This window comes from Azorhizobium sp. AG788 (assembly GCF_943371865.1).
GTDB lineage: Bacteria > Pseudomonadota > Alphaproteobacteria > Rhizobiales > Xanthobacteraceae > Azorhizobium.
This window is the reverse complement of sequence record NZ_CALRWL010000021.1, coordinates 1-85,735: the sequence shown is the minus strand read 5'-3', so window position 1 is coordinate 85,735 and position 85,735 is coordinate 1. Positions and strand designations below refer to the sequence as shown.

Annotated in this window: 80 protein-coding genes, 1 tRNA gene, 1 pseudogene and 1 other annotated feature; of the genes and pseudogenes, 37 read left to right on the top strand and 45 right to left on the bottom strand. The window is 66.9% G+C overall.

From position 1 onward, the window contains the following. Positions 1 to 17: 17 nt before the first annotated feature. Both AAG816_RS14080 and rpiA read right to left on the bottom strand, forming a co-directional pair. The gene (locus tag AAG816_RS14080; RefSeq protein ID WP_341990273.1) at positions 18 to 533 is read right to left on the bottom strand and encodes a DUF2059 domain-containing protein; all 516 of its coding nucleotides are present in this window, start codon (positions 531 to 533) and stop codon (positions 18 to 20) included. Between the two features lie 27 nt (positions 534 to 560). Further along, positions 561 to 1,265: a ribose-5-phosphate isomerase RpiA gene (gene rpiA, locus AAG816_RS14075; protein ID WP_341990272.1), complete on the bottom strand. Its 705-nt coding sequence runs from the start codon at positions 1,263 to 1,265 to the stop codon at positions 561 to 563. Positions 1,266 to 1,489: 224 nt separating this feature from the next. Here rpiA and gph point away from each other — a divergent pair, with 224 nt between their 5' ends. Next, complete coding sequence (gph, locus tag AAG816_RS14070; RefSeq protein WP_341990271.1) at positions 1,490 to 2,176, top strand: phosphoglycolate phosphatase; 687 nt, start codon at positions 1,490 to 1,492, stop codon at positions 2,174 to 2,176. A gap of 91 nt (positions 2,177 to 2,267) precedes the next feature. After that, a tRNA-Val gene (locus tag AAG816_RS14065) sits at positions 2,268 to 2,342 on the top strand. A gap of 299 nt (positions 2,343 to 2,641) precedes the next feature. Here AAG816_RS14065 and AAG816_RS14060 read toward each other — a convergent pair. Continuing rightward, positions 2,642 to 3,640: a methyl-accepting chemotaxis protein gene (locus tag AAG816_RS14060; protein WP_341990270.1), complete on the bottom strand. Its 999-nt coding sequence runs from the start codon at positions 3,638 to 3,640 to the stop codon at positions 2,642 to 2,644. Positions 3,641 to 3,920: 280 nt separating this feature from the next. Here AAG816_RS14060 and AAG816_RS14055 point away from each other — a divergent pair, with 280 nt between their 5' ends. After that, on the top strand, positions 3,921 to 4,502 hold the full coding sequence (locus AAG816_RS14055; RefSeq protein WP_341990269.1) for a L,D-transpeptidase: 582 nt from the start codon (positions 3,921 to 3,923) through the stop codon (positions 4,500 to 4,502). A gap of 193 nt (positions 4,503 to 4,695) precedes the next feature. On the opposite strand, the gene AAG816_RS14050 is transcribed toward AAG816_RS14055, so the two are convergent. The 4 genes from AAG816_RS14050 to AAG816_RS14035 form a co-directional block, all read right to left on the bottom strand. After that, complete coding sequence (locus AAG816_RS14050) at positions 4,696 to 4,902, bottom strand: cold-shock protein (protein ID WP_341990267.1); 207 nt, start codon at positions 4,900 to 4,902, stop codon at positions 4,696 to 4,698. 333 nt (positions 4,903 to 5,235) lie between these two features. Further along, positions 5,236 to 6,252: an ABC transporter substrate-binding protein gene (locus tag AAG816_RS14045; protein ID WP_341990281.1), complete on the bottom strand. Its 1,017-nt coding sequence runs from the start codon at positions 6,250 to 6,252 to the stop codon at positions 5,236 to 5,238. 79 nt (positions 6,253 to 6,331) lie between these two features. Beyond that, positions 6,332 to 7,141, bottom strand: a complete 810-nt coding sequence (locus AAG816_RS14040; protein WP_341990280.1) for an ABC transporter permease — start codon at positions 7,139 to 7,141, stop codon at positions 6,332 to 6,334. A gap of 11 nt (positions 7,142 to 7,152) precedes the next feature. Next, complete coding sequence (locus AAG816_RS14035; RefSeq protein ID WP_341990266.1) at positions 7,153 to 8,016, bottom strand: ABC transporter ATP-binding protein; 864 nt, start codon at positions 8,014 to 8,016, stop codon at positions 7,153 to 7,155. Between the two features lie 181 nt (positions 8,017 to 8,197). Here AAG816_RS14035 and AAG816_RS14030 point away from each other — a divergent pair, with 181 nt between their 5' ends. Then, positions 8,198 to 8,536 (top strand): hypothetical protein, encoded by a 339-nt coding sequence (locus tag AAG816_RS14030; RefSeq protein WP_341990265.1) that lies wholly within the window; start codon positions 8,198 to 8,200, stop codon positions 8,534 to 8,536. A 162-nt stretch (positions 8,537 to 8,698) separates the two neighbouring features. Here the strand turns inward: AAG816_RS14030 and infA are convergent, their stop codons facing one another. Both infA and AAG816_RS14020 read right to left on the bottom strand, forming a co-directional pair. Next, positions 8,699 to 8,974: a translation initiation factor IF-1 gene (gene infA, locus AAG816_RS14025; RefSeq protein ID WP_012115181.1), complete on the bottom strand. Its 276-nt coding sequence runs from the start codon at positions 8,972 to 8,974 to the stop codon at positions 8,699 to 8,701. 24 nt (positions 8,975 to 8,998) lie between these two features. Next, complete coding sequence (locus AAG816_RS14020; protein ID WP_341990264.1) at positions 8,999 to 10,543, bottom strand: DEAD/DEAH box helicase; 1,545 nt, start codon at positions 10,541 to 10,543, stop codon at positions 8,999 to 9,001. Between the two features lie 408 nt (positions 10,544 to 10,951). Between AAG816_RS14020 and AAG816_RS14015 the strand changes: the two genes are divergently transcribed. From AAG816_RS14015 to modC, 5 genes are all read left to right on the top strand, one after another. Next, on the top strand, positions 10,952 to 11,476 hold the full coding sequence (locus tag AAG816_RS14015; protein ID WP_341990263.1) for a DedA family protein: 525 nt from the start codon (positions 10,952 to 10,954) through the stop codon (positions 11,474 to 11,476). Positions 11,477 to 11,601: 125 nt separating this feature from the next. Next, entirely contained in the window at positions 11,602 to 11,898 is a 297-nt protein-coding gene (locus tag AAG816_RS14010) for a hypothetical protein (protein WP_341990262.1), read from the top strand. A gap of 87 nt (positions 11,899 to 11,985) precedes the next feature. Beyond that, positions 11,986 to 12,804 (top strand): molybdate ABC transporter substrate-binding protein, encoded by an 819-nt coding sequence (gene modA, locus AAG816_RS14005; protein WP_341990261.1) that lies wholly within the window; start codon positions 11,986 to 11,988, stop codon positions 12,802 to 12,804. 82 nt (positions 12,805 to 12,886) lie between these two features. Further along, positions 12,887 to 13,576: a molybdate ABC transporter permease subunit gene (gene modB, locus AAG816_RS14000; RefSeq protein ID WP_341990260.1), complete on the top strand. Its 690-nt coding sequence runs from the start codon at positions 12,887 to 12,889 to the stop codon at positions 13,574 to 13,576. After that, positions 13,573 to 14,760, top strand: coding sequence for a molybdenum ABC transporter ATP-binding protein (modC, locus tag AAG816_RS13995; RefSeq protein WP_341990259.1), 1,188 nt, complete (start codon positions 13,573 to 13,575; stop codon positions 14,758 to 14,760). Before modB ends, modC begins: the two co-directional genes overlap by 4 nt. Here the strand turns inward: modC and AAG816_RS13990 are convergent. From AAG816_RS13990 to AAG816_RS13975, 4 genes are all read right to left on the bottom strand, one after another. Next, positions 14,693 to 15,100 carry a winged helix-turn-helix domain-containing protein gene (locus tag AAG816_RS13990; protein ID WP_341990258.1) on the bottom strand — a complete coding sequence of 136 codons (408 nt, stop codon included), beginning with the start codon at positions 15,098 to 15,100 and terminating at the stop codon, positions 14,693 to 14,695. The genes modC and AAG816_RS13990 overlap by 68 nt on opposite strands. 107 nt (positions 15,101 to 15,207) lie before the next feature. Continuing rightward, complete coding sequence (ilvC, locus tag AAG816_RS13985; protein ID WP_341990257.1) at positions 15,208 to 16,227, bottom strand: ketol-acid reductoisomerase; 1,020 nt, start codon at positions 16,225 to 16,227, stop codon at positions 15,208 to 15,210. Positions 16,228 to 16,331: 104 nt separating this feature from the next. Beyond that, positions 16,332 to 16,847: an acetolactate synthase small subunit gene (ilvN, locus tag AAG816_RS13980; RefSeq protein ID WP_341990256.1), complete on the bottom strand. Its 516-nt coding sequence runs from the start codon at positions 16,845 to 16,847 to the stop codon at positions 16,332 to 16,334. Between the two features lie 107 nt (positions 16,848 to 16,954). Next, a complete protein-coding gene (locus AAG816_RS13975; protein WP_341990255.1) occupies positions 16,955 to 18,715 on the bottom strand; it encodes an acetolactate synthase 3 large subunit in 1,761 nt (586 codons plus the stop codon). Positions 18,716 to 18,871: 156 nt separating this feature from the next. Here AAG816_RS13975 and AAG816_RS13970 point away from each other — a divergent pair, with 156 nt between their 5' ends. From AAG816_RS13970 to lpxK, 7 genes are all read left to right on the top strand, one after another. Continuing rightward, positions 18,872 to 19,624, top strand: a complete 753-nt coding sequence (locus tag AAG816_RS13970; protein WP_341990254.1) for a hypothetical protein — start codon at positions 18,872 to 18,874, stop codon at positions 19,622 to 19,624. A gap of 35 nt (positions 19,625 to 19,659) precedes the next feature. After that, a complete protein-coding gene (ubiA, locus tag AAG816_RS13965; protein ID WP_341990253.1) occupies positions 19,660 to 20,601 on the top strand; it encodes a 4-hydroxybenzoate octaprenyltransferase in 942 nt (313 codons plus the stop codon). An 83-nt stretch (positions 20,602 to 20,684) separates the two neighbouring features. Continuing rightward, complete coding sequence (locus AAG816_RS13960) at positions 20,685 to 21,524, top strand: 3'(2'),5'-bisphosphate nucleotidase CysQ (RefSeq protein ID WP_341990252.1); 840 nt, start codon at positions 20,685 to 20,687, stop codon at positions 21,522 to 21,524. A 51-nt stretch (positions 21,525 to 21,575) separates the two neighbouring features. Then, on the top strand, positions 21,576 to 21,815 hold the full coding sequence (locus AAG816_RS13955; RefSeq protein WP_341990251.1) for a DUF4170 domain-containing protein: 240 nt from the start codon (positions 21,576 to 21,578) through the stop codon (positions 21,813 to 21,815). A 21-nt stretch (positions 21,816 to 21,836) separates the two neighbouring features. Further along, positions 21,837 to 22,556, top strand: coding sequence for a lysophospholipid acyltransferase family protein (locus AAG816_RS13950; protein WP_341990250.1), 720 nt, complete (start codon positions 21,837 to 21,839; stop codon positions 22,554 to 22,556). After that, positions 22,553 to 23,848, top strand: a complete 1,296-nt coding sequence (locus AAG816_RS13945; protein WP_341990249.1) for a 3-deoxy-D-manno-octulosonic acid transferase — start codon at positions 22,553 to 22,555, stop codon at positions 23,846 to 23,848. The genes AAG816_RS13950 and AAG816_RS13945 overlap by 4 nt, the downstream gene beginning before the upstream one ends. Then, complete coding sequence (gene lpxK / locus AAG816_RS13940; protein WP_341990248.1) at positions 23,845 to 24,858, top strand: tetraacyldisaccharide 4'-kinase; 1,014 nt, start codon at positions 23,845 to 23,847, stop codon at positions 24,856 to 24,858. The genes AAG816_RS13945 and lpxK overlap by 4 nt, the downstream gene beginning before the upstream one ends. 39 nt (positions 24,859 to 24,897) lie before the next feature. Here the strand turns inward: lpxK and AAG816_RS13935 are convergent, their stop codons facing one another. Continuing rightward, entirely contained in the window at positions 24,898 to 25,125 is a 228-nt protein-coding gene (locus AAG816_RS13935) for a DUF2093 domain-containing protein (protein WP_341990279.1), read from the bottom strand. Between the two features lie 106 nt (positions 25,126 to 25,231). Next, the gene (gene xseA / locus AAG816_RS13930; RefSeq protein ID WP_341990247.1) at positions 25,232 to 26,821 is read right to left on the bottom strand and encodes an exodeoxyribonuclease VII large subunit; all 1,590 of its coding nucleotides are present in this window, start codon (positions 26,819 to 26,821) and stop codon (positions 25,232 to 25,234) included. A gap of 129 nt (positions 26,822 to 26,950) precedes the next feature. On the opposite strand from xseA, the gene purD reads away from it, so the two are divergent. Next, entirely contained in the window at positions 26,951 to 28,207 is a 1,257-nt protein-coding gene (purD, locus tag AAG816_RS13925; RefSeq protein ID WP_341990246.1) for a phosphoribosylamine--glycine ligase, read from the top strand. A gap of 15 nt (positions 28,208 to 28,222) precedes the next feature. On the opposite strand, the gene AAG816_RS13920 is transcribed toward purD, so the two are convergent. From AAG816_RS13920 to recQ, 6 genes are all read right to left on the bottom strand, one after another. Further along, entirely contained in the window at positions 28,223 to 28,687 is a 465-nt protein-coding gene (locus tag AAG816_RS13920) for a hypothetical protein (protein WP_341990245.1), read from the bottom strand. 103 nt (positions 28,688 to 28,790) lie between these two features. Continuing rightward, on the bottom strand, positions 28,791 to 30,269 hold the full coding sequence (gene gatB, locus AAG816_RS13915; protein WP_341990244.1) for an Asp-tRNA(Asn)/Glu-tRNA(Gln) amidotransferase subunit GatB: 1,479 nt from the start codon (positions 30,267 to 30,269) through the stop codon (positions 28,791 to 28,793). Positions 30,270 to 30,360: 91 nt separating this feature from the next. After that, positions 30,361 to 30,672, bottom strand: a complete 312-nt coding sequence (locus AAG816_RS13910; RefSeq protein ID WP_341990243.1) for a chorismate mutase — start codon at positions 30,670 to 30,672, stop codon at positions 30,361 to 30,363. After that, positions 30,660 to 32,144 carry an Asp-tRNA(Asn)/Glu-tRNA(Gln) amidotransferase subunit GatA gene (gatA, locus tag AAG816_RS13905; RefSeq protein WP_341990242.1) on the bottom strand — a complete coding sequence of 495 codons (1,485 nt, stop codon included), beginning with the start codon at positions 32,142 to 32,144 and terminating at the stop codon, positions 30,660 to 30,662. The genes AAG816_RS13910 and gatA overlap by 13 nt, the downstream gene beginning before the upstream one ends. Further along, positions 32,141 to 32,428: an Asp-tRNA(Asn)/Glu-tRNA(Gln) amidotransferase subunit GatC gene (gene gatC, locus AAG816_RS13900; RefSeq protein WP_341990241.1), complete on the bottom strand. Its 288-nt coding sequence runs from the start codon at positions 32,426 to 32,428 to the stop codon at positions 32,141 to 32,143. Before gatC ends, gatA begins: the two co-directional genes overlap by 4 nt. Before the next feature lie 108 nt (positions 32,429 to 32,536). Next, positions 32,537 to 34,369 carry a DNA helicase RecQ gene (recQ, locus tag AAG816_RS13895; RefSeq protein WP_341990240.1) on the bottom strand — a complete coding sequence of 611 codons (1,833 nt, stop codon included), beginning with the start codon at positions 34,367 to 34,369 and terminating at the stop codon, positions 32,537 to 32,539. 133 nt (positions 34,370 to 34,502) lie between these two features. Continuing rightward, positions 34,503 to 34,558 (top strand) — a sequence feature (sul1 is cis-regulatory element that is thought to sense ions involved in sulfur or methionine metabolism; They are found in Alphaproteobacteria). Between the two features lie 68 nt (positions 34,559 to 34,626). On the opposite strand from recQ, the gene AAG816_RS13890 reads away from it, so the two are divergent. After that, positions 34,627 to 36,108, top strand: a complete 1,482-nt coding sequence (locus tag AAG816_RS13890) for a SulP family inorganic anion transporter (protein WP_341990239.1) — start codon at positions 34,627 to 34,629, stop codon at positions 36,106 to 36,108. Between the two features lie 28 nt (positions 36,109 to 36,136). Here the strand turns inward: AAG816_RS13890 and AAG816_RS13885 are convergent, their stop codons facing one another. After that, positions 36,137 to 36,847: a metal-dependent hydrolase gene (locus tag AAG816_RS13885; RefSeq protein WP_341990238.1), complete on the bottom strand. Its 711-nt coding sequence runs from the start codon at positions 36,845 to 36,847 to the stop codon at positions 36,137 to 36,139. 271 nt (positions 36,848 to 37,118) lie between these two features. On the opposite strand from AAG816_RS13885, the gene ruvX reads away from it, so the two are divergent. Together ruvX and AAG816_RS13875 are read left to right on the top strand one after the other, a co-directional pair. Further along, entirely contained in the window at positions 37,119 to 37,592 is a 474-nt protein-coding gene (gene ruvX, locus AAG816_RS13880) for a Holliday junction resolvase RuvX (protein WP_341990278.1), read from the top strand. A gap of 296 nt (positions 37,593 to 37,888) precedes the next feature. Then, entirely contained in the window at positions 37,889 to 38,827 is a 939-nt protein-coding gene (locus AAG816_RS13875; RefSeq protein ID WP_341990237.1) for an AEC family transporter, read from the top strand. A gap of 78 nt (positions 38,828 to 38,905) precedes the next feature. On the opposite strand, the gene AAG816_RS13870 is transcribed toward AAG816_RS13875, so the two are convergent. Then, positions 38,906 to 39,337, bottom strand: a complete 432-nt coding sequence (locus AAG816_RS13870) for a hypothetical protein (protein ID WP_341990236.1) — start codon at positions 39,335 to 39,337, stop codon at positions 38,906 to 38,908. A 303-nt stretch (positions 39,338 to 39,640) separates the two neighbouring features. On the opposite strand from AAG816_RS13870, the gene AAG816_RS13865 reads away from it, so the two are divergent. From AAG816_RS13865 to dprA, 4 genes are read left to right on the top strand one after another with little or no spacing between them, the layout of a single operon-like run. Continuing rightward, positions 39,641 to 40,588: an aspartate carbamoyltransferase catalytic subunit gene (locus AAG816_RS13865; RefSeq protein WP_341990235.1), complete on the top strand. Its 948-nt coding sequence runs from the start codon at positions 39,641 to 39,643 to the stop codon at positions 40,586 to 40,588. Between the two features lie 12 nt (positions 40,589 to 40,600). After that, positions 40,601 to 41,896, top strand: coding sequence for a dihydroorotase (locus AAG816_RS13860; RefSeq protein ID WP_341990234.1), 1,296 nt, complete (start codon positions 40,601 to 40,603; stop codon positions 41,894 to 41,896). Positions 41,897 to 41,933: 37 nt separating this feature from the next. Beyond that, the gene (gene plsY, locus AAG816_RS13855; protein WP_341990233.1) at positions 41,934 to 42,548 is read left to right on the top strand and encodes a glycerol-3-phosphate 1-O-acyltransferase PlsY; all 615 of its coding nucleotides are present in this window, start codon (positions 41,934 to 41,936) and stop codon (positions 42,546 to 42,548) included. Continuing rightward, positions 42,545 to 43,702 carry a DNA-processing protein DprA gene (gene dprA / locus AAG816_RS13850; RefSeq protein WP_341990232.1) on the top strand — a complete coding sequence of 386 codons (1,158 nt, stop codon included), beginning with the start codon at positions 42,545 to 42,547 and terminating at the stop codon, positions 43,700 to 43,702. The genes plsY and dprA overlap by 4 nt, the downstream gene beginning before the upstream one ends. A 27-nt stretch (positions 43,703 to 43,729) precedes the next feature. Here the strand turns inward: dprA and AAG816_RS13845 are convergent, their stop codons facing one another. After that, positions 43,730 to 43,948, bottom strand: coding sequence for a hypothetical protein (locus AAG816_RS13845; RefSeq protein ID WP_341990231.1), 219 nt, complete (start codon positions 43,946 to 43,948; stop codon positions 43,730 to 43,732). A 195-nt stretch (positions 43,949 to 44,143) separates the two neighbouring features. Between AAG816_RS13845 and topA the strand changes: the two genes are divergently transcribed. Continuing rightward, a complete protein-coding gene (gene topA, locus AAG816_RS13840) occupies positions 44,144 to 46,873 on the top strand; it encodes a type I DNA topoisomerase (RefSeq protein WP_341990230.1) in 2,730 nt (909 codons plus the stop codon). Between the two features lie 49 nt (positions 46,874 to 46,922). Here the strand turns inward: topA and AAG816_RS13835 are convergent, their stop codons facing one another. Continuing rightward, positions 46,923 to 48,425, bottom strand: a complete 1,503-nt coding sequence (locus AAG816_RS13835; RefSeq protein WP_341990229.1) for an MDR family MFS transporter — start codon at positions 48,423 to 48,425, stop codon at positions 46,923 to 46,925. 479 nt (positions 48,426 to 48,904) lie between these two features. Here AAG816_RS13835 and rnr point away from each other — a divergent pair, with 479 nt between their 5' ends. From rnr to rpmG, 5 genes are all read left to right on the top strand, one after another. Beyond that, positions 48,905 to 51,322 carry a ribonuclease R gene (gene rnr, locus AAG816_RS13830; RefSeq protein ID WP_341990276.1) on the top strand — a complete coding sequence of 806 codons (2,418 nt, stop codon included), beginning with the start codon at positions 48,905 to 48,907 and terminating at the stop codon, positions 51,320 to 51,322. Then, the gene (locus AAG816_RS13825; protein ID WP_341990228.1) at positions 51,322 to 51,777 is read left to right on the top strand and encodes a DUF983 domain-containing protein; all 456 of its coding nucleotides are present in this window, start codon (positions 51,322 to 51,324) and stop codon (positions 51,775 to 51,777) included. Before rnr ends, AAG816_RS13825 begins: the two co-directional genes overlap by 1 nt. 10 nt (positions 51,778 to 51,787) lie before the next feature. Beyond that, positions 51,788 to 52,537, top strand: coding sequence for an NUDIX domain-containing protein (locus AAG816_RS13820; RefSeq protein WP_341990227.1), 750 nt, complete (start codon positions 51,788 to 51,790; stop codon positions 52,535 to 52,537). Between the two features lie 118 nt (positions 52,538 to 52,655). After that, positions 52,656 to 53,849, top strand: coding sequence for an MFS transporter (locus AAG816_RS13815; protein ID WP_341990226.1), 1,194 nt, complete (start codon positions 52,656 to 52,658; stop codon positions 53,847 to 53,849). A gap of 106 nt (positions 53,850 to 53,955) precedes the next feature. Further along, entirely contained in the window at positions 53,956 to 54,123 is a 168-nt protein-coding gene (gene rpmG / locus AAG816_RS13810) for a 50S ribosomal protein L33 (RefSeq protein WP_341990225.1), read from the top strand. 525 nt (positions 54,124 to 54,648) lie between these two features. Here rpmG and AAG816_RS13805 read toward each other — a convergent pair. Further along, positions 54,649 to 55,017: a response regulator gene (locus AAG816_RS13805; protein WP_341990224.1), complete on the bottom strand. Its 369-nt coding sequence runs from the start codon at positions 55,015 to 55,017 to the stop codon at positions 54,649 to 54,651. A 97-nt stretch (positions 55,018 to 55,114) separates the two neighbouring features. Between AAG816_RS13805 and AAG816_RS13800 the strand changes: the two genes are divergently transcribed. From AAG816_RS13800 to AAG816_RS13790, 3 genes are all read left to right on the top strand, one after another. After that, positions 55,115 to 55,429 (top strand): DUF3572 domain-containing protein, encoded by a 315-nt coding sequence (locus AAG816_RS13800; RefSeq protein WP_341990223.1) that lies wholly within the window; start codon positions 55,115 to 55,117, stop codon positions 55,427 to 55,429. A gap of 2 nt (positions 55,430 to 55,431) precedes the next feature. Beyond that, entirely contained in the window at positions 55,432 to 56,736 is a 1,305-nt protein-coding gene (locus tag AAG816_RS13795) for a DNA polymerase IV (protein ID WP_341990222.1), read from the top strand. 97 nt (positions 56,737 to 56,833) lie between these two features. Further along, positions 56,834 to 58,147, top strand: a complete 1,314-nt coding sequence (locus tag AAG816_RS13790) for an MFS transporter (protein ID WP_341990221.1) — start codon at positions 56,834 to 56,836, stop codon at positions 58,145 to 58,147. Positions 58,148 to 58,150: 3 nt separating this feature from the next. Here the strand turns inward: AAG816_RS13790 and recJ are convergent, their stop codons facing one another. The 7 genes from recJ to AAG816_RS13755 form a co-directional block, all read right to left on the bottom strand. Then, positions 58,151 to 59,959, bottom strand: a complete 1,809-nt coding sequence (gene recJ, locus AAG816_RS13785) for a single-stranded-DNA-specific exonuclease RecJ (protein WP_341990220.1) — start codon at positions 59,957 to 59,959, stop codon at positions 58,151 to 58,153. A 55-nt stretch (positions 59,960 to 60,014) separates the two neighbouring features. Next, positions 60,015 to 61,280, bottom strand: a complete 1,266-nt coding sequence (locus AAG816_RS13780; RefSeq protein WP_341990219.1) for a DUF4010 domain-containing protein — start codon at positions 61,278 to 61,280, stop codon at positions 60,015 to 60,017. Between the two features lie 58 nt (positions 61,281 to 61,338). Then, the gene (glpX, locus tag AAG816_RS13775; RefSeq protein ID WP_341990218.1) at positions 61,339 to 62,328 is read right to left on the bottom strand and encodes a class II fructose-bisphosphatase; all 990 of its coding nucleotides are present in this window, start codon (positions 62,326 to 62,328) and stop codon (positions 61,339 to 61,341) included. Positions 62,329 to 62,333: 5 nt separating this feature from the next. Further along, a complete protein-coding gene (locus AAG816_RS13770) occupies positions 62,334 to 63,650 on the bottom strand; it encodes a homoserine dehydrogenase (RefSeq protein ID WP_341990217.1) in 1,317 nt (438 codons plus the stop codon). A 61-nt stretch (positions 63,651 to 63,711) separates the two neighbouring features. Further along, the gene (locus AAG816_RS13765; protein WP_341990216.1) at positions 63,712 to 64,929 is read right to left on the bottom strand and encodes an LL-diaminopimelate aminotransferase; all 1,218 of its coding nucleotides are present in this window, start codon (positions 64,927 to 64,929) and stop codon (positions 63,712 to 63,714) included. Between the two features lie 162 nt (positions 64,930 to 65,091). Continuing rightward, positions 65,092 to 65,931, bottom strand: coding sequence for a hypothetical protein (locus tag AAG816_RS13760; protein ID WP_341990215.1), 840 nt, complete (start codon positions 65,929 to 65,931; stop codon positions 65,092 to 65,094). Positions 65,932 to 66,146: 215 nt separating this feature from the next. Then, positions 66,147 to 66,425 (bottom strand): hypothetical protein, encoded by a 279-nt coding sequence (locus AAG816_RS13755; protein ID WP_341990214.1) that lies wholly within the window; start codon positions 66,423 to 66,425, stop codon positions 66,147 to 66,149. A 217-nt stretch (positions 66,426 to 66,642) separates the two neighbouring features. Here AAG816_RS13755 and phaC point away from each other — a divergent pair, with 217 nt between their 5' ends. Further along, positions 66,643 to 68,445: a class I poly(R)-hydroxyalkanoic acid synthase gene (gene phaC, locus AAG816_RS13750; protein WP_341990213.1), complete on the top strand. Its 1,803-nt coding sequence runs from the start codon at positions 66,643 to 66,645 to the stop codon at positions 68,443 to 68,445. A gap of 68 nt (positions 68,446 to 68,513) precedes the next feature. Here the strand turns inward: phaC and AAG816_RS13745 are convergent, their stop codons facing one another. Continuing rightward, positions 68,514 to 69,905 carry a GntP family permease gene (locus tag AAG816_RS13745; RefSeq protein WP_341990212.1) on the bottom strand — a complete coding sequence of 464 codons (1,392 nt, stop codon included), beginning with the start codon at positions 69,903 to 69,905 and terminating at the stop codon, positions 68,514 to 68,516. A gap of 461 nt (positions 69,906 to 70,366) precedes the next feature. After that, the gene (argC, locus tag AAG816_RS13740) at positions 70,367 to 71,419 is read right to left on the bottom strand and encodes an N-acetyl-gamma-glutamyl-phosphate reductase (RefSeq protein WP_341990211.1); all 1,053 of its coding nucleotides are present in this window, start codon (positions 71,417 to 71,419) and stop codon (positions 70,367 to 70,369) included. A 216-nt stretch (positions 71,420 to 71,635) separates the two neighbouring features. Between argC and parE the strand changes: the two genes are divergently transcribed. Then, on the top strand, positions 71,636 to 73,681 hold the full coding sequence (parE, locus tag AAG816_RS13735) for a DNA topoisomerase IV subunit B (protein WP_341990210.1): 2,046 nt from the start codon (positions 71,636 to 71,638) through the stop codon (positions 73,679 to 73,681). Between the two features lie 33 nt (positions 73,682 to 73,714). Here the strand turns inward: parE and AAG816_RS13730 are convergent, their stop codons facing one another. Continuing rightward, entirely contained in the window at positions 73,715 to 74,926 is a 1,212-nt protein-coding gene (locus AAG816_RS13730; protein ID WP_341990209.1) for an MFS transporter, read from the bottom strand. A 279-nt stretch (positions 74,927 to 75,205) separates the two neighbouring features. On the opposite strand from AAG816_RS13730, the gene AAG816_RS13725 reads away from it, so the two are divergent. Then, positions 75,206 to 76,894 (top strand): DEAD/DEAH box helicase, encoded by a 1,689-nt coding sequence (locus tag AAG816_RS13725; RefSeq protein ID WP_341990208.1) that lies wholly within the window; start codon positions 75,206 to 75,208, stop codon positions 76,892 to 76,894. Positions 76,895 to 76,981: 87 nt separating this feature from the next. Here the strand turns inward: AAG816_RS13725 and AAG816_RS13720 are convergent, their stop codons facing one another. From AAG816_RS13720 to crcB, 8 genes are all read right to left on the bottom strand, one after another. Further along, positions 76,982 to 77,611, bottom strand: a complete 630-nt coding sequence (locus AAG816_RS13720) for a TfoX/Sxy family protein (RefSeq protein ID WP_341990207.1) — start codon at positions 77,609 to 77,611, stop codon at positions 76,982 to 76,984. 74 nt (positions 77,612 to 77,685) lie between these two features. Further along, positions 77,686 to 78,462 (bottom strand): ATP12 family protein, encoded by a 777-nt coding sequence (locus AAG816_RS13715; RefSeq protein WP_341990206.1) that lies wholly within the window; start codon positions 78,460 to 78,462, stop codon positions 77,686 to 77,688. Between the two features lie 38 nt (positions 78,463 to 78,500). Continuing rightward, a complete protein-coding gene (locus AAG816_RS13710; RefSeq protein ID WP_341990205.1) occupies positions 78,501 to 79,235 on the bottom strand; it encodes an HAD-IA family hydrolase in 735 nt (244 codons plus the stop codon). After that, positions 79,232 to 79,921, bottom strand: coding sequence for a zinc ribbon domain-containing protein (locus AAG816_RS13705; protein ID WP_341990204.1), 690 nt, complete (start codon positions 79,919 to 79,921; stop codon positions 79,232 to 79,234). Before AAG816_RS13705 ends, AAG816_RS13710 begins: the two co-directional genes overlap by 4 nt. 178 nt (positions 79,922 to 80,099) lie before the next feature. Beyond that, positions 80,100 to 81,962: a TRAP transporter large permease subunit gene (locus AAG816_RS13700; protein WP_341990274.1), complete on the bottom strand. Its 1,863-nt coding sequence runs from the start codon at positions 81,960 to 81,962 to the stop codon at positions 80,100 to 80,102. A gap of 88 nt (positions 81,963 to 82,050) precedes the next feature. Next, positions 82,051 to 82,668 (bottom strand): TRAP transporter small permease subunit, encoded by a 618-nt coding sequence (locus tag AAG816_RS13695; RefSeq protein ID WP_341990203.1) that lies wholly within the window; start codon positions 82,666 to 82,668, stop codon positions 82,051 to 82,053. Between the two features lie 204 nt (positions 82,669 to 82,872). After that, a complete protein-coding gene (locus tag AAG816_RS13690) occupies positions 82,873 to 84,006 on the bottom strand; it encodes an RluA family pseudouridine synthase (protein WP_341990202.1) in 1,134 nt (377 codons plus the stop codon). Positions 84,007 to 84,131: 125 nt separating this feature from the next. Continuing rightward, positions 84,132 to 84,524: a fluoride efflux transporter CrcB gene (gene crcB / locus AAG816_RS13685; protein ID WP_341990201.1), complete on the bottom strand. Its 393-nt coding sequence runs from the start codon at positions 84,522 to 84,524 to the stop codon at positions 84,132 to 84,134. A 182-nt stretch (positions 84,525 to 84,706) separates the two neighbouring features. Here crcB and AAG816_RS13680 point away from each other — a divergent pair, with 182 nt between their 5' ends. After that, on the top strand, positions 84,707 to 84,964 hold the full coding sequence (locus AAG816_RS13680; protein ID WP_341990200.1) for a PepSY domain-containing protein: 258 nt from the start codon (positions 84,707 to 84,709) through the stop codon (positions 84,962 to 84,964). Positions 84,965 to 85,010: 46 nt separating this feature from the next. Here AAG816_RS13680 and AAG816_RS13675 read toward each other — a convergent pair. After that, a pseudogene (locus AAG816_RS13675) lies at positions 85,011 to 85,735 on the bottom strand (replication-associated recombination protein A); the annotation flags it as partial.

The window sequence follows — 85,735 nt, the reverse complement described above, 5'->3', positions numbered from 1 at the left end:
GTGGCGCCGCCGTCAGATCAAAGATCGTAGCCGAGCTTCTTCATCTCGGCGCGGATCCGCTCCATGGCTTCCGCATTCAGCTTGCCGCCCCAGGCCTGGATATTGGCCACGGACTGCTGGACGATCTGGGCGCGATCCGAGACCATCTTCTTGCCGACCGACGAGGAAAAAAAGGCGAGCGCGTCCTTCAGTTCCTGCTCGGTGAAGCGCGAGGCATAAGCGGTGGCGATGATATCGACAATCTCGCCCTTCCGCTTCTCGAACTCGGGCTTCACGGCAGTCGCGGACTCGCGCAGCTGCTTGGCGAGATCCGGGTTGGTCTGAAGGAAGCCGAGGGCAGCCCCGTCGACAATGTTCGGGATCACGCCATCAAACGCGCGCGCTTCGCCATTGGCCTCGACCAATTGACGGGCCACCTGCATCTGGGAGGGCGTGGGCGCCGGTCCAGCCGACTGGGCCAGGGCGCCGGTGGCCGAGAGAACCAGAGCCATCACCCCAAAGCTGAGGCGGCGGGCAGAGCGGGAAAGAGCCATGATGTTCTCCAATGGACAGTCTCAGGCCTAAGCCTGACGTTCAATGACGCGGATGCCATCCGCTCCGGCGAGGACGGCGCGACGGGCCAGCCCGAGGAACAGCCCGTGTTCCACCACCCCTGCCACCTCTTCCAGGGCACGAGCCAGCCGCATCGGATCGGGAATACGCCCGAGGTGCGCGTCGATAATCGCATTGCCCTGGTCGGTCACGAAGGCCTGGCCGTCGACGCGCAGGCGCAGACGCAAGGTGCCCTCGCACCCGGAGGCGTGCACGGCCTCCGCAATCTTCCGGCTGATGGCCGGGATGCCGAAGGTCACAATCTCGATGGGAAGTGGGAAGGCCCCGAGGCTTTCCACAAGTTTGGTTTCGTCGGCGATCACCAGCATCTCGCGGGCCGCGCTGGCGACGATCTTCTCGCGCAGCAGCGCGCCGCCGCCGCCCTTGATCAGGGCAAGGCCGGGGCCGATCTCATCGGCACCGTCGACGCACAGGTCCAGTTCCGGCTGTTCGTCCAGCGTGGCCAGGGGAATGCCCAGAGACAAAGCCTGCGCCTTGGTCTGCTCCGAGGTCGGAACCCCGACCACGGTAAGCCCTTGCTGGACCTTCTCCGCCAGTAGAGCGACAAAATGCTTGGCCGTGGAGCCCGTGCCGAGACCAAGACGCATGCCGTCGGTCACGTATTCGAGCGCACGGGCTGCGGCGCGGCGTTTCAGGTCTTCGGCATCGGCCATTCGTCTGCTCGCTTTCGGCTGGCTGGGCGTTGCGTACCCGCGTTCCGCGCCGACCACAAGCGGCACCGGCACAGGGCCTGCTCCCGCCCAAGGTCGCGCGTTTACCATGCGCCCATGTGACCCGGATCCGCACCGGCGACGGCGGGTGCCAAAACCGGCAGGATCATGTGGCATGCGCTCGCAACCATCCGCCTCCTGAGCGTTGTAAAAGGGATGACAGAACCATGTTCCAGGATCGGCCGGTGATCGCCTTCGACCTCGATGGCACCCTCGTGGATACGGCGCCGGATCTGCTCAACACCTTGGACCATGTCTTGTCCGCCCACGGCATCGCACCGGTGGATCGCGAGGAGGCCCGCCCGATGATCGGCGGTGGCGCTCGGCTGCTGATCGTCCGGGCGCTCAATCGCTCCGGCGTGGTGGTGTCGCCGGATGAGCTGGACACCCTCAACCGCCAGTTCCTCGATCATTACGCCGCGCACATCGCCGATGCCTCCCGGCCCTTTCCCGGGCTCGATGCGGCCCTGGACCGCCTTCAGGCGCGCGGCGCTGTCCTCGCGGTGTGCACCAACAAGCTGGAGTATCTGGCGCGCCTGCTTCTGGATGGCCTGGAGATGACCTCCCGCTTCGCCGCCATCACCGGCGCCGACACCTACGGAATCGCCAAGCCCAATCCGCTGCCGCTCTTGTCCACGATCACCGCATGCGGGGGGAATGCCGGCCGGGCCGTGATGGTCGGCGACAGCGGGACCGACATTGCAACGGCGCAGGCCGCGGGGATTCCATCGGTCGCGGTATCCTTTGGCTATACCGAAACGCCGGCGGCCGAGCTGGGGGCGAACCGGCTGATCCACCACTTCGCAGACCTGGAGACGGCTCTGGATGACCTGCTGTCATCCACAGGCTCCTGAGCCAACTCAGTGCAAACAGGTGGGGTGCTATTGACACTCCGGTGGCCGCGCCCTACACCGCCGACCTCGCCACTTGAGCGGCGGGACGGATGGGCGATTAGCTCAGCGGGAGAGCACTCCCTTCACACGGGAGGGGTCACAGGTTCAATCCCTGTATCGCCCACCATCCATCCCATTCTCTTTAAGATCGGGCTCTCGCCCACGGCAAAGCCGATGGGCTGGTTCACAGCCACTCGTGGGCTTGGTACGCTGTCCCATGACGATGGCGCATCGACGACCTACGCCTGACCCGCACCGCGTTCCGAAGCGAATCGACGGAAGGCTTCAGCTCGAATCGCCCCTCGATCGTTGTCCGCCCCTCCCTGCAATGGCACGAACGCACGATGTCGCCCGGAGATGCGATTCCGGGCGACATTGTGCTCCAAAGCTATGTGGGTCAGTTGGCGATGCCGCGCTTCGGCTCCGTCACGCCGCATTCAACTCGCGCACGAAGGTCTGAACGACACTGCCCAATTCCGTGGCTTGATTGGACAGGCCTTCGGAGAGCGAAAGCAGCTGGGTAGAGGCCGAGCCGGTCATCTCGGCAGCGCGTCCCACACCGCTGATATTGTCAGTGACTTCCTGAGTGCCGGTGGCTGCCTGCTGGCAGTTCTCGGCGATCTCGCCCGTGGCCGCCCACTGCTCTTCGATGGCGCTGGCGATGGCTGACGAGATCTCCTTGATGTCCGAAATCACCCGCACGATCTCGTTCATCGACGTCACGGTGCCATCGGTGGCGAGCTGGATCTCGCTCACCTTCGCCGAGATCTCCGACGTCGCCTCCGCTGTCTGCGACGCCAGTTGCTTCACCTCCGAGGCGACGACGGCGAAGCCCTTGCCGTTATCACCGGCGCGGGCGGCTTCGATGGTCGCATTCAGGGCCAGCAGATTGGTCTGATCCGCGATGCCCTTGATGAGGTTGATCACGTCACCGATCGCGGTTGCGGAGACCGACAGCGCCAAGATCCGCGTGTTGGAGGCTTCCGCCTCCTTGAAGGCCACATCGGCCACATCGGCGGAGTGGCTGACTTGCTTGGTGATCTCACGCACGGAGGCTGCCAGATCCTCGGACGACGCCGCCACCGTCTGGACGTTCGTTGCGGCCTGCTCCGCGGCTACGGAAACGGCCTGGGCCTGGCGGGCGCACTCTTCCGCCGTCGCGGACAGGTTGCGGGCCGAATCCGCGGCTTCAGCGGAGGAACCGGCAAAGCCGGAAGCGAGAGACTGCATCCGGGTGACAAAGGCATCTGCGAGGCTCTGGCCAAGGTCCAGGAGCTTCTGTTCGATAGCTTCTCGACGCGCCTGTTCCTGGCGTGCCAGCCAGGCCTGATGCAATTCGTCCCGCAGGACGGTCACGGATTTCGCGATCTGGCCGATTTCGTCACCGCGCTCATGGTGCGGGACATGCTTTTCTCTTCCAACCATCTCGCACCGATGCCATCAATTACATTTTCGCATCAAATCAATCGAGATTTTAATTTTCAATATTGCGATTATTATTTACGAACGCTTCCCCCAAATCGACAATTCTCGACCTCAAAGCGGATCGCGGCTGGCGCGCAAACAGCGATGGCCGCGGCAGAGTGGTTGCTGCGACTGAGCGTTGCCACAAAAGAGTTGCACCCCCGCCGCATTTGCGGCGAGATCAGAAGGCGCGAGACCACACCCATCGGCGACGCGCCTTCTCGCTGGGGACCGTCCGACCATGAGCCTCAAGACCCTTGCCGTTGCCGCCTGCGCCGCACTCGCCGTCGCCACAGCGCCTGCACAGGCCGAAACCCAGTACAATATCTTCGGCTTTGCTTCGCTGTTCGGCATGCCGTCAGGCACGGTCGCCGGCACATCGCCCACCTTGCGCCACACGGTGGCGATCGATCGCAAATACAAGCCGGGCACCATCGTGGTGAGCACCAGCGAGCGCCGGCTGTTCTACGTCACCCAGCCCGGCACGGCCATCGAGTATGGCGTCGGCGTCGGCCGTGAGGGCTTCCAGTGGTCCGGGGTCAAGACGGTGAGCGCGAAGAAGGAATGGCCATCCTGGACGCCGCCGTCGCAAATGCTCAAGCGCCGGCCGGACCTGCCGCGCCACATGCCGGGCGGGATCGACAATCCGCTGGGGGCACGGGCCATGTATCTGGGATCGAGCCTCTATCGCATCCACGGCTCCAACGAGCCGGACACCATCGGGCAAGCTGTGTCGTCGGGCTGCATCCGCATGACCAATGACGACGTGACCGACCTCTACAATCGGGTGCGCGTGGGCGCCACGGTTTACGTGCTGCGGTGACGGCCGCGCCTGACGCGGTGCCATGAAAGGGACCGTTCGGCGGGAAACGGGCCTTAGAAACGACGAAACCCGGCCAAGGCCGGGTCGTTAAAGCGACTGAACCCGGCCAAGGCCGGGTTCAGCAACGCCGAAGTCGCGTGCATCAAAGCGCCGCTATCGCGGCGCTCCAACAATGCGGTAGGGCTAGAGCCGCTCAGAGAGCGGCGATGTTCGCCGCTTTGGTCTTGCCGCGATTGTCGTCGACAACGTCGAAGGAAACCTTCTGACCGTCGCTGAGCGAATGCAGACCCGAGCGCTCGACGTCACTGATGTGGACGAACACGTCAGGGCCACCGCCATCCTGCTGGATGAAGCCGAAGCCCTTCTGGGTGTTGAAGAATTTTACAGTACCTTTGGCCATAGTGGCCTCCGTTCAGACAAGATCGAACCTCCGCTGTTATGCGGAGACCGGGGCAGTCCGAAGGTGGTAGCTGAAGGTCGCGGCCCGTAGGGATCGAAACATAGCTTGGCCGCAGACGAACTGTCCCGAGCGCCTCCGCGCTTCGGAGTCACCCGATTAGCGCAGGAAGCACCCAGCCGAGGCGCAGAGGATCGGAGTACATCCGTCCGTCTCCTGCAAATGCGACGAAGCGCATCCGACTGGCTGGGACGTTTTTAGAGATAAGCGATTATTACGGCGAAAGCAAGGGCGGACGACAATTTCTCGGCGTCCGCCCCACGGCCGCGTCAAAGCTTATTTGAGCGTTTCGCTGGCTTTCGTCACAAAACGTCCATCGAAGGTCTTGGGCAAATCGATCTTTGCGCTTTTCAGCTCCGGATCGAATTCAACCAACATATTCAGTGCATTCTTCATTCCACTCTCCGGAATGACTCCGGTGCGGGAATAGATCGGCTGGGACGCCTTCACCGCGGCCAGATAGAGCGCCTTGTCGCCAAGCAGGTATTCCTCGGGCACGACCTTGGCCACATCCTCCGGCGTCGCGGTTTCCAGCCACTTGAGGGACTTGTAGAGGGCATTCACCAGTTTCTGCGTGGTGACCGGATTTTCGGTGACGAAGTCGCGCTTGAGATAGAGTACCGCGGCCGGATTGGTACCACCGAAGATCTTCTGGTTGCCCTCCTCGGTACGGGTATCCGCCAGAACCGCCACGTCGCCGTCGCTCTCCAGCTTGGTGATCACGGGGTCGAGGTTGGCCATGGCGTCCAGCTCACCGCGCTTCATCTGCGCCACCGCAGAGGCACCGCCGCCGACGCCGATGAAGGACACGTCATCGGGCTTGAGCCCCTGCTTCGCCAGCAGGAAGTCCACGAAGAAATTGGTGGACGAGCCGGGCGCGGTGACACCGATCTTGGCACCCTTCAGGTCCGCCACACTTTTGTAGCTGGCCGCCTTGTCCTTGCGCACCACAAGCACGATGCCAGGGAAGCGCCCCAGTTCGATCACCGAGACAATGTCCTGACCCTTGGCCTGCATCCGGATGGTGTGCTCATAGGCGCCGGTGACGACGTCAATGGAGCCGCCGATCAGGGCCTGCAACGATTTCGCGCCGCCGCCGAAATCATTGATGGTGACGTCCAGCCCCTCGTCCTTGAAGTAGCCTTTGCGCTCGGCGATGGTGAGGGGGAGATAATAGAGCAGAGGCTTGCCTCCGACCCCGAGGGTCAGGCTTGGCTTCTCCGCTTTCTGCGCCTGCGCCGGGCCGGAAAGGGCTCCGAGACCCAGCGCCAGGGCGCCAAGCCCCAGCGCCATGGCCGGGGCGAGATCGCGCGCAACGCGTCGCATCAGATGGGGAATGCTCAACATCGGGTCGTCCTCCTAGATTTTGATTTTATCGTTGATTAGCCGCAGCCACCGGCCGCCACACCGTGAGACGGTTCTCGATCAGGGTAACCACGGTGTCGATGACGATCACGAACACCGCCAGCACGAGCATGCCCGAGAACACCCCGGTCACGTCGAACACTCCTTCCGCCTGGTGGATGCGATAGCCCAGACCCGCGGCGGAGCCGAGATATTCACCCACCACCGCACCCACCAGGGCAAACCCCACCGAGATGTGCAGCGAGGAGAACATCCAGGTCAGCGCCGAGGGCCAATAGACATGACGCAGCAATTGCCGCTCGGACATGCCCAGCATGCGCGCATTGGCCAGCACCGTGGGGCTGACCTCCTTCACGCCCTGATAGACGTTGAAGAACACGATGAAGAACACCAGGCTCACGCCCAGTGCCACCTTCGACCAGATCCCCAGACCCAGCCAGAGCGCGAAGATCGGCGCTAGGACTACCCGCGGCAAGGCATTCGCCATCTTCACATAGGGGTCGAACACCGCCGCGACCACGCGCTGCCGGGCAAACCAGAAGCCCACCACCACACCAGCGCCGGCACCGATGGCAAAGGCCAGAGCCGTTTCCAGCAGCGTGATGCCGAGGTGATACCAGATCACGCCGGTGGCAAAATCGCGCCACGTGCGCTCGAACACCGCCAGCGGCGTCGAGAAGAAGAAGGGATCCAGCGGATAGAACGCCTTGGCGCCCAGGACGCCGGCGGGAACCTTGAGGGTGGATCCCAGGTGCCAGATGCCGATCAGCACCACCGCCACCAGCACCTGGAGCAGCAGCAGAACCGGGCGGGACAGGGTGACACGCATCAGGCGGCCCCTTCGGTCTGGAGATAACCCTTCACAACCTCGTCCTTCAATGCGCCCCAGATCTCCCGGTGCAGGTCGTGGAAGGCCGGCAGAAGCCGCACCTCGGCGATGTCGCGGGGCCGCGCCAGCCCCACGCGCCACTCCCCGATGATGCGTGAGGCCGGGCCCGCGCTCATGATGACCACACGGTCCGACAGGGCGATGGCCTCGTCCAGATCGTGCGTGACGAACAGAACCGCCTTGCGATCAAGGCTCCACAGGTCGAGCAGAAGATTGCCCATGATCTGCCGCGTCTGGGCATCCAGCGGGCCGAAGGGTTCATCCATGAGCAGGATCTTGGGGTCACGGATCAGCACCTGGGCCAATCCCACCCGCTTGCGCTGGCCGCCGGACAGCATGTGGGGATAGCGCTGCGCGAAGGCGCCGAGGCCCACCCGCGTCAGCCAATGCTGCGCCCGCTCCCGCGCCTGCGCCGATGGAACGCCCGCCACATCGAGACCGATGGCGACGTTCTCCAACACCGTCTTCCAGGGGAACAGCGCCTCGGCCTGAAACAGATAGCCCGCGTCGCGGTTCAGGCCGTCGAGGGCGGCACCGAAGATCGACACCTGCCCCCGGCTGGGAATCAGCAAGCCGGCGGCCGCGTTCAACAAGGTGGATTTCCCGCACCCCGTCGGCCCGACGATGGAGACAAACTCGCCATCTTCGACCACAAGCGTGGCGCCCTCCACCGCGATGAACTCCGCTTCCTTCGGGGTGCGTCCAGGAAAGGAGATGCGCACCCCTTCCAGACGGGCCGCAGCCTGGCGTTCGGCGCGCCCGCACGGGGCTGGCGGCGCTGCAGCGCCTTGGTGCACTATCATTGATCCTCCCGCCAATCCGGGTTCCCCGGAGCCTTATTTCCGGCGAGGGTAGCGGCCCGCGCGCCCGACGCAAGCCGGACCGGGGGATAGGATCATTTCATGTGGTGGCTCAATGCCATGTGGCCTTACCGGAGGCATGAGGGCGACTGACCGCACAACCAACTTATGATAGATGCGTATCATGCCCTTTCATCCGCAATCGCCCCTGTCGATGCCCGCACCGCTGGACGACCGCATTGAGCATCGAGCGCATCCGCAGAAGGCGGCCACCAGCCTGCGCGTGCGGATCGTTCTGACCCAGGGCGCGCGGGCTCATGTTTTGCAGGCGGGCCTCAGCAAACGTTTGAGCCTGCTGATGGAGCGCGCGGATGGGCTGCACGCGGCGCTGCTGCCGGGAGACCGCATCGGCCTGTCGGAATCAACCCGGCACGACCTGTTCATTCTGCGCCGCCGCATCGTGATCGAAGCCATCGACACAGTGCTGGAGCTCATCCTCGACGTGCCCAGCACCGCGATCTGACGCGCGCGCCCGCGCGGCGCGTGGCGCACCCGTTGGTGCAAACAGCCCATTGAACGAAAAAGGCCGGGACAAAGCCCGGCCGTTCTCGAGCCGATCCCGCCGGTCAAACCCGCGGGCGGCACTGACACGTGGCGCGCAACGTGCGCGCCACAGTTGTCGCAATCAACGACGACGGAAGTTCTGCTGGCGCCGAGCGCCGGGAGGCGGAGCGTTGCCTTCCGCCTTGTGGCGGAAATTGATGCGACCGCGATCAAGATCGTAGGGGGACATTTCCACCACGACCCGATCCCCTTCGATGGTGCGGATGCGGTTCTTCTTCATCTTACCGGCCGCATAGGCCAGGATCTGATGATCGTTATCGAGCCGTACGCGGAAGTTGCCGTCGGGCAGGACTTCCGTCACCGTTCCTTCGAACTCCAGCAGTTCTTCCTTCGCCATATAGTCTTCTCCAGTCCCCAAATATCAGCGGATCGGCCGCTTCAGCGCCGGACCCGGCTTATCGCTGCGGGCGGGAGCCGCCGACCGCATGAAACCCACAGCCCCGATCTCGGGGCTCTGCGTGCGCTGGCCACCCGGGGCCCGCGCACTGCGATCCTGCCGGGGCGCCTCTGCACTGCGTCCAGCGGACCCTGCACCCGCGCCGCGACCTTCATGGGAGCGGCCCTCATGGGTACGACCCTCATGGGTACGGCCTTCGTGTGAACGGCCCTCATGCGAGCGTCCACCGTCGGTCTTGCGGCCGTCCGCCGCACCCGGACCACGCGAGCGCGGACCCTGGCTGCTGCGCTCGCCGCGCGGACGGTCACCCTGGGGGCGGCCACCACGGCGATGGGCAGCTTCGGCGGCTTCGCCGGCCAGCGGCGGCAGTTCACGGCGCGCCTCACCGCGACGATCCGTGGTCGGAAGCGCCATGCGGATCAGCTTTTCGATCGACCGCAGGTACGCCCGCTCCTCGCCGTCGCAGAACGAGATGGCGATGCCTTCACGTCCGGCGCGCGCCGTGCGCCCAATCCGATGCACATAGGATTCGGGCACGTTCGGCAGGTCGAAATTTACCACATGGCTGATGCCGGTGACATCGATGCCGCGGGCGGCGATGTCGGTGGCCACCAGGGTGCGGATGGTGCCTTCGCGGAAGGCCGCGAGCACACGGTCACGCTGGTTCTGCGACTTGTTGCCATGGATGGCTTCGGCGGCAACACCGGCGCGGGCCAGAGCCTGCACCACCTTGTCGGCGCCATGCTTGGTGCGGGTGAACACCAGCGCCCGGTCGATTTCCTCAGCCTTGAGGATCTCCGCCAGCAGCTGAGGCTTGTTGCCCTTCTCCACCAGGATCACGCGCTGATCGACCCGATCGGCAGTCTTCGCCACCGGGGTGACAGCCACGGTCACCGGATTGCGCAGCATGGAGCCGGCCAGTTCGGCAATGGCGCCCGGCATGGTGGCCGAGAAGAACAGATTGTGGCGCTTGGCCGGCAGGCGACGGATCACCGCGCGGATGGCATGGACGAAGCCCATGTCCAGCATCTGGTCGGCTTCGTCGAGCACGAACACTTCCACGGCATCAAGCCGGACCGCGTTGTTCTCAACCAAGTCCATCAGGCGACCGGGGGTGGCGACCAGGACGTCGACGCCGCGCTGCAAGGCGCGGATCTGGCGACCCATGGGAACGCCGCCGATGGCCAGCGTGGTCGACAGGCGAATATGGCGACCGAACTTGTCGAAATTATCCAGGATCTGGCCGGACAACTCGCGAGTCGGCGACAGCACCAGAACGCGAACGCTCTTGGGCTCGACGCGCTTCGGGTTGCGGGACAGGTGATCGAGGATCGGGAGGGCGAAAGCGGCGGTCTTGCCGGTGCCCGTCTGGGCGATGCCGATCAGATCCTTGCCGGCGAGAACGCTGGGAATGGCCTGCGCCTGGATCGGCGTCGGAGTGATGTGCTGCTCTTCGGTGAGCGCACGGACGATAGGCTCGGCAAGGCCGAGTTCAGCAAAAGAGATCAAGCTCTGTCTTTCATGCGGCGAGAGCCGCCGGCGCCGCATCTAGGGGCGTCGTGCGCTATCGCGAGGGTTTTTGACACCCCGCGTGGCCTGGGCTGTCGCAATCGGTCGGATGAGGATCGGGCCGAAGCCGTGGGAGACACCGAGGACTTCCTGCGGTCCTGTCTCCTGGGCGGTTTCCGCTACGCGGCCCGAGAGCGACCCGAGAGACACCTTGGGAGGGCGTCTTGATCGCTGCGATCCGCCATATGGCCCAGATCCATGGTCAATTCAAGGCATTTGGTGCTGCGTCGCGAAACATGGGATGTTTCTCGCCGGCTGATCGACTGCGGCAGAACGATGCATCGCATGTCGCATGCTTCCCTTGCATCCCTGCCCCGCGCCACCGAGATAGGGGCGGATGGAGGTGGCATGCTCGATTTCGGCTCTCTGGTTTCACAGACACTGGCTTTTGTTCAGCAGCATCAGCAATGGACCGTCCCCCTCGTCTTCGCCCTGGCCTTGGGGGAATCGCTCGCGGTGATCTCGCTTTTCATTCCTGCCACCGTCCTGCTGCTGGGGGTCGGTGCCCTGATTGAAGCCAGCGGGATTGCATTCTGGCCGGTGTGGTTCGCCGCAGCGGCAGGAGCCGTAGTGGGTGACACGATTTCCTATGCGTTCGGCTTTTATTTCAAGGACGGCGCGCGGACGGTCTGGCCGCTCTCGCGCCGTCCGGACCTGCTAATCGTCGGCGAGGCCTTCTTTGCCCGCTTCGGCGTCTGGAGCGTGGCCATCGGCCGCTTCTTCGGCCCCGCCCGCGCCGTGGTCCCCTTGATTGCCGGGGTCCTGGCCATGCGGCAGGTGCCGTTCCAGTTAGCCAATGTGGGCAGCGCCGGACTCTGGGCCTTTGTGATGCTGGCGCCCGGCGGCGCCGCGATGAAGATGTTCGGCTGGTGAAGGAACAGGGTGCCGGAGCGGAAGGTTAGGTGGTCTCAAGGCCATTGATCCCCACTCGCCCCGCAGGGGGCGCCGGGCGCGCCATAGCGGCGCCGACGGGGATCGCCGCCACCGGAGACCCGCCCATGCCGAAATCCATGCTGATCCTGCCCTTGTGCGCGGTGCTGTGGGCAGCCCCCGGCCAAGCGGTCGCCCAGATGGGCGACACCCGGCCTCCCACCGCCCCCGGCCCCACCGTTCCGCCGCCGGCCGTGCCGGATATGCGCCCCGGCGAAACCCTCAGTGACCAGATGCAACGCCATAACGGGGTCATTCCACCGACACGCGATGTCGATCCGGACATGCATGTGCCGGCCCCCGACACCGGCACCACGCCGGTGATCCCGCCCCCGGCGGTCGGGGAATCGATCCAGCCCAAATAGCCGCAGCGAATTTGCCTGCGACGCTTCGGCAGTGGTCCCGCTGCGACATGCTATATATGACGAGACATAGGATACCCGGAGGTCTTCATGTCTCGTCTCATGTCCAGTTTCTTCCAGGCGGCTCCACGACAGGTGTCCCGGCGCCTGATCCTCGCCGGCGCGCTCGCCGCCAGCTTGGCCCCGGCCGCGATCCAGCCGGCGCGGGCGCAGGAGCCGATCACGGTCTTTGCCGCTGCCAGCATGACCAACGCGCTGCAGGATCTCGGCAAGGCCTATACCGCCAAGACTGGCGTTCCCGTCCGCTATTCCTTTGCCTCCTCGTCGGATCTTGCCAAACAGGTGGAGAGCGGAGCACCAGCCAATGTGTTCATTTCAGCGGATAATCGCTGGATGGACTATCTGGAAACCCGCAACCTGATCGTCAAGGACACCCGCATTCCGCTGGTGGGAAACTCGCTGGTGCTGATCGTTCCGGCCAGCGCCCCCAAGCAGGTCACCATCGGGCCGAACCTCGACATCGATGCGCTCCTGGGCAAAGACGGAAAACTGGTCACCGGCATTCCCGAGAGTGTGCCCGTGGGCGTCTATGCCAAAGCCGCGCTGACCAAGCTGGGCCTCTGGGACAAGGTGCGCCCGCGCCTCGTGGGCGCCGAGAGCGTGCGCGCCGCGCTCGCGCTGGTGGAGCGGGGGGAAGCGGCCGCCGGCATCGTCTATGCGACCGATGCCGCCATTGCCAAGAATATCGTGGTGGCCGGAACCTTCCCGGCGGACAGCCATGAACCTGTCGTCTACCCCTTTGCCCTGGTAAAGGGAAATGACACGCTCGCCGCCAAAGCGTTCTTCGCCTATCTGCAAGGCGCCGACGCCAAGGCGGTCTATGCGAAATATGGTTTCACCGTGAAATGAGCCGATGCCGGGCCTTCGCGCCCGGCATCGCACCGGCGTAAGCTCCACCGTCATCATCTGCACGCATTAGGAACGTCGCCGCATGCTCACCCCGGAGGAATGGACGGCTGTCCGCCTTAGCCTCCAAGTGGCGTTCTGGGCCACCATCTGGAGCCTGCCGCCCGCCGTTCTTGTCGCCTTCATGCTCTCGCGCCTGCACTTTCCGGGGCGGGGGCTGTTCGACGGGCTGGTCCACCTGCCCCTCGTCCTGCCGCGGGTCGTGGTCGGCTACCTTCTCCTGCTGCTGCTGGGCACCCGCGGCATGCTGGGCTACTACCTCGATCATTGGTTCGGCATCCGCCTGATCTTCTCCACCGCCGGCGCCACGGTAGCGGCCGCAGTGGTGTCGTTTCCACTCACGGTCAACGCCATCCGCCTGTCGCTGGACGCGGTGGACCAGGGGCTGGAGACCGCTGCCCGCACCCTCGGAGCCACCCGACTGGATGTGTTCTTCAGCATCACTTTGCCCCTGATGCTTCCGGGCATCCTGTCCGGGACGCTGATCTCGCTGGCCTCGGCGCTGGGGGAATTCGGCGCGACCATCACCTTCGTTTCCAACGTGGAAGGCATCACCCGCACCATTCCGCTGGCGATCTACAGCGCCACCAGCATGACCGACGGCGACGCCATCGCCTTGCGCCTGACCCTGGTCTCCATCGTGCTGGCGCTGGGGGCCCTGATGCTGGCGGAGTTTGCCGACAAGCGCATCCGCATTGCCCTGGGGCGTATATGATCGAGATCGACGTCACGCTCGCTCGCGGCAAGGACTTTCGCCTGGAGGCGGCCTTCACCGCCCCGGATCGCGGCGTCACCTCGCTGTTCGGACGCTCCGGCGCGGGCAAGAGCACCATCATCCACATGGTCGCCGGCACCGTGAAACCCGGCAGCGGGCACATCCGGATCGGTGACGCGGTGTTCTTCGATGCTGCGCGCGGCATCGACATGCCCATGGAGCAGCGCCGCGTCGGCTACGTGTTCCAGGATGCGCGCCTGTTCCCGCACATGCGGGTGGAAACCAATCTGCGCTATGGCGAGCGCCGCGCGCGCGGTGACCGGCGGATCGGCTTCGATGCAGTGGTGAGCATGCTGGGCATCGGCCATCTGCTGGCCCGCCGCCCGCATACGCTCTCCGGCGGCGAGCGCCAGCGGGTGGCCATCGGTCGGGCCCTGCTGTCGCAGCCCCGTCTGCTGCTGATGGATGAGCCGCTCGCCGCCCTGGACGACCAGCGCAAGGCGGAAATCCTGCCCTATCTGGAGCGGCTGCGCGATGAGTTGCATCTGCCCATCCTCTATGTGAGCCACTCCCTGGAAGAGGTGCTGCGTCTGTCCGACACCGTGGCCGCCATGATCGATGGACGGGTCATTGCCGCCGGGCCGGTGGCGGAGGTGATGTCCCGTCCGGAATTGCTGCCGGTGATCGGGCGGTTCGACCTCGGCACCATTCTTGACTGCACCGTGAAGGCCCACGATCCCGGCTATGCCTTGTCCACCCTCGCCTTCCCGGATGGCGAGCTGCGGGTTCCCCTGGTGGATCTGCCCGTGGGCGCCCCCGCCCGCGCGCGGGTGCGCTCCCGCGACGTGGCCATCTCGCTGTCTCGGCCCATAGATGTGTCGGTGACCAATCGCCTGTCCGGCATCGTGAGCGAGATCCGGCGCGAGGAAGGCCCCTATGCGGATGTGGGCATCACCCTCGGCCACGCCACGTTGCGCGCGCTGGTGACCATGGAGAGCGCCGAGCGGCTGGCGCTGGAGCCCGGCATGCCAGTATGGCTGATGATCAAGGCTGTTGCGGTGGATTCCCGCTCGCCCTTGTTCCTGAATGCCCCCGCCGAGGCACAGATGGCGCCGGCTATCCCGCCTTTGGCGCCGACACTGCGGCTGGTCGGGGCTGATAGTCCTTCGCGAGCGACCGATTAAGTTCGTCCACCGCTCCACGCGTCGCCTTGGCGCTCTGGCGTTCCATGGCGCGATAGATCGCGATCAAGCGCTGGCCGAACGGGGTGATTTCGGTGCCGGTGCCGCGGCGGCCGGGATAGGTGACGATGACCGGCTCTTCGAACATGCGGTCCAGTTCGTCCGTCAGCAGCCAAGCCCGGCGATAGCTCATGCCCAGCGCCTTAGCGGCCGCGACGATGGAGCCGTGGGCGCCGATGGCCTCCAGCAAGGCGATCTTACCCGGCCCCAGGCGACGCCCGTCGCCGAAATCAAGGCGCAGGAAGAGACTGCTGGCGGTCTCTCGCATTCCCTCGTCCGACATCGGCCCCTCCACAAGCGAAACATAAGCCATCAGGAGGTTTGACGCGACGGCTCCAGGCCAGAAAGTGGGAGCGGCCCCTTGGTTGTCCAAGGGGCCGCGGTCCGTCCTCAGTTCTTAGTCTTGTCCACCAGGGCCTTGGCCTTGATCCAGGGCATCATGCCGCGCAGCTTCTCGCCCACTTCTTCGATCGGGTGCGCATTGACGCGGGCGCGGGTGGCCTTGAACGAGGTCTGGCTGACCTTATTCTCCAGCATCCAGTCGCGCGTGAACTTGCCGGACTGGATGTCCGTCAGCACCCGCTTCATCTCCGCCTTGGTCTCGGAGGTGATGATGCGCGGGCCGGTGACGTATTCGCCATATTCCGCGGTGTTGGAGATGGAGTAGTTCATGTTGGCGATGCCGCCCTCATAGATGAGGTCGACGATCAGCTTTACTTCGTGCAGGCACTCGAAATAGGCCATCTCGGGGGCATAGCCCGCCTCGACCAGGGTCTCGAAGCCGGCGCGGATCAGTTCCACCAGGCCGCCGCAGAGCACGACCTGCTCGCCGAACAGATCGGTCTCGCACTCTTCCTTGAAGGTGGTCTCGATGATGCCGGCGCGGCCGCCGCCATTGGCGCTGGCGTAGGACAGGCCCAGATCATGGGCATTGCCAGAAGCATCCTGCGCGATGGCGATGAGGGTCGGCACGCCGCCGCCACGCAGATATTCCGAGCGCACGGTGTGCCCGGGGCCCTTGGGGGCGATCATCAGCACGTCGAGATCCTTGCGGGCCTCGATCAAGTTGAAGTGGATGTTGAGGCCGTGGGCGAACAGCAGCGCCGCGCCGGGCTTCATGTTGTCGTGCAGGCTTTCCTTGTAGATGTCGGCCTGCAGCTCATCGGGGGTGAGCATCATGATCACGTCGCCCCACTTGGCGGCGTCGGCGGGGCTCATGACCTTGAAGCCTTCGGCTTCGGCCTTCTTGGTGGTGGCGGAGCCGGGGCGCAGCGCAACGACCACGTCCTTCACGCCGCTGTCGCGCAGGTTCAGCGCATGGGCATGGCCCTGGCTGCCGTAGCCGACGATGACGACCTTCTTCCCCTTGATCAGGTTCAGGTCGGCATCACGATCATAATAAACGCGCATAGGCTTTCCTTGCTTGTTGAACAGTGGATGGAGTGTCCGAGCCGAAGCCCGGATGGAAACAGCCGGCGCGGACCTGAATGGCCGCGCCCGAACTCAGATGGGCCTCACATGGCCTCCGGCCCGCGGGAGATGGCCACCACACCGGTGCGCGCCACCTCCACCAGGCCGAGCGGCTCCATGAGCACCGCGAACTGATCGATCTTGTCGGACTTGCCGGTGATCTCGAACACGAAGCTCTCGATGGTGGCGTCGATCACCCGCGCCCGGAAGGCTTCCGCGAGGCGCAGGGCCTCGCCGCGGGCGTCCCCGGTGCCGCGCACCTTCACCATGGCCAGTTCGCGCTCCAGCGACACCGCCTCGACGGTGAGGTCGCGCACCCGGTGGATCGGCACCAGGCGGTCCAGCTGATTGCGGATCTGCTCGATGACCATGGGCGTGCCGGTGGTGACGATGGTGATGCGGGACAGATGCCCCTCGTGGCTCACCTCGGACACCGTCAGGCTGTCGATATTGTAGCCCCGCCCGGAGAAAAGGCCGATGACGCGGGCCAGCACGCCCGGCTCGTTGTCCACCAGGACGGAGAGGGTGTGGCGTTCGATCTTATCCGGCGCGTGCGACATGGGATGAGGACTCTGCTGAAAGCGGACAGGTGACGGCGGAGCGGGCGAGCGCGCGGTGCCGCCGTCCGTGGCGCGAGCCGGCGGACGGCGGCGAAGCGCAGCCGGTCTTACACCAGCATCTTGCCCTCGTCGGTAATGGCCTCATCGAGGTCGATGGCCATGTCGCCGAGGATCATTTCGTTATGGGCACGACCCGACGGGATCATGGGGAAGCAGTTCTCCTGCTGGTCCACGATGCAGTCGAAGATCACCGGGCGCTTCACCGAGATCATCTCGGCAATGGCCCCATCCAGATCTTCCGGCTTCTCGCAGCGGATGCCGACGCCACCATAAGCGTCCGCCAGCTTCACGAAGTCCGGCAACGCCTCCGAATAGGAGTGGGAATAGCGCGCGCCGTGCAGCAATTGCTGCCACTGCCGCACCATGCCCATGTAGCGGTTGTTCAGGATGAAGATCTTCACCGGCAGGTTGAACTGAACCGCCGTGGACATCTCCTGCATGTTCATCAGGATCGAGGCTTCGCCCGCAATGTCCACGCACAAGGCATCGGGATGGGCGATCTGCGCGCCGATGGCGGCCGGCAGGCCATAGCCCATGGTGCCGAGTCCACCGGAGGTGAGCCACCGGTTGGGCTCCTCGAAGCGGAAGAACTGCGCCGCCCACATCTGGTGCTGCCCCACCTCGGTGGAGATGTAGACGTCCTTGTCCTTGGTGGCGGCGTAAAGCCGCTCCACCGCATATTGCGGCTTGATGATATCCGGCAGGACCCGATAGGCGAGCGACTTGCGCCCGCGCCAGCGGTCGATCTGCTTCCACCACTCGCCCAGCGCATCGCGGTCCATGTGCCGGTCCTGGGATTTCCAGGATGCCACCATGGCTTCCAGGACCTTGGTGCAGTCGCCGATGATGGGCAGGTCCACCTTGACGTTCTTGTTGATCGACGAGGGGTCGATATCGATGTGGATCTTCTTCGAGCCGGGCGAGAACGCATCCAGCCGGCCGGTGATGCGGTCGTCAAAGCGGGCGCCGATGCAGACCATGAGATCACAGCCATGCATGGTCATGTTGGCTTCATAGGTGCCGTGCATGCCGAGCATGCCCAGCCACTGGCCGTCCGCCGCCGGGAACGCGCCCAGCCCCATGAGGGTCGAGGTGACCGGAACGCCGGTCATCCGCGCCAACTCCCGCAGCGCGCGGCTCGCCGCAGGGCCGGAATTGATCACGCCGCCGCCGGTATAGAAGATCGGGCGCTTGGCGGCGGCGAGCATCTCGACCGCCGTCTGCACCTTGTCCGCATCGCCCACCAGCTTGGGCTTGTAGGTCTTGTGCTCGATATTCTCGCGGCCGACATAGGTGCCCTTGGCGAACTGGACATCCTTGGGAATGTCCACCACCACCGGGCCGGGACGGCCGTTCTGCGCCACATAGAAGGCTTCGTGCAGCACGCGCGCGAGGTCGTTCACGTCCCGCACCAGATAGTTGTGCTTGGTGCAGGGGCGGGTGATGCCGACGGTGTCGCATTCCTGAAAGGCATCGTTGCCGATCAGATGGGTCGCCACCTGCCCGGTGATGCACACCAGGGGAATGGAATCCATCAAGGCATCGGTGAGGCCGGTGACCGCATTGGTGGCGCCGGGGCCGGAGGTGACGAGCACGACCCCGACCTTGCCGGACGAACGGGCGTAGCCCTCGGCCGAATGCACGGCGGCCTGCTCGTGGCGCACCAGAATGTGCTCGATATGGTTCTGGTGGAACAGCGCGTCATAGATCGGCAGCACGGCCCCGCCCGGATAGCCGAACAGATGATCGACCCCCTGGTCGGCAAGCGCCTGGATCACCATCTCGGCGCCGGTCATCTCCTTGCTCATCTCATCCACTCCCTTGCAGCCCTTGCGCCGCTGTCATGATCCAACCGCCTCAGAAACGACGAAGGGGCCCGAAGGCCCCTCGTCGCGCGCCACCGTTGCCTCTGGAGCGACCCTCAGGTCGTTCCGGCGGTGGCGCCACTGCGTACGAGCTTGATAATGAAGTTGCGCATCGGCGCGATCAGCCTTCCAAAAGTTGCGCGAACCTACCCACTGACGAAATCTCCGTCAAGGCATGGCCGGGCGGTTTTTTGCCCGAACCCGCTTTACAATGACGCGGCGAGGGTTTCCCTTGCGCGAAAGGGGATTTTGCCCCGATGTTGCCCCAACTTTCAGGTCTTTATACAAGGCTCAGGCCTTATTACCAAAAGCCCCATCGCCGACCAAGCGGAAGAGGACATGCCTCGGATCTCTCATTTGCCGCGCTTTAAGGGCCCGGCCGCCTTCGTGCTGGCCCTTGCGATATGCTCGGCCAGTGCGCTCCCCGCCTTGGCTGACTGCCAGACCGATTTCAGCGCCTTGCGTGCAGACATGGAAAGCAAGGGTAAGGCGCTCCAGGCGGCCGGCAAGTCAAAGGCCACGCCGCAGGAGCTGTGCCCGCTGTTCCGCACCTACACCGCCGCCGAGACCAAGGCGGCGAAGTATCTGCAGGACAACAAGGATTGGTGCCAGATCCCGCCGGAAACCGTGCAGGCGGCGCTGACCAACAATCAGAAGACCGCCGCCTTGCGCGACAAGATCTGCACCGCTGCCGCCAATGGCGATGCGGGAGGTGGCGGTGGTGGCGGCAAGCCGCCGCCCCAGGGCAATCTCTCCAGCGCGCTGGGCGTCACCACGGGCTACGTGCCGGGTGAAAGCAGCACCGGCGGCGGGGTGTTTGATACCCTCACCGGAAACGCGCTGAAAAAGTGACCCATGATGTAAGGGACACGCGCGGCGACCAGGGCTTGGCCCCGGTCGCCGACGCGCCTGCCGGAAACTGGGTGGATCGCCATGCCCCGCCAGCGGTCCTGCCTTTCCTGCGTCTGGCCCGGCTGGATCGCCCCATCGGAAGTTGGCTGTTGCTGCTGCCGTGCTGGTGGTCGACCGCTTTGGCGGCGGGCGCCGCCGGAGATCCCTATCCCGATCCGCGGCTGCTGATTCTGTTTGCCATCGGCGCGGTCGCCATGCGCGGCGCCGGCTGCACCTGGAACGACATTCTCGATCGCAAGATCGACCGCATGGTGGCCCGGACCCAGAACCGTCCGGTGGCCAGCGGCGCCGTCAGCGTGCCCGCAGCGTTCGCCTTCCTGGTATTCCAGGCCCTGGTGGGTCTGGCGGTGCTGCTGTCGCTGCCGCGATTCGCTGTGATCACCGGCATCGCTTCGCTGGGGGTGGTGGCGGTGTATCCGCTCATGAAGCGGGTGACATCCGTGCCCCAGCTGGCGCTGGGGATCGCCTTCTCCTGGGGCGCCTTGATGGGGTGGGCGAGCGTTTTCCGCTCCATTGACGACCCGGCCCTGCTGTTGTTTGCGGGCTCGGTATGCTGGGTGTTCGCCTATGACACCATCTATGCCCATCAGGATCGTGAGGACGACGCCATCGTCGGCGTCCGCTCCACGGCGCTGCTGTTCGGTCAGGCCAGCTGGCTGGCGTTGGCCCTCTGCTACACGGCCACCGTCATCCTGTTTGCCATGGCCCTTCTGGGGGCCGATTCCGGCATCCTGGCATGGATCGGCCTTGTGGCTTTCGCCTTCCATCTGCATGGGCAGGTGCGGCGACTGGATATTGACGATCCGGCCCTGTGCCTGGCCATCTTCAAGTCCAACCGCGATGCCGGCCTGATCTTGTTTGCGGGACTCTCGCTGGACACCATCGGCCAGCATCTCGCGGCCCTCTGGCTGTCCTGATTGGTCAGCCCCGAGGCCTTCGTCATCAAGGCGCGGGGACTTGTCGCCTTGCCTCGGGGAGGCGCGGCGCTTATTCCCGGCCCATGACCGCACCGGACCCGTTCCCGCCTCAGGCAGGGCTCTCCTCCCTTGACGCACCAGAGGTGGCGGCGCGCCATCTGGCGGATGCGGTGGCTGCGGCCGGCGCCATCGCGCTGGCCATGTTCAAGTCCGGCAATGTGCCCGCCTGGACCAAGGGCAACGATTCTCCGGTCACCGAAGCGGACATGGCGGTCGATCGTTTCCTGCTGGAGCGTCTCAGTGCCCTGGCGCCGGCCTATGGCTGGCTATCGGAAGAGACCGCCGACACCGCCGACCGCCTCTCCCGTCACCGGGTCTGGGTGGTCGATCCCATCGACGGCACCCGCTCCTTCATGGCCGGGGGCCTCGACTGGGCAGTCTCCGCCGCGCTGGTGGAAGGCGGACGCCCGATCGCAGCGGCCCTGTTTGCCCCGGCGACCGACGAATTGTTCGTAGCGGCCATCGGGCACGGCGCCACCTGTAACGGTCGTCCTCTGGTGGCAGGGGCCAAGGCGGGCCTTGATGGCGCCCTGGTCTCCGGGCCGGTCCCCGCTCTCGATCGCCTGTCCCGGCATGGGGCGATCACCCGCATGCCCCGCGTGCGCTCGCTGGCGTTGCGGATTGCCCGCGTGGCCACCGCAGAGTTGGATGTCGCCATCGCCGCCGGCAATGCCCATGACTGGGACCTTGCCGCAGCAGATCTTCTGGTGCAGGAAGCGCACGGAATTCTGTCGGGACTGGATGGCCGGGTCCTGACTTATAATGCTACGGTACCAAGGCACGGCGCCCTGGTCTCCACCGGCCACGCGCTTCATGCCACCGTTCTCGCCGCGGCGCGGACGGATGCCGGCGGGACGCCGTGATGGCGCCTCGCCTTGCCTCGTTGAACTCGCCTTCTCCGGGATCCGTCGAAAATGCCTGACCGCAAGCAGCTGCCCCACCTCGTGTTTGGTGGCGAACTCAAAGAACTGGGCTCGGTGGAGTTCAAGGACCTCAGCAAGCTCGACATCGTCGGGATCTTCCCGGACTATGCCAGCGCCGCTGCCGCCTGGAGGGCGAAGGCGCAAATGACCGTCGATAACGCCATGATGCGTTACTTCGTGGTTCACCTGCATCGCCTGCTGGACCCCGAGACCGACACCCACGGACACTGACGGGGACGGAACGCAACACTCATGTGGCGTCGCATTCGGACAAACCGGGGCGTCCAGATCGCCCTGGGCACGACCTTCGCGTACTATTTCAAGATGGTGGCCCATACGTCGCGGTTCGTGGTCGAGCCGGCGGACATCTATGAGAAGATTGAGGACAACCTCCCTCTGATCATGACGTTCTGGCACGGCCAGCACTTCCTCACACCGTTCGTGATGAAGCCGCATCACAAGGCGAAGGTGCTGATCTCCCGTCACGCAGATGCGGAGATCAACGCCATCGCCGCAGAGAAGCTCGGTGTGGGCACGATTCGTGGGTCCGGCTCGACCTCGCCGCGGGATTTCCACCGCAAGGGGGGCGTGTCGGCAACCTATGCGATGATCGACACTCTCGCCGAGGGGATCAATGTGGCCATGACCGCGGACGTTCCCAAGATCGCGCGCCGCGTGGGCAAGGGCGTGATCGTCATCGCCCGCCACTCCGGACGGCCTATCTTTCCGATCGCCATGGCCACCAGCAACCGCATCACCCTGAAGAGCTGGGACAAGGCGAGCCTCAACCTGCCCTTCAGCCGTGGCGCCGCCGTGGCGGGGGAGCCGATGTGGGTGGCCCGCGACCTCGATGAAGCCGGCATGGAAGCGGCCCGCCTCGAACTGCAGCACCGCCTGGAGACCATCACCGCCCGCGCAGAAGCTCTGGTGGGGCGGCCCGCTCTCGGCAACCTCGGCGAGGCGCAGCGATGAAGGGGAGGCCCTTGCCGGTCCCTCTGCGCATCTATCGCGGTGCGGCTGCGGCCGCGACCCTTCTTGCCCCCGCTTGGCTGAATTATCGGATTTCCAAAGGCAAGGAAGACCCTGCCCGCATCGGCGAACGGCGCGGCTTCACCAAGGTCGAACGCCCGCGCGGGCCGATGATCTGGGTGCATGGGGCCAGCGTCGGTGAGATCGTCTCCGTATTGCCCCTGGTGGAGCGCCTGATGGGGCGCGGATTTGCCATCCTGCTCACCTCCGGCACGCTCACCTCCAGCCGCATCGCCGCCCGCCGGGCCCCCCGTGGCGTGATCCATCAGTTCGTGCCGCTCGACGCCCCGGCCTTCGTTCGCCGCTTCCTCGACCATTGGAAGCCGGATCTGGCCTTGCTGGCGGAATCCGAGCTGTGGCCAAACCTGATGACGGAACTGGATCGCCGCGGCACGTCGGTGGTCCTGGTGAACGGCCGGCTGTCTCTGCGCTCCAGCGAGCGCTGGAAGCGCTTGCCCAAGAGCGCCCGCGCCCTGCTCTCCCGCGTCGATCTGTGTCTGGCCCAGACCCAGGACGATGGCGCCCGCTTCAAGGCCTTGGGCGCCCCGCGGGTGGAAGTGGTGGGCAATCTCAAATTCGACGTTCCGGCCCCACCGGCGGACGGAGCGACCCTGGCGCGCCTGCAGACGGCGATCGCATATCGGCCCGTGCTGCTGGGGGCTTCGACCCATCCGGGTGAAGATGAAGTTCTGATCGAAGCGCACAAGCAGTTGCGCAACGAACTCCCGGATCTGCTCACCATCATCGCCCCCCGGCACCCAGAGCGCGGTGCCGATGTGCACGCTTTGGCGCAAGGCGCTGGTCTCACGGCGGTTCAGCGCAGCCGCGCGCCATTGCCGCCCGCGGACACCGATATCTATGTGGCCGACACCATCGGCGAACTGGGGCTGTTCTACCGTCTCGCCGGCGTTGCATTCCTCGGCGGCTCACTGGTGCGTCACGGCGGGCAGAACCCGATCGAGGCCGCCAAGATCGGGACCGTGGTCCTGCACGGACCGCATATCTGGAATTTCGGCGCGGTCTATGGCCGCCTGGATGCCGAGCGCGGCGCCATCCCGGTGGCCGATGCCGCCGACATCGCGCGCTTTGCCTTCGCCAGCCTGACCGATCCCGAGTTTCAGGAAGATACCGCCCATGCGGCCCGCCGGGCGGTGGATCTGCTGGGCGGGGCTCTGGAGCGGACCTTGAATGCCGTGGATCCCTACCTGCTGCAGATCCGGCTGGAAGGAAAATGATCGGCCAGGCGCCGGCGTTCTGGTCCCGGCCGGGCAGCTGGAGGGGCGCCCTTCTCTCTCCCATCGGGCATGTGATCGGCGCCATCACCTTGCGCCAGATGGCGCGGCCGGGAGCCGTGATCGCCGTCCCGGTCCTCTGCGTCGGCAACCCCACCGTGGGCGGTGCCGGCAAGACGCCCACCACTCTGATGGTCCTGTCTCACCTCAAAGCCAGAGGTGCCCGGCCCTTTGCGTTGCTGCGCGGCCACGGCGGCAGGCTGGCAGGACCGGTGCGGGTGGATCCCACCCGCCACGACGCCGCAGCGGTGGGCGATGAGTCCCTGCTGCTTGCGGCGGAGGCGCCAACCATCGTCTCGCGGGACCGGGTTGCCGGCGCCCGTCTGGCGGTGGCGGAAGGCGCCACCCACATCGTCATGGACGATGGCTTCCAGAACCCGAGCTTGACCAAGGATGTGACCCTCCTGGTCATTGACGGCGCGGCGGGGGTTGGCAACGGTCGGGTGCTTCCGGCTGGGCCGCTGCGGGCGCCGCTGGCGCCGCAGATCGCATTGGCGGATGCGGTGCTGCTGGTGGGCGAAGGGGCCGCCGGGGCCGCAGTGGGAACGATGGCGCGCCAAGCCGGAAAGGTCGTGCTTGAGGCGAGCATCGTCCCGGATGCCACAACCATTGCCGCCCTGCGCGGCCAGCGGGTTCTGGCGTTTGCGGGCATCGGGCGCCCGGAGAAACTGGCGATGACCCTCGCCGAGGCGGGCATCGAGGTGGCCCGGCTGCGGGCGTTTCCCGATCATCACCCCTATAGCGCGGGAGACATCGCCGGGCTGATGGACGAAGCGGACGACGCCGGTTTGACCCTCGTCACGACATCCAAGGACCTAGCCCGCCTGAACGGCGCGGCGTTTTCCACCTTCGCATCTCGCATCACGGCGCTCCCGGTGCGGATGGAAGTGTCCGATGCTGCAGCTTTAGATGATCTGCTGGCGCGGGCGAGCATGCGGTCGGCAAGCCGCTAAGCTCGCCGGGGACGCTCCGGAACAGAACCGACCAGTCGCTTAGTCTTGCGGCGGAAGATTGCCGGTGACGCGGGCGAGAACCGCCTGCGGATCGGCATAGGCCTCCTGCAGATCCACGCTCCAGTAGCGCAGTTCATCCAGGGGGATGGCCTGATTGGTCACGCCGCAGCGCACAAAACTACCGGGACGGAGAATGCGGAATTCTCCATCGAGATAGCGCACTTCCGCTTCGCCCTGAGGCTCCGGAAATCGTTCAAATCGGTTCATCACGGCGAAAGACGGGTCCCAGATCGGTGCGAACAAAGAGCGGATGCCCTGCAAGATAATGCGTTTGAGCCGGGTTCGAAAGGGCACCGGGCGCGGCTCGTGCACGTCAGGTGTCAAACAAGGTCGGCTGGCCGCCGCCCCCCGTGCCGGCACGGGGGGCCTTCTTGGGCTCGGAGGGCGTCGATGCCCCCTGCGCCACGGCGCTGATCCGACCGTCGGCAAACTCCAGATCCAGCCGCATGCCGCCCGCGACAGCGGCTGCCGCGCGCACGGCCTGCCCCTGCGCATCGCGGACCAGGGCGAAGCCCCGCGCCAGAACGCCGCGATAGGATAAGGCCCGCAGCAATTGGTCCATGGCGTCCAGGCGCTGGTGACGCGCCTTCAGCTCGCCGGCCAGCGCACGCACGCCGCGTCGGTGCAGCACCGCCAGTTGCTCCCGGCGCCGGGCGTTCTCGACCGCATGGGCGCGCAGGTTCATCGCCTGGGCGGTGGCAAGACGGCCGGACACCGCTTCAAGCCGATCCTTGCGTCGCGCCACCAAGGCTTCGAGCCCCTGGCGCAGCCGTGCTCCAACCGTGTTGGTCCGGTCGCCGAGGCGTTCCAGCCGCAGACGCAAAGCGGAGGGCGACAACTTCGCCCGCGCCGCCTGGAACTGCACCCGATGGGCCACCGCATTGGCGGTGAGCGCGCGTGGCAGGCGATCGCCCGCACTGTCCAGCCGTTGCCGCGGCGTGGCCAGCAGTGCATCGGCGCTGGGCAGGAGTCGGGCCAGGGCCCGATAGTCGCGCCGCCGCCGCTCCAACAGGCGTTGCGGCGCGGCGGCAAGACGGGTCCCGAGGGCGGCCACGGTGGCCAGCAGATCCGCTCGCACCGGAACCACCATTTCGGCGGCCGCGGACGGCGTCGGCGCCCGCACATCGGCGGCAAAATCAATCAGGGTGACGTCGGTTTCGTGACCGACGGCAGAGACCAAGGGAATCTGGCTCTCCGCCGCCGCCCGCACCACGGCTTCGTCGGAGAAGCCCAGCAAGTCTTCCAGCGAGCCGCCACCACGGGCCACGATCAGCACATCCGGGCGGGGAATCGGTCCGGTAAGGGGCAAAGCGTTGAAGCCGCGAATGGCAGCGGCCACTTCGGCAGCTGAGGTCTCGCCCTGCACCCGCACCGGCCACACCAGCACCCGGCGGGGAAAGCGATCTGCGAGGCGATGCAGAATGTCGCGGATCACCGCGCCGGTGGGCGAGGTCACCACGCCTATCACGTTGGGCAGGAACGGCAGCAAGGTCTTGCGCGCGGGGTCGAACAGCCCCTCGCCGGCCAAGCGCCGCTTGCGCTCCTCCAGCATGGCCATGATCGCCCCGGCGCCGGCGAACTCCAGCTGCTCGATGACGATCTGATAGCCGGACTTGCCGGGATAGGTGGTCAGCTTGCCCACGGCCACCACCTCCAGCCCCTCTTCGGGACGTAGCTTGAGGCGGGCGAAGGTGCCCTTCCACACCACCGCGTCCAGGCGTGCGCCTTCGTCCTTCAGGGAGAAATAGGCGTGGCCGGAGGAGTGGGGGCCGCGATATCCAGAGATTTCTCCCCGCACCCGCACATGCCCATAGGCATCCTCCACCGTCCGCCGCAGGGCGAAAGACAGCTCGGTCACGCTCCATTCGGGAGCATTCCCACGGGGTTCGGCGGGCAAGGTCATGGGAATCACATCACTGCAAATAATCGAGGCAGAAGCATAGCCCCTATCTCCCATGCGGTGGGCGCAATGCCCGCCCCCTTGTTCACGGACCCGGGAGCCGATAGCCAAGACCAAACGGGGATGATGCTGATGAACGTGCTCCTGCTCGGCTCCGGTGGCCGTGAACACGCCCTTGCCTGGAAGCTCGCCCAGAGCGCCGGCATGGGCCGCTTTTACGCGCTGCCCGGCAATCCCGGCATCGGTGATCTCGCCGAGCTGGTGGAGGGCATTCCCCTGTCGGCCCACGACACCCTGGTGCGCTGGTGCAAGGCCAATGCGATCGATCTGGTGGTGGTCGGCCCGGAGGCGCCACTTGTGGCCGGGCTGGTGGATCGGCTGAGCGAAGCGGGCATCGCCGCGTTCGGTCCCACCGCCGCGGCCGCACGGCTCGAAGGCTCCAAGCTGTTCACCAAGGAATTGTGCCGCGCCAACGGCATTCCCACCGCCGCCTTCGGGCGCTTCACCAAGGCTGAGGACGCCTGGGCCTATGTGACCGCCGAGGGCGCGCCCATCGTCATCAAGGCCGACGGCCTGATGGCCGGCAAGGGCGTGGTGGTGGCACTGTCGGTGGAAGAAGCCATCGAGGCCATCGACCAGGTGTTCGCCGGCGGCGGGCAGGAAGTGCTGATCGAGGCGTTCATGGAGGGCGAGGAAGCCAGCCTGTTCTGCCTCGTGGATGGCGAGACCGTGGTGCCCTTCGGCAGCGCGCAGGATCACAAGCGGGCCTTCGACGGTGATCTCGGCCCCAACACCGGCGGCATGGGCGCCTATTCCCCCGCGCCGATCCTGACCCCGGAGTTGGAACAGCGGGCCATCGCCGAAATCGTCGTGCCGACCGCCAAGGCCATGGTGGCCGCCGGCACGCCCTATCGCGGCATCCTCTATGCCGGCCTGATGCTGACCGCCGACGGCCCGAAACTGGTGGAATACAACTGCCGCTTCGGCGATCCCGAATGCCAGGTGCTGATGCCCCGCTTCACCGGCGACCTGCTGGAGACCCTGGCAGCCGTGGCCCATGGGCGGCTCAAGGACATTTCCGTCACCTGGTCCGACTCCGCGGCCATTACCATCGCTTATGCCAGCCGCGGCTACCCCGGCGCCCATCTCAAAAGCACTGAGATTCGCGGCCTGGAGGCCGCAGCGGCGGTGGATGGCGTGCTGATCTTCCATGCGGGCACCAAGCGCCTGGGCGCCCAGTTGTTGTCCAATGGCGGACGGGTGCTCAACGTGACCGCCGTGGCGCCGACCCTCAAGGAAGCCCGCGACCAGGCCTATGAGGCCGCCGGGCTCATCGACTGGCCCGATGGCTTCTATCGCAACGACATCGGCTGGCGCGCCCTCGGCTAGGGGCGCCCGCGTCCGCTAAGGGGTGCGGCGGTAGACCGTGCATTCGGCCGAGGCGAATGTCGCCGCGCTGTTGGTGAAACACCATTCCAGGCTACCGCCATCCACCTCGCCGCTGCCGCTGCCAAAGGGCGTTGAATAAACGATCCGCTTGCCGTCGCTGCGGAACGCCCCAACCACCGGCACGCTCTCGCCGGTGGGCGAGGTCGCCTTGCCGGTGAACGCCCCGCCCTTTTGGGAGGTGAAGGACAGCGCCCAAGCCGACATGTTCGGCTCTGTGGTGAGCGACGCCGGCTGTGCCACGGCACCGAACGCCGTGGCCTTCGGCTCGGCAAGGCCAAACAGCCCGTGTCGGGCGGATGCATGATAGCTGTCTGCGGTCCACGTCCCCAGCATGGACGGCTCGGCCGCCGGAAATGCCCGCAGGCCGGGGGACACCGACAGGGCCATGCCCGCCCCCAGCAGCGCCCCGAACATGATCAAGCCAATTTTCCGCATCCCTGCCCCCGCAGTCACACCGCGGCGGCACCATAGGGCGGCATGCACGTCAACTGCGCGACGCCATGGGCGACGCGCAGTCCAGGCCTCAGATGCCCAGCTTGCGCTTCAGGATATCATTGAGCGCCTGGGGGTTCGCCTTGCCCCCGGAGGCCTTCATGGCCTGGCCGACGAACCAACCCAGCATGGTGGGCTTGGCCAGAACCTGAGCCACCTTGTCCGGGTTGGCGGCGATGATGTCGTCCACCACTTTCTCGATGGCGCCAGTATCGGTGACCTGCTTGAGGCCCCGCTCTTCCACCACCACGCGCGGATCGCCGCCTTCGGTATAGATGATCTCGAACAGATCCTTGGCGATCTTGGACGAGATCACGCCCTCGCTCATCAGATCGACAATGGTCGCCACCTGGGCCGGAGACACCGGCGAAGTGGTGACATCCTTGCCGTCCTTGTTGAGGCGGCCGAACAGCTCGTTGATGACGAAATTTGCCGCCGCCTTGCCGTCGCGCCCGGTGGCCACCTGCTCGAAATAGGCCGCCGTCACCTGCTCGGATACCAGCACGCCGGCGTCATAGGGGCTGAGGCCGTAGGTGGCGATGAAGCGCGCCTTCTTCTCATCCGGCAGTTCGGGGAGCTGGGCCGCCAGCGCGGTCACGTCGTCCGGGTGCAGTACCAAAGGCAGCAGATCGGGATCGGGGAAATAGCGATAGTCATGCGCCTCTTCCTTGGAGCGCATGGAGCGGGTTTCGCCTTTGCCGGGATCGAACAGGCGCGTTTCCTGGTCGATGGTGCCGCCATCCTCGATGATCTGGATCTGGCGCCGGGCCTCCACCTCGATGGCCTGACCGATGAAGCGGATGGAATTGACGTTCTTGATTTCGCAGCGGGTGCCGAGCGGCTCGCCGGGGCGGCGCACGGAGACATTCACGTCCGCGCGCAGGTTGCCCTTCTCCATGTCGCCGTCGCAGGTGCCCAGATAGCGCAGGATGGAGCGCAGCTTGGTCACATAGGCGCGCGCCTCCTCCGACGAGCGCAGGTCCGGCCGCGAAACGATCTCCATCAGCGCCACGCCGGAGCGGTTCAGGTCGACGAAGCTCAAGGTGGGCGACAGATCGTGGATCGACTTGCCCGCATCCTGTTCCAGATGCAGGCGCTCCACACCCACATGGATGCTCTCGCCGTCGATCAGATCGACGATCACCACGCCCTCGCCGACGATGGGGCTCTTGAACTGGCTGATCTGATAGCCCTGGGGCAGGTCCGGATAGAAATAATTCTTGCGGTCGAAGGTGGAGCGCAGATTGATCTGCGCCTTCAGGCCGAGGCCGGTGCGCACCGCCTGGGCGACGCATTCCTTGTTGATGACCGGCAGCATGCCGGGCATGGCCGCATCCACCAGCGACACATGATCGTTCGGCGGTCCACCGAAGGCGGTGGAGGCGCCGGAGAACAGCTTGGCATTGGAGGCGACCTGGGCATGGACTTCCATGCCGATCACCACTTCCCAGTCACCGGTATTGCCCTTGATGAGCTTGCGGGGATCGGCGGGGCGGACATGGACGGTCATCGGCGTTCCTGCATCACGCGGCCAGAGCCGCTGTCTTGAGTGTGGTAATCCCGGCGCACCTGCCCTGGCAACAGGCCGGGCGTTTCACCGTTTAGACCAGGCGTTCGTTCTCATAGTCGATGGTCCATTGGATCAGCCGGCGCCATAAAGCATCGGTGAGATCCTCCGGCAGGCCGGCGGCACGGGCGCGGGCGCAGACCCGCTCCACCACTTCCTCCACCCGCTCCGGCAGCAAAGCGGGAATGCCCGCCTGCCGCTTGATCACCAGAACCCGCTCCACCACCGCGACCCGCTGGATCAGAAGGTCGACCATCTGGTCGTCCAGCGCGTCGATATCGGCCCGCGCCTCCGCCAGCAGCACGCGGGCGGCGGCCTCGGGATCGGCGGGCGTCACGCCTCCCACCAGGCATCCTCCACGGGGAAGCGGCCGGCAGCGTCCTCGATGACCTGGGCGAGGGAGAACAATGTCTCTTCCTCGAACGGGCGCCCGATCAGCTGGAGCCCCAGCGGCAGGTTGTTGCAGGAGAAGCCGCCGGGCACGGAAATTCCCGGCAGGCCGGCCAGATTCACCGTCACCGTGAACACGTCCTGGAGATACATCTCCACTGGATCGGCGCTGGACTTCTCGCCGATGCCGAACGCCGCAGACGGCGTCGCGGGAGTGAGCACCGCATCCACCCCCTGCGCGAACACGTCGTCGAAGTCGCGCTTGATCAGGGTGCGGACCTTCTGCGCCTTGAGATAATAGGCGTCGTAATAGCCCGCCGAGAGCACATAGGTGCCGATCATGATGCGGCGGCGCACTTCCGGACCGAAGCCGGCGGCGCGGGTGCGCTCATACATGTCGGCAATGTCACGGCCGGGCACCCGCAGGCCGTAGCGCACGCCGTCATAGCGCGCGAGGTTCGAAGAGGCTTCCGCCGGTGCCACGATATAATAGGCCGGCAGCGCGTATTTGGTGTGCGGCAAGGTGATGTCCACCACCTCCGCGCCCGCATCGCGCAGCCACTGGGCGCCCTCTTCCCATAGGCCCGCGATCTCGGGGTCCAGCCCCTCGACCCGGTACTCGCGTGGAATGCCGATGCGCTTGCCCCGGATGGAAGCGCCGACCGCGTCCTCATAATCGGGCACCGCGCGATTCACGCTGGTGGAATCCTTGGGGTCGAAGCCGGCCATGGAGCGCAGCAGCACCGCCGCATCATTCACGGTGCGGGCGATGGGGCCGGCCTGATCCAGCGACGAGGCATAAGCGATGATGCCGTAGCGCGAGCAGCGGCCATAGGTGGGTTTGATGCCCACGGTGCCGGTGAAGGCCGCCGGCTGGCGGATGGAGCCGCCGGTGTCGGTGGCCGTGGCGCCGGCGCACAGGAACGCGGCCACCGCCGCGGCCGAGCCGCCGGAAGACCCGCCGGGCACCAGAGGGGCCTGGTCCTTCTCGCGCTGCCAGGGCGAGACCACCGGGCCGAAAGCCGAGCTTTCGTTGGAGGAGCCCATGGCGAACTCGTCATTGTTCAGCTTGCCGAGCATGACGGCGCCATCCGCCCACAGGCGGGAGGTGACGCTGGATTCGTAGGGCGGCACGAAGTCCCCGAGAATCTTCGAGCAGGCGGTGGTCCGCACGTCCTTGGTGCAGAACATGTCCTTGATGCCCAGGGGCAGGCCTTCCAGCTTGCCGGCGTCGCCGCTGTCGATGCGCTTGTCGCTCTCGGCGGCCATGGCCAGCGCCTGCTCGGCGGTCTCCAGCACATAGGCATTGAGCCCGCGCGCCTGCTCCATGGCGGTGACATAAGACTCAGTCAGCTCGACGGAGGTGAACTCGCGCTTGGCGAGGCCTTCGCGCGCCTGGGTGAGGGTCAGACGATTGAGCGCGGTCATTCCACCACCTTCGGCACCGTGAAGAATCCGCCCTCGGACTGCGGGGCGTTGGCAAGGATCAGTTCGGGGATGTGGCCATCGTTGACCACGTCCTCGCGCATGGGCAGTTCCATTGGAATGACGCCGGTCATGGGCTCGATGGAGGACACGTCCAGATCCGCCAATTGCTCCACAAAGGCGAGGATGGCGTTCAGTTCGCCCTGCAGGGGCTCCAGCTCTTCCTCGCGCACCGCGATGCGCGCGAGATGCGCCACGCGGCGAACGGTCGCCTGATCGACGGACATGACATGCTCCTTAAGCTATGGCCGCTATAGCAAGGGCGTTCCCGGCGGGAAAGCCTTCTGAGCAACCGGCGTTCCTCATGGCCACAGGCGTTCACCGCAGTGGCGGCCCTAACCGCCCCGTACCGCTTCCAAAAAGACCGGACCATAGCGCTCCAGCTTGGCCTCGCCGACGCCGGAGACATCCCCCAGCGCCGCCAGCGAGCGCGGGCGCACGCGGACGATCTCCATCAAGGTGGCATCGTGAAAAATCACATAGGGTGGGACGCTCTGGGCGCGGGCCAGTTCCAGGCGCAGGCCGCGCAGCTTCTGATACAGTTGCTCGTCCGCCGGATCGCTGAGCGCGGGCTTCGGGCCCCGTCCCCCGGCCGCGCCGCCGGCGCGCGCCGGCCGGGCGCGCGCCTCCACCTTGAGCTGCACGGTGCGCTCGCCGCGCAGGACCGGGCGGCATTCGGCCGACAGGCTGAGGCCGCCATGGCCTTCCACATCCACCTGCAACAGGCCCAATGCCACAACCTGGCGCACCACGGCGCGCCATTCATCGCGGGAGAGATCCTTGCCGATGCCGAAGGTGGAAATCTTGTCATGGCCGAGCTTGAGCGCCCGATCGTTGCCCACCCCCAGCAGCACGTCGATCACATGGCCCGCGCCGAAGCGCTCGCCGGTGCGATAGACGCAGGACAGAAGCTTCTGCACCACCTGCGTGCCGTCGAAGGTCTTCACCGGCTCCAGGCAGGTATCGCAATTGCCGCACGGCTCCGGCAGCGTCTCTTCGAAATAGGACAACAGCACCTGCCGCCGGCAACTGGCGGTCTCGCACAGGCCCAGCAGCGCATCGAGCTTCTGGCGCTCCACCCGCTTGCGGGCCTCCGGCGCGTCGGAGGCTTCCACGAACTGGATCAGCTTGGCCACATCCTCGACGCCATAGAGCAGCAGCGCTTCGGACGGCAGGCCGTCGCGGCCGGCGCGGCCGGTCTCCTGGTAATAGGCCTCAATGCTCTTGGGCAGGTCCAGGTGCACCACGAACCGCACGTCCGGCTTGTCGATGCCCATGCCGAAGGCGATGGTGGCCACCATCACCACGCCCTCTTCCTTGATGAAGCGGTCCTGATTGCGGGCGCGGGTCTCCGCATCCAGGCCCGCATGATAGCGCAGCGCGGTGCGGCCTTCGGCATTCAGCGTATCGGCGGTCTGCTCCACCTTGGCGCGGCTCATGCAGTAGATGATGCCGGCCTCGTCCACATGCTCATCCAGGAAGGCGCGCAATTGCGCCTTGGGATTGGCTTTGGGGGCGATGCGATAGCGGATGTTGGGCCGGTCGAAGCTGGACAGGAACACCCGCCCATTCTCCAGCCCCAGCCGCTCGACAATCTCGCGCCGGGTGGGGCCGTCGGCGGTGGCGGTCAGCGCGATGCGCGGCACCGAGGGAAAGCGCTCGTGCAGCATGGTGAGCTGCCGATATTCGGGCCGGAAATCATGCCCCCATTGCGAGACGCAGTGCGCCTCGTCGATGGCGAACAAAGCGATGCGCGCGCCCTGCAGCAAGGTCTGGAAGCTGTCGGTGAACAGGCGCTCGGGCGCCACATAGAGCATATCCAGCTCGCCCAGGGCGAAGGCGCGCTCCACCTGCCGCGCCTCGCCCGGCTGGAGCGCGGAATTCAGCGCCGCCGCCCGCACGCCCAATTGGCGCAGCGCCTGCACCTGATCGTGCATCAGGGCAATCAGGGGCGAAATGATGATGCCAGTGCCCGGCCGCACCAAAGCCGGAACCTGATAGCACAATGACTTGCCGCCGCCGGTGGGCATCAGCACCAAGGCGTCGCCGCCCTCCACCAGATGCTGGACGATCTCCGCCTGCGGCCCCCGGAAGCTGTCATAGCCGAAGACGTGGCGCAGAACGTCCTTGGGATCCTGGGGCGACTCGAACGTCTGTGTGGCGGGCATCGCTCCTTATAGCGCGGTCGGAAGACCGGGCAACGCGGCGCGTGGGCGCCCCATGCAAGCGGCTGCGGTCCGGTGGGGCGTACGCGGCCGCATGTTGCCATGGGCGGTCCGGCTGGATATGACTGAGGTATTCACGGGACCCGGTGAAATTCCGGGTGGCTCTTCCGGCCGCCGATCCGCCGGACCACGCAAATGGCACCATTGACCCAGCCTCAGACCGGCTGAACGGGCGTGCCTGCTTTGCGGAATCCCTTCTGATGACATTTTCCCTGTTTTCCACCCGCGAGTGGACCTCCAACGTGCGCGGGGATTTCCTGTCGGGCCTGGTGGTGGCGCTGGCGCTCATTCCCGAAGCCATCGGCTTCTCGGTGATCGCCGGGGTTGATCCCAAGGTCGGGCTTTATGCCTCGGTGGTGATCGCCTGCGTCATCGCCTTCACTGGCGGGCGCCCGGCCATGATCTCCGCCGCCACCGCCGCCACCGCGGTCTTGATGTCCGGCTTGGTCCGGGACCATGGCGTGCAATATCTGTTCGCCGCCACCATCCTCATGGGCCTGTTCCAGATCGCGGCGGCGTTGCTGAAGCTCGGGCGGCTGATGCGCTTCGTTTCGCAATCGGTGATGACCGGTTTCGTCAACGCCTTGGCGATCCTGATCTTCCTGGCCCAATTGCCGGAACTGGTGAACGTACCGCCGGCCACCTATGGCCTGATCGCCCTGGGGCTGGGCATCATCTATCTCTTTCCCCGCCTCACCCGAGCCGTGCCGTCGCCCCTGGTGGCGATCGTCGTTCTCACGGCGATCAGTGCACTGTTCCATCTGGATGTGCGTACGGTGGCGCATCTGGGGGAACTGCCCTCGACCCTGCCCAGCTTCGGCTTGCCGCAGGTGCCTTACACCTTTGAGACCCTGCGCATCCTGGTGCCCATCGCCCTGACACTGGCTGCGGTGGGTCTGCTGGAATCGCTGCTCACAGCGCAGATCGTCGACGACCTCACCGACACGTCCAGCGACAAGAACCGCGAATGCGCGGGCCAGGGGCTCGCCAACATCGCCTCCGCGGTGTTCGGCGGCATGGGTGGCTGCGCCATGATCGGCCAGTCGGTCATCAATGTGTCGTCGGGGGCGCGTGGGCGCCTGTCCACCCTCACCGCCGGGCTTGCGCTCCTGATCCTGCTGGTGGCGCTCCAAGACCTGCTCGCCATCGTACCGGTGGCGGCGCTGACCGCGGTGATGCTGATGGTCTCCATCAACACCTTCTCCTGGCAGTCCATCGTCCGGCTGCGCTCCAATCCTGCGCAGTCTTCCATCGTGATGCTGGCGACGGTCGCCACCGTCGTCGCCACCAACGACCTGGCCAAGGGCGTGCTGGTGGGCGTGCTGCTCTCTGGCATGTTCTTCGCCAGCAAGGTGTCTCGCCTGAGCCGGGTCTCCTCCACCCTGTCCGCGGATGGGCGGGTGCGCACCTACCGGGTGGAAGGACAGGTGTTCTTCGCCTCCGCCGGGACGTTTCGCGATGCGATCCACGTCACCGAGGACGTGGATCGCATCGTCATCGATGTCACCGACGCCCATTTCTGGGACATCTCAGCCATCGGCGCCCTCGATCAGGTGGTGTTCAAGGCGCGACGAAACGGTCGCGTGGTCGAGGTCATTGGCCTCAATGCCGCCAGCGCAACCCTGGTGGAACGGTTCGCGCAGCACGACAAGGACGGGGCGGGGGCCCAGCCGCTGCACTGAGAGCGAAGCGGGGGCAACGTCCCCCGCCTTAGACCTCGAAGCTCTGCCCGCTTTTGGCCACCACCACCTTGACCGGATGGCCTTCCAGCGCCGCCACGAAGCCGGACGCGTCCTGCACCAGAGGCGGGAACGAGCCAAAGTGGCAGGGCACCACCGTTTCCACATTCAGGAACCGCCGCACCGCCAGGGCTGCCACCGCCGGCCCCATGGTGAATCGGTCACCAATGGGAACCAAGGCCACCTTTGGCTGGTGGATCTCGCTGATCAGCGCCATGTCGGAGAAGATGTCGGTGTCGCCCAGATGCCAGATCGCCGGCTCGCCCTCGGCCTTCACGATCAGGCCGGTGGGATTGCCCAGATAGGCCGGCACCGAGCCGTCGCCGCCGGAGGAATGGTCCGCCCGCACCATGGTGACAGTGAAACCGTCCAGCGCGATGGTGCCGCCCGTATTCATCATCTGGAAGTTGGACAGGCCCTGCCCGCCCAGAAAGCCGCACAGTTCGGGATTGGCCACCACCGGCACGGTGGCGCCGCCCTCCTCCACCGTCTTCACCAGTTCAACCGTATCGCCCACATGGTCGGAATGGCCGTGGGTGAGCAGAATGTGGGTGAGGCCATGGGCAGCCTCGGACACCGTGCCCTTGAAGGACGGATTGCCGGTGAAGAAGGGATCGATGAGCACCGCCTTGCCGGCAAAATCCAGGCGGAAGGCGGCATGTCCGAACCAGGTAATCTTCATGGTCGTAGCCCTTTGTGCAGGAAGGGGGAGCGGCAGCGCGTTCAGCGCCGTGTCTCTTCGGCGCGGAGTATCGGGTAAGCGCCGAGCCCCCGCAACGCGTCCAGCGGCCACGCTGTTCCCCGCTTAGTGGGTCGAGCGATGATCGAAATATGCCGTGGCGTTGCGCGCCCAAGGCTGGTTAGGTGCGGCCATGACACGCCTTCCGCCCGCCGCCGATCCAACGCCCCTTGCAACGCAGGGGGATATCCCAACTGTGCCGTCGCCCGGCGCCATGGTTGCGCCGTTGGTGGATATCGCCGCTTTGCTGCCGCCGCGCGGTTCGCTGCTGGGGCTGGATCTCGGCACCAAGACCATCGGTGTGGCGACCTGCGATCCCGACCGCCGGCTGGCGACCATCGTGGAGACCATCCAGCGCAGCAAATTCACCCTCGACGCCAACCGCCTGCTCGCCCTGGCGGATGACCGCAAGGCGGTGGCCTTCGTGCTCGGCCTGCCGCTGAACATGGACGGCTCCGAGGGCCCGCGCGTCCAGGCGAGCCGCGCGTTCGCGCGCAACTTTGCCCGCCTCTCGGGCCGGCCCATCGCGTTCTGGGATGAGCGGCTGTCCACTGTGGCAGTGGAGCGAGCGTTGATCTCGGCGGACATGAGCCGGGCCAAGCGGGCCAATGTCATCGACCAGCACGCGGCGGCGTTCATTCTTCAAGGTGCGCTGGACTTCCTCAATCGGCGCGGCTTCGGACGATAACAGGGGCGCATCGCAGGTCCCTCGGTCGCCGCGGGAAGGCAGGAACGAAACGCGACCTCCTCGCCGCTTGCGATTCGCGCCGGCTTTGTTCCGCTCCGTTCCCGCCTCCGGCATGGCAGGCCGCCGAACGTCCCGTTTCGGGACCGCCGCACAATGCCCCGCGCAAACTGAATGCCTGCGCCGGTCGCCCCGCGCGCACTCCACTGGTCGGACCGTCCGGGGCGGTCTATGCACACCTCCCCGCCCCATGCGCCCGCCGTGCCGGGTTCATAACGCCCTTTCCGGTATCCGATCCCATGACCAGCATCCTCACCGCCCTCGTCCCGGTCTTCCTGGTGATCTTGCTGGGGGTGGTGCTGCGCCGGCTGCTGCTGAAAAAAGCCGACCATTGGATCGCACTGGAACAGCTCACCTATTTCGTCCTGTTCCCGGCCCTGCTGCTGGTCTCCGCCGTCAAGGCCGATCTGCGCGGCGTCAGCGTGCTGGAGGTGGTGGGCGCCATGCTGGGGGCGATCCTGATCATGACGGCGGGGCTGCTGGCGGTGCGTCCGTTGCTGACCCGCAGCATGGCGCTCAGCGGGCCGGCATTCACCTCCCTGTTCCAGGGCGCCACCCGCTGGAATACCTACATCGCCCTAGCGGTGGCTGGTGGTCTTTATGGCGCCGCGGGCGTCACCGTGGCTGCGGTGGCCCTGGTGGCGATGATCCCGGCGGTCAATGTGGTCTGCGTCATTGTCCTGGCCCGTTACGCAGGCACCGCCCATGCCACGCCCCGCTTCATCGCCAGCCAATTGGTGCGCAATCCCTTTATCTGGTCCTGTGCGGCGGGAGCGCTGCTGAATGGCTTTGCGATCCCGGTTCCAGCGGTGGTGGTGGAGTTCGGCGATATTCTGGGCCGCGCCTCGCTGGCCCTCGGCCTGCTCGTGGTCGGCGGCGGCCTCGCATTGGACCGCCTGCGCGAACTGAAGCCGGTGGTGTTTCTGACCCTGTTCCTCAAGCTGGCAGTGAAGCCCGCCGTCGCCGTGGGCCTGGGACTCGCCTTTGGGCTGCGGGGCACCGAACTGGCCGTCCTGGCCATCGTCTGCGCGGTTCCATCTGCGCCCAACGGCTACGTTCTCGCCCGCCAGATGGGCGGAGACGCGCCGCTTCTGGCCGAGATGCTGACGGTGCAGATCATCGGGGCGGCGCTGACGCTCCCCGTGGTGCTTGCCCTGGTCGGCTTGCTGCCCGCCTGAGGCCTTGCGGACCAAATGAAAAAGGCGGCCCCGAGGCCGCCTTTCGTATCTGCAAGCACTGAACCCGAGAACCGTGGCTCAGCAAGGCCCCCAATACCCACCTTGCGGGCCGCCATACCAGCACCGGGCCGGGCCCTGATACATCACCGGGGGCGGCGGCGGCGGGGCGTAATAGACCACCGGCGGCGGCGGCGGCTCGTAATAGACCGGCGGCGGGGGAGCAGCGCTGGCGGCACCGGCGATGGCCGCGGCGCCCAGAATGCCCAGCGCGATCCCGGCACCCACGGCAGCGCCATTGTTGTTGTTGCGCCGGCCGCAGTTCCAGCACGGCGGCGGGGGACCGTAGCCGCGGCCATAATACTGCACCGTCGTCACCGGCGATGCGGCAAGGGCGGGAAGGCGCGCGGCCCCACTGGAGAGCGAAGCCGAAAAAGCCGGGGACGCGGCCAACATACCGAGCGCAGCCACGAGGCCGAGCGCAGCGACCCGATTGGACACACTGCTTGTCATTACTAGTCTCCTGAGCGTCGCTCTTGACCCACCTTCAATGGCCGCCTGAAAACGCTGTGTCCGCTTTCATCGAACGGGATCGAAGCTAAATTATGACTTCAATCCGATCAGCGTTAATACTACGTTGCCCCGCTGAATGCGGACTGAACGAACCAAGTCGTTCCTGTGTCTACTTGTTCGACAACATGGCCGCATTTCGCCCTCCACGGTATTTTGGGCAAAAGCAAGACAGCCCCGCGCCCCCCCTGCGGCCAAGCTGAGCCTTGCAGGCACGGGTGAGTCTCGCTAAGGCTCCGGCCTGCCATGCATGCAGCCTCCGCCTTCACCCTCGACCGCCGCGACTTGCTCGGCATCGACGGGCTATCCGCTCGGGAGATCATCGGTCTCCTGGATCTCGCCGAGGAATTCGTCGTCCTCAACCGGCAGATCGAAAAGAAACGTACGGCGCTGCGCGGCCGGACCCAGATCAACCTATTCTTCGAAGCGTCCACCCGCACCCAGTCCTCGTTCGAGATCGCGGGCAAGCGCCTCGGTGCCGACGTGATGAACATGTCGGTGGGCACGTCTTCGGTGAAGAAGGGCGAGACCCTGGTCGACACCGCCATGACGCTGAACGCCATGCACCCCGACATATTGGTGGTGCGGCATCACGCCTCGGGCGCGGTGGCCCTGCTGGCCCGGCAGGTGGACTGCTGCGTGGTCAATGCCGGCGACGGCGCCCATGAACATCCCACCCAGGCGCTGCTGGATGCCCTGACCATCCGCCGCAACAAAGGCGAGATCACCGGACTGGTGGTGGCCATCTGCGGCGACGTGCTCCACTCGCGGGTGGCGCGCTCCAACATCCTGCTGCTGCACACGCTGGGCGCGCAGGTGCGGGTGGTGGCCCCCTCCACGCTACTGCCAACGGGCATCGAGAATTTCGGCGTTGAGGTCCACCGCAACATGGACAGCGGCCTGAAGGATGCGGACATCGTGATGATGCTGCGCCTCCAGCGCGAGCGCATGGCCGGTTCCTTCATCCCCTCGGTGAAGGAATATTTCCATTATTACGGCCTCGACGAAGCCAAGCTGAAGCGCGCCAAGCCCGATGCTCTGGTGATGCACCCCGGCCCCATGAACCGAGGCGTGGAGATCGACTCGGCGGTGGCCGATGGGCCGCAGTCCCTGATCCGCGAGCAGGTGGAAATGGGGGTCGCGGTGCGCATGGCCGTCCTCGATGCGCTCGCGCGCAAGCTTCCCAACGCCTGAAGGGGCCCCGCCATGACCGAGCCCCATCCCCTCCTGCTCGCCAACGCCCGCATCGTCGACCCGTCCCGCGGCTCGGACTTCCAAGGTGACGTACTGTTGTCCGGCGGCATCATCCTGGATACCGCCTTCGGCATCGCTGCCGCGGGCATTCCCGATGGCGCGGAAGTGGTGGATTGCCGCGGCGCCGTCGTCGCCCCCGGCCTCGTGGACATGCGCGCCTATATCGGCGAGCCCGGCGCCGAGCACCGCGAGACCCTGGCCTCCGCCAGCCATGCGGCGGCCGCCGGCGGCGTCACCACCATCGTCTGCCAGCCCGATACCGATCCGGTGGTGGATGATCCGGCCATCGTCGACTTCATCCTGCGCCGGGCGCGCGATACCGCCGTGGTCCGCATCCACCCCATGGCCGCCCTCACCAAGGGACTGCGCGGCGAGGAGATGACCGAGATCGGCCTGCTCCAGGCGGCCGGTGCGGTGGCCTTCACCGATGGCGCCCGCTCACTTGCTTCCGCCCAGGTGCTGCGCCGGGCGCTCACTTATGCCCGCGACTTCGACGCTCTGGTGGTTCATCACACCGAGGACGCCACCATGTCCGGCGGCGCCATGAACGAGGGCCTGTTCGCCACCAAGCTCGGCCTTGGCGGCAACCCCAAGGCGGCGGAGACCATCGTCCTGGAGCGCGATCTGCGGCTCGTGGACGGCGCCCGCGGGCGCTACCACGCCGCCGCGATCACCTGCCGCGAATCGCTGGAGGTTCTGGCCCGGGCCAAGGAAGCCGGATTGCCGGTGACCTGCTCGGTGTCCATCAACCATCTCAGCTTCAACGAGCTGGATGTGGGCCAATACCGCACCTTCTTCAAGGTCGCCCCGCCGCTGCGCGCGGAAGAGGACCGCACAGCCCTGATCCACGCCCTCGCCTCCGGCCTGATCGACGTGGTGGTTTCCGACCACAACCCCCAGGATGTGGAGATGAAGCGCCTGCCGTTCTCCGAGGCGGAGCCGGGCGCCATCGGCCTGGAAACCCTGCTGAGCGCGGCCCTGCGGCTGGTGCATTCCGACCAGGTGGATCTGGTGAATGTGCTGCATGCCTTGTCGACCCGCCCGGCGGAACTTCTGGGCCTGCGCGCGGGAACCCTGCGGCCCGGGGCGCCGGCGGACGTCATCGTGCTCGATGCCGACATGCCCTACGTGCTTGATCCGGCCCAGTTGAAGTCCCGCTCCCGCAATACACCGTTCGATTCCGCCCGGCTCCAGGGCCGGGTTCTGCGCACCATCGTTGCCGGACGCACGGTGTACGAATACGTTTGATCCCCAAGGCGCGCCCCGCGCCAGATGCGAGACCCGTATGTCGGTTTTTTCCTGGTCTCTGGCGCCGACCCTGACGCTGGCTGCGGTGGCGCTGGGCTATCTGCTCGGCTCGATCCCGTTCGGCATCCTCATCACCCGCCTCGCCGGCACCGCCGATATCCGCACCATCGGCTCCGGCAATATCGGCGCCACCAATGTGCTGCGCACGGGGCGCAAGGATCTGGCGGCGGCAACCCTGCTCGGTGACGCGCTGAAGGGCACCGTGGCGGTGCTGGTGGCGGGTGCCTTGTGGGGCGCCGACGCGGCGCTGGCGGCGGGGCTCGGGGCATTTGTGGGCCATCTGCTGCCGGTGTGGCTGAAATTCAAGGGCGGCAAGGGCGTCGCCACGTTCCTGGGCATCGCCCTCGGCCTGTTCTGGCCGTCCGCCATCGCCTTTGCGGTGGTCTGGCTCGCGGTGGCCTATCTGTCCCGCTATTCCTCGCTGGCCGCTTTGGTGGCGGCAGTGGCGACGCCGCTCGCCGCTTATGGGCTCGGCGCTCCACGGGTGGGGCTGCTGCTGGCGCTGCTGGCCCTGCTGCTGTGGGGCAAGCATCACGCCAATATCTCCCGCCTGCTGTCCGGGACGGAGACCAAGATCGGCGCAAAGGGATGAGCGCCGGGCGGGGTGGCAGCGCACGGCTCTCCCCGTCCCAGCGACTGGACTGGCTGCGCCTGATTCGCACGGAAAATGTCGGTCCGCGTACGTTTCGCGTTCTCGTCAACCAGTTCGGCGGCGCCGCCGCGGCATTGGAGGCTTTGCCCAGCCTGGCCCGGCGCGGCGGACGATTGATGCCGCCCCGCTCCCCCAGCATTGCGGAAGCGGAAGACGAAACCGCCGCCCTGGAGCGCCTGGGCGGGCGCTTCGTGCTGATGGCCGATGCCGCCTACCCCGAAGCCCTGCGGGTACTGGACGATGCGCCGCCGGTGATCGCGGTGCGCGGACGTGACGCCGCGCTGATGGCGCCTAAGGTCGCCATCGTCGGTGCCCGCAACGCCTCCGCCGCCGGCCGCACGCTGGCGGCACGGTTTGCGCGGGAGTTGGCAAACGCCGGCTTCGTGGTGGTCTCGGGCCTGGCGCGGGGCGTGGATACCGCCGCCCACGAGGCCAGCCTGGAGGGCGGCACCATCGGTGTCTTAGCCGGCGGCCTCGCCAAGCCCTATCCCGCCGAAAACATCGGCCTGATCGAGCGGGTGGTGGCGACTGGGGCCGTGGTCTCGGAAATGCCGCTGGCCTGGGAGGCCCGCGCGCGGGATTTTCCCCGCCGCAACCGCCTCGTCTCCGGCATGGCCCTGGGCGTGCTGGTGGTGGAGGCGGCGGAACGCTCCGGCTCGTTGATCACCGCGCGTCTGGCTGCCGAGCAGGGGCGCGAAGTGTTCGCCATTCCCGGTTCGCCCCTGGACCCGCGGGCCGGCGGCACCAACCGGTTGCTGAAATCGGGCGCGACCCTGGTCACCGACGCCGCCGACGTGATCGAGGCGCTGCGGCCGCTGCTTGAACGCCCGCGCTTTTCCACCTCGCCGTTCGATGGTCCCGAGGGCCAAATTGAAGCCCCCCGCGCGCCGCCGGGGGCCTCGCCGGAGCCGGAAGATGGGGTGCGCGGACGCATCCTGGAACTGCTCTCACCGGTTCCGACCACCATCGACGATCTGGTGCGCTTCGCCCAGGCATCTGCGGCCGAGGTGCAAGTGGTGTTGCTCGAACTGGAGCTGGCGGGTCGCCTGGAGCGCCAGAACGGCGGCCGGGTGGCGCTGATCCGACCGGAGTGACGCGGCCAGGCAGCCGATTCGAGCCTCTCACTCCTGGATGGCGTCCGCGCGGATTGCGCGGTCCGAACGCCCTTGTGGCTTCGGCACCGCCGCCCGGGCTTCCAGCCGGGCCATGTCCAGCAGATAGGCGAGCGTGGGGAACCCGTGCCCACGCGCAAGGCGGGACAATTCCCCGGCGAGCGAGGCCACGTAGGTGGCAAACTCGTCCGCATCTGTCGTCTTCCGCTCAGGCGCCGCGCCGCTCATGCCTTCGCTCCCAGACCTCGACCCCAACAACATCCTGATAGTTGCCTGAAGCTTTACAACATACTCTAGGTTGCATAGCGACAAAGATCCCGCGGCGACAGCTGGGAATGGGTGCGATTTGACAGCCCTGCCGTCGAACCCCATGTTGCGGCCGCCGCCAAGGGGCCGCGGCGTTTTTCAAGAGATTGTTCGTCCATGCAGGTCGTCATCGTTGAATCGCCGGCTAAGGCGAAGACGATCAACAAATATCTCGGTCCGGGTTACGAGGTCATCGCTTCGTATGGCCACATCCGGGACCTCCCCTCCAAGGACGGTTCGGTGGACCCCGATGCGGACTTCCGCATGCTGTGGGAAGTGGACCCCAAGGCCCAGAAGCGCCTCAACGAGATCGCCAAGGCGGTCAAGGGCGCTGATGGCCTGATCCTCGCCACCGATCCGGATCGCGAAGGGGAAGCCATCTCCTGGCACGTCCTCGAAGTGCTGCGCGAGAAGAAGGCGCTCAAGGGCCAGCCGGTCGAGCGCGTGGTGTTCAACGCCATCACCAAGCAGGCCGTGCTGGATGCCATGAAGGCGCCGCGGGCCATCGATGTGGCGCTGGTGGATGCCTATCTCGCCCGCCGCGCCCTCGATTATCTGGTGGGCTTCACCCTCTCCCCGGTGCTGTGGCGCAAATTGCCCGGCGCCCGCTCCGCCGGCCGTGTGCAGTCGGTGGCGCTGCGCCTGGTCTGCGACCGGGAGCGCGAGATCGAGCTGTTCCAAGCGCGGGAATACTGGTCCATCGTCGCCCAGCTTGCGACCCCGCGCGGCGAGGGCTTCGAGGCCCGCCTGTCGGGCGCCGACGGCAAGAAGATCACCCGCCTGTCTGTCGGCACCGCCGAGGAAGCCGCGGCGTTCCGCGCCTCCCTGGAGTCGTCCACCTTCAGCGTGCGCGGCATCGAGGCCAAGCCCATGCGGCGGCATCCGCAGCCGCCCTTCACCACCTCCACTTTGCAGCAGGAAGCCAGCCGCAAGCTCGGTCTGGCGCCGGCCCGCACCATGCAGATCGCCCAGCGCCTGTATGAAGGCGTGGACGTGGGCGGCGAGACCGTGGGTCTCATCACCTATATGCGAACCGATGGCGTGGACATGGCGCCGGAGGCGGTCGCCGCCACTCGCGCCGCCATCTCCAGCCATTACGGCCCGCGCTATCTGCCCGGCGTGCCGCGCAAATACACCACCAAGGCCAAGAATGCCCAGGAAGCCCATGAGGCGATCCGGCCCACCGATCCCACCCGGCGGCCCAAGGATGCCGCGCGCCATCTCGATCCCGAGCAGGCCAAGCTCTACGAGTTGATCTGGACCCGCACCGTGGCGAGCCAGATGGAATCGGCGGAGATGGAGCGGACCACCGCCGACATCATCGCCCGCGCCGCCGGCCGCGACCTGGAACTCACCGCCACCGGCACCGTGGTGAAGTTCGACGGGTTCCTGGCGCTCTATCGCGAAGGCAAGGACGACGAGGAGGAGGACGAGGACAGCCGCCGCCTCCCCGCCATGTCCACGGGCGAGGCCCTGGACAAGAAGGCCATCGTCACCGACCAGCATTTCACCGAGCCGCCGCCGCGCTATTCGGAAGCATCGCTGGTGAAGCGCATGGAAGAGCTGGGCATCGGCCGCCCCTCCACGTATGCCGCCGTGCTCGCCGTGCTGCGCGACCGCGAATATGTGAAGCTGGACAAGAAGCGCCTCGTTCCCGAGGACAAGGGCCGGCTGGTCACCGCCTTCCTGCAAAGTTTCTTCAAGAAGTACGTGGAGTACGACTTCACCGCCGACCTGGAAGAGAAGCTCGACAAGGTCTCTGCCGCCGAGCTGGACTGGAAGCAGGTGTTGCGGGACTTCTGGGCGGATTTCTCGGTGGCGGTGGAAGCCACCAAGGAACTGCGCGTCTCCAACGTGCTCGATGCGCTGGACGAGATCCTCACCGCCCATCTGTTCCCCGCCACCACCGACGGCAGTGATCCCCGCCTGTGCCCCACCTGCGGCACCGGGCGGCTATCGCTGAAGATGGGCAAGTTCGGCGCCTTCATCGGCTGCTCGAATTATCCCGAATGCCGCCACACCCGCCCGCTCTCCGGCGAAGCGGCGGTGGAAGGCGATGGCATTCGCAAGCTCGGTCCTGATCCGGTGACCGGATTGGAAGTCACCCTGCGCGATGGCCGCTTCGGCGTCTATCTCCAGCTGGGCGAGGCGGTGGACGGCGAGAAGCCCAAGCGCTCCAGCCTGCCGAAGGGGCTGGCGCCGGCGGATGTGGATCTGGAGACAGCGCTCGCGCTTCTCTCCCTGCCCCGTCCCGTGGGCACCCATCCGGACGACGGCGCCCCGGTGCTCGCCGGCATCGGCAAGTTCGGGCCCTACATCCAGCACGGCAAGGTCTATGCGAATCTGGAGGCCGGCGACGACATCCTGGTCATCGGCCTCAACCGCGCGGTGACGCTCTTGGCGGAAAAGCAATCCAAGGGGCGTGGCGGTCGCGGGGCGGCGCCGGCCGGGCGCGGCTTGGGCGACCATCCCACCGAGGGCGGCGCCATCACCGTGCGGGCCGGGCGCTTCGGGCCTTATGTGAACCACGGCAAGATCAATGCGACCTTGCCCAAGTCGCAGGATCCGGACAGCCTGACGCTGGAACAGGCTTTGGTGCTGATCGAGGCCAAGGCGGCGGCCAATCCGTCCGCCCGCAAGCCGGCGCGCAAGCCATCCGGCGACGGCGCGGCCAAGAAGGCCAAGGCACCGGCGAAGAAGGCGGCCCCCAAGAAGGCTGCGGCCAAGGCCAGCACCGACGGCGACAGCGCCACGACCGATGCGTCGGCCAAGAAGACCGCCGCGAAGAAGCCGGCGGCAAAGAAGGCACCGGCCAAAAAGCCCGCCAAGGCCGCAACCGAAGACTGACAAGGCACGCGACCGGCGCCCCTGGGCGCCGGCGCATCCCGGAGCGGCGCTATTCCGCCGCGCCGGCCACCAATTCTTCCGCGCTGGTGTCTTCCGCATGCTTGCGCACATTGGTGCGCAACGGGCGCTCCTCCATGGCCAGCAGCGCACAGAGCGCCAGCGTCAGGCATCCGGCGGCGCAGCCGAACACCAGCCGGAAGGCATGGATCAGCCCGGCCGCATCGGAGCCGGTGACGAGCTTGGCCACATCCCCCTGGCCGGGCACGATGCCGAGCGCAGCCATCAGCACGGCGCCAAATACTGCCACCAGCACCGCTGACCCCAGCGAGCGGAAGAAATTCATGGCGCCGGTGGCCGTGCCCATCTGCCAGGGCATCACCGCATTCTGGATCGACACGGTAGTCACCGGCAGCAGGCAGCCGATGCCCATGCCCATCAGGCCGAACACCACCGCCAGCACGGTGAGCGGCAGCAGTTCCGGCCCCACGGCCAGCAGCAGCAGGCCGGCGATGGACGTGCACAGGCCGGCGATGGCGCTGCGCTTGTAATGGGTGAACCGCGCCAGCGCCCGCCCCGAGAGCCACGACCCCAGCACCACTCCGCCCATGAGCGGGATCAGCCCCAGCCCCGACTGGCTGGCGGTGAGGCCGCGCACGGTCTCGAAATAGAGCGGCACGTTGATGGACAGGGCGATCAGCGTGCCCATGGTCAGCAAAGCGGCGATGGTGCCGCACGCCACCACCGGATGCAGCAGAATGGCCAGCGGCAGGAACGGCTCCTCCGCCGTCGCGATGCGCCAGACAAAGCCGATGGCGAACACCGCCGCGGCAGCGCCGAGCGCCAATATCTGCACCGCGTCCCAACGATAGCGCACGCCACCCCAGGTCAGGGCCAGCAGCAGGCAGACCGTTGCCACGATCATCAGCACCGCGCCCAGCAGGTCCACCTTGGCCTTGCGATCATGGCGCGGCAGGCGGCGCAGCAGGCGGTCGGTCATCAGGAAAGCGGCGAGACCCAAGGGCAGATTGATCCAGAAGATCATCGACCAGTGCACATGCTCCGCCAGCACGCCGCCCAGCACCGGGCCGCCGAGGCTGCTGGCCATGAACACGCTGGCGATATAGCCCTGGTAGCGCCCCCGCTCCTTTGGCGACACCACGTCGGCGATGATGGTCTGGGCCAGGGAAATCAGCCCGCCGCCGCCCAGCCCCTGAAGCCCGCGCGCCAGGATGAGCGCCAGCATGTTCGGCGCCAGGGCACACACCAGGGAGCCGATGGAAAAGACCGTGATCGCCACCAGCATCATGGCGCGGCGTCCATGGACGTCGCTGAGCTTGCCATAGAGCGGTGTCACGGCGGTGGAGGTGATGAGATAGGCGGTCACCACCCAGGACAGATTTTCGAAATCGTGCAGATCGGCGCCGATGGTGGGAAGCGCCGTGGCAACGATGGTCTGGTCGAGGGAGGCCAAAAGCATCGCCAGCATGATGCCGATGATGATGGCGCGAATCTCGGAATGATCCAGCGGCGCACCGACGGCATTCGGGGTCATGACGGCCTCGGGGAACTGGGGGAGCCGGCCGCACCGACGGGCGGTCCGCACCACACATGGGTGGGGTTTGATGGCTTGCGTAGTTTCTCGCAGGATCTCAACGGGTTCAAGGCGTATCCCGCATGGCCGGGGCGCTCGCCATGCGCGCGGGTCGGGGCGCCGCCACATTCCGGCCCCATGCCGCGCCACCACCTGCGCCGATGCCGGTGCCGGACTGTGGATCCGATTGCCTTTGAACTGCCATCGATCGTGCTCTAGCCTTGAAGACAGTCCAGGGCGACCATCGCCCGTTGTTTTCTTGCCTCCTCGGGGGCGAGGTTAACGCCGCCATAATGCCTGACCCGACGTTCCACGTTGGTCCCGGCTCACGGGAACCGCTCTTGCCCAAACGTCCTTCCGGCCCCGGCCGCTCGCCTTCCGCCCCCTCCCGCCGCTCACGCCTGCGCCCCGGCGAGCATCCGCCCAAGCGCGCTGGCGTGCTGCCGAGCAAGGAAGAGGTCATCGCCTTCATCGCCACCCAGAGCGGGGCGGTGGACAAGCGCGATATCGCCCGCGCCTTCGGCCTCGGGGCCGCGCAGAAGATGGAACTGAAAGCCCTGCTGCGCGACCTGAAGGACGAGGGGGTGGTCGATCAGCGCCGCCGCAAGGTGCATGTGCCCGGCACCTTGCCCAATGTGGTTCTGGCGGACATCACCTCCCGCGACGCCGATGGCGAACTCATCGCCACCCCGGTGGAATGGGATCAGGACGCCCATGGCGAGGCCCCGCGGATCCTGCTGAAGCCGGCGGAACGCGGCCGCGGCCCGGCGCCCGGCCTTTCCGACCGGGTTCTGGTGCGGGTCGAGCCGGACGATCCCGAAGAGGGCGTCGGCTATTCCGGCCAGGTGATCAAGCTGCTGGAAAAGGCGCGCAAGCACTCCCTGGGGGTGTTCCGCGCCATGCCCGAGGGCGGCGGGCGCATCATTCCCATCGACAAGAAGAACCTCGGCCGCGAGATGCTGGTGCCGCCCGGGGCCGAGAACGACGCCAAGGACGGCGATCTGGTTTCCGTGGAGCTGACCCACCAGCGGGTGTTCGGTCTGCCGACTGTGCGGGTGAAGGACCGGCTCGGTTCGCTGGCGTCGGAGAAGGCCATCAGCCTGGTGGCCATCCACGCCCACGGCATTCCCAATGTGTTTCCCCGCGCGGTGATGGCGGAGGCCGAAGCCGCCAGGCCGGTGAGCGCCAAGGGCCGCGAGGACTGGCGCGACCTGCCGCTGCTGACCATCGATCCCGCAGACGCCAAGGACCATGACGACGCCGTCCACGCTTTGCCCGACCCGGACCCGGACAATGCGGGCGGCTTCATCGTCACGGTCGCCATCGCCGACGTGGCCTCCTACATCCTCCCCGGCACCGCGCTCGACCGCGAGGCGCTGCTGCGCGGCAATTCGGTCTATTTCCCCGATCGCGTCGTGCCGATGCTGCCCGAGCGGATCTCCAACGACCTGTGCTCGCTGCGTCCCCTGGAGGACCGTCCGGCGCTGGCGGTGCGCATGGTCATCGGCAAGGACGGGCGCAAGAAGCACCATACCTTCCACCGCATCCTGATGCGTTCGGCGGCCAAGCTCGCTTATGCCCAGGCCCAGGCGGCGATGGACGGCCAGCCGGACGACACCACCAGCGTGCTGCTGGAGGGGGTGCTGCGCCCGCTCTATGCCGCTTATGCCTGCGTGAAGCAGGCCCGCGACAATCGCCAGCCGCTGGACCTGGACCTGCCCGAGCGCAAGATCGTGCTGAAGGCGGACGGCACCGTGGACAAGGTGATCGTGCCGCCCCGCCTCGATGCCCATCGGCTGATCGAGGAGTTCATGATCCTGGCCAATGTGGCCGCCGCCGAGACGCTGGAGCAGAAGAAGATCCCGCTGATCTTCCGCGTCCATGACGGGCCGACGCTGGCCAAGCTCTCCAGCCTGCGGGAATTCCTGGCCACCCTCGACATCACCCTGACCAAGTCCGATCAGGTGCGGCCATCGGATTTCAACCGCATCCTGGCCCAGGTGGTGGGCACGGATTCCGCGCCCATGGTCAATCAGGTGATCCTGCGCAGCCAGTCGCAGGCGGAGTATTCGCCGGAAAACTACGGCCATTTCGGCCTCAACCTGCGCCGCTACGCCCATTTCACCTCGCCGATCCGGCGCTATGCGGATCTGATCGTGCATCGCGGTCTGGTGCGCACGCTGGGGGGCGAAGAGGATGCTTTGCCCGCCAACACCACCGTCGAGATGCTGGCGGAAGTGGCCGCGGACATATCCGCGACCGAACGGCGCGCCATGGCGGCGGAGCGCGAGACCGTAGACCGGCTCATCGCCCATCATCTGGCGGACCAGATCGGCGCCACCTTTACCGCGCGGGTGACGGGGGCCACCAAGGCCGGCCTGTTCGTGTGCCTGGATGAGACCGGCGCCGACGGCTTCGTGCCCGCCGCCACCATCGGCCAGGATTATTATCGCTTCGACGAGACCCGCCAGGCCCTGGTGGGCGACCGCAGCGGCGAAATGCACCGCATCGGCGACCGGGTGGAAGTCAAGTTGGTGGAGGCGGCACCCGTGGCCGGGGCGTTGCGGTTTGAACTTCTCAGTGAAGGTTCCTATGTGGGGAAGGGCCGCGGCAAGTTCACGCCCGGCCGCGCCCGCCCCGGCAAGCCGGGGTTCGGGCGCCCCGGCAAGGCGGCGCCCGGACGGGCGCCATCGACCAAGGCCGGTGCCACCAAGCGCGGCCCCGGCCGCGCCGCACCGCCCCACGCGGCGGCGGAACCAACCACGCACGGTGACCCGGAGGGTTCCGGGCCGGTGTCCACCCGTTCGCGCAAGGCCCGGCCACCGAAGTCACGACCGCCCAAGGGACGCAAACGCTGATGACCATGAAGACCTATGTGGATGAGCAGCGCAGCGTCGCCAGCGCCATCGGGCGCGGCCTGCGCTGCCGCTGCCCGCAGTGCGGCGTCGGCGCCATCTTCCCGCGCTATCTCAAGGTGGCCGACCACTGCCCCTCCTGCGGCGAGGCGCTCTATCACCACCGCGCCGACGATGCCCCGCCTTATGCGGTGATCCTGGTGCTGGGCCACATCATCGTGCCGCTGCTGGTGCTGGTGGAGGAGATCTACCGGCCCGAGGTGTGGGTGCATCTGGTGCTGTGGATGCCGCTGACCCTGGTGCTCAGCCTCATTCTGCTGCCGATGATGAAGGGCGGGCTGATCGGCCTGCAATGGGCCCTGCGCATGCACGGCTTCGATCCCGCCAGCCCCGAATGCCAACCCGCCCCAGCCCTCGCCGTCACCGGCCCGAGCGCCAAGACTCCTCCGGCCCCATGACCGCAGCCCCATGACCGAAACCGCAGAACCGGACCTCGCCGCACGCCTCACCGCCAGCGAGCGCAACCAGACCCACCCCAACGTGCGCCCGCGCGACGCCGCCTCGCTGATCCTGGTGGATCGCAGCGGCAAGACGCCCCGCATTCTCATGGGCCTGCGTCATCCCAGCCACCGCTTCATGCCCAATGTGTTCGTCTTCCCCGGCGGACGGGTTGAAGCGTGCGATCGCGCCATGCCGGTGTTCGGCATGCTGGATGGGGATAGCGAGCGCCGGCTCATGGCCGGGGTCCAGCGCCCGACCCTCGGCCGTGCCCGCGCCGTGGCCGCGGCGGCGATCCGCGAAACCTATGAGGAAACCGGGCTTTTGATCGGCACCACCGAGGCCGGCGCACCCGCGGCGCCCGCCGGCGAATGGCAGGCCTTCGCCGAGCACGGGGTCTATCCCAATCTGGAATCCCTCACCTTCGTGCTGCGGGCGATCACGCCGCCGCGCCGACCGAAGCGGTTCGATACCCGCTTCTTCCTGGCTGACGTCAAGGACGTGGGCGCCCGGGTGGAGGGCATGGTGGGGCCGCAATCGGAGCTTATCGAGCTGCGCTGGCTCACCATTGCGGAGACGGAGGCGGCGGAACTTCCCACCATCACCCGCGTCGTACTTCAGGAAGTGGGCGCGCGGATCGAGGCGGGACTGCGCCGGCGCGATCCGGTGCCGTTTTATTCCATGCAGCGCGGACGCTTCGTCCGGGCATTGCTCGACTAGGCCGCCGCGCGTGGCTAAAGCCACGTTGGGTTGTGTCCAAAGTTGAACGCCGCCTGCACCGCCATCCCGTTGACGTTGACACGGGCGTCCCAACGCCTGCCGAGGTTCTGAGGTCTTCATGCACGCCCCCGAGCGGCCCATCGCGCGCGCGAGCCGGTCTGCGTCCATCACTGCCGCCATTTCCGCCGTCTCGGTGGTCGGAATCGGCATTAGCCTGTCCATCCCGCTGCTGGCGCTGGAACTGGAAAGCCGCGGCATCTCCAACACCTGGATCGGCGTGAATACGGCGGTGGCGGGCATCGCCACCATCTTCACCGCCCCGTTCGTGCCGCTGCTGGTGCGCAAGATCGGCGTGCGCATGCTGCTGACCCTGGCGATCGCGGTGACCGCTTTGACCCTGGTCGGGTTCAAGGCGATCCCCTCTTTCGTCATGTGGTTCCCGCTGCGGTTCGCCTTCGGCGCGGCGCTCTGCATTCTGTTCGCGGTGAGCGAATTCTGGATCAATGCGGTCGCTCCGCCGCACCGGCGCGGACTGGTGATGGGCATCTACGCCACCGCTCTGTCCATCGGTGCGGCCATGGGGCCACTGATTCTCGGGCTCTTGGGCGCGCGGGGCTGGGCGCCTTATTTGGCTGGTGCCGTGGTGCTGTCGCTGGGTGCTATCCCCATTCTGATGGCCCGGGGCATGACGCCCACCATCCATGAGGACGACCATCACGGCGTGCTGGGCTTCGTGCGCCGCTCGCCCATTGCCACGCTTGCGGCGTTCATTTTCGGCGCCATCGAGACGGCGGTGATGAGCTTTCTGCCCCTCTACGGGGTGCGACTCGGCCTGTCCGACACGGACGCCTCTTTGCTGCTGACCATCGCCGTGCTGGGCAATGTGGCGTTCCAGATCCCCCTGGGGCTGGTGAGCGACAAGATCGACCGGCGCTTTCTGCTACTGGTCTGCGCTTTGTTCGGAACCGTCGGCGCCCTGGTGCTGCCGTTCCTGGCGGTGCACACGCTGGAGTTCAAGGTGGCGGTATTCCTGGCCACCGGCATCGTCGGCAGCCTCTATACGGTGGGTCTCGCGCATCTGGGCGAGCGTTTTCACGGCGCGGATCTGGCAGCCGCCAACGCCGCCTTTGTCATGCTGTACTCGGTCGGCCTCATCGTCGGCCCGCCGCTGGTGGGCTTCGGCATGGATGCCTACAACCCCTACGGCTTTGCCTATGTGGTGGCGGGCATGCTCGGCATGTATGTGCTGGTGGTGGCAGGGCGCCTCAGCTTCGAGCGGCGGCGCGAAGGGTTGACAATTCCGGGACAATGAGGGAATTTCCGCGCTCACGAGCCGCCGTACCGGCAGCGCGTCCGTAATTCTTTTCCCGCAACCGACCTTATCGGCTTGCGCGCCGGAGCGGCATCAAGGAACGACCATGGCCAAGGCTGCAACCATTAAGATCAAGCTTCTGTCCACCGCGGACACCGGCGTGTTCTATGTCACGAAGAAGAACTCTCGCACCAAGACTGAAAAGCTGGTGATGAAGAAGTACGACCCGGTGGCGAAGAAGCACGTGGAATTCCGCGAGACGAAGATCAAGTGATCTGACCCGCGGTTTCAATTGTGACCGACTGAAAGGCGCCTCCTCCGGAGGCGCCTTTTTCTTTGGCGATTCGCAATGCAACTGCCGTCGATGCGTCCGGCGACTCAGAATCAACCCCGCTCCATCCGCACGGCCGAGGACGACCCCAGCGCTGTGCGAAAAGACACGGGGTCGGCCAAGCCCATGCCATCGCCCGAAAGCGGGCGCGGCACGCAAAAATCGAAGCTGAACGGAAGGTGTGGATAAAGGGTGAGGTGGCCGGCGGTGGACGGACGGGGAGGCCTCCCGTTGTCGTCCACCGGCCGGCCGAACCCCACGGACCCAGGAGATGCGGCGGACCTGAGCACTCCGTAGGGTTAGGGAAGAAACCGCGCGCGCCATTGGGCGATCCGCATCGGCTCCGTGAACCTAACATCCTATGAAGCTAGCCCAAGGGCGCGGGAAAGCAAAGGGGTACGACCCATAGGGGCAGGATTCGCCATCCGCTCCAGATCTTGAGCGGCGGCCTCCGCGCGGCGATGCCGCTCAGCCGCCGGCAAACAGCTTTACCGTCTCCAGGAACTTGGCGACCGAGATCGGCTTGGACAAATAGGCCTCGCAGCCACCGGCGCGAATGCGCTCTTCGTCGCCCTTCATGGCGAAGGCGGTCACCGCCACCACCGGGATCGACTTCAGCTCCGGATCCGCCTTCAGCCATTTGGTGACCTCCAGCCCGGAGACTTCCGGCAACTGGATATCCATGAGGATCAGGTCCGGCTGGTGGGCGCGCGCCAGATCCATGGCCTCAATGCCGTTGCGGGTTTCCACGGTCCGGTAGCCATGGGCCTCCAGCAGATCGTGGAAGAGCTTCATGTTCAGCTCATTGTCTTCCACAATCATCACTGTCTTCGGCATCTGTCTTGCCCCCCGGGCCGTCTCATATGCCGCTTCGCAGGCGCGGGCGGATCGGACATGATGGGATAGCTAGACGTCATTCGTTTCGGAAGCGCAAATGCCCATCAAAGAACGCCCCGCGGAACGCGCGCGGGCCGACGACATCGCCATCTCCGCCCTGTCCTTTCTGGCCGGGGACGGCGAGCGCATCGCCGGCTTCCTGGAGGCCACAGGCCTTGATCCGTCAGGCTTGCGCACTGCCGCGCGGCGCCCGGACTTCGGCGCCGGCGTTCTGGCCTACCTCCTGTCCGACGAGCCGCTGCTGCTGGTGTTCTGCGCCCATGCCCAGCTTCAGCCCGCCGCCGTGCAGCGCGCCCACGACCTTTTGAGCCCGCCCGCCGATCCCGATTCGGTGGTCCGCCGGCCCCATTGAGCATGAGCGACGCCCTGCCCGTCCCCGGATTCTGCCGCGACTGCCTGGCGGATGCGGGGGCGGCGCCGCGCTGTCCGGCCTGCGGCAGCCCACGGCTGGTGCGCCATCCGAAGATCCACACGCTGAGCGTGGCCCATGTGGATTGCGACGCCTTCTATGCGGCCGTGGAGAAGCGCGATGACCCCAGCCTGGCCGACGTGCCGGTGATTATCGGCGGCGGCGTGCGCGGGGTGGTGTCTACCTGCTGCTATATCGCCCGCATCTCCGGCGTGCGCTCGGCCATGCCCATGTACAAGGCCAAGGCGCTGTGCCCCAACGCGGTGATCGTGAAGCCCAACATGGCGAAATATGTCGCCGTGGGCCGGCAGGTGCGGGCGCTGATGCAGGAACTGACGCCTCTGGTGGAACCGCTCTCCATCGACGAAGCCTTCCTCGATCTCACCGGCACCGAGCGCTTGCACCGCCTGAGCCCCGCGCGCGTGCTGGCGCGCTTTGCCGCGCGGGTGGAAAGCGAGATCGGCATCAGCATTTCGGTGGGGCTGGCGGCCAACAAGTTCCTGGCCAAGACCGCGTCCGACCTGGACAAGCCGCGCGGCTATTCGGTGCTGGGGCTGGAGGAAGCACCCGCCTTCCTCGCGCCGCGCCCCGTCACCTTCATCTGGGGCGTGGGGCCGGCCTTCGGCGCCAAACTCACCCGCGACGGCTTCCCCCTGATCGCCGATCTCCAGCGCGCCGACGAGAAGGACCTGGCCCGTCGCTATGGCGCCGAGGGCCTGCGATTGTGGAAACTGGCGCGGGGCCTGGATGCGCGCATCGTCACGCCGGACCGGGAGGCCAAGAGCGTTTCGGCGGAAACCACCTTCGATACCGATTTGCGCGACCTGCGGCCTTTGGAGCAGACGCTCTACGCCCTGTGCGAGAAGGTCTGCACCCGCCTGAAACAGGCGGACAGCGCCGGACGCACGGTGACGCTGAAGCTGAAGACCGCCGACTTCCGCGCCCGCACCCGCTCCCGCGCCCTGGAAAGCCCCACCCGCCTCGCCGCCAGGCTGTATGCCGCCGCCCATGATCTGCTGCTGAAGGAGGTGGACGGTACGCCGTTTCGCCTGATCGGCGTCGGACTGTCGGATCTTTCGGAAGGAAGCGAGGCCGACCCGGCGGATCTGGTGGACACCTCCACGGAACGGCTCAAGGCCACAGAGACCGCCATGGACGCGGTCCGCGCCAAGTTTGGCGCGGCGGCGGTGACCCGGGGTATCCTCATCGATCGTCCCCGCCGGAACCCGACGCCGGATTCGAAGCGTTAGGCGCGCGCCACCCTGGTATCCAAGCGTCCGCCCATTGACGATCATGGGCGGCGAATCGCAGCGGCATTCGCCCCGACCGCGACACAGGAGCCCGCCGGTGCACGACGCCGCCGCCGTATCCGATCCCCGTAACGCGCGGCGCCGCGTCATCATCGCCGGGGTCGTGGGCAATGTGCTGGAATGGTACGATTTCGCGCTCTATGGCGTGATGGCGCCGTTCATCGCCAGCCACTTCTTTCCCGACACCGATGCGCTGGCCGCCCTCATCAGCAGCTATGCGGTGTTCGCGCTCGGCTTCCTGGCCCGCCCGCTGGGCGGCATCGTGTTCGGACAGATCGGCGACCGCCTGGGGCGACGGGAAATGCTCACCCTGTCGGTGGCCTTCATGGCGCTGCCCACCGCGCTCATGGGGCTGCTGCCCACCTATCAGAGCGTCGGGCTGCTGGCACCGGTGCTGCTGACGGTGCTGCGGCTGGTGCAGGGCCTGTCCACCGGCGGCGAGTTTTCCGGCTCCATTGTCTTCCTGGTGGAGCAGGCGCCCGAGAATCAGCGCGGCCTCTATGGCAGCGTCGCCAATTTCGGCGCCATGATCGGCGGCTTGCTGGGCGCGGGCGTTGGCTGGCTGCTGGTGGAAGTGCTGCCCGCGGACGCCATGACGCAATGGGGCTGGCGTCTGGCCTTCCTCAGCGGCCTGCTGGTGGGCGTCGCCGGGCTGTGGGTGCGGTTCGGTGTGCCGGATTCGCCCGCCTTCAGCCGGCTGGTCGCGACCCACACCGTGGAGCCGCAGCCGCTGCGCGCCGCTCTGCGCCAGGAGGGCCGCCACATGGCCCTGGCGGCCGGGCTGAACTGGGTGGCGTCGGTGGGCTACTATCTCGTGTTCGTCTGGTTCATCAGCTATGCCAATGACATTCTCGGCCTGCCCTACCAGACCGCGCTGGGCATCGGCACACTGGGACTGGTGGTCGGGCTGCTGGCGACGCTGGGCATGGGCCATGTGTCCGACCGCATCGGCCGCAAGCGATTGCTGTTCATCGGCGCGCTTCTCACCATGGCTCTGGCCATCCCCTTGCTGATGCTGGCCTCCACCGGCACGCTGCTGGCGATCACCCTGGCCCAGGTGGGTCTGGCGCTGTTGGCCGCCATCTTTTTGGGTGCCCTGCCCGCGGTGTTTGTGGCGCTTCATCCGCCCGCCATGCGCTGCACGGCGCTGTCGCTGGGATACAATGTGGCGCTGGCGCTGTTCGGCGGCACCGCGCCGCTGGTGGCGACGGTGCTGGTGAAGGTCACCGGCTGGCACGCGGCGCCGGGCCTTTATTTCGCTGCTACCGCCCTGGTGTGCTGCGTGCTGATCCGCTTCATCCCCGCCGATGCAAGCGCCACCGCCAGCACCATGGCCGACGATCGCGCCTGACGCTCAGCCCATCTCCGCAATGTCGCGGATGCGGAAGCCGACGCGGGCTTCGCCCTGCCATTGCTCCAGTTCCAGCGCACCGGCCACATGCACGCTGCGGCCGCGCGCGGCCAGGATCGCCCGACCCAAGGGCTCCTCGGCGCAGCGAAAGGCCACCGCCTTCAGCGAGGAGCCGTCTCCGGCCACAAGCTTGGCCCGCACATGCCCGGCGCCGAACGCCTCCGCATAAGTGAGCCGATGGGCCGGGAAGGCGAACACCGGATCGGGATTGCCGGCCCCGTAGGGGCCAGCCTTGGCCACCTGCTCCAGCAAAGCCGGCGTGGCGCCGCTGGCGGTGAGGGCGCCGTCGATGGTCAGCGTGCCCTCGCCCTCGGCGCGGGCGACCGCGGGGGCCAGTTCCGCTTCCAGATAGGCGCGCAGATCGCCCAGATGCGCCCGCTCCACAGTGAGGCCCGCCGCCATGGCATGGCCGCCGCCCTTGACCAGAAGCCCCCGCTCCACCGCGCCGCGCACCGCCCGGCCCAGGTCCACGCCGGGAATGGAGCGGCCGGAGCCGGTGCCGGTATTGCCGGTAAAGGCGATGGCGAAGGCCGGGCGGGCGAAGCGCTCCTTCAGCCGCGAGGCCACCAACCCGACCACGCCGGGGTGCCAGCCATCTCCACTGACCACGACGGTGGCACCGGAATTGTCGATGCCCATGGCCAATTGGGCTTCCGCCTCGGCGGCGGCGAGGATGCCCTGTTCCACCGCCTGGCGCTCGCTGTTCAGGCGGTCCAGTTCGGCGGCAATGGTGCGCGCCTCCACCGGATCGCGCGTCAGAAGCAGGCGCGTGCCCAGCGTCGCATCGCCGATCCGCCCGCCGGCATTGATGCGCGGTCCCAGCAGGAAACCCAGATGCCAGGGCCGGGGCGGACCATCCAGCCGGGCGCAGTCCATCAGGGCGGTGAGGCCCGGCCGCTGGCGGCGGCGCAGCGCGATCAGGCCCTTGGTGACATAGGCCCGGTTCAGCCCCTTCAGCGGCACCACGTCCGCCACGGTGCCCAGGGCCACCAGATCCAGCGCCGCCAGCAGATCGGGCGCGGGCCGGTCGGTGGTCCAGTGGTTCAGTTCCCGCAGGCGCCGAACCAGGCCGACCATGGTGACGAACACCAGGCCCACCGCGCACAGATGGCCGAGGCCCGACAGGTCGTCCTCGCGATTGGGATTGACGATGGCGACCGCGGGCGGGAGATGCTCGCCGGCCTGATGGTGATCGATCACCACCACATCCATGCCCAGCGCCTTGGCGGCGGCGAGCGGCTCGGTGCTGGTGGTGCCGCAGTCGACTGTCACCAGCAAGGTGGTGCCGCGCGCCGCCAATTGCTCGATGGCACCCACATTGGGGCCGTAGCCCTCGAAGATGCGGTCGGGAATGTGGAAGAAGGGGTCGAGCCCACCGGACCGCAGAACATCCACCAGCAGAGCGGTGGATGTGGCGCCGTCCACATCATAATCGCCGAACACCGCCACCTGCTCGCCGTTGGTCACGGCGCGGGCGATGCGATCCACCGCCGCGCCCATGTCGGTCAGCGTATCGGGATCGGGCAGCAGGGCGCGGATGGTGGGGTCGAGATAGGCCGGAACCTCATCCAGATCGACGCCGCGCCCGGCCAGAATCCGGGCCACCAGATCCGGCACATGGTGCCGCTGGGCGATGGCCAGCGCCGCCTGGGACGCGCGCACGTCCAGCCGATCGCGCCAGACTTTCCCCGTGGCGGATCGCGCGACGTTGAGAAAGGGGCGATTCGTCAGGGCGATGTTCACGGGCGCCATGAAGACAGAGCCGATGGGTCGCGTCGAGTCCGGACGCGCAGGGCTCCTGTGCGTGTCATGCGTGCAGCGCCAGGAACACGCCGCCGCCCACCGCCACCGCGCCAAGGGTGGCCAGCAGCAGGCGCCCCGCAAAGGCCCAGGTGCCACTCACCGCCGCATAGGCTACCCGCGCCAGGGCATTCACCAACAGCGCGGTGAGAATGGCCAGCGCGGCAGTCTGCGGAGGGACGGTGCCGGTTGGCAGCCGCGCCACGTTCAAGGTGGCCACATCCACGTCCACCAGGCCGGCCACCCCGGTGATCATCAGCAAGCCGCCGGACCCCACCACCTGGAGCAGCCAGCCGCTGAGCGCACACACTGCTGCAAACAGCGCGGCGAACAGCAGCAAGGGCCGCAGTTCGAAGGGATTTCCCGGCGATGACGGCCCTGCCGCCGCCTGTTCCTGCCGCCGCAGCAGGACGGCGCCGGCCACGCCGAATGCCAGCGCCGCTGCGCCTGCGGGCGGGGCCACGACGGTCAGCAGGCCAGGGGCCACCATGGCCAGCAACACCAGCACCCGCAGCAGCGACACCATGCCCGCCAGCGCCGCCCCACCGGCCAGCAGTTGCACCGGATCCCCCGCCACGGATCGCCGGGCAAAGGCGATGGTGACCGCCGTGGAGGAGGCGAGCGCCCCGGCCAGGGCGCTGATCAGGATGCCGATCTGCGGCCCCGCCACCTTGATGGCCACATAGCCCGCATAGGAAATGGCCGCGGTCATCACGGTGAACAGCCAGATCTCACGCAGATTGATGCTGTGGAACGGATCGATGGTCCGGTCGGGCAGCCAGGGCAGCACGATCACCGTCATGGCCAGCAACACCAAAGCCGAGCGCAGTTCCACCCAGGTGAGCCGCCGGACCAGACCATGCAGCATGTTGCGGCTGGCGAGGATGGCGGTGGCCGCGATGGCGGCGGCCCCCGCTACTCTTGGATCGCCCAGCACCGCCAACGCGCCGAGGCAGAACACCAGAAGGCCGGCCACCAGACCGGTGGCGCTGAATTGGCGGCGGGCCCGCAATTCCCGCCAAGACAGCCCGCCGAAGATGGCCGCAAACACGGCGAACCCCACCGCCAGGAGCAGTGGGCTGGACAGGGCTTGCGTTACCGCCGCGACCACGCCGCCCAGCAGGCCGACGAGGGCAAAGGTGCGCACCCCGGCGGTGCGCTTGCCATTATGAAGGGTCCGAGTCTGCCAGCCGCGTTCGATGCCCACCACCAGGCCGATACCCAGCGCAATGGCGAGGCGCATCAGGAGGTTTTGCGTCAGCAGGTCTTGCATCCGCCGCCTCCCTCACTGCGCGGGCCAAAGCCCCGGACTGAGGCCGCGCGGGCGCGGCTCACGCGTCCAGCTGGAACTTGTCGAGGTCGCGATGCTGGGTGGCGATATGGCGCACGGTGCCGGTGGCGGCGCGCATCAGCAGCGTGTCGGTCTCCACCATGTCGCGTCCAAACCGCACCCCATGCAGCAGCGCCCCGTCGGTGACGCCGGTGGCGGCCACCAGGCAATCGCCGCGCACCATCTCTTCCAGGTCATAGACCTTGGTGAAATCGCGAATGCCCAGCGCCTTGGCGAGGCTCCGCTTGGCCTCGGTGTCGAGGATCAGACGCCCCTGCATCTGCCCGCCGATGCAGCGCAGCGCCGCGGCGGCCAGCACGCCTTCCGGGGCACCGCCGATGCCGAGATAAATGTCCACGCCGCTGTCGCGGGGATTGGTGGTGTGGATGATGCCGGCCACGTCGCCATCGGTGATGAGCTTCACCGACGCACCCACCGCCCGCACCGCGGCGATCAGCGCCGCATGGCGGGGACGGTCCAGCACCAAAGCAGTGATCTCCGAGGGGGAGACACCCTTGGCCTGGGCCAGCGCACGGATATTGTCCTCAGGGCTAGCGGTGAGCGACACCACGCCGGCGGGATAGCCGGGGCCGATCGCCACCTTGTCCATATAGACCGGCGGGGCATTGAGCAGAGAGCCGGGCGCCGCCAGCACCATCACGGCAATGGAGCCGGGCATGTTCTTGGCACACAAGGTGGTGCCTTCCAGCGCATCGGCGGCGATGTCCACGGTTTCGCCGCCGGCCCCCACGCTCTGACCGATGAACAGGTGGGGAACTTCCCCCTCCACCCCTTCGCCGATCACCACCCGTCCGCTGATCGCCATGTGCGCCAGTTCCCGATGGGCCGCCGCGATGGCGGCTTCATCGGCGGACTGCTCGTCGCCGCGCCCGCGCAGCACCGCCGCGGCCACCGCCGCGCTCTCGGTCACTCGCACCAGGTCGAGGGCGAGACGGCGGTCCAATTGCTGCGGCACGCGGGAGGCGGACATAAGGGTCAGTCCTTTTCGATGCGGATCACCTGGGGAAGGCCGACGATCACCCCGTCCGCCTCGATGGCGGCCATCACCCGGCGCACCGCGTCTTCGGTGGTGGCATAGGTGATGAGAATGACGGCGACGTCGTCGGGGCCGGCATTGGCCGCAGAGGCGCCGTGGGAGCGGGCCGGACGGCGCTGGACGATGGATTCCAGCGAAATCCCCTCCTCCGCCATGCGCCGCGCGATGGTGGCGGCGGTGCCCGGCTTGTTCACCGCGGAGAGGCGGATGTAATAGCCGCCCTCATGGCGCTGCATGGGCGCCCGTTCGGAGGCCTGCAACGTCGCCACCGGCAGGCCGAAGGCATAGACGCCGTTGCCGCGGGCCACATCCACCAGATCGCCCACCACCGCCGAGGCGGTGGCCGCGCCGCCGGCGCCGGGGCCGACCAGAGTGAGGTTCACCGCGTCGCCATCCACCGCCACCGCATTGGTGACGCCGGAGACCTGGGCGATGGGCCAGTGCTTGGGCACCATGGTGGGATGCACGCGCTGCTCGATGCCCTGGTCGGTGCGCACCGCCACGCCCAGCAGCTTCACCTTGAAGCCTAGCTCGTCGGCTGCTTCCAGATCCGCCAGGGTCAAGGAGCGGATGCCCTCCACATAGATGGCGTCCGCATCCACCTTGGTGCCGAAGGCGAGGCTGGTGAGCAACGCCAGTTTGTGGGCTGTGTCGTGACCGTCGATGTCGAAGGTGGGATCGGCCTCCGCATAGCCGAGGCGCTGGGCCTCGGCGAGGCAGGTGTCGAACGCCATCTTCTCATCCGCCATGCGGGTGAGGATGTAGTTGCAGGTGCCGTTGAGAATGCCCGACACCCGCTCGATGCGGTTGCCGCCCAGCGACTCGCGCAGGGTCTTGACGATGGGAATGCCGCCGGCCACCGCCGCCTCGAAATGCAGCGTGGCACCGGAGGCTTCCGCCCGCTCGGCCATCTCCAGACCGTGCTTGGCCAACAGCGCCTTGTTGGCGGTGACCACCGGGCGGCCGGCTTCCAGCGCGGCGGCCACCGCCGCCTTGGCGGGATCGCCGTCGCCACCCATCAGTTCGACAAACACGTCGATCTCCGGATCGCGCGCCAGCGCCACCGGATCGGCGTGCCAGCGCACGCCGCCAAGGTCGATGCCGCGATCCTTCTTGGGATCACGGGCCGATACGGCCACGATTTTGATGGCGCGCCCGGTGCGCGCTTCGATCTCGGCGGCCTGGCGCTCCAGCATGCGGACCACCGCGACGCCGACGGTGCCGAGGCCGGCCAGCCCCACTCTCAATTGGCTCATGGAACGAACGAATGTCCTGTGCAGGTCGGCGGCCACGTGTGCGGGCCGCGTTTCGGGGCGATCAGCGGGCGGCGGTCAGCGGCACCACATTGTGCAGCGTCGTGCCGGCCTGGTCGAAGAAGCGGCGAATGTTGCGCGCCGCCTGGCGGATGCGCTGCTCATTCTCCACCACCGCGATGCGCACATAGTCGTCGCCATGCTCGCCGAAGCCGACGCCGGGGGCCACGGCCACTTCCGCCTTCTCGATCAGCAGCTTGGCGAATTCCACGCTGCCCATGGCGCGGAACGGCTCGGGGATCGGCGCCCAGGCGAACATGGAGGCGCGCGGCACGGGAATGGTCCAGCCGGAGCGGCCGAAGCTGTCCACCAGCGCATCGCGACGGCGCTTATAGGTCTCGCGCATCTCGGCGATGCAGTCCTGCGGGCCATTGAGCGCAGCAGCCGCCGCCACCTGGATCGGCGTATAGGCGCCGTAGTCCAGATAGGACTTCACCCGCGACAGGGCGGAGATCAGCCGCTCATTGCCCACCGCAAAGCCCATGCGCCAGCCGGCCATGGAGAAGGTCTTGGACATGGAGGTGAATTCCACCGTCACATCCATGGCGCCGGGCACCTGCAGCACCGACGGCGGCGGTTCCTCGTCGAAATAGAGTTCCGCATAGGCCAGATCGGACAGGACGATGAGGTCGTTCTTCTTCGCGAAGGCGACGACGTCCTTGTAGAAATCCAGGCTCGCCACGGTAGCGGTGGGGTTGGAGGGATAGCACACCACCACCGCGATCGGCTTGGGAATGGAATGCTGCACCGCCCGTTCCATGGCGTGGAAGAAGTGCTCGTCGGGCTCGGACGGCACCGAGCGGATCACGCCGCCGGCCATCAGGAAGCCGAAGGCATGGATGGGATAGCTGGGATTGGGGGTCAGAATCACGTCGCCCGGCGCGGTGATCGCCTGCGCCATGTTGGCGAAGCCTTCCTTGGAGCCCAAGGTCGCCACCACCTGGGTGTCGGGATTCAGCTTCACCCCGAACCGGCGCTCATAATAGGCCGCCTGGGCCTTGCGCAGGCCGGGAATGCCCTTGGAGGCGGAATAGCGATCGGTGCGCGGCTTGCCGATGGTCTCTTTCAGCTTCTCGATCACATGCGCCGGCGCATCGAGGTCGGGATTGCCCATGCCGAGATCGACGATGTCCACACCGGCGTTGCGGGCGGCGGCCTTCACACGGTTCACTTGCTCGAACACGTAGGGCGGCAGCCGGCGAATGCGGTGAAAATCGGTCATGACACGAAGCTCCAACAGCCGCGCTCTCAACCTCCCGGCGCGGCGAACCGCCCTTTTAACACTCTTCGGTGAATCGAAAACCACCCATTGCGGCGCGGAGCCACCGGAAAACCAGCCTCCGGCAATGTTGCAGCGCAACCGCGCCATGCCCCGCAAGGCTGCCTAACGCGCTGAGGGACTGTGGTGCAGGCGCTCCACCACCGCCGCCACCGTAGCCCGCGCCTGCGGGTCGATGTCGGAGCCATCCATGGAAAGGACATTCACGATCAAGGGCGTGGTGCCGACCAAGGTGTAGCCGCTGATTCCGGCCACAGAAATTCCGTCGGATTTTCGCAGCTGCCGCTGGGCCACATAGACGGCGCGCGCATCCCGACCCACCATCGGCGCCCCGGCGGCGGGCGGATTTTGCCAGAAGCGGTCGGTCAACGGCTCCCGCTGGCTGAAGCGCTCCGCCAGTCCCGCGAGATAGGCCTCCAGTGGCTCCGGCTCTGCCTGCGCGGCGCCGCCCAGCAGCGTGAACACCCGCCTGGGTCGCGGACGCCCGCCCACCTCGTCTTGCTCCAGCGTCGGGCAATCGATGGCCAATGCCAGCAGTTTCGCCCCGCGCTGGGGCGGCGGCGTGAACGCACGCCACAGCGTGGCCTGCGCCGGGCTGCGCTCCGCATGGACGGCGCACAGGCCGTCGGGAATGGTCACGGTGAGGGTGCCGCCCGCGATGGGAATGTCCAGGGGCGTACTCTCCGTTGGGCGCGCGGCCGGCGACGACACGACCGGACCGGGCGGCTGCGTCACCGCAAACGTGACCGTCACGGTGTCGGCGGCGGCGGTATAGGGCGCACAGCGGGTGATGGCCCGGGCGGCGGCCTTAGCGAAGGCCTGGTCCACCGCGGCCGTGCCCTGCGCCACCACCTGCGGCGCGCCGGACACCGTGCCGTCACCCGCCAGCGAAAAGGTGAGGGTTACCGGCGTGGTCGCGCCCGGCGGCGGCGAAAAGCATCGCATGATCTGGGTTTGTAGCGATGGCGCCCCTGTGACGCCCGGCGACTCCGCGGCGGCGGTCGCTGAAATCTGCGACACGCTCGCACAGAGGACGAGCAGCAATGCCGGCCATGTCGTCATCCCTGCCGTCCGCTGAAAGTGTTTCGCCGGGCGGGCCGTCCTGCCCCCCGAAAACAAACGGCGGACAACCGATTTCGTTGCATCCGCGCCCGTCGCCCTCAGGTGCCCTTTTCGATCGCCGCTTCGAGCGCCTTGCCATTGTCCTTGGACAGAGCTTCCAGGTCCTTTTCCAGCTTGGCTTGATCGGCGGCGTTCAGGGTCGGCGGGCGCTTCACATCGGGCGCACCGACGCTGAGATAGGCGGCCGCGTCCACCTTGGGCACGTCGGGAATGCGCGGACCGAGCGCGGCGAACGGCGAATCGCCGGCACACCCACCCAGCGTCAGCACCAGCGCCAACAGCCCGAGCGCCCGCACCGAGCGGCCCGAAGCCGTCATCGCGCGGTCTGCTGTGGTCCTGCGATCGGGCAAAACCGTTGCCGTGCCGCGTTCTGGCCTTATCCCCATCAGATCCTCACAGCTCGACGGCGCTCTCGCACCGCCTGCCCCTCGCCCCCGCGTGGTCGCCGCACTATTATGACTTAAGCCGACGGCGCGAAACAGATCCGTCGGAAAAACGATCTATAACGGACGGAACGGTCTCAAGGAATCCCGCATGGCCCCGCCGAGCGACGTCACCACAGAATCGCGCCTCGCCTCCGTCAATGTGGAGGCCTTCGCCCAGAACCTCGCCAAATTGGTGGAGGAAGGCGGCAAGGCCATGGCGGCCTATATGCGCCCCCGCGAGGAGGGCAAGATCGACGACATGTCGGACGACATCGCCGACGTGATCCGGACCTTCAGCCAGGTGGCCAATTACTGGATGTCCGATCCCCAGCGGTCGGTGGAGGCCCAGTCGCGGCTGATGAGCGGCTATCTGGGGGTCTGGTCGACCGCCCTGAAGAAGCTCAATGGCGAGCAGCCGCCCCCGCCCGCCCCGGTGGACCCCAAGGACGCCCGCTTCAAGGATCCCGACTGGGAGAGCCCGTTCTTTGATGCCCTGAAGCAGACCTATCTGGTCACCAGCCACTGGGCCGAGAGCATGGTGCAGGAGGCCGAAGGGCTCGATGCGCACACCAAGCACAAGGCCGAGTTCCTGGTGCGTCAGCTCTCCAATGCGGTGTCGCCGACCAATTTCGTCATGACCAATCCGGAGCTGATCCGCGAGACCATTGTCTCCTCGGGCGACAATCTGGTTCGGGGCATGAAAAATCTCACCGAGGATCTGGTGGCGGGCAATGGCGATCTGCGCATCCGCCAGTCTGACACCAGCGCGTTCGCGGTCGGGCGCAATCTGGCGCTGAGCCCCGGCAAGGTGATCTTCGAGACCGAACTGATGCAGCTCATTCAATATGCCCCGTCCACCGAGACGGTGAAAAAGACCCCGGTGCTGCTGGTGCCGCCGTGGATCAACAAATTCTATATTCTCGACCTCACCCCGGAAAAATCCCTGATCAAATGGATGGTGGACCAGGGCCTGACGGTGTTCGTGATCTCCTGGGTCAATCCGGACGCCCGCCTCGCCACCAAGGGCTTCGACGATTATATGCGCGAAGGCATCTTCGCCGCGTTGGACGCGGTGGAGAAGGTGACCGGCGAGCACAAGGCCCACACCATCGGCTATTGCGTCGGCGGCACGCTCTTGGCGGTGACGCTCGCCTATATGGCCGCCACCGGCGACGACCGGGTGGCCAGCGCCACCTTCCTGACCACCCAGATCGACTTCACCCATGCGGGCGACCTGAAGGTGTTCGTGGATGAGGCGCAGCTGGAGGTGCTGGAGCGCCGCATGCAGGAGATGGGCTATCTCGAAGGCAAGAAGATGGCCGATGCCTTCAACATGCTGCGGTCGAACGACTTGATCTGGCCTTATGTGGTGAACAATTACGGCAAGGGCAAATCGCCATTCCCGTTTGATCTACTGTATTGGAACTCGGATTCCACCCGTATGCCGGCGGCGAACCATTCCTATTACATGCGCAATTGCTATTTGCACAACAATATCGCCAAGGGCCTGGCGGAGATCGCCGGCGTGCGGATCGAGATGGGCAAGGTGAACATCCCGGTCTATTCGCTCGCCACCCGCGAGGACCATATCGCGCCGGCGCAGTCCGCCTTCGTCGGCGCCGGCCTGTTGAGCGGCCCGGTGCGGTTCGTGCTGGCCGGTTCCGGTCATATCGCCGGGGTGGTGAACCCGCCGGTGAAGAAGAAATACCAGTATTGGACCGGCGGCGCGGTGGGCGGCGACTACGCCGGCTGGCTGAAGGGCGCGCAGGAGCACAAGGGCTCGTGGTGGCCGGACTGGATGGAGTGGTTCTCCGCCCAGCATCCCGACGATGTGCCGGCGCGCGAGCCCGGCGGCGGCGTCCTGATGCCCATCGAGGATGCGCCCGGCCGCTATGTGAAAGAGCGCGCCTGAGCGCTTCGCCCCTCACCATATGAGGAAACGGGCGCCCGCGAGGGCGCCCGTGTCGTTTCAGGGCCGGCTCAATACAGGCCGGTGAGATAGAAGAAGCCGATCACGAAGAACACCGCCGCGGTCTTGATCAGGGTGATGGCGAAGATGTCGCCATAGGACTGGCGATGGGTGAGGCCGCACACCGCCAGCAAGGTGATCACCGCGCCATTGTGCGGCAGCGTGTCCATGCCGCCCGAGGCCATGGCCGCCACCCGGTGCATCACCTCCAGCGGAATGCCCGCCGCATTGGCCTGGGCGATGAACTGCTCCGACATGGCCGCCAGCGCGATGGACAATCCACCGGACGCCGAGCCGGTGATGCCGGCCAAAGTGGTGACCGAGATCGCCTCATTGATGAGCGGGTTGGGGATGGCGCTGAGCGCGCTCTTGATCACCAGAAAGCCCGGCAATGCGGCGATCACCGCGCCGAAGCCGTATTCCGTGGCGGTGTTGAGCGAGGCCAGCAAGGCCCCGGCCACGGAGGATTTCGACCCTTCCGCGAATTGCGCCGCCACCGACCGGTAGCCGAACAGGAACACCGTCAAGATGCCCAGCAAGAGCGCGCCCATCACCGCCCAGATGGCGGCGACCGAATTGGTGGGCATGGAAATGGCCGCCTGCCCTTCCACCAAAGTGGCGGCGGCGGTGGGGCCGAACCACACCGGGATCATCCGCCCCAGGATCAGGTTCGCCACCCCGACCACCACCAGCGGCAGGATCGCGATCAGCGGATTCACCAGGGTCTGGGTGGCGTCGATCACCGGTTCGTTGGAATGGCCATCGCCATAGCCCTCGCCGGCCCTGAGCGCCTGGCGGCGGCGGAAGTCCAGATAGCCCACGCCCACCACCAGCATGAAGGCCGCGCCCACCAGACCCAGGATCGGGGCGGCGTAAGCTGTGGTCTTGAAGAAGGTGGTGGGGATGATGTTCTGGATCTGCGGCGTGCCCGGCAGGGTGTCCATGGTGAAGGAGAAGGCGCCCAGCGCGATCACCGCCGGCAGCAGCCGCTTGGGAATGCCGATCTGGCGGAACATCTCGGCGCCGAACGGATAGACCGCGAACACCACCACGAACAGCGACACGCCGCCATAGGTGAGCACCGCGCCTACCAGCACGATGGCCAGCACCGCTTGGCTTGGCCCCAGGATCTTGATGATGGCGGAGACGATCGAGCGGGAAAATCCCGATAGCTCGATGACTTTTCCGAACACGGCGCCCAGCAGGAACACCGGGAAATAGAGCTTTATGAACCCGACCATCTTGTCCATGAACAGGCCGGAAAACACCACCGGCACCGCGGTGGGATCGGTCAGCAGGACAGCGGCCATGGCGGCGACCGGCGCGAACAGGATCACGCTGAAGCCGCGATAGGCGACGAACATCAAAAAGGCGAGTGCGCCCAGACAGATGAGAAAGCTCATCATGGTCTCCTTGGACCACCGGGCGGCGGATCGCGCCGATCCGCAAACGCGCCGGTGACCGTCTCCCCTTGGGACCGGACCCACCGCGCCGCAGCGCGCGGATCGGCATCCGGCCCCGGGGCCGTTTCCATGGACGCGCTCCTGAGGAGACGCATCCGGCGGCGCGGTGTGGGACCTGAAGGGCCGTCACCGTCTTGGTCTTGCAGATGACGAGGTCGGCCCGATCGGCCGATGACATGCGATCTGGGAAGCGATGGCGGAGCGGAACGTTCCGCCGCAGGGCGCGGGGGGCATCGCCGGGGGGAACGCCCGACGACCAGAGTCAGCCTAGCGCGCCGCTCTTGCGACGCACAAGGGCTTCAGCAACGCGCGTTGCCAAAGGGAACGACGGCAATATCGGATTGTCGGGATTAACCCAGCGGCAGCATGCGGCGCCCCTGTCAGGAGGCGCCGCGCCCCGCTCAGGGGGCCAGAGCGATCTGGTCGATGCCCAGGGTCTCAGGGAAGCCGAGCACCAGGTTCATGTTCTGCACCGCCTGGCCGGAGGCGCCCTTCACCAGATTGTCGATGGTGCAGATCACCGTGGCGCGGCCCGGCACCCGGTCCGCCACCACGCCCATATGCGCCCAGTTGGAGCCGCGCACATTGCGCGAGTGCGGCACCTGGCCGAACGGCAGCACGAACACGAAATGCTCGTTCTTGTAGAAATCGCTGAGGATGCGATGCAGGTCCTCGGCGGTGCCCCCCGTGGTGCGCACATAGATGGTGGCATAGATGCCGCGGTTCATGGGCGCCAGATGCGGCACGAACACCGGCTGCACCGTGCGGCCGGCGGCCTTGGAATATTCCTGGTCCAGCTCTCCCATATGGCGATGGCCACCGACGGAATAAGCGTTGATGCCCTCCGAGACCTCGGAGAACAGCATCGCCTCCTTGGCGGAGCGCCCGGCGCCGGACATGCCGGTCTTGCTGTCCACCACGATGCTGTCCGGATCGATGGCGCCGGCTTCCAGCAGCGGCACGATGGGCAGGATGGCGGTGGTGGTGTGGCAGCCGGGATTGGCCACCAGCCGCGCGCCCTTGATCCGGTCGCGATAGATCTCCACCAGGCCGAACACCGCTTCCTTCTGCAGGTCGAGCGCGGAATGGACGTGGCCATACCACTTCTCATAGGCGCCGGGGTCCGACAGGCGGAAGTCGGCGGACAGATCCACCACCTTCACCTTGGGCGCCTTCTCGAACACGGTCTTGATCACCGACTGGGTGGTGGCGTGCGGCAGGGCACAGAACACCAAGTCGACGGCGGTGAAATCCACGTCGTCGATGGTCACCAGGGTCGGCAGCTTGAACGGCGCAAATTGCGGGAACACGTCGGCCATGGCCTGGCCAGCCTTGCGGTCGGCGGTCAGGGCCACCAGCTCCACGCGCGGGTGTCGCAGCAACAGGCGGACCAGCTCGGAGCCCGTATAGCCCGAGGCGCCCAATACCGCGATCCGTGCCTTTGCTTCCGACATGACGTTCTCCTGCCCGCACCCGCGGGACCATACTTGAGACCCTCCCGCACGGCAGTCCCTTGCGAACAAGGCTGGCCTTATGCGGGCGAAGGTCTGTACACCCATCCGATGTCGGGTAAAAGACACGGCAACGCAAAACCGTTTCCGGTCTGTTCCCCCTTCCCCGTTGCGCTGTCATCATACGGTGCGCGATTCGCGAGAGACTGCTCCCGCCCCATGTCCGATTCCGACGATCTCTTCTCCGCCCCCACGCCCCCGGCCCGCGGCTCCCGCGCCAAGGCGGCCGCTGCCGCGTCGGCGCCCGTGGTGCCGGCCATGGCCAGCGACTACACCGCCGCCCACATCGAGGTGCTGGAAGGGCTGGAGCCGGTGCGCCGGCGTCCGGGCATGTATATCGGCGGCACCGACGCCAAGGCGCTGCACCATCTGTTCGCCGAGGTGGTGGACAATTCCATGGACGAGGCGGTGGCCGGCCACGCCACCTTCATCGAAGTGCAGCTGGGCGCCGACGGCTTCCTGACCGTGATCGACAACGGCCGCGGCATTCCGGTGGAAGAGCATCCGAAATTCCCCGGCAAGTCGGCGCTCGAGGTCATCATGACCACGCTGCATTCGGGCGGAAAGTTCGACAGCAAGGTCTATGAGACCTCCGGCGGCCTGCATGGGGTGGGCGTGTCGGTGGTCAATGCGCTGTCCGACGTGTTCGAAGTGGAGGTGGCGCGCAACCAGACCCTCTATCGCCAGACCTTCTCCCGCGGCGCACCGCAGGGTCCGGTGGTGGAAGTGGGGCGGATCACCAACCGCCGCGGCACCAAGATCCGCTTCCATCCCGATGCGGACATCTTCGGCGCCGCCGCCAGGTTCGAGCCGGCGCGGGTGTTCCGCATGGCCCGCTCCAAGGCCTATCTGTTCGGCGGGGTGGAAATCCGCTGGTCCTGCGATCCGGCGCTGCTGGTGGGCACCACCGGCGTGCCGGAAAAGATGACCTTCCGCTTTCCCGGCGGCCTGCGGGATTATCTGGCCGCCGACATCGAGGGCCAGACGCTGGTACATGGGGACATCTTCTCCGGCCGGGTGCAGAAGCCCGGCGGCCATGGCTCGGCGGAATGGGCGGTGGCCTGGGTGGCGGATGCGGACGGCGGCATCTCCTCTTATTGCAACACCATCCCCACCCCGGATGGCGGCACCCATGAGAACGGCCTGCGGCAGGTGCTGCTGAAGGGCCTGAAGGAGCACGGGGAGCGCACCGGCCAGGGCAAGCGCGCCGCGCTGCTCACCGGAGACGACATCATCGCCGGCTGCGCCGCCATGCTCTCGGTGTTCGTGCGCGAGCCGGAATTCCAGGGCCAGACCAAGGACCGCCTCGCCACGGCGGAGGCGGCGCGCATCGTCGAGCAGGTGCTGCGCGATCCGTTCGACCATTGGCTGGCGGCCAATCCGGTGCAGGCCGCGCGCCTGCTGGACTATGTGGTGGAGCGCGCCGAGGAGCGCCTGCGCCGTCGCCAGGAGAAGGAAATCTCCCGCAAGACCGCGGTGCGCAAACTGCGCCTGCCGGGCAAATTGGCGGATTGCTCCAATACCGAGGCGGCGGGCTCGGAACTGTTCATCGTCGAGGGCGACTCGGCCGGCGGTTCCGCCAAGCAGGCCCGCGACCGCCGCAACCAGGCCATCCTGCCCCTGCGCGGCAAGATCCTGAACGTGGCCAGCGCCGGGCGCGACAAGCTCGCCGCCAACCAGCAATTGGGCGACCTGATGCAGGCGCTGGGCTGCGGCACCCTCAACCAGTATCGCGAGACCGACCTGCGCTACGAGAAGGTCATCATCATGACCGACGCGGACGTGGACGGCGCCCATATCGCCTCGCTCTTGGTGACCTTCTTCTATCGCCTCACCCCGAAGCTGGTGGAGGAGGGTCATCTGTTCCTGGCGGTGCCGCCGCTCTACCGCATCTCGCAGGGGCCCAAAACGCTCTATGCGCGCGACGATGCCCATAAGGACCAGTTGCTGAAGAAGGAATTCAGCGGCCGCGGCAAGGTGGAGATCGGGCGCTTCAAGGGCCTTGGCGAAATGATGCCGGCGCAGCTGAAGGAAACCACCATGAACCCCAAGACCCGCACCTTGCTGCGGGTGGGAGTGGAGGACGCCGCCCGCGCCCTCACCGATGATCTGGTGGAACGGCTCATGGGCAACAAGCCGGAGGCGCGCTTCGCCTTCATCTCCGAGCATGCCGCCTTCGCCGACGAGGATCTGCTGGACATCTGAGGCGCCGCCAGAACCGGCGACGCCCGCACCCCGTCAGACGTGCTCGACCGGATCGGGCGCGTCAGCCTGCGCTGCGGCATCAGCGGTGCGCTTCAGCCGTGCCGCGAACGGCGCCAGCCGCGAGGCCGGCCAGGCCAGCGCCAGCATGGCGAGCCCGGCACCCACGAACAGGCCGGCGTTGGAGCCCAGCGCCGTCACCACCAGCCCCGCCACCACCGCGCCCACCGCCTGCCCGACGAAGAAGGATGTGGCATAGAGCGAAATGCCGGAGCCGCGCGCGGTGGGCGACAGTTCGGTGGCCAGGATCTGCAAGGTGTTGTGGATGGTGTAGAAGCCGAAGCCCCAGATGAAGAACAGCGCCACCACCACCGGCAATGAGGGGGCAAATGCCACCCCGATCAGGCACAGCCCCACCACGCTGGCGCCCACCGCCGCCATGGTGCCGAGGCCCAGAACCCGCACGAGATGGCGCACCACGAGGCTGTAGCCGACCCCGCCGATGGCAAACGCGCCGATGGCGATGCCCGCCTCCACCGCATTGCCGAAGCGAAACTCCACCAGCAGCGGCGCCACGAACGGAAACACGCCGAAGATCACCCCGCCCTCGAGGGCGGTGATGGCGAACAGCCGCACCGAGACCGGATTGCGCAGCACCGTGGCATAGCCGGCCAGGGCGGTCTTCACCGACAGCTTCTGCCGGGTGCCGATCTCGGTCAGGAACAGCATCGCCCCCACCGCCGCCAGCGCCGAGACCCCGGCGCCGGTCCAGAACACCGCCCGCCAGCCGAAATAGGCCGCGATCACCCCGGAAATGGTGGCGCCGCACAATTGCCCCAGCACCACCGCCAGCAGCAGACGCCCCAGCGCCTCCGGCCGGCGCTCGAATGGCACCCGGTCGCCCACGGTGGCCAAAGCCACCGGAATGATGCCCCCGGCCCAGCCGCCGGCGAAAATCCGCGCCAGCAGAAGCATGTCGTGATTGGGGGCAAGGGCCGACGCCACATGGCCCACCGTGAGCAGGGAGAGCGTGACGCGAATCAAGCGCACCCGCCCGAACGCATCGCCGATGGGGCCGAAGACCAATTGCATTGCGGCATATGGAAGCGCAAACGCGCTGGCCAGCAGGGCCGCGGTCTGCACAGACACGCGAAGATCCCCCGCCACCACATTCAGCATCGGATCGACGGCGCGCACGGTAAAACCGCTGGCAAAGTCTGCAAGACCAAGAATAAGCAGGAAGGGCATGGGCACTACACTGGAGGCGGCAGGCCGCCGGAACGCGCCCTGCCCGCCTCTGTCTTCCGCCCGGCACGCGGGGTCAAGCCGTGCGGGCGCATGGCAAGCGATGCATCCCGCCTGCGGCTGCATGGCTAAAACATTGACACAGCGCACAATGCTTCTATTTTCTAATGTGTCGTCCGAGATTTATTCGAATCCAAGCGCGCCGACCGACGACCACTCGTCTGGGCCCGTACACGGCACGGGACCTTCGATCAGCGGGGCGCTGCCGCATCAAGCGACGCAATGTTATTTTCCGAACTCGGCCTGAGCGAAAAAGTCCTCTCGGCCGTCACGGCCACGGGCTATACCCAACCCACGCCCATCCAGGAGCAAGCGATCCCGCACATTCTCGCCCGGCGAGATGTTTTGGGCCTTGCGCAGACTGGCACTGGCAAAACCGCAGCCTTCACGCTGCCAATGCTCACCATGTTGGAGCAGGGCCGGGCACGTGCGCGCATGCCTCGAACCCTCATCCTCGAACCGACGCGCGAACTCGCGGCGCAGGTTGAGGAGAATTTCACCCGCTATGGCAAGAACCATAAGCTGAACGTGGCGCTGCTCATCGGCGGCGTCTCCTTCGGCGACCAGGATGCCAAGCTCGGACGCGGTGTCGATGTGCTCATCGCCACCCCCGGCCGCCTGCTCGACCATGTGGAACGTGGTCGCCTGCTGCTGTCGGGCATCGAAATTCTCGTCATCGACGAAGCCGACCGCATGCTGGACATGGGCTTCATCCCGGACATCGAGCGCATCTGCAAGCAGGTGCCCTTCACCCGGCAGACCCTGTTCTTCTCGGCCACCATGCCGCCGGAGATTCAGCGCCTGGTGGCGCAGTTCCTGTCCAACCCGGTGCGGGTGGAGGTCTCCAAGCCGGCTTCCGTCACCACCACGGTCACCCAGCTCCTCGCCGCCTCCGGCCGCGAGGATTTCGAGAAGCGCGAAACCTTGCGCGGTCTCATCAATGGGGCCGAAGCGCTGCAGAACGGCATCGTGTTCTGCAACCGCAAGCGTGACGTCTCGGTGGTCCACCGCTCGCTGCAGAAGCACGGCTTCAATGCCGTGTGCCTGCATGGCGACATGGACCAGCATTCCCGCACCCAGGCCCTCGACCAGTTCCGCACCGGCGAAGCCAAATTGCTGGTGGCCTCCGACGTGGCCGCCCGCGGCCTCGACATCCCCGCGGTGAGCCACGTGTTCAATTATGACGTGCCCCATCACGCGGAAGACTATGTGCACCGCATCGGCCGCACCGGCCGGGCCGGCCGCGCGGGAACGGCGATCACCATCGTCACCCACGAGGAAGCCAAGTCGCTCTCCGCCATCGAAAAGCTGATCGGCAACGCCATCGTCTGGCAGGGCGCGCCCTTGGGCGATGCCCCGCCGCGCGAGAAGCGCGCCCGCAGCGATGACCGGCGCAGCGGCAGCGGCGAAAAGCGCGGCGGCAGCGGCGATCGTGAGGAGCACAGCGGGCGGACCAAACGGTCCGGTCGTGGTCGCTCCGAGGCCCGTCCGCCCCGTGAGGGCGAGGCCGAGCCGCGCGTGGCCCGCGAGCCCCGTCCCGAGCGGGAACCGCGCCCCGAGCGCGAGCCCCGTGCAGACCGTGAACCCCGTCCGGAGCGTGAGCCCCGGGCCGAGCGCGAGCCCCGTGCGGCCCGTGCGCCCCGCGCCGAAGGTGAGGCCCGCGCCGAGCGCGCGCCCCGCGCCGAAGGTGAAGGTCGCCCGGCCCGCGAGCCCCGCGCGCCGCGCACCGAGCAGGAGCCTCGGGCCGAGCGTTCGCGCACGCCCCGTCCGCCCCGCACCCCGGAAGCGGAAGCCGCCCCGGCCCAGGCCAGCCGCGCCCCCCGGCGCGAGCGTGCCCCGGCCAGCGAGCCGGCGGACATGTCCCACCTGCCCGCCTTCCTGCTGCGCCCCGTGCGCGTCAAGGCGAGCTGACAGCCAGAGGCAACGGCCGGATCCGATCCGGCCGTCAGCGACACATGAAAGCGCGCCCCGGTGGCGCGCTTTTTTTACGGGCGAGGCTCAGGTCCGCGGCGGGCGCCGGGGCGGGACGCTTGCGGCCTTCGGGGCGCGGCGGGCGCGCGCGGGTGCCGCATCCGGCGCAGATGCCGGCTCGGCGAGGCCCAGGGCATCGAAATCCGGCGGCGTGCTAAGGGCCTCGGTCTCGGCGGACCTAGCCTTGGTGGAAGTCGTGGCCTTGGCGGAGGTCTTGGGCGCCCGCCCGGAGCTCTTGGGCGCCTTGCGGGCGGCGGCGGCATGGGCAACCGCCAGCGCCTGAAGCAAGAGATCCCTGCGCAGATCGTCGTCGTCCAGCGCTTCGTCCGGGAGCCGCCAATAGGGCAGCGTGACCTCCCGGGTGCTGCTGACATAGTGGAAGGGCGACGAGCCGAGCCCAGCCATCCGCTCCGCAAATGCGGGGTCCACCTTCAGAAACAGCTCGCCGCGCGCTTGCAGCGCGAACATCAGGCCATCGCGAAACACCCCTCGCCCGCCGAACATCCGGCGGACTTCGGCCCCGCCGATCACCGCGAACTGCTCCAGCAGGTCGTCCGACGCGGATGCCCCGCCCTCGGCCGCCGCACCCGCCGGCTTGGCGACGCGGGCGGTGGGGGCACGGGTGGTGAGGGCACGGGTCCTGGGTGCACGCGCCATGGCGCGACCTCCGATCAAGAGACGAAGGACAGTGTGGCCCGTGCCGCGCCGGCGGCAAGGGGCCGGCGGCGGCTTCAGCCGCGCGACAACTCCAGCAGCCGCACCGCCGCCAGCATGTCCGCGTTGCGGGTGAGCCGGCGATGGGCGGCGGCCGTATCTTCGCCCCAGCGCTCGATATTCCAGTCCTCATCCACATGGGCGGCGGCCCAGGCGGTCTCCGCATCGATGGCGCCTTGCGCCACCGCCACCGCCAGGAAGGCCGAGCCGGTCAAGGCGGTGATGGAACTGAGGGCGGTCAAGGCCAGGACGTCGTCCACGGTCACCAGAGCGGCGGCGCGATCCAACATGTCCTGCGGCTGGGCCACATGGCGAATGCCTTGCGCCAGGAAGAAGCGGGCGCCATGGCTCTGGTGCAGCCAGTCCAGCACCGGATCCCAGTGTGCCGCCTGCCGCGCCACCAGGCTGTCCGGCCCCTCGGCGCGATAGAGCAACAGGTCGGTGCCCATGTAGCGCACGATCTCCTCCGCCACCGCCGCCCGTTCGCGGGCGACGCCATCGAGGGCCACATTCACCAGGCGGGTGAGCGGCATGGTGGAGGGATCGATCTCGGAACCCTGCGCCGCCCATTCCTGGGCCAAGGCCTCCGCCAGCGCCAAATGCGGCACCGCCAATTTGGCCTTGGCGGGGGTGCGCACCGGGCGCCCGTCCAGCAGGATCTCGAAACCGTCCTCGCCCTGGCGGGTGGACACCGCGGTGTAGAAGCGCTTGGGCAAGGTGCGGCGCCCGGCCGCCCGGATGCTCTCGGTGGGGTCCGCCGGGGTGCCGTCCAGGTCGGTCAGGATGTCGCGCATGATGTCCTCATAGGAGCATTCGCCGGCCGGCCCCCGCCTCAGGCCGCGCTGCGGACCGGGGGTACCAAGGCGGCGATGGCCGCCGGCACGGCGTTGAAATCGGTGACGATGGTGTCGGCGCCGGCGGCCAGCAGGCTGTCCACCGGATGATAGCCCCAGGCGACGCCGATGGCATGGGCGCCGGCGGCTTTCGCCATCTCGATGTCATAGCTGGTATCGCCGATCACCACGGTGCGGTGCGGCTCCACACCCATTTCCGCCATGGCCTGCAACACCATGGCCGGATGCGGCTTGGAGGGGGCGTCGTCCGCGGTCTGCACGGTGGAGAACCAGCCTTCCATGGCATTGGCCGCCAGCACGCGGGCAACCCCGCGCTGCGCCTTGCCGGTGACCATGCCCAGCAGCACGTCCTCGCGCCCGCGCAGATCATTGAGCACGTCGCGGGCGAACGGATACATGGGTTCCGGCGGCTCGCGGTCGCGCAGGATCACGAAGGCATCGCGATAGGCTTCCACCATCACCGCCACCGGAAACTCCGGATCCTCCGCCCCCAGCACCGTGAAGGCCTCATGCAGCGACAGGCCGACGATGGAGAGCATACGGGCGCGATCGGGCGCCACCAGATTGTGGCTGGCATAGGCATCCGTCATGGCGGCGACGATCATGTGCTGGCTGTCCACCAGGGTGCCGTCGCAATCGAACAGCACCAGGATGGGGTCTTCGGACACAGCGGCGATGGAAGGGATGGGGAGAGACACGGCGGCGGGGCTCATTTCTGGGTCAGCTTCTCGGTGGCCACATCATAGGTCCAAGAGGCGTTGGTGGGATCGGTGAACAGCACTTTCTCGAACCCGCGCGTCTTGCACTGGCGCGGGAACGGCCCGGAGATGATCAGTTCCACCGCCGACTTGGCGGGAAAGTTGAACTTCATGGTCAGGACGGTCGCCTCCGGACCCGTGGTGGCGACCACCATGTCCAGGCCGTTCTGGACGAAATTGTCCTGGGTGGTCTTGGCGAACGCCCGCCGCGACGCGGGATCGGAGGGCGTCGGCGGCGTGCCCGGCCGGGTGGTGGGCAGCGCCAAGGTCTCAGCGCCGCCCGCAGTGGGTGCCGGGGGCTGGGCCGACGGTGCCGGCAGGGTCGGCATCTGCGGCGCCACCGGCGGCACCAGGCTGGCGGCCGGCGGCGGCGCAGGCTCCGGGGCGGCGGGTGGGGCCGGCGGCGTGGGGATAGGCGTGGGAGCGGCGGCGGTCACCGTGGGCGCGCTCGGCTTGGGCTCCAGCAGAACCCAGACCCCCGCGCCGGCCACCAGGGCGGCGACCACACCCAATGCCCCCACCAGCAGCGGCATCAACCGTCGGGGCGAGGCATGCAAAGCGGTGCCGCAGGCGGCGCAATACAAGGCCTCGGGATGCACCGTCGCGCCGCAGCCTGGACAGGTGTCGGGCTGTGGGGACATGGGCACCTCCGTCTCGCAAACCTGCGGATTATCAACACGATCCGCCCGCGTGCCGCAGCGGACACCGAGCAGGATGGCCGCCCCGTTTAGCAGACCCGGACGCGCGAGCCTACGCCCCCGGACGCAGAACAGCCCGGCGCGGGGGCCGGGCTGTGATCAAGGTGGCGTGACGATCGGGCTATTTCGGGGCGCCGAAGTCCAGCGTCGGCGGCGGCGGGGCGTTGAGGTCCGGCGAGAGATTGTCGAACTGCTTCTGCACCGCCCCCTGCTCCAGTTGCACGGCGCTGCTCTTGTAGTGGGTGACCATGCCGGGGAACAGGATGATGAGGGCCACCATCAGGCACTGGATGCACACGAACGGCACCGCGCCCCAATAGATCTGGCCCGTGGTCACCGGCTCCATGCGCTTGCCGGTGAGACGATCCAGATAGGGCACCTTGGGCGCCACCGAGCGCAGGAAGAACAAGGCGAAGCCAAACGGCGGATGCATGAACGAGGTCTGCATGTTCACCGCCAGCATGACGCCGAACCAGATCAGATCGATGCCCAGTTTGTCCGCCACCGGCCCCAGCAAGGGGATGATGATGAAGGCCAACTCGAAATAATCGAGGAAGAAGGCCAGCAGGAACACCATGATGTTCACGACGATGAGGAAGCCGGTCTGCCCGCCGGGCAGGCCCACCAGCAGTTCCTCCACCCAGCGATGGCCATCCACGCCATAGAAGGTCAGCGAGAACACCCGCGAGCCCAGCAGTACGAACAGCACGAAGGCGGAGAGCTTGGCGGTGGAATAAGTGGCCTGCTTCAGCAGGTCGAACTTCAGCCGGCCGCGGGCGGTGGCCAGGAGGATGGCGCCCAGCGAGCCCATGGCGCCGCCTTCGGTGGGGGTGGCGACGCCGATGAAGATGGTGCCCAGCACCAGGAAGATCAGCGCCAGCGGCGGCACCATGACGAAGATCACCTGCTCGGCGAGCTTGGACAGCAGCTTGAGGCGCAGCACCCGGTTGACCACCGCCACAGCGAAGGCCACCGCCACGGTGACCGACATGGCCAGCACCACATAATCGGAGCCGATGCGCAGGCCGCTGCGCTCCATGGTGACGATGGCGATGGCGATGGACGCCGACAGCGCCAGGAACAGCGAGGGGGTCAATAGCCGGGCGGTGCCCGACATGATGAAATAGAGCAGCACGAATGCCACCACGCCCCAGACCGCCTGATTGGCGACGCCGGGAATGAGGCCGGCGGTGAGGCCCGGCAGCGAGCCGGTGGCGATCAGCACCGCAAAGCCGGCGGCGGCGATGGCGCCCAAGACCCGCGAGGGGCCCATCTTCTGCTGCGGATCGCGCAGCACCTGCGCCTCCAGCGGCAGGCCGGGGGTGGCTTTGGGGAAGATGGTGGAGACGAGGAAGATATAGCCCGCATACAGCGCGGCCAGCAGAAGGCCGGGCACGAAGGCGCCCTCATACATGTCGCCCACGGAGCGGTTGAGCTGGTCGGCCATGACGATCAGCACCAGCGACGGCGGGATGATCTGCGCCAGGGTGCCGGAGGCCGCGATCACGCCCGAGGCCACCCGGCGGTCATAGCCGTAGCGCAGCATGATCGGCAGCGAGATCAGGCCCATGGAGATCACGGACGCTGCCACCACGCCGGTGGTGGCCGCCAGCAAGGCGCCCACGAACACCACCGCATAGGCAAGACCGCCGCGGATGGAGCCGAATACCTGGCCGATGGTGTCCAGCAGGTCTTCCGCCATGCCGGAGCGTTCCAGCACCAGCCCCATGAAGGTGAAGAAGGGCACCGCCAGGAGCACTTCATTGTTCATGGTGCCATAGACGCGCTCCGGCAGAGCCTGGAGAAAGTCCGGCCGGAACAGGCCCAATTCGATGCCGATGAGGCCGAACACCAGGCCGTTGGCGGCGAGCGCGAAGGCCACCGGATAGCCCAGGAGCAGGAACCCCACCAGGCTCACGAACATGATCGGCGCCATGTTGTGGGTGATGAAGGCCCGTACCCCGCCATCGGCGGCGAAGGCCATGTCGGAGAAGCCGAAGGTGAGGGCCAGCGCAAAGGCGCACAGAAGGCCCGCCTTGAAGACGCGGTTCGCGGTCATGATGCGGTTCCCCTCAGGACTTTTGCGTGTCGGCAAGGAGGCGGGTCGCCTCCACATCGGCCAGCAGCCGCGCGGCTTCCGCCTCGGCGGAGGCCAGATGTCCTCCGGCACGGTCGTTGGGGTCGTCCAATTGGCCGCGCATGATGGCGACCCGCTTGATCAGTTCGGAAATGGCCTGGAAGAACAGCACCAGGAAGCCCAGCGGCACCAGCATCTTCGCCGGCCACTGCGGCAGGCCGCCCGCATTCAGCGACTGCTCATTGATGCGATAGGAATTGAGGAAGAATGGCCAGGAGGTGATCAGCATCACGATGGTGAACGGCAGCAGGAAGAAGATATGGCCGAACACGTCGATGCCGTCGCGGGTGCGCTTGCGCAGGCGCGAGCTGAGAATGTCGATGCGGATGTGCTCATTGTCCATGAGCGTCCAGGGCGAGCACAGCAGGAACACCGCCGCGAACAGCACCCACTGCAGTTCCAGCCAGGAATTGGAGCTGGAATCGAACAGCTTGCGGATGATCGCGTTAATGGCGGAGACCAGAACCGCCACCAGGATGAGCCACGCGACGGAACGGCCGATGCGGACGTTGATGGCATCGATCGCCCGGCTGAGCGCGAGCAGAAAGGTCATCTGGTTTCCCCCGGAGATCAGGATTCTGGCCGGAACAACAGTGTTGCCCCAGTTGTCCATTGAGCCGGCACCATAGGCAAACGCTGCCATTCCGCAAGTCTGGCCGAAGGTCTAACATTCAGAGTGAGGTACAGTGGGTTCGCTGCACTGCAGCAAGACTTTCGCCCCGGTTTGCGCCTGCCGCAGGACAGGCGCAAAGCCTTGTCAGCTCTCGGGCGCTTCCAGGATCGGGTCGTATTGGCTGGCATCCAGGCCCAGCACCGCCCAGGACTGCGCCATGTGCGGCGGCAGGGGCGCCGACACATCGATGAAGCCGCTGCCCTTGGGATGGGGAATCACCAGCCGGCGCGCCAGCAGATGCAATTTGTTCTGCAAGCCGCCGGGGAACTCCCAATTCTCGATGTCGAAATATTTCGGATCGCCGACGATGGGGTGGCCGATATGGGCCAGATGCGCGCGCAACTGATGGGTGCGCCCGGTCACCGGCTTCAGCGACAGCCAGCTCATCTTCTGGGCCGCCTGATCCACCACCGCATAATAAGTGATGGCGTGGCTGGCATCCTCCTCGCCGTGGCGGGCGACGCGCATGCGCTCCTCGCTCTCCTCGCGGGCGAGATAGGTGGAGATGCGGCCCTGGCGCGGCTTGGGCACGCCGGGCACCAGCGCCCAATAGATCTTGCGCGCCTCGCGGGAGCGGAAGCTCTTGGCCAGGATCGAGGCCGCCAGGCGGGTCTTGGCGATCAGCAGGCAGCCGGCGGTGTCCTTGTCGATGCGATGCACCAGGCGCGGCTTCTGGCCGTCGCGCACGGTGAGCGAATCGAGCATGCCGTCCACATGGCGATAGGTGCCGGATCCGCCTTGCACCGCCAGCCCCATGGGCTTGTTCAGCACCATCACGTCCTTGTCTTCATACAAGGTGATGGAGCGCAGGAATTCCTTGTCGGTCTGCTCGCGGCGGGCGCTGGGCTTCGGCGCCATGGGGGTGCCGTCGGGATTGGTGCGCACGGTGCGGGGCTTGCGGTACGGCCCCTCCTCGCCGGAGGGATCGCCCTCCGTGCCGGCGTCAGCGCCCTGCGCGGCGCGGGCCGCCCCGTGAGCGGCTTCTTGCGCCGCCTCCTGGAGCGCGCCGGCCTCGCCGCCGAGCGGGGGCACGCGCACCGCCTGCCCCGGCTCCAGCCGGGTGGAGGTCTTGATCCGGGCGCCATCCACGCGCACCTGTCCGGTGCGCACCAGCTTCTGCAGGTGGCCGAACGACAGCTCGGGGAAATGGGCCTTGAACCAGCGGTCCAGGCGCAAGCCTGCTTCGTCCGCCGTAACTGTTTTCAACTCGACCGCCATGCTGCGGGACACCTTTTGAACGTTCAGCGCCTATCCGACACAGATCCGCCCGTGCGTCCAGACTTAAGCGCGCAGAGCCGACGGGCAATTGGCGCGCAGCTCGGCCCGGACGGCGCCCGTCCGCCTCAGGACATCACCCGGATCAGCGCCAATCCGGCAAAAACCGCCATCAGGCACAGTACCAGGGAACCGCCGGCATAGGCCGCCGCATGCCAGAGCGCGCCGCGCTCATACAGCATGGCGAATTCCAGCGAGAAGGTCGAGAAGGTGGTGAAGCCGCCCAGCATGCCGGTGGTCAGCAGCAAGCGGATGTGGGGCGTCCACGGCCCCCCCTCCCCCATATGCATGGCGAACAAGGCGGTGAGCACCCCCATGAGGAAGCAGCCCAGCACATTGATAGCCATGGTGGCATAGGGAAAGTCCAGCAGTCCCAGCAGCCGCACGCTGCCGATATTGACCAGATGGCGCATGAGCCCGCCGAAGCCGGCGCCGAGGAAGACGAGAATGGCAGGCGTCATGAAGGCCCCCGTTTGCTGCACTGCGAACGCCTTGATACGGACCGCATGTGCCCCCCGCAAGACGTACCGTTGCGTCGCTCCTGCGCGCCGCAGATGACAGGCAGGCCGGGGCTGCGTAGCTTCAGATCGCCGCCGTCACACCGCCCCATGGCGGCTCGGTGCCAATGCGAAGGGGCTCTGCCATGCGTCAGCTGCTTGCGATTTCTGCGTTTGTGCTGTGTTCGACCGCCGCGCTGGCGGGCCCTGATCGCCCGGTCACCGATGATGAGCAGGCCAAGCTGGTGGCGGCCCTGACCGCCCAAGGCTGCACCGGCGGCCGGCTGCAGTTCGATGACGACGGCTATTACGAGGTGGACGACGCCAAGTGCAATGACGGCCGCACCTATGACTTCAAGTTCGACCGCAGCTACAAGATGATCGAGAAAGATCTCGAACACTGATGCCCACCGGCGGCACCGCCGCGAGAGGCGCGAGGGCCGCTGGGGGTCACCCGCCGTTGCGCTCTGCCTTGAGGCGCGCCCAATAGTCGAGGCGCTTCTTCACGTCACGCTCGAAGCCGCGCTCATTGGGCAGGTAGAGGTCCGGGCGGTTGGCGCCGGTCAGTTCCTCGGGGAAGAATTCCTGGCCCGCATAGGCATCGGGGAAATCGTGGTCGTAGCGATAGCCCTCGTGATAGCCCAATTCCTTCATGAGCTTGGTGGGGGCATTGAGGATCGACTTGGGCGGGGCCAATGAGCCGGTGCGCTGGGCCAAGGCGAGCGCCGCATTGAACGCGGCATAGGCCGCATTGGATTTCGGCGCCGTGGCCACATAAGCGATGGCCTGGGCCATGAACAGCCGACCCTCCGGCCAGCCGACCCGCTCAAACGCGGTCCAGGCCGCCACCACCTGCGGCATGGCCTGGGGATCGGCCATGCCCACGTCCTCGGAGGCGCAGCAGGCCAGGCGACGGAAGATGGTGCCGGGATCTTCGCCGCCATTCATCATCCGCGCCGCCCAATACATGGCCGCATTCACATCCGAGCCGCGCAGGCTTTTGTGGAAGCAGCTGAGCAGGTTGTAATGCTCCTCCTGCCCCTTGTCGTAGATCGGCGCCCGCTTCTGCACCGCCTCGCTGAGCCCGGCCACATCCAGGCTGGTGCCCGCCGGCAAGGTGAAGAGTTCCTCGCACAGGCCCAGAAGATAGCGCCCGTCGCCGTCCGCCATCTCCA

Bases quoted from the DNA above. Each gene is read 5' to 3' on its own strand.
- ruvX (WP_341990278.1), top strand. From the start codon at position 37,119: ATGGTTGCGCCGTTGGTGGATATCGCCGCTTTGCTGCCGCCGCGCGGT.
- recJ (WP_341990220.1), bottom strand. From the start codon at position 59,959: ATGGCGCCCGTGAACATCGCCCTGACGAATCGCCCCTTTCTCAACGTC.
- AAG816_RS13885 (WP_341990238.1), bottom strand. From the start codon at position 36,847: ATGAAGATTACCTGGTTCGGACATGCCGCCTTCCGCCTGGATTTTGCC.
- AAG816_RS13815 (WP_341990226.1), top strand. From the start codon at position 52,656: ATGCACGCCCCCGAGCGGCCCATCGCGCGCGCGAGCCGGTCTGCGTCC.
- phaC (WP_341990213.1), top strand. From the start codon at position 66,643: ATGGCCCCGCCGAGCGACGTCACCACAGAATCGCGCCTCGCCTCCGTC.
- AAG816_RS13975 (WP_341990255.1), bottom strand. From the start codon at position 18,715: ATGAGCAAGGAGATGACCGGCGCCGAGATGGTGATCCAGGCGCTTGCC.
- AAG816_RS14060 (WP_341990270.1), bottom strand. From the start codon at position 3,640: ATGGTTGGAAGAGAAAAGCATGTCCCGCACCATGAGCGCGGTGACGAA.
- AAG816_RS13865 (WP_341990235.1), top strand. From the start codon at position 39,641: ATGCATGCAGCCTCCGCCTTCACCCTCGACCGCCGCGACTTGCTCGGC.
- AAG816_RS13875 (WP_341990237.1), top strand. From the start codon at position 37,889: ATGACCAGCATCCTCACCGCCCTCGTCCCGGTCTTCCTGGTGATCTTG.
- AAG816_RS13680 (WP_341990200.1), top strand. From the start codon at position 84,707: ATGCGTCAGCTGCTTGCGATTTCTGCGTTTGTGCTGTGTTCGACCGCC.
- AAG816_RS13720 (WP_341990207.1), bottom strand. From the start codon at position 77,611: ATGGCGCGTGCACCCAGGACCCGTGCCCTCACCACCCGTGCCCCCACC.
- AAG816_RS13780 (WP_341990219.1), bottom strand. From the start codon at position 61,280: ATGCAAGACCTGCTGACGCAAAACCTCCTGATGCGCCTCGCCATTGCG.
- lpxK (WP_341990248.1), top strand. From the start codon at position 23,845: ATGATCGGCCAGGCGCCGGCGTTCTGGTCCCGGCCGGGCAGCTGGAGG.
- AAG816_RS13890 (WP_341990239.1), top strand. From the start codon at position 34,627: ATGACATTTTCCCTGTTTTCCACCCGCGAGTGGACCTCCAACGTGCGC.
- AAG816_RS14055 (WP_341990269.1), top strand. From the start codon at position 3,921: ATGAGCCTCAAGACCCTTGCCGTTGCCGCCTGCGCCGCACTCGCCGTC.
- modC (WP_341990259.1), top strand. From the start codon at position 13,573: ATGATCGAGATCGACGTCACGCTCGCTCGCGGCAAGGACTTTCGCCTG.
- AAG816_RS13845 (WP_341990231.1), bottom strand. From the start codon at position 43,948: ATGAGCGGCGCGGCGCCTGAGCGGAAGACGACAGATGCGGACGAGTTT.
- AAG816_RS13970 (WP_341990254.1), top strand. From the start codon at position 18,872: ATGAAGTTGCGCATCGGCGCGATCAGCCTTCCAAAAGTTGCGCGAACC.
- rpiA (WP_341990272.1), bottom strand. From the start codon at position 1,265: ATGGCCGATGCCGAAGACCTGAAACGCCGCGCCGCAGCCCGTGCGCTC.
- AAG816_RS14035 (WP_341990266.1), bottom strand. From the start codon at position 8,016: ATGATAGTGCACCAAGGCGCTGCAGCGCCGCCAGCCCCGTGCGGGCGC.
- purD (WP_341990246.1), top strand. From the start codon at position 26,951: ATGAACGTGCTCCTGCTCGGCTCCGGTGGCCGTGAACACGCCCTTGCC.
- AAG816_RS13945 (WP_341990249.1), top strand. From the start codon at position 22,553: ATGAAGGGGAGGCCCTTGCCGGTCCCTCTGCGCATCTATCGCGGTGCG.
- argC (WP_341990211.1), bottom strand. From the start codon at position 71,419: ATGTCGGAAGCAAAGGCACGGATCGCGGTATTGGGCGCCTCGGGCTAT.
- AAG816_RS13705 (WP_341990204.1), bottom strand. From the start codon at position 79,921: ATGTCCCCACAGCCCGACACCTGTCCAGGCTGCGGCGCGACGGTGCAT.
- AAG816_RS13765 (WP_341990216.1), bottom strand. From the start codon at position 64,929: ATGACCGATTTTCACCGCATTCGCCGGCTGCCGCCCTACGTGTTCGAG.
- gatB (WP_341990244.1), bottom strand. From the start codon at position 30,269: ATGACCGTCCATGTCCGCCCCGCCGATCCCCGCAAGCTCATCAAGGGC.
- infA (WP_012115181.1), bottom strand. From the start codon at position 8,974: ATGGCGAAGGAAGAACTGCTGGAGTTCGAAGGAACGGTGACGGAAGTC.
- crcB (WP_341990201.1), bottom strand. From the start codon at position 84,524: ATGACGCCTGCCATTCTCGTCTTCCTCGGCGCCGGCTTCGGCGGGCTC.
- AAG816_RS13760 (WP_341990215.1), bottom strand. From the start codon at position 65,931: ATGCGATGCTTTTCGCCGCCGCCGGGCGCGACCACGCCGGTAACCCTC.
- dprA (WP_341990232.1), top strand. From the start codon at position 42,545: ATGAGCGCCGGGCGGGGTGGCAGCGCACGGCTCTCCCCGTCCCAGCGA.
- AAG816_RS13960 (WP_341990252.1), top strand. From the start codon at position 20,685: ATGACCGCACCGGACCCGTTCCCGCCTCAGGCAGGGCTCTCCTCCCTT.
- AAG816_RS14010 (WP_341990262.1), top strand. From the start codon at position 11,602: ATGCCGAAATCCATGCTGATCCTGCCCTTGTGCGCGGTGCTGTGGGCA.
- AAG816_RS13710 (WP_341990205.1), bottom strand. From the start codon at position 79,235: ATGAGCCCCGCCGCCGTGTCTCTCCCCATCCCTTCCATCGCCGCTGTG.
- AAG816_RS13990 (WP_341990258.1), bottom strand. From the start codon at position 15,100: ATGTCGGACGAGGGAATGCGAGAGACCGCCAGCAGTCTCTTCCTGCGC.
- AAG816_RS13860 (WP_341990234.1), top strand. From the start codon at position 40,601: ATGACCGAGCCCCATCCCCTCCTGCTCGCCAACGCCCGCATCGTCGAC.
- AAG816_RS13700 (WP_341990274.1), bottom strand. From the start codon at position 81,962: ATGGCCTTCGCCGCCGATGGCGGGGTACGGGCCTTCATCACCCACAAC.
- AAG816_RS13955 (WP_341990251.1), top strand. From the start codon at position 21,576: ATGCCTGACCGCAAGCAGCTGCCCCACCTCGTGTTTGGTGGCGAACTC.
- AAG816_RS13770 (WP_341990217.1), bottom strand. From the start codon at position 63,650: ATGAGCCAATTGAGAGTGGGGCTGGCCGGCCTCGGCACCGTCGGCGTC.
- AAG816_RS13835 (WP_341990229.1), bottom strand. From the start codon at position 48,425: ATGACCCCGAATGCCGTCGGTGCGCCGCTGGATCATTCCGAGATTCGC.
- modA (WP_341990261.1), top strand. From the start codon at position 11,986: ATGTCTCGTCTCATGTCCAGTTTCTTCCAGGCGGCTCCACGACAGGTG.
- glpX (WP_341990218.1), bottom strand. From the start codon at position 62,328: ATGTCCGCCTCCCGCGTGCCGCAGCAATTGGACCGCCGTCTCGCCCTC.
- AAG816_RS13950 (WP_341990250.1), top strand. From the start codon at position 21,837: ATGTGGCGTCGCATTCGGACAAACCGGGGCGTCCAGATCGCCCTGGGC.
- gatA (WP_341990242.1), bottom strand. From the start codon at position 32,144: ATGACCGCGCTCAATCGTCTGACCCTCACCCAGGCGCGCGAAGGCCTC.
- AAG816_RS13695 (WP_341990203.1), bottom strand. From the start codon at position 82,668: ATGACCTTTCTGCTCGCGCTCAGCCGGGCGATCGATGCCATCAACGTC.
- gatC (WP_341990241.1), bottom strand. From the start codon at position 32,428: ATGTCCGTCGATCAGGCGACCGTTCGCCGCGTGGCGCATCTCGCGCGC.
- AAG816_RS14080 (WP_341990273.1), bottom strand. From the start codon at position 533: ATGGCTCTTTCCCGCTCTGCCCGCCGCCTCAGCTTTGGGGTGATGGCT.
- AAG816_RS13745 (WP_341990212.1), bottom strand. From the start codon at position 69,905: ATGAGCTTTCTCATCTGTCTGGGCGCACTCGCCTTTTTGATGTTCGTC.
- parE (WP_341990210.1), top strand. From the start codon at position 71,636: ATGTCCGATTCCGACGATCTCTTCTCCGCCCCCACGCCCCCGGCCCGC.
- topA (WP_341990230.1), top strand. From the start codon at position 44,144: ATGCAGGTCGTCATCGTTGAATCGCCGGCTAAGGCGAAGACGATCAAC.
- AAG816_RS13800 (WP_341990223.1), top strand. From the start codon at position 55,115: ATGCCCATCAAAGAACGCCCCGCGGAACGCGCGCGGGCCGACGACATC.
- AAG816_RS13725 (WP_341990208.1), top strand. From the start codon at position 75,206: ATGTTATTTTCCGAACTCGGCCTGAGCGAAAAAGTCCTCTCGGCCGTC.
- AAG816_RS13730 (WP_341990209.1), bottom strand. From the start codon at position 74,926: ATGCCCTTCCTGCTTATTCTTGGTCTTGCAGACTTTGCCAGCGGTTTT.
- AAG816_RS13870 (WP_341990236.1), bottom strand. From the start codon at position 39,337: ATGACAAGCAGTGTGTCCAATCGGGTCGCTGCGCTCGGCCTCGTGGCT.
- AAG816_RS14015 (WP_341990263.1), top strand. From the start codon at position 10,952: ATGCTCGATTTCGGCTCTCTGGTTTCACAGACACTGGCTTTTGTTCAG.
- gph (WP_341990271.1), top strand. From the start codon at position 1,490: ATGTTCCAGGATCGGCCGGTGATCGCCTTCGACCTCGATGGCACCCTC.
- plsY (WP_341990233.1), top strand. From the start codon at position 41,934: ATGTCGGTTTTTTCCTGGTCTCTGGCGCCGACCCTGACGCTGGCTGCG.
- ilvN (WP_341990256.1), bottom strand. From the start codon at position 16,847: ATGTCGCACGCGCCGGATAAGATCGAACGCCACACCCTCTCCGTCCTG.
- xseA (WP_341990247.1), bottom strand. From the start codon at position 26,821: ATGACCTTGCCCGCCGAACCCCGTGGGAATGCTCCCGAATGGAGCGTG.
- AAG816_RS13935 (WP_341990279.1), bottom strand. From the start codon at position 25,125: ATGAACCGATTTGAACGATTTCCGGAGCCTCAGGGCGAAGCGGAAGTG.
- AAG816_RS13690 (WP_341990202.1), bottom strand. From the start codon at position 84,006: ATGGCGGTCGAGTTGAAAACAGTTACGGCGGACGAAGCAGGCTTGCGC.
- AAG816_RS14030 (WP_341990265.1), top strand. From the start codon at position 8,198: ATGCCCTTTCATCCGCAATCGCCCCTGTCGATGCCCGCACCGCTGGAC.
- modB (WP_341990260.1), top strand. From the start codon at position 12,887: ATGCTCACCCCGGAGGAATGGACGGCTGTCCGCCTTAGCCTCCAAGTG.
- recQ (WP_341990240.1), bottom strand. From the start codon at position 34,369: ATGCCCGCCACACAGACGTTCGAGTCGCCCCAGGATCCCAAGGACGTT.
- AAG816_RS13820 (WP_341990227.1), top strand. From the start codon at position 51,788: ATGACCGAAACCGCAGAACCGGACCTCGCCGCACGCCTCACCGCCAGC.
- AAG816_RS13805 (WP_341990224.1), bottom strand. From the start codon at position 55,017: ATGCCGAAGACAGTGATGATTGTGGAAGACAATGAGCTGAACATGAAG.
- ilvC (WP_341990257.1), bottom strand. From the start codon at position 16,227: ATGCGCGTTTATTATGATCGTGATGCCGACCTGAACCTGATCAAGGGG.
- AAG816_RS13795 (WP_341990222.1), top strand. From the start codon at position 55,432: ATGAGCGACGCCCTGCCCGTCCCCGGATTCTGCCGCGACTGCCTGGCG.
- rpmG (WP_341990225.1), top strand. From the start codon at position 53,956: ATGGCCAAGGCTGCAACCATTAAGATCAAGCTTCTGTCCACCGCGGAC.
- AAG816_RS14045 (WP_341990281.1), bottom strand. From the start codon at position 6,252: ATGGCGCTGGGGCTTGGCGCCCTGGCGCTGGGTCTCGGAGCCCTTTCC.
- AAG816_RS13715 (WP_341990206.1), bottom strand. From the start codon at position 78,462: ATGCGCGACATCCTGACCGACCTGGACGGCACCCCGGCGGACCCCACC.
- AAG816_RS14050 (WP_341990267.1), bottom strand. From the start codon at position 4,902: ATGGCCAAAGGTACTGTAAAATTCTTCAACACCCAGAAGGGCTTCGGC.
- AAG816_RS13755 (WP_341990214.1), bottom strand. From the start codon at position 66,425: ATGACGGCTTCGGGCCGCTCGGTGCGGGCGCTCGGGCTGTTGGCGCTG.
- AAG816_RS13825 (WP_341990228.1), top strand. From the start codon at position 51,322: ATGACCATGAAGACCTATGTGGATGAGCAGCGCAGCGTCGCCAGCGCC.